At 34.9% G+C, this 115,343-nt stretch carries 102 protein-coding genes (1 of these 102 running past the window's edge); 36 read left to right on the forward strand and 66 right to left on the reverse strand.

What is annotated here, in order from left to right; genetic code table 11:
* Positions 1-301: 301 nt before the first annotated feature.
* The 6 genes from J3U27_RS05725 to murA form a co-directional block, all read right to left on the reverse strand.
* Positions 302-1,372, reverse strand: a complete 1,071-nt coding sequence (locus J3U27_RS05725) for an acyltransferase family protein (protein WP_267377045.1) — start codon at positions 1,370-1,372, stop codon at positions 302-304.
* 147 nt (positions 1,373-1,519) lie between these two features.
* Entirely contained in the window at positions 1,520-1,771 is a 252-nt protein-coding gene (locus J3U27_RS05730; RefSeq protein WP_065734913.1) for a GNAT family N-acetyltransferase, read from the reverse strand.
* A gap of 175 nt (positions 1,772-1,946) precedes the next feature.
* Entirely contained in the window at positions 1,947-2,909 is a 963-nt protein-coding gene (gene pfkA, locus J3U27_RS05735) for a 6-phosphofructokinase (protein WP_065562788.1), read from the reverse strand.
* 76 nt (positions 2,910-2,985) lie between these two features.
* On the reverse strand, positions 2,986-3,900 hold the full coding sequence (locus J3U27_RS05740) for a cation diffusion facilitator family transporter (protein WP_267377046.1): 915 nt from the start codon (positions 3,898-3,900) through the stop codon (positions 2,986-2,988).
* Between the two features lie 11 nt (positions 3,901-3,911).
* Positions 3,912-4,487, reverse strand: a complete 576-nt coding sequence (locus J3U27_RS05745; protein ID WP_267377047.1) for a DJ-1 family glyoxalase III — start codon at positions 4,485-4,487, stop codon at positions 3,912-3,914.
* A gap of 52 nt (positions 4,488-4,539) precedes the next feature.
* Positions 4,540-5,793 carry a UDP-N-acetylglucosamine 1-carboxyvinyltransferase gene (gene murA / locus J3U27_RS05750; RefSeq protein ID WP_065734915.1) on the reverse strand — a complete coding sequence of 418 codons (1,254 nt, stop codon included), beginning with the start codon at positions 5,791-5,793 and terminating at the stop codon, positions 4,540-4,542.
* Positions 5,794-6,156: 363 nt separating this feature from the next.
* Here murA and J3U27_RS05755 point away from each other — a divergent pair, with 363 nt between their 5' ends.
* Entirely contained in the window at positions 6,157-7,215 is a 1,059-nt protein-coding gene (locus J3U27_RS05755; protein ID WP_267377048.1) for an FAD-binding protein, read from the forward strand.
* 44 nt (positions 7,216-7,259) lie between these two features.
* Positions 7,260-7,919, forward strand: a complete 660-nt coding sequence (gene can / locus J3U27_RS05760) for a carbonate dehydratase (protein ID WP_065562862.1) — start codon at positions 7,260-7,262, stop codon at positions 7,917-7,919.
* Between the two features lie 2 nt (positions 7,920-7,921).
* On the opposite strand, the gene nrdG is transcribed toward can, so the two are convergent.
* The 5 genes from nrdG to trxA all read right to left on the reverse strand — a co-directional run bounded on the left by nrdG (position 7,922) and on the right by trxA (position 14,411).
* Positions 7,922-8,386, reverse strand: coding sequence for an anaerobic ribonucleoside-triphosphate reductase-activating protein (gene nrdG, locus J3U27_RS05765; RefSeq protein WP_065562863.1), 465 nt, complete (start codon positions 8,384-8,386; stop codon positions 7,922-7,924).
* 18 nt (positions 8,387-8,404) lie between these two features.
* Positions 8,405-10,540 carry an anaerobic ribonucleoside-triphosphate reductase gene (gene nrdD, locus J3U27_RS05770; RefSeq protein ID WP_065562864.1) on the reverse strand — a complete coding sequence of 712 codons (2,136 nt, stop codon included), beginning with the start codon at positions 10,538-10,540 and terminating at the stop codon, positions 8,405-8,407.
* A 376-nt stretch (positions 10,541-10,916) separates the two neighbouring features.
* Complete coding sequence (gndA, locus tag J3U27_RS05775; protein ID WP_267339082.1) at positions 10,917-12,332, reverse strand: NADP-dependent phosphogluconate dehydrogenase; 1,416 nt, start codon at positions 12,330-12,332, stop codon at positions 10,917-10,919.
* A gap of 165 nt (positions 12,333-12,497) precedes the next feature.
* Positions 12,498-13,760: a transcription termination factor Rho gene (gene rho, locus J3U27_RS05780; protein ID WP_034883026.1), complete on the reverse strand. Its 1,263-nt coding sequence runs from the start codon at positions 13,758-13,760 to the stop codon at positions 12,498-12,500.
* Between the two features lie 324 nt (positions 13,761-14,084).
* Positions 14,085-14,411, reverse strand: coding sequence for a thioredoxin TrxA (gene trxA / locus J3U27_RS05785; protein WP_065734920.1), 327 nt, complete (start codon positions 14,409-14,411; stop codon positions 14,085-14,087).
* Positions 14,412-14,564: 153 nt separating this feature from the next.
* Between trxA and rhlB the strand changes: the two genes are divergently transcribed.
* Complete coding sequence (gene rhlB / locus J3U27_RS05790) at positions 14,565-15,791, forward strand: ATP-dependent RNA helicase RhlB (protein ID WP_065734921.1); 1,227 nt, start codon at positions 14,565-14,567, stop codon at positions 15,789-15,791.
* Positions 15,792-15,887: 96 nt separating this feature from the next.
* Here rhlB and J3U27_RS05795 read toward each other — a convergent pair whose 3' ends face one another.
* On the reverse strand, positions 15,888-16,505 hold the full coding sequence (locus J3U27_RS05795) for a TfoX/Sxy family protein (RefSeq protein ID WP_065734922.1): 618 nt from the start codon (positions 16,503-16,505) through the stop codon (positions 15,888-15,890).
* A gap of 365 nt (positions 16,506-16,870) precedes the next feature.
* Between J3U27_RS05795 and J3U27_RS05800 the strand changes: the two genes are divergently transcribed.
* On the forward strand, positions 16,871-17,479 hold the full coding sequence (locus J3U27_RS05800; protein ID WP_141677504.1) for a hypothetical protein: 609 nt from the start codon (positions 16,871-16,873) through the stop codon (positions 17,477-17,479).
* Here the strand turns inward: J3U27_RS05800 and glnB are convergent.
* Positions 17,472-17,810 (reverse strand): nitrogen regulatory protein P-II, encoded by a 339-nt coding sequence (gene glnB, locus J3U27_RS05805; protein WP_034883030.1) that lies wholly within the window; start codon positions 17,808-17,810, stop codon positions 17,472-17,474. The two genes, J3U27_RS05800 and glnB, sit on opposite strands and share 8 nt — an antisense overlap.
* Before the next feature lie 23 nt (positions 17,811-17,833).
* On the reverse strand, positions 17,834-19,441 hold the full coding sequence (locus tag J3U27_RS05810; RefSeq protein ID WP_416380544.1) for an NAD+ synthase: 1,608 nt from the start codon (positions 19,439-19,441) through the stop codon (positions 17,834-17,836).
* 113 nt (positions 19,442-19,554) lie between these two features.
* On the opposite strand from J3U27_RS05810, the gene aroB reads away from it, so the two are divergent.
* Both aroB and J3U27_RS05820 read left to right on the forward strand, forming a co-directional pair.
* Entirely contained in the window at positions 19,555-20,634 is a 1,080-nt protein-coding gene (aroB, locus tag J3U27_RS05815) for a 3-dehydroquinate synthase (RefSeq protein ID WP_267377050.1), read from the forward strand.
* Between the two features lie 248 nt (positions 20,635-20,882).
* On the forward strand, positions 20,883-21,953 hold the full coding sequence (locus J3U27_RS05820; protein WP_065562872.1) for a 3-deoxy-7-phosphoheptulonate synthase: 1,071 nt from the start codon (positions 20,883-20,885) through the stop codon (positions 21,951-21,953).
* A 60-nt stretch (positions 21,954-22,013) separates the two neighbouring features.
* On the opposite strand, the gene purL is transcribed toward J3U27_RS05820, so the two are convergent.
* The 4 genes from purL to J3U27_RS05840 form a co-directional block, all read right to left on the reverse strand.
* Complete coding sequence (purL, locus tag J3U27_RS05825; protein ID WP_267377051.1) at positions 22,014-25,916, reverse strand: phosphoribosylformylglycinamidine synthase; 3,903 nt, start codon at positions 25,914-25,916, stop codon at positions 22,014-22,016.
* 380 nt (positions 25,917-26,296) lie between these two features.
* Positions 26,297-27,973: a glutamine--tRNA ligase gene (gene glnS / locus J3U27_RS05830; RefSeq protein ID WP_267330580.1), complete on the reverse strand. Its 1,677-nt coding sequence runs from the start codon at positions 27,971-27,973 to the stop codon at positions 26,297-26,299.
* Between the two features lie 206 nt (positions 27,974-28,179).
* A complete protein-coding gene (locus J3U27_RS05835; protein ID WP_065562875.1) occupies positions 28,180-29,523 on the reverse strand; it encodes an ATP-binding protein in 1,344 nt (447 codons plus the stop codon).
* A complete protein-coding gene (locus J3U27_RS05840) occupies positions 29,520-30,248 on the reverse strand; it encodes a winged helix-turn-helix domain-containing protein (RefSeq protein ID WP_065734928.1) in 729 nt (242 codons plus the stop codon). Before J3U27_RS05840 ends, J3U27_RS05835 begins: the two co-directional genes overlap by 4 nt.
* Positions 30,249-30,406: 158 nt before the next feature.
* Here J3U27_RS05840 and J3U27_RS05845 point away from each other — a divergent pair, with 158 nt between their 5' ends.
* Genes J3U27_RS05845 through J3U27_RS05860 form a run of 4 tightly spaced genes read left to right on the forward strand, consistent with a single transcriptional unit; the run spans position 30,407 to position 32,738 of the window.
* Positions 30,407-31,135 (forward strand): MtnX-like HAD-IB family phosphatase, encoded by a 729-nt coding sequence (locus J3U27_RS05845; protein WP_065562877.1) that lies wholly within the window; start codon positions 30,407-30,409, stop codon positions 31,133-31,135.
* Positions 31,136-31,145: 10 nt separating this feature from the next.
* A complete protein-coding gene (locus tag J3U27_RS05850) occupies positions 31,146-31,973 on the forward strand; it encodes an alpha/beta hydrolase (protein ID WP_267377052.1) in 828 nt (275 codons plus the stop codon).
* Positions 31,974-31,978: 5 nt separating this feature from the next.
* Positions 31,979-32,335 carry an EamA family transporter gene (locus tag J3U27_RS05855; RefSeq protein ID WP_065562879.1) on the forward strand — a complete coding sequence of 119 codons (357 nt, stop codon included), beginning with the start codon at positions 31,979-31,981 and terminating at the stop codon, positions 32,333-32,335.
* A 1-nt stretch (position 32,336) separates the two neighbouring features.
* A complete protein-coding gene (locus J3U27_RS05860) occupies positions 32,337-32,738 on the forward strand; it encodes a DMT family transporter (protein ID WP_220225264.1) in 402 nt (133 codons plus the stop codon).
* 49 nt (positions 32,739-32,787) lie between these two features.
* On the opposite strand, the gene J3U27_RS05865 is transcribed toward J3U27_RS05860, so the two are convergent.
* From J3U27_RS05865 to J3U27_RS05875, 3 genes are all read right to left on the reverse strand, one after another.
* A complete protein-coding gene (locus tag J3U27_RS05865; RefSeq protein WP_267377053.1) occupies positions 32,788-33,660 on the reverse strand; it encodes an arginase family protein in 873 nt (290 codons plus the stop codon).
* Positions 33,657-34,706 (reverse strand): GNAT family N-acetyltransferase, encoded by a 1,050-nt coding sequence (locus tag J3U27_RS05870; RefSeq protein WP_065562882.1) that lies wholly within the window; start codon positions 34,704-34,706, stop codon positions 33,657-33,659. Before J3U27_RS05870 ends, J3U27_RS05865 begins: the two co-directional genes overlap by 4 nt.
* Positions 34,707-34,771: 65 nt before the next feature.
* Entirely contained in the window at positions 34,772-36,181 is a 1,410-nt protein-coding gene (locus tag J3U27_RS05875) for an aspartate aminotransferase family protein (RefSeq protein ID WP_110422514.1), read from the reverse strand.
* 170 nt (positions 36,182-36,351) lie between these two features.
* Between J3U27_RS05875 and J3U27_RS05880 the strand changes: the two genes are divergently transcribed.
* The 7 genes from J3U27_RS05880 to gyrB all read left to right on the forward strand — a co-directional run bounded on the left by J3U27_RS05880 (position 36,352) and on the right by gyrB (position 45,597).
* Positions 36,352-37,101: a MipA/OmpV family protein gene (locus tag J3U27_RS05880; RefSeq protein ID WP_081299519.1), complete on the forward strand. Its 750-nt coding sequence runs from the start codon at positions 36,352-36,354 to the stop codon at positions 37,099-37,101.
* Positions 37,102-37,207: 106 nt separating this feature from the next.
* On the forward strand, positions 37,208-38,116 hold the full coding sequence (locus tag J3U27_RS05885) for a recombination-associated protein RdgC (RefSeq protein ID WP_267377054.1): 909 nt from the start codon (positions 37,208-37,210) through the stop codon (positions 38,114-38,116).
* Positions 38,117-38,296: 180 nt separating this feature from the next.
* Positions 38,297-39,397, forward strand: a complete 1,101-nt coding sequence (gene ompA, locus J3U27_RS05890) for a porin OmpA (RefSeq protein ID WP_065562884.1) — start codon at positions 38,297-38,299, stop codon at positions 39,395-39,397.
* Between the two features lie 157 nt (positions 39,398-39,554).
* The gene (gene dnaA / locus J3U27_RS05895; protein ID WP_065562885.1) at positions 39,555-40,907 is read left to right on the forward strand and encodes a chromosomal replication initiator protein DnaA; all 1,353 of its coding nucleotides are present in this window, start codon (positions 39,555-39,557) and stop codon (positions 40,905-40,907) included.
* Between the two features lie 15 nt (positions 40,908-40,922).
* Positions 40,923-42,026 carry a DNA polymerase III subunit beta gene (gene dnaN, locus J3U27_RS05900; RefSeq protein ID WP_065734935.1) on the forward strand — a complete coding sequence of 368 codons (1,104 nt, stop codon included), beginning with the start codon at positions 40,923-40,925 and terminating at the stop codon, positions 42,024-42,026.
* A 46-nt stretch (positions 42,027-42,072) separates the two neighbouring features.
* A complete protein-coding gene (recF, locus tag J3U27_RS05905; protein ID WP_267377055.1) occupies positions 42,073-43,143 on the forward strand; it encodes a DNA replication/repair protein RecF in 1,071 nt (356 codons plus the stop codon).
* A 42-nt stretch (positions 43,144-43,185) separates the two neighbouring features.
* Positions 43,186-45,597, forward strand: a complete 2,412-nt coding sequence (gyrB, locus tag J3U27_RS05910; RefSeq protein ID WP_220225268.1) for a DNA topoisomerase (ATP-hydrolyzing) subunit B — start codon at positions 43,186-43,188, stop codon at positions 45,595-45,597.
* A 104-nt stretch (positions 45,598-45,701) separates the two neighbouring features.
* On the opposite strand, the gene J3U27_RS05915 is transcribed toward gyrB, so the two are convergent.
* The 13 genes from J3U27_RS05915 to gss all read right to left on the reverse strand — a co-directional run bounded on the left by J3U27_RS05915 (position 45,702) and on the right by gss (position 66,130).
* On the reverse strand, positions 45,702-47,279 hold the full coding sequence (locus J3U27_RS05915; protein ID WP_267377056.1) for a VWA domain-containing protein: 1,578 nt from the start codon (positions 47,277-47,279) through the stop codon (positions 45,702-45,704).
* 53 nt (positions 47,280-47,332) lie between these two features.
* Positions 47,333-48,769, reverse strand: a complete 1,437-nt coding sequence (locus J3U27_RS05920; protein ID WP_065734938.1) for a VWA domain-containing protein — start codon at positions 48,767-48,769, stop codon at positions 47,333-47,335.
* Positions 48,770-48,821: 52 nt separating this feature from the next.
* Complete coding sequence (locus tag J3U27_RS05925) at positions 48,822-49,307, reverse strand: hypothetical protein (RefSeq protein WP_267353634.1); 486 nt, start codon at positions 49,305-49,307, stop codon at positions 48,822-48,824.
* 1 nt (position 49,308) lies between these two features.
* Positions 49,309-49,998, reverse strand: coding sequence for a hypothetical protein (locus J3U27_RS05930; RefSeq protein WP_065562892.1), 690 nt, complete (start codon positions 49,996-49,998; stop codon positions 49,309-49,311).
* Positions 49,998-51,605 (reverse strand): SUMF1/EgtB/PvdO family nonheme iron enzyme, encoded by a 1,608-nt coding sequence (locus J3U27_RS05935; protein ID WP_267337361.1) that lies wholly within the window; start codon positions 51,603-51,605, stop codon positions 49,998-50,000. Before J3U27_RS05935 ends, J3U27_RS05930 begins: the two co-directional genes overlap by 1 nt.
* Positions 51,562-52,785, reverse strand: a complete 1,224-nt coding sequence (locus J3U27_RS05940; RefSeq protein ID WP_267377057.1) for an ABC transporter permease — start codon at positions 52,783-52,785, stop codon at positions 51,562-51,564. Before J3U27_RS05940 ends, J3U27_RS05935 begins: the two co-directional genes overlap by 44 nt.
* 10 nt (positions 52,786-52,795) lie before the next feature.
* Positions 52,796-53,509, reverse strand: a complete 714-nt coding sequence (locus tag J3U27_RS05945; RefSeq protein WP_065734940.1) for an ABC transporter ATP-binding protein — start codon at positions 53,507-53,509, stop codon at positions 52,796-52,798.
* A gap of 3 nt (positions 53,510-53,512) precedes the next feature.
* On the reverse strand, positions 53,513-55,477 hold the full coding sequence (locus tag J3U27_RS05950; protein WP_267377058.1) for a vWA domain-containing protein: 1,965 nt from the start codon (positions 55,475-55,477) through the stop codon (positions 53,513-53,515).
* 12 nt (positions 55,478-55,489) lie between these two features.
* The gene (locus J3U27_RS05955; protein ID WP_267377059.1) at positions 55,490-56,545 is read right to left on the reverse strand and encodes a hypothetical protein; all 1,056 of its coding nucleotides are present in this window, start codon (positions 56,543-56,545) and stop codon (positions 55,490-55,492) included.
* 126 nt (positions 56,546-56,671) lie between these two features.
* Positions 56,672-59,344 (reverse strand): putative virulence factor, encoded by a 2,673-nt coding sequence (locus J3U27_RS05960; RefSeq protein ID WP_267377060.1) that lies wholly within the window; start codon positions 59,342-59,344, stop codon positions 56,672-56,674.
* Positions 59,341-62,367, reverse strand: a complete 3,027-nt coding sequence (locus J3U27_RS05965; RefSeq protein ID WP_065562899.1) for a virulence factor SrfB — start codon at positions 62,365-62,367, stop codon at positions 59,341-59,343. Before J3U27_RS05965 ends, J3U27_RS05960 begins: the two co-directional genes overlap by 4 nt.
* Before the next feature lie 8 nt (positions 62,368-62,375).
* Complete coding sequence (locus J3U27_RS05970) at positions 62,376-64,025, reverse strand: SrfA family protein (protein WP_267377061.1); 1,650 nt, start codon at positions 64,023-64,025, stop codon at positions 62,376-62,378.
* A gap of 212 nt (positions 64,026-64,237) precedes the next feature.
* Positions 64,238-66,130 (reverse strand): bifunctional glutathionylspermidine amidase/synthase, encoded by a 1,893-nt coding sequence (gene gss, locus J3U27_RS05975; RefSeq protein ID WP_220225278.1) that lies wholly within the window; start codon positions 66,128-66,130, stop codon positions 64,238-64,240.
* A 181-nt stretch (positions 66,131-66,311) separates the two neighbouring features.
* On the opposite strand from gss, the gene ybeD reads away from it, so the two are divergent.
* Together ybeD and J3U27_RS05985 are read left to right on the forward strand one after the other, a co-directional pair.
* Complete coding sequence (gene ybeD / locus J3U27_RS05980; protein ID WP_034883735.1) at positions 66,312-66,578, forward strand: DUF493 family protein YbeD; 267 nt, start codon at positions 66,312-66,314, stop codon at positions 66,576-66,578.
* 67 nt (positions 66,579-66,645) lie between these two features.
* Positions 66,646-67,923 (forward strand): bifunctional O-acetylhomoserine aminocarboxypropyltransferase/cysteine synthase, encoded by a 1,278-nt coding sequence (locus tag J3U27_RS05985; protein WP_267377062.1) that lies wholly within the window; start codon positions 66,646-66,648, stop codon positions 67,921-67,923.
* A 46-nt stretch (positions 67,924-67,969) separates the two neighbouring features.
* Here the strand turns inward: J3U27_RS05985 and adk are convergent, their stop codons facing one another.
* The 11 genes from adk to putP form a co-directional block, all read right to left on the reverse strand.
* Complete coding sequence (gene adk / locus J3U27_RS05990; protein ID WP_267330565.1) at positions 67,970-68,614, reverse strand: adenylate kinase; 645 nt, start codon at positions 68,612-68,614, stop codon at positions 67,970-67,972.
* A gap of 33 nt (positions 68,615-68,647) precedes the next feature.
* Entirely contained in the window at positions 68,648-68,899 is a 252-nt protein-coding gene (locus J3U27_RS05995; protein ID WP_267377063.1) for a zinc-ribbon domain-containing protein, read from the reverse strand.
* A 3-nt stretch (positions 68,900-68,902) separates the two neighbouring features.
* Positions 68,903-70,369: a ribosome biogenesis GTPase Der gene (gene der, locus J3U27_RS06000; RefSeq protein WP_065734948.1), complete on the reverse strand. Its 1,467-nt coding sequence runs from the start codon at positions 70,367-70,369 to the stop codon at positions 68,903-68,905.
* Positions 70,370-70,387: 18 nt separating this feature from the next.
* Positions 70,388-71,560, reverse strand: a complete 1,173-nt coding sequence (gene bamB / locus J3U27_RS06005; RefSeq protein ID WP_267330564.1) for an outer membrane protein assembly factor BamB — start codon at positions 71,558-71,560, stop codon at positions 70,388-70,390.
* A 26-nt stretch (positions 71,561-71,586) separates the two neighbouring features.
* Positions 71,587-72,354 (reverse strand): YfgM family protein, encoded by a 768-nt coding sequence (locus J3U27_RS06010; protein WP_267377064.1) that lies wholly within the window; start codon positions 72,352-72,354, stop codon positions 71,587-71,589.
* 23 nt (positions 72,355-72,377) lie between these two features.
* A complete protein-coding gene (hisS, locus tag J3U27_RS06015; RefSeq protein WP_065734951.1) occupies positions 72,378-73,655 on the reverse strand; it encodes a histidine--tRNA ligase in 1,278 nt (425 codons plus the stop codon).
* Positions 73,656-73,679: 24 nt separating this feature from the next.
* Complete coding sequence (gene ispG / locus J3U27_RS06020) at positions 73,680-74,789, reverse strand: flavodoxin-dependent (E)-4-hydroxy-3-methylbut-2-enyl-diphosphate synthase (protein ID WP_065734952.1); 1,110 nt, start codon at positions 74,787-74,789, stop codon at positions 73,680-73,682.
* A gap of 86 nt (positions 74,790-74,875) precedes the next feature.
* Positions 74,876-75,316, reverse strand: a complete 441-nt coding sequence (locus J3U27_RS06025; protein WP_065734953.1) for a helix-turn-helix domain-containing protein — start codon at positions 75,314-75,316, stop codon at positions 74,876-74,878.
* An 86-nt stretch (positions 75,317-75,402) separates the two neighbouring features.
* A complete protein-coding gene (gene pdxY / locus J3U27_RS06030; RefSeq protein WP_065734954.1) occupies positions 75,403-76,269 on the reverse strand; it encodes a pyridoxal kinase PdxY in 867 nt (288 codons plus the stop codon).
* A 4-nt stretch (positions 76,270-76,273) separates the two neighbouring features.
* The gene (gene tyrS / locus J3U27_RS06035; RefSeq protein ID WP_218060057.1) at positions 76,274-77,545 is read right to left on the reverse strand and encodes a tyrosine--tRNA ligase; all 1,272 of its coding nucleotides are present in this window, start codon (positions 77,543-77,545) and stop codon (positions 76,274-76,276) included.
* A 41-nt stretch (positions 77,546-77,586) separates the two neighbouring features.
* Positions 77,587-79,074: a sodium/proline symporter PutP gene (gene putP, locus J3U27_RS06040; protein WP_065562912.1), complete on the reverse strand. Its 1,488-nt coding sequence runs from the start codon at positions 79,072-79,074 to the stop codon at positions 77,587-77,589.
* Between the two features lie 256 nt (positions 79,075-79,330).
* On the opposite strand from putP, the gene nth reads away from it, so the two are divergent.
* Genes nth through J3U27_RS06055 form a run of 3 tightly spaced genes read left to right on the forward strand, consistent with a single transcriptional unit; the run spans position 79,331 to position 80,898 of the window.
* The gene (nth, locus tag J3U27_RS06045) at positions 79,331-79,969 is read left to right on the forward strand and encodes an endonuclease III (protein ID WP_065562913.1); all 639 of its coding nucleotides are present in this window, start codon (positions 79,331-79,333) and stop codon (positions 79,967-79,969) included.
* 6 nt (positions 79,970-79,975) lie between these two features.
* Positions 79,976-80,506 (forward strand): endonuclease SmrB, encoded by a 531-nt coding sequence (smrB, locus tag J3U27_RS06050; RefSeq protein ID WP_267357694.1) that lies wholly within the window; start codon positions 79,976-79,978, stop codon positions 80,504-80,506.
* 32 nt (positions 80,507-80,538) lie between these two features.
* Entirely contained in the window at positions 80,539-80,898 is a 360-nt protein-coding gene (locus tag J3U27_RS06055; RefSeq protein WP_267377065.1) for a hypothetical protein, read from the forward strand.
* Between the two features lie 333 nt (positions 80,899-81,231).
* Here J3U27_RS06055 and cgtA read toward each other — a convergent pair whose 3' ends face one another.
* The 4 genes from cgtA to rplU all read right to left on the reverse strand — a co-directional run bounded on the left by cgtA (position 81,232) and on the right by rplU (position 84,030).
* Positions 81,232-82,395, reverse strand: a complete 1,164-nt coding sequence (cgtA, locus tag J3U27_RS06060) for an Obg family GTPase CgtA (protein ID WP_220225292.1) — start codon at positions 82,393-82,395, stop codon at positions 81,232-81,234.
* The gene (locus J3U27_RS06065) at positions 82,379-83,359 is read right to left on the reverse strand and encodes a DMT family transporter (protein ID WP_065562917.1); all 981 of its coding nucleotides are present in this window, start codon (positions 83,357-83,359) and stop codon (positions 82,379-82,381) included. Before J3U27_RS06065 ends, cgtA begins: the two co-directional genes overlap by 17 nt.
* Positions 83,360-83,445: 86 nt before the next feature.
* Positions 83,446-83,706, reverse strand: a complete 261-nt coding sequence (gene rpmA / locus J3U27_RS06070) for a 50S ribosomal protein L27 (RefSeq protein WP_034883716.1) — start codon at positions 83,704-83,706, stop codon at positions 83,446-83,448.
* A 15-nt stretch (positions 83,707-83,721) separates the two neighbouring features.
* Entirely contained in the window at positions 83,722-84,030 is a 309-nt protein-coding gene (gene rplU / locus J3U27_RS06075; RefSeq protein ID WP_065562918.1) for a 50S ribosomal protein L21, read from the reverse strand.
* Between the two features lie 232 nt (positions 84,031-84,262).
* Between rplU and narX the strand changes: the two genes are divergently transcribed.
* Entirely contained in the window at positions 84,263-86,071 is a 1,809-nt protein-coding gene (narX, locus tag J3U27_RS06080; RefSeq protein ID WP_267377066.1) for a nitrate/nitrite two-component system sensor histidine kinase NarX, read from the forward strand.
* A gap of 3 nt (positions 86,072-86,074) precedes the next feature.
* Positions 86,075-86,728 (forward strand): two-component system response regulator NarL, encoded by a 654-nt coding sequence (gene narL, locus J3U27_RS06085; RefSeq protein WP_220225295.1) that lies wholly within the window; start codon positions 86,075-86,077, stop codon positions 86,726-86,728.
* Positions 86,729-86,765: 37 nt separating this feature from the next.
* Here the strand turns inward: narL and cysG are convergent, their stop codons facing one another.
* The 4 genes from cysG to nirB form a co-directional block, all read right to left on the reverse strand.
* Positions 86,766-88,139, reverse strand: coding sequence for a siroheme synthase CysG (gene cysG, locus J3U27_RS06090; RefSeq protein ID WP_065562921.1), 1,374 nt, complete (start codon positions 88,137-88,139; stop codon positions 86,766-86,768).
* 111 nt (positions 88,140-88,250) lie between these two features.
* Positions 88,251-89,018, reverse strand: coding sequence for a nitrite transporter NirC (gene nirC / locus J3U27_RS06095; RefSeq protein ID WP_065562922.1), 768 nt, complete (start codon positions 89,016-89,018; stop codon positions 88,251-88,253).
* A gap of 22 nt (positions 89,019-89,040) precedes the next feature.
* Positions 89,041-89,373, reverse strand: coding sequence for a nitrite reductase small subunit NirD (nirD, locus tag J3U27_RS06100; RefSeq protein ID WP_065562923.1), 333 nt, complete (start codon positions 89,371-89,373; stop codon positions 89,041-89,043).
* 3 nt (positions 89,374-89,376) lie between these two features.
* The gene (nirB, locus tag J3U27_RS06105; protein WP_065734959.1) at positions 89,377-91,899 is read right to left on the reverse strand and encodes a nitrite reductase large subunit NirB; all 2,523 of its coding nucleotides are present in this window, start codon (positions 91,897-91,899) and stop codon (positions 89,377-89,379) included.
* Positions 91,900-92,177: 278 nt separating this feature from the next.
* Between nirB and J3U27_RS06110 the strand changes: the two genes are divergently transcribed.
* The 4 genes from J3U27_RS06110 (at position 92,178) to J3U27_RS06125 (ending at position 95,291) form a co-directional block, all read left to right on the forward strand.
* On the forward strand, positions 92,178-92,675 hold the full coding sequence (locus tag J3U27_RS06110) for a MarR family winged helix-turn-helix transcriptional regulator (RefSeq protein ID WP_267377067.1): 498 nt from the start codon (positions 92,178-92,180) through the stop codon (positions 92,673-92,675).
* Between the two features lie 58 nt (positions 92,676-92,733).
* The gene (locus J3U27_RS06115) at positions 92,734-93,870 is read left to right on the forward strand and encodes an HlyD family secretion protein (protein WP_267330559.1); all 1,137 of its coding nucleotides are present in this window, start codon (positions 92,734-92,736) and stop codon (positions 93,868-93,870) included.
* Positions 93,867-95,036 carry an ABC transporter permease gene (locus J3U27_RS06120; RefSeq protein ID WP_218060058.1) on the forward strand — a complete coding sequence of 390 codons (1,170 nt, stop codon included), beginning with the start codon at positions 93,867-93,869 and terminating at the stop codon, positions 95,034-95,036. Before J3U27_RS06115 ends, J3U27_RS06120 begins: the two co-directional genes overlap by 4 nt.
* A gap of 78 nt (positions 95,037-95,114) precedes the next feature.
* A complete protein-coding gene (locus J3U27_RS06125) occupies positions 95,115-95,291 on the forward strand; it encodes a hypothetical protein (protein WP_176713967.1) in 177 nt (58 codons plus the stop codon).
* Positions 95,292-95,410: 119 nt separating this feature from the next.
* On the opposite strand, the gene J3U27_RS06130 is transcribed toward J3U27_RS06125, so the two are convergent.
* The 8 genes from J3U27_RS06130 to gatA form a co-directional block, all read right to left on the reverse strand.
* The gene (locus J3U27_RS06130) at positions 95,411-96,073 is read right to left on the reverse strand and encodes an HAD-IA family hydrolase (protein ID WP_267377069.1); all 663 of its coding nucleotides are present in this window, start codon (positions 96,071-96,073) and stop codon (positions 95,411-95,413) included.
* A 1-nt stretch (position 96,074) separates the two neighbouring features.
* Positions 96,075-96,929: a tagatose bisphosphate family class II aldolase gene (locus J3U27_RS06135; RefSeq protein ID WP_267377070.1), complete on the reverse strand. Its 855-nt coding sequence runs from the start codon at positions 96,927-96,929 to the stop codon at positions 96,075-96,077.
* Positions 96,930-96,949: 20 nt separating this feature from the next.
* Positions 96,950-97,888 carry a tagatose-6-phosphate kinase gene (gene lacC / locus J3U27_RS06140; protein WP_220225301.1) on the reverse strand — a complete coding sequence of 313 codons (939 nt, stop codon included), beginning with the start codon at positions 97,886-97,888 and terminating at the stop codon, positions 96,950-96,952.
* A 203-nt stretch (positions 97,889-98,091) separates the two neighbouring features.
* The gene (locus tag J3U27_RS06145) at positions 98,092-98,865 is read right to left on the reverse strand and encodes a DeoR/GlpR family DNA-binding transcription regulator (RefSeq protein ID WP_065734965.1); all 774 of its coding nucleotides are present in this window, start codon (positions 98,863-98,865) and stop codon (positions 98,092-98,094) included.
* A 93-nt stretch (positions 98,866-98,958) separates the two neighbouring features.
* On the reverse strand, positions 98,959-100,002 hold the full coding sequence (locus J3U27_RS06150) for an alcohol dehydrogenase catalytic domain-containing protein (protein ID WP_065734966.1): 1,044 nt from the start codon (positions 100,000-100,002) through the stop codon (positions 98,959-98,961).
* A 95-nt stretch (positions 100,003-100,097) separates the two neighbouring features.
* Positions 100,098-101,483, reverse strand: coding sequence for a PTS galactitol transporter subunit IIC (locus J3U27_RS06155; protein ID WP_267332086.1), 1,386 nt, complete (start codon positions 101,481-101,483; stop codon positions 100,098-100,100).
* 4 nt (positions 101,484-101,487) lie between these two features.
* Positions 101,488-101,772 carry a PTS galactitol transporter subunit IIB gene (gene gatB, locus J3U27_RS06160; protein ID WP_065734968.1) on the reverse strand — a complete coding sequence of 95 codons (285 nt, stop codon included), beginning with the start codon at positions 101,770-101,772 and terminating at the stop codon, positions 101,488-101,490.
* A 17-nt stretch (positions 101,773-101,789) separates the two neighbouring features.
* Positions 101,790-102,242, reverse strand: coding sequence for a PTS galactitol transporter subunit IIA (gene gatA / locus J3U27_RS06165; protein WP_065734969.1), 453 nt, complete (start codon positions 102,240-102,242; stop codon positions 101,790-101,792).
* A gap of 289 nt (positions 102,243-102,531) precedes the next feature.
* Here gatA and J3U27_RS06170 point away from each other — a divergent pair, with 289 nt between their 5' ends.
* Positions 102,532-103,062: a gluconokinase, GntK/IdnK-type gene (locus J3U27_RS06170; RefSeq protein WP_065562927.1), complete on the forward strand. Its 531-nt coding sequence runs from the start codon at positions 102,532-102,534 to the stop codon at positions 103,060-103,062.
* 48 nt (positions 103,063-103,110) lie between these two features.
* Positions 103,111-104,916, forward strand: a complete 1,806-nt coding sequence (gene edd / locus J3U27_RS06175; RefSeq protein WP_267377071.1) for a phosphogluconate dehydratase — start codon at positions 103,111-103,113, stop codon at positions 104,914-104,916.
* A gap of 89 nt (positions 104,917-105,005) precedes the next feature.
* Here the strand turns inward: edd and J3U27_RS06180 are convergent, their stop codons facing one another.
* Positions 105,006-106,727, reverse strand: a complete 1,722-nt coding sequence (locus tag J3U27_RS06180; protein ID WP_065562929.1) for a thiamine pyrophosphate-dependent enzyme — start codon at positions 106,725-106,727, stop codon at positions 105,006-105,008.
* 260 nt (positions 106,728-106,987) lie between these two features.
* Between J3U27_RS06180 and J3U27_RS06185 the strand changes: the two genes are divergently transcribed.
* Positions 106,988-108,856 carry an SLC13 family permease gene (locus J3U27_RS06185; RefSeq protein ID WP_065562930.1) on the forward strand — a complete coding sequence of 623 codons (1,869 nt, stop codon included), beginning with the start codon at positions 106,988-106,990 and terminating at the stop codon, positions 108,854-108,856.
* A 253-nt stretch (positions 108,857-109,109) separates the two neighbouring features.
* Positions 109,110-110,069 carry a methionyl-tRNA formyltransferase gene (fmt, locus tag J3U27_RS06190; protein ID WP_065562931.1) on the forward strand — a complete coding sequence of 320 codons (960 nt, stop codon included), beginning with the start codon at positions 109,110-109,112 and terminating at the stop codon, positions 110,067-110,069.
* Between the two features lie 35 nt (positions 110,070-110,104).
* On the opposite strand, the gene tehB is transcribed toward fmt, so the two are convergent.
* Positions 110,105-110,974 carry an SAM-dependent methyltransferase TehB gene (gene tehB / locus J3U27_RS06195; protein ID WP_267377072.1) on the reverse strand — a complete coding sequence of 290 codons (870 nt, stop codon included), beginning with the start codon at positions 110,972-110,974 and terminating at the stop codon, positions 110,105-110,107.
* A 190-nt stretch (positions 110,975-111,164) separates the two neighbouring features.
* Between tehB and fabI the strand changes: the two genes are divergently transcribed.
* The gene (fabI, locus tag J3U27_RS06200) at positions 111,165-111,953 is read left to right on the forward strand and encodes an enoyl-ACP reductase FabI (RefSeq protein WP_065562933.1); all 789 of its coding nucleotides are present in this window, start codon (positions 111,165-111,167) and stop codon (positions 111,951-111,953) included.
* Between the two features lie 105 nt (positions 111,954-112,058).
* Here fabI and ppnP read toward each other — a convergent pair whose 3' ends face one another.
* Positions 112,059-112,349, reverse strand: coding sequence for a pyrimidine/purine nucleoside phosphorylase (gene ppnP, locus J3U27_RS06205; protein ID WP_065562934.1), 291 nt, complete (start codon positions 112,347-112,349; stop codon positions 112,059-112,061).
* Positions 112,350-112,592: 243 nt separating this feature from the next.
* Between ppnP and slyD the strand changes: the two genes are divergently transcribed.
* The 3 genes from slyD to J3U27_RS06220 all read left to right on the forward strand — a co-directional run bounded on the left by slyD (position 112,593) and on the right by J3U27_RS06220 (position 114,243).
* On the forward strand, positions 112,593-113,159 hold the full coding sequence (gene slyD, locus J3U27_RS06210) for a peptidylprolyl isomerase (protein ID WP_267377073.1): 567 nt from the start codon (positions 112,593-112,595) through the stop codon (positions 113,157-113,159).
* A 160-nt stretch (positions 113,160-113,319) separates the two neighbouring features.
* The gene (gene radC, locus J3U27_RS06215; protein ID WP_267377074.1) at positions 113,320-113,991 is read left to right on the forward strand and encodes a RadC family protein; all 672 of its coding nucleotides are present in this window, start codon (positions 113,320-113,322) and stop codon (positions 113,989-113,991) included.
* Positions 113,992-114,039: 48 nt separating this feature from the next.
* Positions 114,040-114,243, forward strand: a complete 204-nt coding sequence (locus J3U27_RS06220) for a SlyX family protein (protein WP_065734973.1) — start codon at positions 114,040-114,042, stop codon at positions 114,241-114,243.
* Positions 114,244-114,427: 184 nt separating this feature from the next.
* On the opposite strand, the gene rplQ is transcribed toward J3U27_RS06220, so the two are convergent.
* Both rplQ and J3U27_RS06230 read right to left on the reverse strand, forming a co-directional pair.
* Positions 114,428-114,814, reverse strand: a complete 387-nt coding sequence (gene rplQ, locus J3U27_RS06225; protein WP_034884211.1) for a 50S ribosomal protein L17 — start codon at positions 114,812-114,814, stop codon at positions 114,428-114,430.
* A 29-nt stretch (positions 114,815-114,843) separates the two neighbouring features.
* Positions 114,844-115,343 carry the 3' portion of a DNA-directed RNA polymerase subunit alpha gene (locus tag J3U27_RS06230; protein WP_065562938.1) on the reverse strand. The gene runs 490 nt beyond the window's last position, so 500 of the gene's 990 nt are visible here — the last part of the coding sequence; its start codon lies off the right edge, out of view; the stop codon is at positions 114,844-114,846.

Genomic DNA, 115,343 nt, shown 5'->3' on the forward strand with positions numbered 1-115,343 from the left:
TCTTTTTTTAAAAAATTTGATCTTGTTCACCAACTTCATTATCGCCTGCTTTCGCTGACGCCGTGTCAGTGGATGCGCATTATAGGCACTTCTTTTTTTTTGGCAAGTGAAAAATCACACTTAGAATTCCGTTTGTTTTTTATTTGTTCAGCAGCAATATTGATATACTCTAGATAAAGCAAAAATTGTTACTATAAAAATTCGAAAAATCAAAACGTTGCTTCAAGATACATATTGTTATATGTTTTGAACCATAAAAACACATAATTTCTATCAAGTATTCGTTTAACTATCATAAATATTAACGATTACCACCAATCAAATATTTTGCTTTATCTTTGAATACTAATTTAATGGTATACGCAACAAGAACACTTATAGTTAATGTACATATTAAAAAGCTAATAGCACCAAGTGATGCTAATTCACCATTATCTGTTTTGATAATGTATCCAAAAGGTGAGTTCAGTAACTGTGCTTCTAAAAGGATTACGATAATTTCATGAACAAAATAGATGGGAAAACTAACATTTGCCATAAAAGAAAAAAACTTAAATGTTTTACTTTCATTATTTTTATGGTTCAAGCTATCCAAAAAATAAAGTGCTAAAATAAATAAAATAATCTTTTGTAATGTATCGTAATAAAGTTTTTCAACACAAAGATGATCAACATAGCGATAAGCAAATGGAATAAAAAAGCATAAACAAAAAAAGAAAATCACCAAAACTAAATTATCTTTAACTAGTTTCATAATTTTTTCATAATTTTGCTTTATCATCATTCCCGTCAAATAAACAGGTCCATAATGCAATAAATTTAGCAATGGCTGAGTATAATCAGGCTTCGTGAACATAACTACCCAGAACATCGAAACTAACCCTACGATAATCAAACTTTTTTTTGACCATTTATATAATAAAGGGCTAATTGCGAAAATAATGATAATCATCGGCATAAACCATAATGGCAAAAGCTGGGTTCCGGTCAACATCATTTTAATGATTGAAGTACTCGAACTTGGTTCCGTTAGCGAAAATATAGGTAAACTGGATAGATATTGGTAATGAAAATATAGGAAACAAAATATCGATACAGAAATATATGGGCAAACTACTGTTTTAAACTTAGATAAATAATACGCTTTTACATTATATTTATAAGTTAAATGCTGAAATAAAAACCCCGCAATTAATACAAAAAATGTTGTGAAATTAAAAGCAAATAAATTTAAAAAAGAAAATAAATAACTATTAGCAATTAAATGGCTATTTTTAAATACACCTAAACAATGGCTAAAAACAATCATAATGATGGCTACGCCACGCAATACATGAATAGAATGAATTTTTTGGGATTTGACTATTGTCATTTCAGTTATCAAAACATAACAAAGAAAATTTGCTATACATTAGCACAAAATTTCAAGATAAAAACTAGTATTATTTTAGAAAATGCACAAAATATTTCTTGACAAATTTCTGAAAAAATTACAAATATTTATCAAATATAAACACAATTAGTTGTCTAGCTTACTCGCAGCAAAAGAACATAAAGGTATGATTTCACGTTTTTCTTGCTTTAATGTTTTTATCACAAGCTCAAGTAACTTATCTGCTATTCCTTGTCCACGATAATTAGGATCTGTATAAGTATGATTGATGGTTGCTTTATCTTGCCCAATTCGAGTAAACGTCATTTCTGCTATTTCTTGATTATTGTCATTACACACATAGAAACGATCGTTATCTTGCTTATATTGTAATGTCATAAAATTCCTCAATTAGTATGATTTTCATCGAAATTAATTAAATAAGAAAAGAAAAATTTGTTGGAATTTATTAAAAAAATAGTTTTAAACTTATAAAGTGAATAATTGATAAATCAAAATCAAACCATAGTATATCAATTATCCACATCTTATTAGATTATCAATGGAGCAATATTTAGAATAAACGTTTCGCTGTATTGTAAAGATCCATATCAAATGGTCTTTTCATATTATTGATAGCATCAATGATATCATGATGAACCAATTTACCATTTTGAATTCCGACACAACGTCCAGCATGACCATCAATGAGTAATTCAACCGCATAAGCCCCCATACGTGAACCTAAAATTCGATCATAAGGTACAGGTGAACCACCGCGTTGTACATGGCCTAGGATAGTTGCTCGCGTCTCATGATGTACTGCTGCTTCAATATCTTTTGCTAATTGGTTTACATCACACATATGTTCAGTAACAGTAACAATTGCATGTTTTTTACCTTTAGCAAAACCTAATTTTATCTCTTCAATTAAGTCTTCTTTAGTATAAGAAACTTCAGGAATGATCATAAATTCACAACCGCCAGCTACTGAAGCACTTAATGTCAAATCACCACAATCTCGCCCCATAACCTCAATTACAGAAATTCGGTGATGTGAAGAACAAGTGTCTCTCAATCTATCTATAGATTCAACAACTGTACTTAATGCAGTAAAATAACCAATCGTGTAATCAGTTCCTCGGATATCATTATCAATGGTGCCAGGTAAACCAATACATGGAAAACCTTCTTCAGTTAATCGCATCGCACCCATATATGAACCATCACCACCGATAACCACTAAAGCATCAATTTGATGTTTCTTTAAATTAGCAATCCCTTTTTTTCTAATTTCTTGATCTTTAAATTCAGGAAATCGAGCTGATCCTAAAAATGTTCCACCTCGGGTAATGATATCTGAAACACTAGAACGATCTAACTTGACAATGCGATCTTCACAAAGACCCAAGTAACCATCATAGATACCGAAAACCTCTAAGCCTTCAGTTAACGCAGTTCTCACAACTCCACGAATAGCTGCATTCATCCCTGGCGCATCACCACCACTGGTTAAAATACCTATTTTTTTTATCATAAAAAATAACTCCAATTTATAAACCTTTGGCTATTATAAGGTCATAATAAATAACTAACAATATAAAGTTTAGAAGCTATTTTGAATAGTTTTTCAGCTGATTTGTTTCAAGAGGAACAACAGAAATCGGATCTTGATGGATAATCACTGTTGCTGGAGCAAATTCTTTAGAGATATGTTTTTCGATTGCATCAGCAACTGCATGAGCTTTTATTAATGGCATATCATCATCTAATTCAAGATGTAGTTGTATAAACTTCACCGGGCCTGCTTGCCTAGTTTTCAAATCATGAAAACCACGCACATTTGAATAAGAAGAGACAATTTCACTAATTCTTTGGTTATCACTTTCAGGTAAAGCCTTATCTAATAAGTCTTGAATTGCACTATAGGCTATTTTACAAGCATTATAAAAAATATATAACGCAATAAAGAATGCAAAACAGGCATCAGCATACGTAATACCATACCAGCTTAAAAATAGTGCAATAATAACTGCAATATTCATAAACAAATCTGATGAGTAATGCAACATATCTGCTTGAATCGCTTTACTATTTGTCTGTTTTATTACATGCTTTTGATATAAAACTAATGTGGCAGTCACAACAACCGAAATCATAGATACGATAATACCGAATAAAGGGAACTCTATTGCAGTTGGATGAATAATAGATTTAATACTTGATAATAATAAAATGGTCGCCGAACCAATAATAAAAGCACTTTGTGCTAATGCGGCTAATGATTCAGCTTTTCCATGACCAAAAGTATGATCATCATCAGCAGGTTTTAATGCATAACGGACTAAGAAAAAGTTAAGCCCAGATGCAAGCAAATCAATACTTGAATCCAACAGTGATGCAAATAAACTCATTGAGCCAGTGAACCAGCACGTAATTAATTTAATAATGATAAGGAAAATAGAAATTAAAACTGCACTCAATGTCGCCTTTTTAATTAATTTTTCATACAAATGTGATTTTGACATTTGTTACCTATTTATTGGTAGGATTCTATCCCTTGTGGAAGCACCAATTGCGCAGCTACTTCGGCTGCAATCTTTTTGTCTAATAAAACTTCAATAATTTTTAAAGCAAAATCAATTGAAGTTGCAGGGCCTTGACTAGTAATAACTCTATTTTGAACATCAAAATAAACTCTATCCGATTTCCAATTTTTTATAGCATCTTTGGTTGATGGATAACCCGTCATATATGCATTAGGGAATAAATTATGATGTTGAAAAACCATCGCTGGAGTTGCACAAATAGCTGCAATAATAACCCCGGCTTGATGAGCTTGCTTTAATTTTTCAATTAATTGTTGAGAGTCTCGAAAGTTTTCAGCTCCAACTAATCCACCAGGTAAAATAATCGCATCAAAATGAATATCGCTAACTTCAGAAAACGTTTTTTGAGTTAGGATAGTGACACCGCGAGAACATTGAACTATTTTATCTTCAGTGATACTTGCATAGGTAACTTTAATTCCAGCTCGTGTCAACAAATCAATTGTTGTCACGGCTTCAGTTTCCTCACAGCCATTTGATAAAAAAACTAATGCTTGCTTTGTCATATTACACCCCTTCCTATCAACTAACTGTCTTCACAAAATGTTAAAAATAGAACTATTTAACACGTTCAATGTTAGCGCCTAATTTTCTCAGCTTATTTTCAATATTATCATAACCACGATCGATATGGTAAATACGATCAACAATTGTTGAACCTTCAGCTATACATCCAGCCAAAACTAGACTCGCAGAAGCACGTAAATCAGTTGCCATTACTTGAGTTCCACTAAGTTTCTCAACACCATGAGTAATCAGAGTATTACCTTCGATTTCGCCATGAGCTCCCATACGAATAAGTTCTGGTACATGCATAAAACGATTTTCAAAAATTGTTTCTTTGATAATTCCAGTGCCTTCTGCCACCATGTTTAATAATGAAAATTGGGCTTGCATATCAGTTGGAAAACCTGGGTGAGGTGCAGTATGAATATTAACGGCTTTTGCTCGTTTACCTTGCATATCTAAACAAATCCAATCTTCGCCAGTTTCAATATTGGCTCCCGCTTCCTTCAATTTTGATAATACAGCATCAAGTAAGCTTGGATCAGTTTTACGACAAGTTATTTTGCCGCGTGAAATAGCTGCAGCAACTAAAAATGTTCCAGTTTCAATACGATCAGAAACAACTGAGTGTACACCACCACCAAGACTAGCAACACCTTCAATTTCAATGCGCATAGTACCGGCACCAGTGATTTTAGCGCCTAACATATTTAAAAATTTTGCGGTATCAACTATTTCTGGCTCACACGCAGCATTTTCAATTATCGTTTTACCTTCAGCTAGAGTTGCTGCACACATAATAGTAACTGTCGCACCAACACTAACCTTATCCATTACAATATGAGCGCCTTTTAAACGACCATCAACTGTAGCTTTAACATACCCCTCATCTAAAGTAATTGTCGCACCTAATTGTTGTAGTCCAGTAATATGTAGGTCTACTGGCCTTGCACCTATTGCACATCCACCTGGTAATGAAACTTGCCCTTGACCAAATCGAGCAACAAGAGGACCTAGAGCCCAAATTGAAGCGCGCATCGTTTTTACAAGTTCATAAGGCGCACAATAGTTATCAATCTGACCTGCATCAAGATGAATAGAACCATTCCGTTGATATTTCACGCCTAATTGCTCAAGAAGTTCCAGTGTAGTATCAATATCTTTTAACTTGGGAACATTTTGTAATTCAACTGGTTTTTCAGCCAAAATTGCAGCAAATAAAATAGGTAGCGCCGCATTTTTAGCGCCAGAAATGACAACTTCTCCATTTAAAGAAGTTGGGCCTGTAACGTGAAACTTTTCCATTGTTAACTCTTATTCATTTTAAATGGCGATTATTATAAAAGTTATTCACTAATAGATAAATGAATTTTATCAAAATATGGTGACTATATTTGTCATCACCAATCCATAACAAAATAATTTCAATTATTTATTATCAATAAATAATTTGTTATCCCATACAAAATCAGATAAATATTAAATAAAAAATTCTTAATTTTGTTTTTAAATCAACTAGTAAGAAGTATAAATAGGTTTCAAAAACCCCGTTCCTCAACTTTTTTTACTAAAATTGATTAATTTCCTTATTTTCCTATTCACTACAATTTTATCGAAGTATGGTAAAATAGATAATATTCAATCTTATAAATCAAACAATACAATAATATGGATTACGATATTGCTATCATTGGACTTGGACCTGCAGGTAGTACCCTCGCACGTCTACTTAACCCATCTTTTAAAATTATTGCATTAGATAAAAAGCATCAAGCTGGTAATGAGGGTTTTCATAAACCTTGTGGTGGATTATTAGCAGATGACGCTCAAAAAGCATTTGTGCGACAAAAGTTAAATTTACCTACTGATATATTGACTGATCCACAAATTTTTAGCGTTAAAACGATCGATCTTCAATCCAAACTTATTCGTAATTATCAACGTAGTTATGTTAGTTTTGACCGACATAAATTTGACCTATGGTTAAAATCATTAATTCCCAACACTGTTAATGTTTTACATAACACACTATGTAAAGAAATCAGAAGAGTAATCGATGGATATCAAGTTACTTACATCGATGAAAATAAAATCGAACACAAAATTACGGCTAAATATGTAGTTGGTGCAGATGGCGCTAACTCGATTGTTAGACGAATGCGTTATCCTCATCATTCCATCAGACAATATGTTGCTATTCAACAATGGTTTACTGAAAAACATCAACATCCTTTTAATACATGTATTTTTGATAATCAATCAACAAATTGTTATGCGTGGAGTATTTCTAAAGATGGATATTTCATTTTTGGTGGTGCTTTCCCCAAAAAAACCGCAAATCAACACTTTGAATCGTTGAAAGAAAAGCTAACAAAGCAAGGGTTTATTTTTGGAGAACCGTTAAAAACTGAAAAATGTCTTGTGGTTTATCCAAATCGCTTCCAAGATTTTTATACAGGCAATGAAAATATCTTTTTAATCGGTGAAGCAGCAGGTTTCATCAGCGCAAGCTCATTAGAAGGTATTAGTTATGCGCTTGATAGCGCGGAGATTTTAAGCAAGATATTAAATAGTGGTATAGCAAAACCAAATAAGCGTTATTATCAAAAAACAATTCCATTACGCTTAAAGCTTTATAGCAAAATTATCAAGGCTAAAATACTGACTACACCATTGTGGCGTAAATTAATTATGAAAAGTAAAATTCAACATATCAAAACAATTTAATTTATAAAAAATGAAATAATGAAATATAACAAGGAAAAGACATTATGTTTGATGTCAACGATCTAATTCGCTTTAATCATGAATGGTCAGAAAAGATAGCACAGGAAGATCCTGAATTCTTTAAACAGCTCGCGGTTGCGCAAAATCCTAAATTTTTGTGGATCGGTTGTTCCGATAGTCGCGTTCCAGCAGAAAAGCTTATCAAACTAAAACCGGGTGAAATGTTTGTTCATCGGAACGTTGGCAACCAAGTGATTCATACGGATCTAAATTGCCTTTCAGTTGTCCAATACGCAGTTGATGTACTTAAAATCGAAGATATTATTGTTTGTGGTCATTTAGATTGTGGTGGTATCCGTGCCGCAGTTGAAAATCCCGATTTGGGCCTAGTTAATAATTGGCTACTTCATATCCGTGATTTATGGTTTCGCAACAGTTCTTTACTTGGTAAGTTTCCTGCTGATATTAGAATGGATATTTTATGTGAACTCAATGTAATTGAACAAATCTATAATTTAGGGCATTCGACCATTATTCAAGCAGCATGGCAACGTGGTCAAAAGGTTAATTTACATGGTTGGGTTTATGGGATCGATAATGGAAAAATTACAGATTTGCATATTACATCATCAAGTAGTGAAAATCTCGAAATCAACTATCGTGAAGCGATTTCTTATCTGTTAAATCTGCATAAATTACAATAAATTTATTTGAATCGATGGATAATTTGATTACTGCTACCTCGCCATAAAAGTTTAGGATCAGCGAGATCTTGTACAAATTTTCCATCAATCAAGACATCAATATAAGGCACTACAGATTGCTGTTCATCGGTTAATTCATTAAGTTTATAACCTGTCCATAACCAAATATCTTTATTATCACATTCGGCTTTTACGCGTTTAACTAATTTCAAAATGGTTGGCACATTTTTAGGGTGTAAAGGATCACCACCAGAAAGTGATAATCCTTGGCGTTTTATTTCGGTATCTTGTAAATCTTTAATGATTTGATCTTCAAGTGATTGTGTAAATGGCTTACCAGAGTTTATTCCCCATGTGCTTTTGTTATAGCAGCCAGGACATTGATGTACACAACCTGCTACAAAAAGTGTACAACGAGTCCCTTCGCCATTAACAACATCAACAGGATAATAACGATGATAATTCATAATAACAAAATTAATTTTTTAGCCTATTTGGCCATTATCCAAATGTTTAACTCGACGTTTTACTTCTTCTTGCTTACCGGCATTAAATGGACGAGCATCAGGACTTCCTAAATAACCACAAACACGGCGAGTCACAGAAACTTTTGACGAATCATGGTTACCACAACTAGGGCAAACAAATCCTTTGCTAGTACATGAAAACTCACCGGTATAACCGCATTCATAACATTCGTCAATCGGGGTATTAGTGCCATAATAAGGTACACGAGTATAGCTGTAATCCCAGACATCCTCTAATGCTTTAACATTATTAATCATGTTAGGATACTCGCCATAACAAATAAATCCGCCACTTGCTACTGCTGGATAAGGTTTTTCAAACTCAATTTTTTCATATGGGTTAACCTTTTTCTCAACATCGAGGTGGAAACTATTCGTATAATAACCTTTATCTGTTACTCCAGGAATAATACCAAATTCAGCTGTATCTAAACGGCAGAATCGGTCACATAAATTTTCACTTGGTGTACTATATAAGCTAAATCCATAGCCTGTTTCTTTCTTCCATTGGTCAACAGCTTTAGCTAAGTGTTCAACTATTGCTATACCTTTTTTGCGTAAAGTTTCACTGTCAAATGGATGGGTTTGGTTTCCGTATAGTGCATTTAGTGTTTCATGTAGACCAATATAACCTAATGAAATTGATGCACGACCATTTTTAAAGATTTCAGAAACACTATCATCTTCTTTCAATCGAACGCCACACGCCCCTTCCATATATAAAATCGGAGCAACACGTGCTTTTACTCCATCAAGGCGAGCAATACGCGTCATCAATGCTTTTTTACAAAGGTTTAAACGTTTATCTAAAATTTCCCAAAAACGAGCTTCATCACCTTTTGCTTCAATTGCAATACGAGGTAAATTAAGGCTAATTACACCTAAATTGTTACGCCCGTCATGAATTTGTTGTCCGTCTTCTTCATAAACACCTAAAAAGCTTCGGCATCCCATTGGTGTTTTGAATGATCCAGTTACTTCAACAACTTTATCGTAATTTAAAATATCTGGATACATACGTTTGCTAGCACACTCTAACGCCAATTGTTTAATATCATAATTAGCATCACCTTGTTTATGGTTAATACCATCTTTAATAGCAAAAACAAGTTTTGGAAATACTGCTGTTTTATGATTTTTTCCTAACCCTTTTATGCGCACTTTTAAAATTGATTCTTGGATAAGTCGTGATTCCCAACTGGTTCCTAAACCAAAACCAAAAGTAACAAAAGGCGTTTGTCCATTTGCAGTATGAAGTGTATTAACTTCATACTCTAAAGATTGAAATGCATCATAACACTCTTTTTGCGTACGGCTTTCTGCATACGCTTCAGGATTTGGAATATCCCACTCTTCTGCAACTTTTTTATGCTTTTGATAACTGATAGTCACAAATTTTGCTAGAATTTCATCAATTCGATTAATGGTTGTACCACCATAAATATGACTAGCGACTTGTGCGATGATTTGAGCGGTTACCGCAGTTGCAGTTGCAATAGATTTGGGTGGCTCAATTTCAGCATTACCCATCTTAAAACCGTTTGTTAACATCCCGTCTAAATCAATTAACATACAGTTAAACATTGGGAAAAATGGCGCGTAATCGAGATCATGATAATGAATTTCACCACAATCATGTGCACGAGAAATATCTTTAGGTAACAAATATTGTTTAGCATAATGTCTTGCAACAATACCCGCTAATAGATCTCGTTGAGTTGGAATAACTTTACTATCTTTATTCGCATTTTCGTTCAAAATAGCAACGTTACTTTGTTCTATTAAGCCACGAATATCTTGATTCAAACGGCTACGTTCTTCACGCGCACGATCACGATCATGTCGGTATTCAATATAAGTTCTTGCCAATTTTTTATAAGGCCCTGACATAAGTTGATTTTCAACGACATTTTGAATTTCATTGATATCAACACTTTCACGATCCATCATTTGATTGGTCACAACGCGAGCAACGGAGGCACAATAGTCTGGGTCATTAACATTGGCCGCAACAGCTGCTCTTATAATAGCGTCTTTAATACGAACCTCATTAAATGCAGTTTGACAGCCATCACGTTTGATTACTACGGGCATATATACTCCTCAATATTCATTAATAGTTAGCGCTTGGCATGAGTTTTATATCAACCTTAATAGTTGTTGTGGCTATTCAAAACTATTGATTTTTTATTAAAATATGGGCCTTTTGATATAAACTCGGATTTTCACATCGCTTTAGAAAACACTATATGTAGTAAATATTAGTAAATTATACACCATATATTGTGTTTTTCTAGTTTATTTAAAAAATAAATTTGCTTGACAAGGCCAACGCTAATAATTGCAAGTCTTTCGATGATTAAATTGAGAAAAATTTGGGTAGATTGGATATAAAAGATGGATAAATTTTGTATGAGTGCAACTGATTTTGCACTCATACATCGAATACAACAACAGATCTTAATCAGAATTAAGATTCAATATTTAACCAATCAGTATGGAACACACCTTCTTTATCGATACGTTTATAGGTATGAGCACCAAAATAGTCTCTCTGAGCCTGAATTAAATTAGCAGGTAGCACAGCTGAACGATAGCTATCATAATATGCTATTGCTGCCGACAAAGTAGGAACAGGAATACCTTGCGAAACCGCTAGACAAATAACATCACGTAATGATTGTTGATAAGCCTCAACCGTTTTACGAAAATATGGTGCTAACAGTAAGTTATCAATATTGTTATTTTCAGTATAAGCATCAGTAATTTTTTGTAAAAATTGCGCTCTAATAATACATCCTGCTCTAAAAATCTTTGCAATTTCACCATAATTTAATTGCCAATTATAATGTTCTGATGCAGCTTTTAACTGTGCAAATCCTTGCGCATAAGAGATAATTTTACCCATATAGAGTGCTTTACGTACTTTTTCAATTAAAGTTTGTTTATCCCCTGTAAAAGCTACTTTTTCCGGCCCTTTAAGCACTTTTGATGCAGCTACTCGCTGATCTTTAATCGCTGAAATATAGCGAGCGAATACAGATTCAGTTATCAAAGATAAAGGCTCACCTAAATCTAATGCACTTTGGCTTGTCCATTTTCCGGTACCCTTATTACCAGCAGCATCAAGGATCATATCGACCAAATAATCGCCATTTTCATCTTTATATTTAAAAATGTCCGCTGTTATCTCAGTTAAATAGCTGTCTAATTCGCCTTTATTCCAATCAGCAAACACATCGGCAAGCTCATCATTTGTTAAACCAACAACATGTTTTAGTACACTATAGCTCTCTGCAATTAATTGCATGTCACCATATTCAATTCCATTGTGCGCCATTTTAACGTAATGTCCTGCTCCATCAGGACCGATATAAGCCACACATGGTTCACCATTCGCTTTTGCCGCTATTTTTTCTAAAATCGGAGCAACTAACTCATACGCCTCTTTTTGACCACCAGGCATAATTGAAGGTCCTTTTAATGCACCTTCTTCACCTCCAGAAACACCGGCTCCTATAAAATTAAAGCCTTCATCGGATAACATTTTATTACGACGAATAGTATCTTCAAAGAAAGCATTACCACCATCAATAATGATATCCCCTTTATCTAATAACGGTCTCAGCTCATCAATTACGGCATCTGTTCCTTTACCTGCTTGCACCATAATTAATATACGCCGTGGTTTTTCTAATGAGTTAACAAAATCTTCAATACTATAATAAGGAACCAATCGTTTATCAGAATGTTCGGCCATTACTTGTTCTGTTTTATCTTTAGAACGATTATAAATTGATACTGAAAATCCTCGACTTTCGATATTAAGTGCAAGGTTTCGCCCCATAACGGCCATTCCAATAACACCGATTTGCTGTTTAGACATAATTTGGCTCCTTTATTTAATCTCTATAACCTTAACAAGGTTTGGTACTGTTACCTTAACGCTGATTAACAATATAAGTTATATATTGCCATAAAAAAAACCGTATCAATACATAATACGGCTTTTTTTCATTATTTTAATTAAAATGCTTTGGAATTAAGCGAATTATGAACGCTTCATCATTTCAAAAAACTCATCATTAGTTTTTGTCATGGCAAGTTTATCAATTAAGAATTCCATTGCATCAATTTCACCCATTGGGTTGAGGATTTTACGCAAAATCCACATTTTTTGTAGTTCATCAGGTGAAGTCATTAGATCTTCTTTACGCGTACCTGAACGATTAAAGTCAATAGCAGGGAATACACGTCGCTCAGCAATTTTACGTGATAAGTGAACTTCCATATTACCGGTACCTTTGAACTCTTCGTAAATGACTTCATCCATTTTAGAACCAGTATCAATTAAAGCAGTAGCAATAATTGTTAAACTACCGCCCTCTTCTACATTACGTGCCGCACCAAAAAAACGTTTAGGGCGATGTAACGCGTTAGCATCAACACCACCAGTCAATACTTTACCTGATGATGGAATAACGGTATTGTACGCACGAGCTAAACGAGTGATTGAGTCTAATAAAATAATGACATCTTTTTTATGTTCAACTAAACGTTTTGCACGCTCAATTACCATTTCAGCGACTTGAACATGTCTTGCTGCTGGTTCGTCAAACGTAGAAGCTACAACTTCGCCTTTAACTAAACGTTGCATTTCAGTAACTTCTTCTGGTCGTTCATCAATCATCAATACGACTAATTCACATTCAGGATGATTTACCGCTAAGCTTTGTGCAATGTTTTGTAATAACATTGTTTTACCCGCTTTTGGCGGAGCAACAATTAAACCACGTTGACCTTTACCAATTGGTGAAGCTAAATCAAGTACTCTTGCGGTAATATCTTCTGTAGAACCATTACCTCGCTCCATACGTAAGCGAGAATTAGGATGTAAAGGAGTTAAATTTTCAAAAAGGATTTTATTGCGAGCGTCTTCAGGTTTATCGTGATTAACTTCATTTACTTTTAATAAAGCAAAATATCTCTCACCTTCTTTCGGCGGTCTAATTTTGCCGGCAATGGTATCACCAGTTCTTAAATTGAATCGTCTAATTTGACTAGGTGAGACATATATATCGTCAGGTCCAGCCAAATAAGAACTATCTGCAGAACGCAAAAATCCAAAACCGTCTTGCAAAATTTCAAGTACACCATCGCCAAAAATATCTTCACCACTTTTAGCGTGTTGTTTTAATATTGCAAAAATAATATCTTGTTTTCTAAGGCGGGCAAGATTCTCAAGCCCCATTTTTTTCTCACCAAGCGCTACAAGCTCGGAAACAGAAGTGTTTTTTAATTCAGTTAAATTCATAGTTTATAAATTCTTGAGGATAAAATTGATATGTTTACAATTACTGCTATTTTTGTATATTTCTTTCATTTACTTATAAAAAATTTTCTTTCTAGCAATATATAAAATTAATTTATTAATCAGCTTTTTCGATGATAATTATGTATTTGGGCATTGAATTTTAACCACTTTATCAAGAAAAACAATGGATTGCTGAAAGGGGTTTATGTAAGAAATTAGCAATTTACACTAAAATTATAGGTATGTCTATACTTAATTGCGATTTTTGGGAATAAAAAATAATAAGCGTAATAAAACGCTTATTATTTATATTTTTTCAATTGATTAAAGCTGTGGATCAATAAATGCTTTAAGTTGTGCTTTTGATAACGCACCTACTTGAGTGGCAACAACTTGACCATTTTTAAAAATTAATAGGGTTGGAATACCTCTAATCCCAAATTTTGGGGCAATATTCGGATTTTGTTCAACATTTAATTTGGCGATAATAATTTTATCAGCATATTCTGGAGCTATTTCTTCCAAAATCGGGGCAACCATTTTACAAGGTCCACACCACTCAGCCCAAAAGTCAACCAATACTGGTTTAGTTGATTCGCTGATTACTTTATCAAATGTAGCTTCAGAAAGTGCAACAATATTATCACTCATTTAATTATCTCCTAGAAAATTTGTCTAAAAATATATTAGGATATTTTCATACCTACCGCTAGTAATTATTCTAATAGGACATAATTATTAGTGAAGTTGTTGTATTTAGTATGCTACAATTACCGAATTCTGATAATTATATTCTAAACAATAATGATTCAATCATATCTTACAAAAACAACTTTCAATCAATTTCCCTTACACCCATTAGTCATAAAAGCGTTGGAGAAAAAAGGTTTCGTTTACTGTACCCCAATTCAAGAACAAACATTGCCATTTACAACAAAAGGAATTGACATTGCAGGGCAAGGACAAACTGGAACGGGTAAAACGATTGCGTTTTTGGCATCAACATTTAATCATTTATTGAATAATGCTCCATTACCCGATCATAAATCTAATCAACCAAGAGCTGTCATTATTGCTCCAACACGTGAGTTGGTTGTACAAATATACAATGATGCTCAAACTCTCTCAGAAGAAACAGGTATTAAATTAGGACTAGCTTATGGCGGTGATGGTTATGATAAGCAACTAAAGATGCTTTCTGCTGGAGTTGATGTATTAATTGCAACAACAGGAAGACTCATCGATTATGCAAAACAAGATTATATTAATTTAGGTGCAATCCAAGTTGCAGTTCTAGATGAAGCGGATCGTATGTTTGATTTAGGTTTCATCCGTGATATCCGATGGATATTTAGACATATGACATCGCCACAAAATCGTCTTACCATGTTATTTTCAGCGACGTTAACTCATAATGTTCGTGAATTAGCTTTTGAATACATGAACGAACCACAATATGTTGAAGTTGAGCCTGAACAAAAAATTGGTCACAGAATAAAAGAAGAGCTGTTTTTTCCGTCAAACGAAGATAAGTTAGCTCTATTACAAACGCTTATTGAAGAAGAGTGGCCTGACCGTAGCATTGTATTTGCTAATACTAAAGTTGCCTGCGAAAAAATCTGGCGTCATTTAGTTGCAGATGGCCATCGAGTAGGACTACTTACTGGTGATATCGCACAAAAAAAACGTTTATCCATTCTTGATAAATTTACCCAAGGTGATCTTGATATTTTAGTCGCAACAGATGTTGCTGCCCGTGGCTTACATATCCCAAATGTAACCCATGTTTTTAACTATGATCTTCCTGATGATTGTGATGATTATAGACATCGAATAGGTCGTACAGGACGCGCCGGTGCCGAAGGTTATTCGATTTCATTAGCTTGTGAACGTTATTCACAAAACTTACCTGCTATTGAAAAAGCCATTGATCACACTATTCCTGTTAGTCAATATGATCCTCAGGCGTTATTAACTAATTTACCAACACCTAAACCATTCAAAAGACCAACTCGTAGAAAACCATCATAATAAAGATTGTTGGTTAATCCCTAATTAGCATCGAATTTAATACCATCATTAAAAACTAAGTTTAATGATGGTATTTTCCTTATTAAAAGTAATTGATTAAATCAAATCTTGTTTTGTATTCAAGAAATTTTGATAAGCTAATTCAATTTCTTCTTTAGTTTCGGATGATAATGTTCCTACATGTCGATCATGTAGGGCTCCATATAAACCAAACAGAACATTAATTGACAGTTTTGGATTTTTACTTTTTATTCGATAAAAAGTTTCCAAATAACCGACTTCTTTAAATGTTTCTATATCGGTAATATCAGAACTTACCATCAATTTTTCCAAAGAAACCGTCATGTTGGGTAAAGATTTTAAACGACTTTGGTATCTAGCTACTTTTTCGTCTAGATCTTGTTTTGCATGTTCAATGACCATTTTCACTATATCATGCAATTTTTTTCGATCTTGGCGTAACGCATCACTTGCTTTATAGTAATCAAGCAATTTATGTGATCCATCAAATACCAGATCAAGTGGTTGCATACCGAGTTCAACAAACATTGAACGATATTTATCATGGGCTCTCAGATAAACATCATTTTGATCGACCCAAGCAAACATAACTGATTCACTATTAAGACTAAATCCTCCAAAAAATGACCTTAATGAAATGTCTTCAATGCAAGAAAACTCCTGTTTAATATTCACTGCTAATGTTTTAAGCATATAAATTCCCTTTCACTTACCTTTATAAATAACTTTAACTAATATGTTTATGCTAAACTATATTAATTTTATTAATATTAAAACAACTAATTAACATTAATTAATAAATATGGGATCTGTCTTCCATAAATGAATATTTGTTTGATTTGTACTTGATTAATTAAATTTTTTTTGCTCTAAAAAAATTTAAGGTTTTTTTTAGCGGTTAAATATTTGTCAAATCTTAATATTTCTTAAAAAAGAAAAAATGCATTAACATTGTTATTCTGCTGTAATAATTATACAATCATCAATAATTAACTAAATGGTATCTATTATTGTCAACTTCAATCAACATGCTCAAAAACGTTATAATCCCGCTTTTTATGTTTTGTTCATTTGCCGTATCAGCAGATAAATTACCGCTGATTGAAGAATTGACATCCTGTAATCCTGACTTTTTTAATCATGTCTATGAGCATAGAGAAGAATTAAAAAATCATACTAATGTTGAAATTTTTAATCATAATCAGGCTTATATTCCAGTCGAAAACCGCACAGACACGAATAAAAACTTCATTTATTTCAAAACGCCTATTCAATATAAAAACTTAAAACTCATCGGTTATTATGATAGTGCGATGGATTTGAAAAAAATGGGAAAATATTATTTCTGGGGATTCATCATCGATAATAATATGAATGAGATACGTGAAAGTTTGGACTTTTTAGAGTGGAAAAATATGGAAGATGATCTTCTGTATATTGCCAATCCAAGAATTCGAAATATTACTGACGATATCCAGGTTTGGCATAAAAACACAGGAACAGTAGTTGGAGTAAAAACAATACCAGCTCCAAATACTACCGAAAAGTTATTACTGCTTGAAAAAGGTGATAATATGCAACTCCTTATTTGTTCGATTCAGGGCGTTGTCACCAATAATCTACTTCGGCAAGAACGTCCCGATATTCAAATCGATAAAGTTAAATAGCTGACTCATCCATTTCACCAGTACGTATACGTATTACTTGCTCAACGTTATAAACAAATATTTTTCCATCACCAATTTTACCTGTTTGAGCGGTTTTCATGATAGTCTCAATACATGTTTCTAAAATATCGTCAGCGACAACAAGTTCTATTTTTACTTTTGGTAAAAAATCAACCATATATTCAGCACCACGATAAAGCTCAGTATGCCCTTTTTGGCGACCAAAACCTTTCACTTCAGTAACGGTCATCCCCGTAATTCCTTGATCAGCAAGAGCTTCTCGAATATCATCTAGTTTAAAAGGTTTAATAATTGCTTCAATTTTTTTCATATCTCTTTGCCCTTAATTCGAGATTACCAATTCTTAAATCCAAAAGCAGAAGTAATTGGATATCGTCTACCTTTACCAAAATTACGAGTTGTAATTTTAGGACCTACTGCTGATTGACGTCTTTTATATTCGTTAATATCAACTAATTTAATCACTCGCCTCACAGTTGTTTCATCATAACCTTGCGCAACTAGTTGTTCAACGGAAAAATCGTGTTCAACATAACCTTTTAATATCCCATCTAAAATATCATATGGAGGCAAACTATCTTCATCTTTTTGATCTGGTGCAAGTTCAGCTGAAGGTGGGCGTGTAATGACTCGTTCAGGAATAACAGGCGATCTACTATTTCGATATTTAGATAACGCAAATACCATGGTTTTAGGTACATCTTTAAGTACATCAAAACCACCAGCCATATCACCGTAAAGTGTTGCATAACCAACCGACATTTCACTTTTATTGCCTGTCGTTAAAACTAATCTACGACGTTTGTTTGAAAGCGCCATTAAAATCACACCGCGGCAACGTGCTTGTAGATTTTCTTCAGTTGTATCTTTTTGTGTACCCATAAACATCGGCGTTAAAGAAGACATAAAAGCATCAAACATCGGTTCAATTGAAATAATATCAAATTCAACACCCAATATTTCAGCCTCTTCTTTTGCATCAGCAATACTAATATCTGCCGTATATCTGAACGGCATCATAACCGCTTGTACTTTATCTTTACCCAAAGCATCAACTGCAATTGCCAATGTTAAAGCGGAATCAATTCCACCAGATAATCCTAATACTGCACCTTGAAAACCATTTTTAGTAATATAATCGCGAGTCGCTAAAACTAATGCATCGTAAACATTTGCTAATGGATCACTTTTAGAATCAACAACTGGTTTATAATTATGTCCAAGATGAAAAATAGAAATTTGTTCTTCAAAAAAGTTGAGCTGATGAACGATATGGCCTTTATCATCACATACAAATGAGCCACCATCAAAAATAAGCTCATCTTGACCACCAATTTGATTCACATAAATAATCGGTAAGCCGGTTCTTAAAGCATGGTGTTTTATAAGTTCTTCGCGATTTTTCTGTTTTTCATAAGCATAAGGTGAAGCATTAATAGAAATAACCAGATCCGCACCCTGAGCGCCAATTCGATCAATCGGCTCACATTGCCAAAGATCTTCACAGATCAATAAACCAATTTTTTTACCTTTAAAATCGATAACACAAGTCTGCTCACCAGCACTAAAATAACGTTTTTCATCAAATACATCGTAATTAGGTAACTGCTGTTTATGGTAACAGGCTATTTGTTGTCCTTCAGAAAACAATGATAACGCATTATAAACCACTCCATCTTGCCAATGAGGATGACCAACAATAACACTACATTGTTGACTAGCTTGCTTGATAGTCAATAAAGCTTGTTGACAACGAATTTTAAAATCATCGCGATAAATTAAATCTTCTGGAGGATAACCACAAATTGCAAGCTCAGATAAAATAATTAGATCATTAGAGGAATAGTTTTGTATCAGTTCAATGATTTGCTGAGTATTACCTTCAATATCACCTACACGCCAATTTTTTTGTGCTAACACGAAAGATAAAGTCATATAAATTCAACATTACAGAAAAAAATTGCCAATAAGTTTAAATGATTCTAAGTTGCGCTGCCACTTTTTTATCGTTAACATTAAAGATTAAATTGGCATGAACTTATCTGGAAATAATTATGCAAAAGATCCTAAATGTTGCGTTAGATAATCGCAGTTATCCTATCACTATTGGTGAAAACTTACTTAGTCAATTTGAATATTTCAAACTACATAGTGGCCAGAGAGTCCTCATTGCTACAAATGACACTATTGCTCCAATTTATTTACAGCAATTAATTAAAATGCTTGAAGATCATGGGGTCAAAACTGATTTCATTATTGTTCCTGATGGCGAGCAATACAAAACTATGGAAACTTGGAATAAAATCTTGACTGCTTTACTGGCCAACAATCATACTCGCAGTAGCATACTTATTGCACTTGGTGGTGGCGTTATTGGAGATGTGGCAGGTTTTGCAGCTTCCGCATATCAACGTGGCATAAAATTTATACAGGTTCCTACTACTTTATTATCTCAAGTCGATTCTTCCGTTGGTGGTAAAACTGCAATTAATCACCCTCTAGGTAAAAATATGATTGGTGCATTTTATCAGCCGCAATCAGTCGTAATTGATATTAATTGTTTAAAAACTTTACCACAAAGAGAACTTTCAGCAGGTCTAGCTGAAGTGATTAAATATGGCATTATAATGGATTGTGAGTTTTTTAATTGGCTAGAACTACATATAGATGATTTACTTAATTTAGATGTCGATGCATTAAGTTACTGTATTTATCGATGTTGTGAATTGAAAGCTCAGGTTGTCGCTGCTGATGAAACAGAACAAGATATGCGCGCTATATTAAATCTTGGCCACACCTACGGTCATGCAATTGAAGCTGAACTTGGCTATGGGAATTGGTTACATGGTGAAGCAGTTAGTGTTGGAATGCTAATGGCAGCTCAAACAGCTAAGTTACTTGGCAAATTTACTGATGAAGATTTTGATCGGATTGAAAAGTTATTAATTAAGGCTAAATTGCCAGTAAAAAGACCTACACAGATGCCAAATGAATCTTATATTCCTCACATGTTACGAGATAAGAAAGTTCAATCTGGGCAAATTAGATTAGTTTTACCGACTAAAATAGGTTCTGTTGAAGTCATTGATGTTATTGATAAACAATTAATATTAAAAGCAATATCTTCTATCTAAATCTTATTTATCCTCATTGATATACGAGTACTTGTAATTTATCCAAGTATTCGTACACATTTGTTTCCACTCATTTGAATTAAACCCTTAAAATGTAAATAAATGTTTACGAATTAATATTGTATTTTATCTAACAATAAGTAAAATTTTAATTTACTATTTCGTAATTTTGTGTTTACATATTAAGTGTTTATGTAATCAATATTTTACATATAAAAAATATGCATGATTTTAACAAGGAAAATAAAATGTTAAAAGACACACTAAATAACGTTCGAATTAGAGATGAGCACATGTTAATTACACCAGAAGAAATTAAGAATCTTTATCCATTATCATCAGAATTAGAAAATCAAATTGCTTCATCTCGTCAAACTATTGTTAATATTTTAGAACGTCGTGACCATCGATTACTTATTGTTTGTGGTCCTTGTTCTATTCACGATACTGAAGCCGCAATTGAATATGCACATAAACTAAAAAAACTATCTGATGAAGTTAAAGATAACTTATTTATCGTTATGCGTGTTTATTTTGAAAAACCAAGAACCACTGTTGGTTGGAAAGGCATGATCAATGACCCACATATGGATAGTTCCTTCGATATTGAACATGGTTTAAAAAAAGCACGTAAATTACTTCTTGATATCACTAAAATCGGGTTACCAATTGCAACTGAAGCATTAGATCCAAATACACCTCAATACATCGGTGATTTAATTAGCTGGTCAGCTATTGGTGCAAGAACCACTGAATCACAAACTCACCGAGAAATGGCGTCAGGATTATCCATGCCAGTTGGCTTTAAAAATGGTACAGATGGTAGTTTAGATGTGGCGATTAATGCAATGAAATCAGCTTCAATGGCACATCGATTTGTAGGTATTAATCAACAAGGGCAAGTTACGGTATTACAAACTTTAGGTAATCCACATGGTCACGTGATCCTAAGAGGAGGAAAAACACCTAACTTTGATGCCGAAAATGTTGCATTATGTGAAGTTCAAATGAACAAGGCTAAATTAGTGCCTAATTTAATGATAGATTGTAGTCACGCCAACTCAAATAAAGATTACCGTAATCAACCAATTGTTGTTGACTCAATTATTGAGCAAATTAAGCAAGGCAACAATTCAATTATTGGTGTCATGATCGAAAGTAATTTATTTGAAGGAAATCAATCATCTGAACAACCAAAAGAAAACTTTAAGTATGGTGTATCAGTTACTGATGCTTGCATCAATTTTGAAACAACTGAGCAATTATTGCGAAAAATGAACAATGACTTAGCAGAGCCTCTAAATAATAGGCAAAAGTAACCGATTAAAGTTTATATTATTTTCATGGAACTAAATCGCCGACAGAAGTCGGCGATTTTTTTATCCAAGTTGCTTGCGTGCATTGCGGAAAATTAGCATCCAAGGACTATCTTCGCCCCAATTATCAGGATGCCATGAATTGGTTACAGTCCTAAAAACTCGCTCTGGATGTGGCATCATTATAGTTGATCGACCATCACTTGACGTTACAGCTGTAATACCATTTGGTGATCCATTCGGATTTGCTGGGTACTGCTCTGTCGCTTTTCCAAAATGGTCAATATACCTGACTGCCACTAAACCTGAAGCCTCTAAACGAGTTAAATGATCTAAATCTCTAGTTTCAACTTGACCTTCACCATGAGAAACCGCAATAGGCATATGCGAACCAGCCATATCAGTAAAGAGTAATGAAGGACTTGATTGGATTTTGACCAAACTAAAGCGTGCCTCAAAGCGTTCCGATACGTTTCGTACAAAACGAGGCCATAACTCAGCACCTGGTATTAGATCTTTGAGATTTGACATCATTTGGCAGCCATTACATACACCTAATGACAAAGTATCATTACGATGGAAGAATTGCTCAAACTCATGGCGAACTTGTTCATTAAATAAAATAGACTTAGCCCATCCTTCGCCTGCACCTAATACATCTCCGTAAGAGAAACCACCACAAGCAACGATGGTATTAAATTGATTCAATGTCACTTGCCCAGATAATAAATCCGTCATATGGACATCAATTGATTCAAATCCAGCTCGAGCAAATGCAGCAGCCATTTCAACATGCGAGTTGACACCCTGTTCACGTAAAATTGCAACTTTAGGCTTCACACCTTTGGCTATATAAGGTGCAGCAATATCTTGTTCTGAATCAAAAGTAAGGTGAACATTTAATCCCGGATCGTCATCATTTTGTTTGGCTTGATGCTCCTGATCAGCACATGCTGGATTATCTCGCAAACGCTGCATTTGCCAAGTGGTTTCTGCCCACCAAGTTCTCATGGTTAATCGAGATTCGCTATATACCACAGCACTGTTATTACGCACAATAAATTGCTGTCCGACCTTAGCTGAGCCTAATTTATAAATCGCATGGGACAGTCCAAAATGCTTAAAGCATGTCATGACTTCGTCTAAATCACTACCACGAATTTGAATAACTGCCCCTAGCTCCTCATTAAATAACGAGGCAATCACATCACTACCGAGAGAATGAATATCAACATCAATACCGCAATGCCCTGCAAATGCCATTTCAGCCAAAGTAACCAATAACCCACCATCTGAGCGATCATGATAAGCCAGTAGATTATTTTGAGCGACTAGCGTTTGTATCGCTTGATAAAAATCAGCTAATTCTTTAGCGTCATGAACATCAGCAGTTCTTTGTCCAAGATGGCGATAAACCTGCGCCAATGCCGTTGCACCTAATGCATGGTGACCTTTAGAGAGATCAACAAACAACAATAGATTATCCTGATCGGTGCGAAGTTGTGGCGTAACCGTTTTACGTACATCTTCAACTCGAGCAAATGCCGAAATCACTAATGATAAAGGTGAGGTTACCGTTTTTTGTTCACCATTTTGTTGCCATGTTGTTTTCATTGACATGGAATCTTTACCAACCGGAATAGCCAGACCCAACGTTGGGCATAGTTCTTCACCAATAGCTTTAACTGCTTGATAAAGGCCAGCATCCTCACCCGGATGACCTGCGGCTGCCATCCAGTTAGCCGAAAGCTTAATTCGCTTAATGTCGCCAATGTTTGTCGCCGCAATATTGGTAATTGCTTCACCAACAGCTAATCGTGCTGATGCAGCATAGTTAAGCAATGCAACAGGGGCACGTTCACCCATTGACATAGCTTCACCATAATAACTATCTAAACTTGCTGTTGTCACTGCACAATCGGCAACAGGTACTTGCCAAGGTCCAACCATCTGATCACGAGCAACCATGCCAGTTACCGAACGGTCACCAATCGTAATTAAAAAGGTTTTTTCGGCCACAACTGGTAAATGCAGTACCCGTTTCACTGCATCATATAAATTGATTTCAGATGTAGAAAAATGGTCACCTTCGGCTTGGCTTGACTTTACATCACGTAACATTTTAGGGGTTTTACCAAGTAAAACATCTAAAGGTAAATCTATCGGATTATTATTAAAATGTTCATCATGTAAAACTACTGCTTTATTTATTGTAGCTTCCCCGATAACCGCATAGGGTGCGCGTTCACGTTTACAAAGTTCATCAAATAACTCAAGGCTTTCCGGATGAATAGCCAGTACATAACGCTCTTGTGATTCATTACACCAAATTTCTAACGGCGACATCCCCGGCTCATCACTTAATATTTTGCGCAATTCAAACTGACCACCACAGCCACCATCACTAACAAGTTCAGGCATAGCATTAGACAAGCCTCCCGCGCCTACATCATGGATAAATAAAATAGGATTTTTATCGCCAAGTTGCCAGCAACGGTCGATGACCTCTTGGCAACGACGTTCCATTTCAGGATTATCACGTTGAACCGAGGCAAAATCGAGATCCGCATCCGATTGCCCAGAAGTCATTGAGGACGCAGCACCACCACCTAAACCAATATTCATAGCTGGTCCGCCTAAAACAATTAGTTTGGAACCAATAGGAAATTCACCTTTCTGGATATGTTCTCGACGGATATTTCCCATACCACCAGCTAACATAATTGGTTTATGATAACCTCTGACCTCTTCGCCATTAAAGCTGTTTACTTTTTCTTCATAAGTACGAAAATAACCTAACAATGCTGGACGACCAAATTCATTATTAAATGCAGCGCCACCTAAAGGTCCATCCATCATAATATCGAAGGCGCTCACTATTCGATCCGGTTTACCAAAATCTTGTTCCCAAGGTTGCTCAAAATTAGGAATTCGTAAATTTGAAACGGAAAAACCAACTAAACCTGCTTTGGGTTTGGCGCCTTTTCCAGTCGCACCTTCATCCCGAATCTCACCACCACTACCAGTTGCTGCTCCTGGCCAAGGAGATATCGCAGTTGGATGATTATGCGTTTCAACCTTCATGAGAATATCTGCATATTCCTGATGAAAATCGTAAGTTCGATTTTCATAATCAGCAAAAAAACGCCCCACTTTTGAACCATCCATTACCGCAGCATTATCTTTATAAGCGGATGACACATAATCTGGCGTATTTTCAAAGGTGTTTTTTATCATTTTAAACAATGATTTTGGTTGTTTTATACCATCAATCACCCAATCAGCATTGAATATCTTATGGCGACAATGTTCAGAATTCGCTTGACCGAACATATAGAGTTCAATATCTGTAGGATTACGGTTTAATTTTTGGAAACTTTCAACTAAATAGTCAATTTCATCCGGCGCTAAAGCTAAACCTAATTTTACATTAGCCTCTTCTAAAGCATTGCGCCCTTTTCCTAATAAATCAACAATGGTTACTGGTTTGGGCTGTTCAGTCTTAAATAATTGCTGAGCTTGCTCAAAGCTACTTAATACCGTCTCCATCATTCGGTCATGAATTAATGAAAGGAAAGTATTTTGTTGTATTGCCGTTAAGGTGGAACTAACTTGTACATAATAAGCAATTCCACGTTCTATTCGATGGATTTGTGATAGTCCACAATTATGTGCTATATCGGTGGCTTTAGATGACCATGGTGAGATAGTACCTTCGCGAGGGGTAACTAAAAAGAGTATTTTATTTGCTGGATTTTCTATCTTTATCTGCGCACTTTTAGGACCATATTGTAACAGCTTATCCAAGGTTAAACTCTGTTCGGAAGTCAGTTCATCAATCAGATCGATAAAGTGAATATATTGAGCTTCGATATTGACAATGGGGATAGATTGTTCACGACATGAGGATAGAATTTTATTAATACGAAATGTCGATAGAGCAGAAGAACCAGCTAAAATTTTCATGCTAAGTACTCTTTTTAAGCAAAAAAAGGAAAAAAATAGAACAACATTATAAAAGAAAGTAGCTAAAGAGGCTATCTTAAAAATCATTATATGATTTAATAAAAAAAGTTGAGGAGCGGGGTTTTTGAAAGCTTATTTACTCATTTTTACACTAATGTAGCACTTTGATTAACATATAAAAAACTGATTTCTTACAAATCATCTCTTTCATCTATAGGGTTAATTTTGGAGAATTAATACTAGAAGAATTATTTTTAATGCTTATAGCTATAAGATTGCAAAAAGAAGTAAAAAGGTAGAATAATATCTCAACAGCGATGACAATAAAAAACGCCAACTAAAGTTGGCGTTTTTTATTCTATAACTAAGCTTCTCTATGATTAAGCTTCGTTCCAACTATCTCTTAAGCCTACCGTTCGATTAAAGACTAATTTATCTTCTGTCGCATACTTACTATCAAGACAGAAATAACCTTCACGTTCAAATTGATAAGCTTGTTCGGCTTTGGCTTTTTTCAAACTAGGCTCAACAAATCCTTGTTTAATAATTAAAGAATTTGGATTGATAGTTGATAAAAAATCCTCAGCGCTACCAGGATTTGGGGTACTAAATAAACGATCATAAAGACGAATTTCAGCAGGTTTACCATACTTGGCTGATACCCAATGAATAACGCCTTTAACTTTACGTCCATCTTCAGGATTTTTATTTAAAGTTGCCGGATCGTAACTACAATAAATAGTTTGAATATTACCTTCTGCGTCCTTTTCAACACGATCAGCGCGTATCACATAAGCATTACGTAGACGGACTTCTTTACCTAATACTAAACGCTTATAATTTTTATTAGCTTCTTCCCTGAAATCAGCTCGATCAATATAAATCTCGCGTGTAAATGTTACTTCACGATGTCCAAGTTCTGGCCTGTTAGGATGGTTTGGCATACTTAATACTTCATCGAGTGTTTCTGAGAAGTTTTCAATTACCACTTTTACCGGATCAAGTACCGCCATTGCTCGAGGTGCATTTTCGTTGAGATCTTCTCGAATACAAAATTCAAGAGTACTCATTTCAACGGTATTTTCTTGTTTGGTTACCCCGATTCGACGACAAAATTCACGAATTGAAGCTGGGGTATAACCTCGACGGCGTAAACCTGAAACGGTTGGCATACGAGGATCATTCCAACCATCAACAATTTCTTCGGCAACCAATTGTGTTAATTTACGTTTTGAGGTAATAGCATATTCTAGATTTAATCTAGAAAACTCATACTGATGAGGACGAGCTTCAATAGTAATATTATCTAAAACCCAGTCATATAAACGACGGTTATCTTGGAACTCAAGCGTACAAAGTGAATGGGTTATATTTTCAATAGCATCCGAAATACAGTGAGTAAAATCATACATCGGATAGATACACCATTTATTACCAGTTTGGTGATGCTCGGCAAATTTAATACGGTATAAAACTGGATCACGCATAACAATAAAAGGTGAAGCCATGTCGATTTTCGCTCTTAAGCAAGCTTTACCTTCAGCAAATTTACCCTCTTTCATTTGGATAAATAATGCTAAATTTTCCTCTATGCTTCGATCACGATAAGGGCTATTTTTACCTGGTTGTGTTAAAGTGCCTCGATACTCTCGAATTTCTTCAGGAGATAGTTCATCTACATAAGCTAATCCTTTATTGATAAGCTCTATGGCATATTCATATAAACGGTCAAAATAGTCAGATGAATAGCAAATCTCACCATCCCATTCGAATCCTAACCAGCGGACATCTTCTTTAATTGATTCAACATATTCAATATCTTCTTTGGCTGGATTGGTATCATCAAACCGTAAATTACATTTACCGTGATAATCTTGGGCAATACCGAAGTTCAAACAGATAGATTTTGCATGACCAATATGTAAGTAGCCATTAGGTTCAGGCGGAAAACGAGTATGCGTTGTTTTATATTTTCCCGCAGCAAGATCCGCATCAATAATTTGACGAATAAAGTTATTTGGACGAGTTTCGTTCTCTGTCGGTAAATCACCGCTCATAAAAAACCTCTGATTATATATGTTTACTCATAACCAATTTAGAAATGAGATTTATCACTTTTATCACTTCGACCGACGAATATAGCAAATTTTTTGTCTTTTCGAAACGTTAAAACAAGAGATTTCAGTTACCTGAAAAAAATAATTACCCTCAAACGGATAACACTCCTAAATAATTTTAACAATTATTTTAATTTTAACTTCAGTTATTCCTCACCTGATTTTATCGAAACTACAAATCGTGCACCACCTAGTGGGCTAGTAACCACGAATGCTTTACCGTCATGAAATTCTGCCATTAATTTTACATAAGCTAAGCCTAACCCATATCCACCAGTTGATCGTGTACGACTGGTGTCAAGGCGAGCAAAAGGCATAAAAATTTTTTCTCGAGAATCGAAAGGAATGCCTGCACCATCATCATCAATTTCCAAAATAACTCGGTTATCTTGTTTGGTTATATTTAATACTGCTTTATGGGCTGCATATTTAAACGCATTAAGTAGCAGATTTTTGACAATAGTTTCTGCCAAATTGATATCAATTTTAGCTTTAGCATCTTGGCTATGGCAAATGAGCTCAAAGCCCTTAGGTTTAAATAGTGCTAATGACTGACAAACTTTTTCACCCCATTGTTTTAACGATACAGTAGTAAAGTTTAATTCAATATTACTTTGCTGCATTTTAAAATAATTCAAACTAGCATTAATGAGGGTTTCAAGTTCATCTATATCATCACTCATTCCTTTTTGTAAATCAGATCTTTCTACTTCGTCTGTAGATTCTTCAAGCATACTTAACTCAAATCGCATTCGTGCAAGAGGGGTTCGTAGTTCATGTGCCATCGCATGTGAAATTGTTTGGTTAGTGCTGACAAGATGCTCAATGTGAGTCCCCATATTATTTAAAACATTGGCTAATGGTTTGAATAACCAACCTTTCACATTTTCCGTTCGAGCCTTCAAATTGCCCTGTCCAAGTTGTTCTGCGGTTTGACGTATGTTGACCAGATCTTTCCATACAGCACTAAACGCGAAATAGATTAATATAAAAAAGATTATGGCACTAAATAATGCCCAAATAATAAGGAAAACGCTCAACGACATGGTATTTGATTCTAATATATCTCGCATTAGAATCGGCCCCAATTGTAATAAATGACCATCATTGAGATTGATATAGACAACTTCGTCATCACCATCATAAGCAAAATCAAGTTTTTCAAGTTCTTTTTTTACAGAATGAGATAATTCTGTATTTGCAGGTAATACTTTGATTGGATAACCAAAATATGGTTGTAACTCGTCAACTACTGCTTGCAGTGGACGCTGTTTGTTTTCATCAATATGTTTGCGAATTAAGTTGACTGTTCCTCGTTGTGATTCACGAAAAACGATATGATCATCTGGCATATCAGTTAATGATGAAGGTAGTGAATCAAACACTAATAATGCACCATAGGCGATAATACATTGCAATGAAAGTAAAATAACTAGATAAAAGACGATGCGGCGGTTAAAAAATAGCGGTTTAGCTAATAACTGTCTCAATGGTTTTCCCCTTCGCGCATGAATAAATACCCCTTTCCTCGAACCGTTTTAATTCTTGAAGGATTATCAGGATCATCAAGGAGTTTACGTCTTAACCGAGAAATTCGGGCATCAATTGAACGATCGCTACCGTCAAAATCAATCCCTCTAACTTGGGAAAATATATCGTCTCGAGATAGAATCTTACCTGCGTTATTAGCTAACAACCAGAGTAAGTCAAATTCGGCAGTCGTTAAATCTATTTCATGCCCGTCTAATAACACTTTACGATTTTCACCATCAATCACTAAATTTTCAAAGGCCAAAGTATTATTGTTAAATAAAGCAATTTGCTCTTTTAGGCCTTCTTTTTCTGTTTCATTTTGTTTTCGGCGTAGCAATGCTCGAATCCGAGCTAGTAATAATCGTGGTTCAACAGGTTTAGCTAAATAATCATCAGCGCCTAACTCTAATCCCACGATTTCATCAATATTATCTTCGCTAGCCGTCATTATAAGAATATAGTTACTGAACCATGAACGTATATCTCGACAGATATCAAATCCAGTTTTTTCAGGTAACATTACATCTAAAATAACCAAATCAGGGTTGATTTGTTGTATTTTTTCTTCTGCTCCTTCACCACTATTATGCCAATCGACCCTATATCCTTGACGGATTAGGTAGACTTGTATTAAATTGGCTAATCTTTCATCATCTTCGATAATTAATATGCGTTCACTCATTTCTGATTCTCTTTACCGTAAAGTGGACTTCGAGATGCTTCATTATACAGGCAAATAGAGCCTCGTTACAAAATATATACAAAGAGCCAACAAAGTTAGCTACCACTTTGTGAGAAAATTGTCGCCAATATCTATAACTAGCAATTTTTACTTGGAATATGAATACTTTTTCATCAATTACTAATCATCTTTTTCAACCATCTTACACTCGCTATCACAACCCTATTATTTTGTGTGATTTTGATGGCACAATTAGTGTTAAAGATGTAACTGATACTTTACTTAGTCAGTTCGGCCAAGATGGCTGTGATGAGCTCGAAGAGTTGTGGGTTAGTGGTAAAATTGGTTCTCAAGAGTGTATGAGTAAACAGATTGCCTTAATGGACGCAAGCTTAGAAGAACTTAATCAAGCATTGGCAAAAATTGAAATTGATTCTAGCTTTAAATCATTCATTAAGTATACCGAAAAAAAACATATACCAGTTCATGTAGTTAGTGATGGTTTAGATTATGCTATCCAATTTGTATTAAAGCGTCATGGTATTGAACATTTACCTATTTATGCTAATAAACTATTGCATGATAATCACAGAAGTTGGCGCCTTGAGTTTCCTTACGCTAATAAGGATTGTATAAAACAAAGTGGTAATTGCAAATGCAATCATGTAAAACAACAGCAACATTTTCCTCAAATATTGTATGTTGGTGATGGTACTTCTGATTTTTGCGTTTCACATCATGTCGATCTGGTTTTTGCTAAAGATAAGCTGATCAATTACTGTGAAAAAAATAACATTAAGCACACTGCTATTGTTAATTTTGCTGATGTAACAGAGGCTTTAAAACAAGCAGAGCAATCACTAATTCCTGTCATGATGGTGAAATAAAGGAACAATAATGAGTACAATTGAAGATTTATCTTATTTTTTACCAGGAAATAAAAATGGCGTGCTATTAATTCATGGTTTAACTGGCACACCAAATGAAATGCGTATTTTAGCCAATGGTTTACATAAAGCGGGATTTACTGTTTATGCAATACAATTGGCAGGTCACTGTGGTACTGAAGCAGATCTATGTAAAACAACTTGGCAAGATTGGTATAAAAGCGTTCAAGATGGCGCTGATTATTTAGCTAAACATGTAGACAACCTTTTTGTCGCAGGTTTATCAATGGGCGCACTTTTGGCGTTGAAACTTGCTGCAGATCGTCCAAATCAAGTTAAAGGTGTTGGTGTTCTAGCACCTACATTTTATTATGATGGTTGGAGTATGCCATTTTGGGCTAAAAAGTTTTTCTTTTTATTGGTCTATTTTAAAAAACTTGGCATTTTTCAAAAAGTCTCTTTTATTGAAAAACCGCCTTATGGTCTTAAAGATGAGCGTATCCGAGCGGTGGTATCAGAAAGCATGTTAAGTGGCGATGCTGCATCCGCTGGGCTTGCTGGAAATCCATTTCCTGCATTAGCAGAAATGCAATTATTGGCAAAACATGTTCGCCAAGAATTACCAAAAGTTACGTCACCTTGTTTAATTATGCATTCAGGTAATGACGATATTGCCAATATTGAAACTAATGCAAAATTAGTTGAGGAGCATGTTTCTGGTCCAAAACGATTAGTTGTATTAAATGATAGTTATCATTTAATTACTATTGATAGCCAACGCCGTGAAGTAATTAAAGAGTGCGCTTCATTTTTTAATAATCTGGCAGAAGGAACTTAAGCATAATGTCATCCTTAGTTATTTTTCTTTGGGTTAGTAATATTTGTTTTGATACCTTAGGACAAGTTGCTTTTAAATATGCTGCAATATCACCTACCAATAGAGATGGATGGTACTATTGGTTAGATCTCGCCAAAAATCATTGGATTTGGATAGGAATATCATCTTACATTGCCGAATTTTTACTGTGGTTAGCTTTTTTAACTTTAGTTCCACTTTCCCAAGGTGTATTGCTCGCCTCATTTAATATCATTACTATCATGTTAGTAGGTCGGATTCTATTTAAAGAATTACTGACGGTATATCGTGTTATTGGCATGTCTTTAATTACTGCTGGTGTGATCTTTGTGGGGTTATCTTAATATGGCTAAGTTCTATTTAATTGGTTTTACCGTATTATTAATGTTTGATACGATTGCACAATGTAGCTTTAAATTGGCTGCCGAACATGCCCAGCCACTTTCGATGAGCGTTGAATGGATAGTTAGGGTATTTTCCGGTCATTGGATCTATGTATCAATAGCTGGCTACATTTTTACTTTCTTTACTTGGATGACTTTATTAAAAAAAGCGCCTGTAGGACCTGCTTTTGCAGCTTCACATTTTGAAGTTGTTACCGTAATGATTGCTTCAGTTTGGCTATTTAATGAACCTATCACTTTATTTAAGTTAATTGGAACTATATTGATTGTTTCAGGGATTTTGTTTTTAGCACTAGCAGAAAGTAAACTTGCGAAGAAAGATACTCATCATCGTTCTAAATAACTTCAAGATAAGGATTAAAAACCTGGCAAACTATATCAGTTCTTGAATGCTAGGTTTTTAAAGCTTTTAATAATGTTAAATTAAGTTGATGTTGTTCTTGTTGCCAATCATTTAACTTTTCTAATGATATTTCGGGCTGTTTGTCCAGTGAACTTAGTAATCTCTTAAACCAATTTTTAGGCTGCCATATTGATAATTCGCCCGTGATATCACTACCGATAATCCGAGGCTTAATAGATGTAATAGTATCTAATAAATGATAGGTTTGTAATTTTCCTTGATCCCAATTGGTATGAATAACTTCTTCACTTAAGGCATCTTTATCTATCGATAAATATATCGGTTTAGTATTACGGTATTGTTCGGATAGAAACTGAGTAATAAGATCATCTGGCGAATCAAAATAGCGAAAAGCATGACTTAAACCAATTTTCTTAGCCCAAGAGACATTAACATCCATGCTCCAATAAGTCAGTTTTTTATGAAACAATGGTGACCATCTATTTTCCCAAAAATGCCATAAGCCAATATCATGTGATGTAATTCCTAATACATGTACATGGCTAACAAAAGGTAAACTAGCCACATAGCTAACCCATGATCCACAGTGAATGCCAAACAGATAACGCATGTTATCTGGATGGTTGTCGAAAATAACTACTTCAATGGGATTTTCTTCTGTATATTGCTTAGCTAGCTGCTCAATAAGTAATAACGAAATATGGTGGTAATCACCACTACCCATTAATACCGTACCATAGCTTTCTGGTAATGATTGTTGTAATACCTTTTTAAACTTTTGGAATTTTTTTGTACTACAACCAAAGCGAATGACATCTTGCCACTGAGTAAAATCAATCGTTTTAGCATTATCAATTTCACCTACGCTTTGATCAAAGTTAAGGATAACTAGCGATGTCATGCTACTTTCTCCTTATCAGTTTCGAAATGGCCAATTAATCTACGCAAAACAGCCCTTAATAAAGGGTTTCGTATATAAACTAAGTGTTTAGTTAAGGTAAAACTAGCACCTAAAGAAGCTTTAACTTCTGGATCAGTCCAACCTGCAACATAATTACTAAGTTTTTGTTGTAATGCATATTCAAGATTAACAAACCAACTAACAAAATAGAGGTTTAATTCTCTTGCTTGAGGATAAACCATTCCTATGTATTTATCGATTAAAACATTGTTCACTACAAAACAGATGTTATAACCAATTAATTGTCCATTATGATGATAAGTAAAAATACGTCCATTTGAGGATTTGCTTTGCAGTAATTGGGTGAAAAATGGCTTAGTTAATAAATCAAAATGTACTTCACTCTGCTCATATACATTCAGATAAAGTTGATAATATAGATCAAGAGTCGCCTCATCAAAAAAACAATCATCACCAGTTTGTAAGATGTTAATCTCCAATTTTTCACGGGACTTTAGTTTTCTTCTTAAATTTTTACGACGACTGTATGATAGTTTTGCAAAAAAATCATCGATCGACTCAAAATCAATTGGAACCCAAGCTAAAGCTTGTCCTTCAACTTCAATAAACCCCCGTTCTTTTAAGGAACCAATAATCTGTTTAGAATATTGATTATCCTGCTTACTAAGCAGAGGTGAATCGGATGGCAAATCTTTAACAATAACAAATGGATATTTTTTTGTATAAGCTGCCTTAACATTGTCAGCTAATTGATGCGCATCGATTTTATTAGTCAATAAACTATATTCTGAAACGGTTGTACCCACAAAGCATGTTTTTGGTTGTAACCAATGCCGCCATTTTTTATAAAAAGGCAATTTATGAACTTTATGTTTAAAATCATCATCAGCAGTTATGAGCAAATCAAACTTAGCGGAAAAAGCAGGTATACCGTCTTCACTCATCCAGCTAGTAAACTCTCGCGGAGGATGAGAAAGAAAATTGTTGATTAATTCATTAGGTTCTAATTGATTGATATATCGCATAACTTTCTATAAATGATCTGAAATTCCCGCTAATTGATATTAGCGGGATTATTTTGATTTAAGACTTAAAGTTCTTTTTTAGCTCGAGTAATTAATTGATCGAGTAGTTCAATACCTTGATCAATCTCTTGACGAGTAATATGTAATGAAGGAGCAAAAGTGATAACATTTTTGTAATAACCACCAATATCAAGCACTAAGCCCATTTTGTTACCTTTCCAATCAAGATCACCTGACATACCAATATCTACCATTTTATCAACTAATGCTTTGTTAGCTGTAAATCCATCTTCGGTACAAATTTCAGCACGAAGTGCAAGACCAAGGCCATCAACTTCGCCTATTTCTTTATGTTTCTTCTCAAGTGTTTTTAATCCTTCAAGGAAATATGCACCGCTATCCATTACCATTTTTTCGTAATCTGTTTCAGAAGTCATTTTTAATACTTCTAGGCCAACTGCGGTACCTAAAGGATTTGAAGCAAACGTAGAGTGGGTTGAGCCAACTGGGAATACTTCTGGATTGATTAACTCTTCACGAGCCCATAAACCCCCTAATGGATTTAAACCATTAGTTAATGCTTTCGCAAATACCACCACATCAGGTTTAACATCAAAATGTTCAATTGACCATAATTTACCAGTACGATAAAAGCCCATTTGAATTTCATCAACAACTAATAAAATACCATATTGATCTAAAACTTTTTTCAGACCTTTAAAGTAATTACGAGGAGGAACAATATAACCACCCGTTGCTTGTAATGGTTCGGCATAAAATGCAGCATATTCTGCTTGTCCGACTTTTGGATCCCATACACCGTGATACTCAGTTTCAAATAAACGTGCAAACTCAGCAACTAAGTGTTCACCATATTCTTCTGCTGTCATTCCTTTTGGACGACGGAACGGATATGGGAATGGTACAAACATTGCACGATCACCAAAATGACCATAACGACGACGGTAACGGTAGCTCGAAGTAATTGAAGATGCACCCAAAGTACGACCATGGTAACCACCTTGAAATGCAAACATCAGGGATTTACCACCAGTAGCATTACGAACGACTTTTAATGAATCTTCAATACATTGTGAACCACCAACATTAAAATGAACTCGTCCTTGGTAACCGAATCGCTGTTCCATACCTTGAGCAATTGTTTTTGCTAATTCGATTTTAGTTGGATGTAAATACTGGCTAGCACATTGCGGTAAAGTATCGATTTGCTTTTTAAGTACGTTATTTAAACGCTCATTAGCATAACCAAAGTTACAAGCAGAGTACCACATTTGTAAATCAAGGAAGGCTTTACCTTCTTTATCATACATGTAACTACCTTCACAACCATCAAAAATCTTTGGTGGTTCAACATAATGCACGGTATCACCAAATGAACAGTATTTTGCTTCATCCGCTAATAACGTTGCATCGTCGGGACGACTATTAATCATTTCTAAAGTTGGTTTACTCATAATTTATCTCACTAATCCATATTCAAATATGACAAAATGTGGCATTATTATCAGAGAAAATGGATTGTAACAATGTACATTTAATGTATAGATTTTGTGACAACAAGCCTTGAGTGACAAAATAACTACAATAATTGTTTTAAATCATATCAGTATGAGTGGTTATCAAAATGAAAAAATTAAGCTGCATAATCTCACTATTATCAATGTTTCCTTTAGGGTATACTCATATTGCGTCAGCAGATCCTACTTCATTAGGCGTCGGTTTGGGTTGGTCTAACTCACCATATAAAAATTATAGTTCAAGTTACTATCCGGTTCCTCATATTGATTATGATAATGGCTATTTTTTTATTGATGATCTATCAGCTGGTATTTACGCTTTTAACAACGATAATCAAAGTTTATCATTTGGCGTTCGTTATCTTGCTAATGAATTTAAACCTCATGATTCTGACAATCATAAGTTAAGACAACTTAATAGTCGTCATTCCACTGTGTTAGCTGAAATTGATTATGATATCACCACTAATTGGGGTATTTTTTCAAGTAGTATTGGCGCTGATATGCTCAATAATAGTAATGGAATCTTAGTTAATGCCGACTATACTGTTCCTTATATACAAGGTAATTTAATTATCGCACCTACTATTGGTATAAACTGGGCTGATGGTAAACATAATGACTATTATTATGGTGTATCTCATAAAGAATCTTCACGTTCAGGATTACGCTATTTCAATGCAGATAGTTCTTTTACACCTTACTTTGAAATCGGTGCGCAATATTCTTTAACAGATAATATCGCTACTTTTGGCGGAATTCATATTGATAAACTGACTGGTGATGCAGCTGACAGCCCTATGGTTGATGATAGTACGATAACATCCATTTATATGGGCTTATCTTATAAATTTTAATACTTTTATTAAATCTTATTAATAATACTTTATTTTCTGTGAAAATCTTATTTTAATTATTTTAATTAAATAATTTTCATGAATTAATTTTTGGAAAAATTACACTATGCTTTGGTTTAAAAACACAATTATCTATCAACTTAATAATGATAATTTACTGGATAAACAGACTATTGAAAATGCACTCAAATCTGCTTTATTTTCTCCTTGTGGTAATTTAGATACCACCAAAATGGGTTGGGTATCCCCTTACGATGATAACAATTTGGATGATTTTATTATTGATATGCAAGGACATTTATTATTAAAAATAAAGAAAGAAACTAAAATTTTACCTGCACCTGTCATCAAACAAGCCTTAAATGAGAAGATTGACAAGCAAGAGAAGGCATTAAGCCGTAAACTTAGTAAAAATGAAAAAGCGACATTAAAAGATGAAGTGATGATCGATTTAATGCCTAGAGCATTTAGCAAATATAACTATTATTGGTTATGGATCGACATTGAAAATAAAAGGATTATTATCGATTGCAGTAGTTTTAAACTTGCTGAAGATATTCTAGCGATTTTACGGAAAGAACTTGGAGCATTAGCATTAACGCCTCTTTCCATCGAAAAACCGCTTGAAAAGATTATGACAACTTGGGTTAGAGAAAAACTTAGTTTTCCTCCTTTTATATTGGGTGATGAAGCAGAATTAAAAGATCCACTTGAGGGTAATGGGATTATCAGTTGTAAAAATCAAGATATTACAAGTGATGAAATGTTAGTTCATTTAGATTCTGGTAAATGGGTCACCAAACTTAAAATCATTGATGAACGTGGAATCAATTTTATTATTAATCCTGACTTAACATTGAAAAGAATTAAATTTGATTCTGTTATTTTAGATGAAAATGAAGATATTGGATCTGATGAATTTGATAAACGTTTAGAAGCTGATTTCTATATTATGGCTAACACATTATCAAACTCAATTAACGATTTATATATTATTATAAATAAGATTGTTTAATTTTTTTACAATATATTATCAATTATTCTAGATCCGAATAATAATTGTGCTATAATACGTAATAGATTATGTGTAACATAATTGGTCATTAAGTATAAAACACCGTAAAAATTAAGTAAAATTAAACAATAAAAGCAAATTAAACAACGTCTATTACAACAAATAAGTTGAGGCAAAAAAATGAAAAAAACAACTCTAGCTCTAGCAATGGCTGTTGCAAGTTTAACCGCTACTGCCGCTAACGCTGCATATGAAGACAATACTTTTTATGTAGGTGCTAAATTAGGTTGGTCAGAACTTTATAATTTAGACGCAAATAAAGTTCGTGGTTATGATAAAGATGAAGCTGGTATTAAAACTTCTAATAGAAGTAATGTTGCTGGCGGTGCTTTCCTTGGTTTCCAAGCTAATCCTTACTTAGCTTTTGAATTAGGTTATGATTGGTTAGGTTCTGCAAAATATAAAAGAACTTATCTTGGTGATCATTCTAACGCTGGTAATAGTAAAGTTTCAGCACAAGGCGTTTCTTTAACTGGTAAATTAAGTTACCCACTATCATTCATTTCTGACGATTTAGATATTTATGGTCGTGCAGGTGGAATGGTAACTATTGCTAAATGGAAAAATAGTGGTGATATCAAAGAAGCTTACGGCCGTGGTAAAACAAAAACTGATTTATCACCAGTTTATGCTTTAGGTCTTGATTATCGTCTTAACGAAGATTTCTCTACTCGTTTAGAATACCAATATGTTCAACATATTCATACTAAAACTCACGCATCTCCAGATGCAGGAACTGTAAGCTTAGGTATTACTTACCGTTTAGGTTCTCCATCTGTTGCAGCTCCAGTTGAAATCAAAACTGAAGTAAATCGTTATGTTTTAAATGAAGATGTGCTATTTGCTTATGCAAAATCTGATTTAAAAGCAGAAGGTCGTCAAGCACTTGATAATTTATTAACAACTCTTGTTAAAATTAACCCAACTCAAAGTGCTATCGTAGTAATTGGTCACACTGACCGTATCGGTTCAGATAGCTATAACCAAAAACTATCAGAACGTCGTGCACACACTGTATTGAACTATTTAGTTCAAAAAGGTGTTCCAGCTGAAATCATCACTTCACGCGGTATGGGTAAAGCACAACCAGTTACTGGTAATAAATGTAATGCACTTCGTGGCGCTGACTTAAAAGCATGTTTAGCACCAGATCGTCGTGTTGAAATTGAAGTTAAAGCACGTAACGTGCAAGAAGTCCAAGTAATTGATCAAACAAAATAGTTTTTGTTATTAATTACACCTTTGAACCCAGCTTCGGCTGGGTTTTTTCATTTATATGTTAATAATTAAATTATATCTTGCTTGAACCCTACAAATTATCCACAAAAAAGATTATAATTATTCCAGTATTGTTAGTATCCCAATTAAAGGAGTAGCCATGTCTACCTCGATTTGGCAAGATTGTCTTTCTCAATTACAAGAAGCGCTTCCTACAACAGAATTCAATTTATGGATTCGACCGTTACAAGTGGAAATGGTTGAGAATAAACTTTATATTTATGCTCCAAACAGATTTGTATTAGATTGGGTTAAAAATAAATATTTAACGACTATTTCGCAATTATTGAATAATTTACTGGGTAATGATTCACTAAAATTATATTTGGAAGTTGGTTCAACTTTATCTGTAGAAAAAAAATCTAAAATTAATAAATCTGATGTTGTACCTTCTTGGAAAACAACAAAAGAGAATAATAATAATCACACTTATTATTCAGGTATTAATCATAAGCATACTTTCAACAGCTTTGTTGAAGGTAAATCTAATCAACTTGCTGTTGCAGCAGCTAAACAAGTAGCTGAAAATCCAGGAAAAGCTTACAACCCTCTTTTTTTATATGGCTCAACAGGTTTAGGAAAAACTCACTTGTTACATGCTGTTGGTAATGAAATTATGGCAGGTAAAGCTAACGCTAAAGTTGTTTATATGCATTCAGAACGCTTTGTTCAAGACATGGTCAAAGCTTTACAAAATAATGCTATTGAAGAGTTTAAAAACTATTATCGATCTGTTGACGCTCTCCTTATTGATGATATTCAATTTTTTGCAAATAAAGAGCGTTCACAAGAAGAGTTTTTCCATACATTTAATTCATTGTTAGAAGGCAACCAACAAATTATCCTAACCTCGGATCGTTATCCTAAAGAAATTGATGGTGTAGAAGATCGTTTAAAGTCAAGGTTTGGTTGGGGATTAACCATCGCTATAGAACCACCAGAACTTGAAACTCGAGTGGCTATTTTGATGAAAAAAGCAGACGAAAACAAAATAAAATTACCTGAAGAGGTCGCTTTTTTCATTGCTAAACGACTACGATCAAACGTAAGAGAATTAGAAGGTGCACTTAATCGAGTTATTGCCAATGCTAATTTTACAGGCAAATCTATCACCATTGATTTTGTCAAAGATGCTTTAAAAGATTTACTTGCCTTACAAGAAAAATTGATTACTATTGAAAATATTCAAAAAACGGTTGCTGAATATTATAAAATTAAAGTTTCTGACTTATTATCTAAACGCCGTTCTCGTTCTGTCGCAAGACCAAGACAAGTAGCAATGGCGTTAGCGAAAGAGCTAACCAACAAAAGCCTTCCAGAAATAGGTGATGGTTTTGGTGGAAGAGATCATACAACAGTATTACATGCATGTCGGAAGATCGCAGAGTTAAAAGAAGAAAGCAATGACATTAAAGAGGATTATTCCAATTTAATTCGAACATTATCAACTTAAAAAAGAATTAACACTATGAAATTTATTATAGATCGTGAAAAACTTATCAAACCATTGCAACTTGTTAGTGCACCATTAGGTAGCCGACCTACCCTCCCCATTTTAGGTAATTTATTATTGCAGGTGAGTGAAAACACGCTATCCATGACGGGAACAGATTTAGAAATTGAAATGATTTCTCATATTCCCCTAACAGAGCCTAGTGAAGCGGGTGCTACAACTGTTCCAGCTAGAAAGTTTCTTGATATCTGTCGAAATCTTCCTAGTGATGCTCAAATATCGATAAGCGTTGACGATAATCGATTGATTATTCAGTCAGGTCGAAGTAAATTTTCTTTATCTACACTACCTGCATCAGATTTTCCTAATCTAGAAAATTGGCAAAGTGATGTTGAACTTTCTATACCTCAAAAGACTATCAAACGACTTATAGACGCAGTTCAATTCTCAATGGCTAACCAAGATGTAAGATATTATTTAAATGGTATGCTATTTGAAATTGAAGATGGTCTATTAAAAACCGTTGCAACTGATGGTCATCGATTAGCTGTGTGTGCTCAACCTGTTGGTCATGAGATCTCTGAATCCTGTTCAGTCATTTTACCAAGAAAAGGCGTAATTGAACTGGCAAAACTAGTTGGTGATAATGATGAGCTAGTTAATATGCAAATTGGTAACAATAATTTACGTATTAGTCTTGGCGATTTTACTTTTACTTCAAAACTTATTGATGGAAAATTTCCTGATTATAAACGTGTAATGCCTCGTAATCCTGATAAACCACTTGAAGTATCATGTGAAGAACTAAGAAATGCTTTATCTCGTGTTGCGATTCTTTCAAATGAAAAATTTCGCGGCATAAGATTATATGTACATAGCAATCAGATTAAAATTACTGCAAACAATCCCGAACAAGAAGAAGCAGAAGAAGTTATTGATGTAAAATACGAATCTCAAGAGCTTGAAATTGGTTTTAATGTAACGTATTTATTGGACATATTAAACACATTAAAATGCGATAGCGTCCAATTATTATTAACCGATGCAACATCAAGTGTGCAAATTGAAGATATCAACAACCAATCTGCAACTTATGTTGTTATGCCAATGCGCTTATAATTAACGATCATTTAAACTTCCGGCCTCGGCCGGAAACTTTACCGACATGACACTTTCTCAAATCAAAATTTATCACTTTCGAAATATTGATTATGCTGAATTATCATTATCCAAACATTTTAATTATATAGTTGGTGATAATGGTAGCGGAAAAACCAGCCTACTCGAGGCGATTTATATGCTCGGACATGGTCGAGCTTTTAGACATATTCAATCCAATCGAATAATACAACACGAAAAACCAGAGTTAGTATTATTTAGTCAAATTGAATCAGCACAAAAAACTCGAACAATAGGTTTATCAAAAACACGCCATAACGATAATACGATAAAAATTGATGGTGACGAAGGATTTCGGTTGACGGATTTAGCTAAATTATTACCAATTCAACTTATTACGCCTGAAGGATTTGATCTACTTACCGGAGGACCAAAATATCGCCGTGCTTTTATAGATTGGGGGTGTTTTCATCACTATCCTGAATTTGTATCACTTTGGAATAACTTAAAACGCTTCTTTAAACAGCGTAATGCTTTATTAAAACAGTCATCAAACTATAATCAATTATTACCTTGGGATAAAGAGTTAGCACCGATTGCAGAAAAAATCAGCCAGATTAGGGCTAGTTATAGCCAAAATATATTTCCTCAAATTATGCAAACCTGTCATGATTTTCTACCAGAATATCAACTTAATTGCCAATATTATCAGGGCTGGGAGCATGGAGTCAGTTATTCAGATATATTATATAGACAATTTGAAAGAGATAAGTTCATTAATTATACTTCGCTAGGTCCTCATAAAGCAGATTTAAAATTACGAATAGATAATATTCCTGTTGAAGATTTATTATCTCGGGGACAATTAAAATTACTCATGTGTGCATTACGTTTGTCTCAAGGTGAATATTTCTCAGAAACAACAGGCCAATCCTGTATTTACTTAATTGATGACTTTGCTTCAGAGCTTGATAAAAATAAACGTAACTTATTAGCAAAACGATTAAAATCAGCACAATCTCAAGTTTTCATTACAGCGGTTAATCAAGAGCAAATTAGCCATATGATCGATGAAAATGATAAGATTTTTCACATAAATTCTGGTATAATTTCTTAAATATACAAAATGATATAAATAATCAAATAAGTCGAGAAATCCATGTCTAACTCTTATGATTCTTCCAGCATTAAAGTACTTAAAGGACTTGATGCTGTCCGAAAACGCCCAGGTATGTATATTGGTGATACTGATGATGGAACAGGGCTTCACCATATGGTTTTTGAAGTGGTAGATAATGCCATTGATGAAGCATTAGCTGGTTATTGTCACCATATTGAAGTTACAATCCATCCTGATAATTCCGTTTCTGTACGAGATGATGGTCGAGGTATACCTACTGGTATCCATGAAGAAGAAGGTATTTCCGCAGCAGAAGTTATTATGACTGTTTTGCATGCCGGTGGTAAATTTGATGATAATTCATACAAAGTGTCTGGTGGTTTACATGGTGTTGGTGTTTCAGTCGTCAATGCTTTATCCGATAAGTTAGAATTAGTGATTTATCGTGAAGGTAAAATACATAAACAAATTTATCATTTAGGCGTTCCTGAAGAACCGCTAAAAATCATTGGTGAAACAACTGAATCAGGTACATATGTTCGTTTTTGGCCAAGTCCAGAAACTTTTTCTAACATTGAATTTGTGTATGATCATCTGGCAAAAAGATTACGCGAACTATCATTCTTAAATTCAGGTGTTTCAATCAAACTCACCGATGAACGTACAGGTAAAAGTGAACATTACCATTATGAAGGTGGTATTCAAGCTTTCGTAGAATATCTAAATAAAAATAAAAACCCAATTCATCCAAAGATTTTTTATTTTAGTACTGAGAAAGATAATATTGGTGTCGAAGTTGCACTACAATGGAATGACGGTTACCAAGAAAATATCTATTGTTTTACAAATAACATTCCTCAACGTGATGGTGGTACTCACTTGGCTGGTTTCCGTGGCGCTATGACACGTACATTAAATAACTACATGGAAACCGAAGGCTATAGCAAAAAAGCAAAAATTAGTGCTACAGGTGATGATGCTCGAGAAGGGTTAATTGCTGTTGTATCAGTAAAAGTGCCTGATCCTAAATTCTCATCACAAACTAAAGATAAATTGGTGTCATCTGAAGTTAAATCAGCAGTTGAGTCTGTAATGGGCGAAAAACTAGCTGAATATTTACTTGAAAATCCTTCAGATGCAAAAATTGTAGTAGGTAAAATTATCGATGCAGCGAGAGCTCGTGAGGCAGCAAGAAAAGCTCGCGAAATGACACGTCGTAAAGGCGCTTTAGATTTAGGTGGTTTGCCTGGAAAACTTGCTGATTGCCAAGAAAAAGATCCCGCTTTATCTGAACTATACCTAGTGGAAGGGGACTCTGCAGGTGGCTCTGCAAAACAAGGACGAAATCGTAGAAACCAAGCAATTTTACCGTTAAAAGGTAAAATTCTAAATGTTGAAAAAGCTCGTTTTGACAAAATGCTTTCTTCACAAGAAGTAGCAACGTTAATTACTGCTTTAGGTTGTGGCATTGGCCGTGATGAATATAATCCAGATAAAATGCGTTACCATAGCATTATTATTATGACCGATGCCGATGTTGATGGATCGCATATTAGAACATTATTGCTAACATTCTTCTACCGTCAAATGCCTGAGATCATTGAACGAGGTTATGTCTATATTGCTCAACCACCACTATATAAGGTCAAAAAAGGGAAACAAGAGCAATATATTAAAGATGACGATGCAATGACTCAATTCCAAATCGCTTTGGCATTAGAAGATGCATCATTACATGTTAATGACCATGCTCCAGCTTTAGCTGGCGAAGCTTTAGAAAAATTAATTGCCGAATATCAGAAAGTCGAAAAATTAATTACTAAAATGGAACGTCGCTACCCTAAAGCCTTATTATCAGAATTAGTTTATCAAGAAGTATTAGATGAAAATATCTTGAAAGATCAACACAAAGCTGAAAATTGGGCAAAATCTATTGTTGAAAAACTATCTAATAAAGAGCAACACGGTAGTACCTACCTTTATAGTGCGGATTACAACGAAAAAGCAGAATTGTATATACCTGTTATTAAAGTAAGAACTCATGGTGTGGATACTAATTATGCATTAGATCAAGTGTTTATTCATAGTAATGAATATCGAAATATCTGCCATTTAGGATCACAATTGAAAGATTTACTTGAGGAAAGCGCATTTATACAACGTGGTGAGAGAAAACAACCAGTTAGCTCATTTGAAGATGCAGTTGATTGGTTAATTCGTGAATCTCGTCGTGGATTAACTATCCAACGTTATAAAGGTTTAGGTGAAATGAACCCAGAACAATTATGGGAAACAACCATGGATCCAACAAGCCGAAGAATGTTACAAGTAACCATTAAAGATGCCATTGAAGCAGATCAATTGTTTACTACATTAATGGGTGATGAGGTTGAACCTCGTAGATTATTCATTGAAGAAAATGCCTTGAAAGCAGCTAATTTGGATTTCTAATTAATTATCTAATAAAAAACCAGACATTGTGTCTGGTTTTTTTTGCAAATTTATTAAAAATTAAAAAGTAATTTTATGTGATAAATTCCATCTATTAACTTTAATTACTGACAAACAGACCTATTGATTTTTAAGTCTAAAACAGCTTTATTCATCTGCCTAATCATATCTTTAGGACTTTGTGCAATATACACTTTGCCACCTGTCGCATTTGCGATACAGTCTATTTTATGTTCACCTGCAATATCTACTATATTTATCTTCAAACGAGGTTTTTGGGTAGCTATATGATTAGCAAGAGTACAAATATTTGCACGCGTACAATTATCCTCACCATCACTAATTATAAGAATATAATCATCACGTTTTACACCGTCAAGCATTTGGCTGGCTTTTTCTAATCCGCTATAAAGTGGTGTTCCTCCACCACCAGCAGCACTTGGTGTTAATCTATTAATTTTACTTTTCAAAGCACCTCTACTTGAATAATTATAAAAAGGCGTAGTATCGGCTACTGGGCAACCATTAAGTGCCACCAATGAAATATTAATATTTTGCTGTATTTTATCAATACTTGTTAATGCAACTTTTTTACTGGTTGATAAACGAGTGGGTAAACGCGTCATTCGTTTGTCATAATCTATTTTATCTTGCTGAGACATACCTCTCGGATAACCATAGCTTAAATAATTGAAATATTGCCCGACTTCCATTGGTGATTCAGCTAAAGTTACAGTCATCGATAATGAATTATCGAATATTAATGCCATTTTAGATGGATTACTATTTTTGGCTAATTCTTCTTTAGTAATACAATTTGGTGGATTTTTTACTTTTGGCTTTGGTTCAGGTTTAGGTTCAGGCTTAGGCTCAGGATTAGTAATCGGATCTGGAACCGGTTTTGGTTTAACAACAGGTTGAGGTTCAGGAGCTTTAGGCTCTTGTTTTACTTCAGGCTTAGACTCAGGATTAGTAATCGGATCTGGAACCGGTTTTGGTTTAACAACAGGTTGGGGTTCAGGAACGTTAGGTTCTTGCTTTACTTCAGGCTCTGGTTGAGGCTTAATAACTGGTTCTTTTGGTTGTTCAACAGTTGGCTCTACTTTTTTTTCTTCCTTGACAGTTATAGGCTCGACGTTTTTAGATTCTTTAAAAGGATTAAAAAAGTACCATAATAATCCTAAAGCTGCTAATAAAAGTAAGGCTAAAATCAAAGTATACCACCATTTCCAGAAAGGTTTTGGTACTATTACTGGAGCAATTGGTAGTTCGATAGGTTCAAATGTATCGACAATAACCGGCTCATTATTGATTACATAAATATTATTCTTTAGGTTTTTAATTCTCAGTAACCATGAAGAAACTAGAGTTTTTTGTTCATTAGTTAAAGAAATTAATTTTGCTGCTGTTTCAATATCATTGATTCTAGTAGCTAGAGTTTGTTTAATTTCAGATTTATGATATTCGTCAATTATGTCATTAAGTAAGGTGGGTTGCCCTTCAAGATTTGTATACCAACCTATATATTGATTGTCTTCAATTAATTTTGGTGTAGCAAAAATTGAATATGTTCTAGCGGTTAGATGTGGTTTAAGTATTGAAAGTAAAGAGCCATACTGTTCCAGTAACTGCATCTTGTTTAAATTACTTTGTTCAAAAGCTATGCGAGTTATTCTTTGCATTTCTTAACTTAATCCTCATCATTAGCCGGTAATTTGAAAAATTACTCGGTATTTTATTCGCAAATAGGCTTACTAATATTCATATTTGAAACTGCATTATTCATTTGATTAATAAGCTCTGTTGGACTTTTAGCTATATAAACATTTCCCCCCGTTCTTTTTGCAACACAATCTATTTTATGTTGCCCAGCTATATCAACAATATTTATTTTTAAACGTGGTTTTTCTGCTGCAATTTTAGTAGCAAGGGTACAAATATTAGCACGAGTACAATTATCCTCACCATCGCTGATAATTAAAATATAATCATCACGATTAACGCCATCAAGGAGTTTACTCGCCTGTTTAACACCACTGTATAATGGTGTTGCACTGTTATAGTCTAAAGGACGCAATCGTTTAATTTTATTTTTTAGTTTTTCTCTATTTTGATAAGAATAAAATGGTGTTGTTTGTGCTGCCGGACAGCTTGTTAATGTCACAAGTGAAATATCGATATTTTGTTGTATTTTATCAATACTTGTTACTGCAACTTCTTTGCTTTTTGATAAACGATTAGGTAAACGGGTCATCCGCTTTTCATAAGCTTCAGCTTCTTTCCGAGTCATTGAATAAAAATTAGCTTTTAAAAACTTATTAATACTTGCTTGTGACTCCATTAAGGTAATTGTCATGGAAGCTGAATTATCGAAAATCAAAACCATTTTAGGTGCGTCTTTATTATTGAGCACTTCTTCTTTAGGTACACAATCTTTTGCTTTTTCTACTGGTGCAGGTGCAGGTGCAGGTTCAGGAATAGGTTCAGGAACCGGTTCTGGTTTAACTTTAACATCTTCTGGTACCGATTTTATTTCAGGCTCTTTTGGTGGTTCAACTATTGGAGTTGGTTCCGTTTTATGTTCTTCTACATTTTGAGCAATTATTTGCTCAGGTATTTTTTCTTTTCCATATGGACAGAAGAAGTACCAAAGTAAACCAAGCAATCCAATTAAAAATAAGGCAAGCAACAAGAAATACCACCACCGCCAAAATGATTTTGGAGGAACTACCGGTGGTGTTATAGGAGATTTAGGTAAAATAGGTTCTTCAAAAGTATTAACTATAACCGGATCATCGTTGATAACATAAATTGTATTACCCAAACTTTTAATTCTCGGCAACCAGGTTGATATTAAAGTTTGTTCTTCGATTGTTAATGACATCGTTTTAATCGCTAATTCAATGTCATTAATCCGAGTATATAGCGTTTTTTCAATCTGCTTTTTATGTTCCTCGTTTTCAATATTACTAAGTAAGACAGGTTGACCTTCAAGATTACTATACCAACCAACATATTGATTATTATCAATTAACTTAGGAATACCTAAAATTGAAAACGTCCGCTCTGTTAAATTTCTTTTTAACAATGCTAACAAAGAATTATATTGTTCTAACAAAGACGCTTTATTAGGATCACCATTATCAAATATAATTCTTGTTATTCGCTGCATTGTTTCTTTATTTCCCTATGTTCAACAAATTTTTTAGTTAATCAATATCAAATCAAATATTTAACGCTTTTTGTAATCGTTGAAGCTTTTTATTTAACTTATCTAACTCAACTTGTTTTTCAATGTCAGATGCATTTGAATTATTAACTTTATTCATCTGCTGTTCAATGTCTTTAACTTGAGCTTGAAGATCATTACGATTTTTAGCTTTTGCTTTGACCTCATTGGTTAACTGAGTTAACTCAGTTTTTAATTTTTGTAATTGAGCTTGTTTTTGTTTAACACTCAGTGATGTAGAGTTTTTCTGTCTCTCAATAGTTGCGTAAATTTCTCTAAACTGCGCATTAGCTCTTTTCTCGTTTTCTAATATTTGTTCTTTCTTATCAATACGAGCTTGATAATTACCAGAATAATTACAGCTAATTTTGTCCAAAATACCAATGTTTGTATTGGTTGGATCGCACTGTTCTGGCGTTGTTGAACAACCACTCAAAAAAAAGAGCGAGCTTAGTAATAAAATAAGTGAAATCTTTTTCATATTAGCTTACCTTCACTGCTGAGCGTTGCTGAGTAACAAGGTTGACTTGCTTTTCAAGCACAGCAATTTGTTTATGTAATTGGTTAATTTGTTTATCAAGTTTTGAAACGTTTACGCCTGATCGTCGTTCTTGAGCAGAAATTGATATCCAATCTCTTTCAACTTTTTTCATACGAGATAATTTATCTGTTAAATAAGCAATGTTAGCATCAATTTGAGTTAAATCACGTTTAGCTTCGGTTTTATTCACTGTTTGTGACTTAATTTGATTATTTAATGTTTTAAGTGTTGCTAAATTTTTATCTAATACAGTTTTAGCTGTTTCTGTTACAGCTTGAACTTCATAAGTATTTTGCTGAACATCTTGAATATAAACATCAAGTCGCATTTCGGCATCAGCGTATTCTGCACGTTTAGTATCAAGATAGTAATTTGCACCCATCATTACACCACAACCCACTGCAGCTGACGCAATACAAGTACCTGCTTTACCACCTAATAAAAAACATCCAACACCAGCTACACCTGCACCTACAGCGCAAGACTGCCATGCTGATTTACTAAAGAACTTAGCACTATTACTTTTAGTTAAGGTAGGATCTACACCTTTAGTTCTTGCCCCACCCGAATTCTGACAACCAGTTAAAACCATTGAGATACATAAGGTTATCGTTACTATTAGTTTATTCATTATTTTTTCCCTTTTATTTCATTACATGTTTGAAGCCAAGTGGAACGCTCGATCTTCCCTGATTCAATATATTGATTAATATGTTTGAAATAGAGTTTTAAATAATCACTCATATTAGCCTTACCACTATTTTCTAAAATAAATTGTGTGGGTTTAGATTGATTATTAATCGTGTCTATTTCATAATTTGTAGCAGTATTTACAATCGTATCAGAATAATATTTTAGTATAAAATCACGCGCCTTTTTAGATTCATCTAGGACATTTTTTAAATTATTTAATTTCACTTTCGAGCACATATTTTCATCATCTAAAGAATCTATTTCGTTTGGATCACAGATTTCTTCAGTCATTGTTTCATACAGATTATTATTATATTCAAATTTATCATTCAAATCTGATACATTAGCACAGAGGAAAGCACCTAATTGTAGTGCTGATTGAATCGAGCGGTCTCTTTGTTCATCTCGCGCTTGATTAGCGCTGCGTAATAAGGCATTTAGTTGATTCAATTCCTTTTTAGTTTTTTCATCATCAACTTGTTTAGTGATTTTTTCAAGTTCATTGACAACATTCTCATTCTTCGAAATGCCAGCACCATTACCTAATTCGTTCCATTCTTGATCGAGCTGTTTTACCAGATCATTCGACTGAATAACTTCACTTGTATAAACTAAACGAAAACCAACATCTTTGCTTTTATATGCACTTTGAGCATCATAATAAGGTTTTTCCGTTCTAATAGCTGTTGTCATTGAGGATTCAGGGGTTAAATAACTGCCTCCTCGAACAATCATACCGCCTTGTTGTCCATGGTAACGATCAAGCTTATTCATACGGAATGAATCAAACATCATTTCACTTGCATTACCCAAAATGTCATAGATATCAAGAGGGTTAGGTTCTAATCGCCCAATAAGCTGCAATTTACCATTTGCTGATTTAGCACCTGAGAACCAAGCATAATTTTCTAAGTTATTAGTCATAGGAAATCTTGATTCTCTAAATTCCGATTCCGTAACTTTAGACCCACCTCGTGCTGCATATTCCCATTCAGTATTACTGGGTAATCGAACATAACCTTTAGGTACATCAATTGATTTAACTGTAGATTGATTAAGTAACCATCGATTATATTTATCAGTAAAAGCAACGGCATCAAACCAACTAACTTCAGTAATTGGGAAAATAAGATTAGGTTTAGTGGTTGGACAAGTATCATTCATAACAGCTTGATATTGAAGCGCAGTAATTTCATATTTACCAATAAGAAAATACCTTTCCTTACCAGCATCGGAAAAACTACCAGATATATAATTAGGAGTCGCATACTCAGCAAAACCTAATTCTTTATTATTACTACCTAAAACAATTTTGACATCATCTAGTAGTTTACGTGTTGGTGTAAAAACTTTTTTCATCACCAAACTGCCTTCACATGGCATAGGTAAAATAACGTCATCATTTGAAGGTTTGGGATTATAAAATTTACTATCCCATGGTTCAGCATAACTTATACTCGAAATTAAACCTAATCCAATTGCCAAGAAAACTGGTCTAAAATTACGCTTCGCGTAGGCTTTCTGCTGGTTGAATACTAATAGCACCTCGTCCTCCTATCGCAACAACAACAAATGATATAAATAACGTTAATACAAATGCGATAATAAAATGATAAAATTGTAATTGACTTACAATTGGTTGTGAAACTAAATTTTTACCTAAGACCAGATTAAATGTACAATTCCCTAATAAAAAAAGTAAACATGAAACAATAAAAGCTAAACAACTTAATGCCATCGCTTGAGTAAGCAAATAAAACATCACTTCCTTAGACTTAAATCCGATAAGTCTCATAAAAGCAATATCTTTACGCTTTCGCTCAATATTAGATAAAAATGAACCACTAAAGGATAATATACAACCAAAAATTGCGGTAATAGCAATCACGCTGAAAATAAAACTAAGTACCTTATCAATTGCTTGCATATTTTCAATTGCATTTGCTTGTGTTCGAGTTTCTATATTTTTTTCACGTAATTTCAATGATAAAGGCGCAACATTATCAAGAGAATTGGCATAAATTCGCGCTCTGGCAAATGAATCAGGATAAGTAGAATTAGCCAAACCGGTTCCGGTTGAAAAAATTTCACTTTGAAAACCATCGTAAAAATGTTCCATTTCAATTAAAAGGTCTAAACTTACAAAGCCGGCTGCACGTCCATAATAAGTTTCAGGCACAATGCCAATAACCTCCAATTCCGTCATACCTTTTTCAATTTTGCCATCCAGTTGCCTTGTGATTACCATTTTTACTCGGCTTCCTATTTTTGCTTGCATTTTTTCAGCAGCTAGAGCGCTCAATAAAACTTGATTTTCTTGACTAATCAATGGCATATTTTGGGTTATCGGATCACCTTTTGCTGTTGGAACAACTTCAACATTATTAACAAAATGTCCAGAATCTTTAAACATATCTGCTTGGGTATTCAATGAACGTGTAAGAGGAATAACAAATGCAGTTTCAGGTTGGTTTTTAATCCAATCAAACATTGACTGATCAAATTGTAAATTACCAACAATTTTTACTTCTAAATTTTGTGGATCATTAAGTAATTGATGGCGTAGCTGTGCAACAACACCATATTTTAAACTAAACAAAAGTAACAAGGGTGTAATAACTGATATTATTGAGGCAATAATACAAAATGATACTTTCTTGTCATACCATAAATCGGCCAATGATAATCGAGAAATAAACCGCCACTTTGATGTTACTTTATCCATATTTTACACCTTACTTTATAACGGACGGTAAAAATTCTGACGATTGCATAGATGTTAATTTTGCCGATAAAGTGAACAACCCTTTATTTTCAATTCGTTGCCAATCATGTGTAACAATCATTGCAGCAATATTATCTTGTTGAGCTTGTTCTATTATTAAATCAAATAACAAATTTGCATTATAAGGATCAAGAGCAGAGGTTGGCTCGTCAGCTAATAATAACGCGGGTTTATGAATAATAGATCGAATAAAAGATGCCCGTTGCCTTTCACCTATAGATAGTTGTTTCGGATATTTATTCAATAAATGAGCAATATTAAGTTTATCAACCAAATAGTCAAATCGATTAGAATCAACAGGTTTTCGCAATACTTTAGCTGATAACAAAATATTATTTTTAATATTTAAAAATGGTAATAATCCACCTGTTTGTAACATAAAACCCAAATATTGCGCTCGAATATTGGCTAATTGATTAATATTATTCTGATGAATCACATTAGCAATGTCATAAGTTTCATTATCAACCATAAGATTATAACAATCGACTTCATCTGGCTTAAGAATCAAGCCTATCATCTCAAGTAAAGTACTTTTACCGCAACCACTATCACCTTTAATGACAACCACTTGCCCTGCTTTCACCGAAAGCTCAGGTAAACAAACCTTAAAAAAAGATTTACCGATCGGTCTAGAAATCACCAAATTATTTATAGTTAACATATTTTATGGCAACATTTCTAATGGAATCGGGTAAACGTTTTCTCTAGGGTCACTACCTTCAGATAGTGATATCCAACGATCAACATCAGCATTACATTTTTGGTAATAACGTACTTTACTATTTAGATTACGTATGAATTTTTCTTGTTCAATCCCACTCATACTTTTCCATGTCTCTTGATCAAGACTAGTTACATCACTTTTATACGGAATATTATCTAAATATTCACCTAATAGTCCTAAATCAGCAATTTTTGTGACTGAATCTGATTTTAATTTACTTGGATCTTGCCCCATCGCAGCAGCAACAGAACGTAATTGTGAGAACATATCATCGGCAGAAATTAACCCATCATTAGCAGCATTAGCGATTTTAGTTACAATATCGCTTAAATCACTTAATTGTGATTTAGTTAGTAAAATTCTAGGTTCTGCTGTTGGGATTGTCGGTTTAACAAAGTCTTTATCAGCTATCCAGGCTTTAAAAACTGACGGAGCCTTAGTTCCGTTAGTATCACCTAAATAAGCAAGCTGCATTGCTTTACCTAATAGTAAAGCATCTTTTAACATATTAGAGTCATTATCATCTTTGGCATTAAGGGCATTACCAACTGAAGACTCACCTTTATAGGCTAATTTAACTTGCTCTGATAATGCTTGAGCCAATGAATCTACTTTTTTACCAAACTCATTTACATCACCAGCATTAACAGGATAATAAAGTGACTTATGAATAAAATCGTTATAGGTCAAATCAGAATATTGCTTTTCGGCCACTTGATGATCTTTTTCACCACTTGGCGTTTTTAAATGTAAAGCATAAATTGCAACACCTTTATGCTGTGCTTCAAGTCGTAATTGAGCAGCATCCATACCTGTACTTGAAAGCTTATCATCGCCAGGAATAGCGCTTGCATCAGTAATTAGAATCATATATCGAGCGCCAAAATTATTCCAATTAATATCATTTAACGCTTGTGCAACACCCGCGTAAGAGTCCTCAGCAAAATAAGTTGTTGAGACCGTGGCTTGTTTAAGAGAAGCACTAAGTTTTTTGAATTCTTCCTTATTTTTTACTTGATTTGGATCTACAAATATCTTACTGACAAACTCCAATTTATCCGAAGCTTTTAAGCTTGAACGAAAAGATACCAATCCAAATTTAACCTGATCTTGTAACTGCTCTTTTTCAATACGCTGATAAACTCGTTCAACAGCCTCTTTTGTTCTCGATATATAAGGATCCATCGAAATCGTTGAATCAATAACAAACACAATTGCAGCTTTAAATGGAGCAACTTGGTTAGTATTATCATCCGAAGATGAGGTAGATGGTTTATTATTACTTTTAACCACCGCTTGTTGTTTACTAACTGAAGCCACCTCTAAAATTCGTTCATAAAAACCTTGCCCATTCATTACCTCTTCACCTTGTAAAATCGGTAATAAATAAAAATTATTCTTGAAATCAACAAATTCCTTAGGTTCTTGAGCCAGAATCAGTGGTACGGCTTTATTCTCTTTTAGTGCGTCTCGAATGGGTTTTAATAACGTTTCAGGATTATCCGCATCAACAATTGAGGATAATGAGGCTTTATCTTTAAAAAATAACAGCGGGTCACGATCAACTGGATTTGTGAACACTAACGTCAATTGCATATTCCACTCAACCGCACATGAATTATTAATCCAACCAACTGTATTACCGTAAGAATCTGGACCAACATTCAACCATTCTTGATTATTCTCATTTTTACGTTCATAGACATAATAACGAGAAAACGCAGGTACTGATTGGCCTGTAGCATCATTAATGTTCTTCTTCAATTCACACGTCGGAGTACTAAGAACTCGCTGATAAAGTGTTGTTTTACCTGCTTGCTTTAATGGTTCTAAAGCTGACGTAACTAAAGGTAAACAAGTAAGAATAAATCCGATAATCAATATTGAAATTAATGTTTTTTTCATACCTGCACCTTATTATTTTTGCAATTCAGCTAGGCGTTCTTTAGCTAAAACGTTATTAGGATCATTATTCAATGATGTTTCATACCAATAAATTGCGGTACCTTTATCAATTTTAAAGCACTGATTATCTTGATAAAATTTTTCATCATATTCTTTAGCATAAAGTAAAGCAATTTTAGCATTCAGCAAAGACTGATTAGCATATAAACGCTGAGCGATATTACATTTATTGGCTTGTTTTGCTTGATTTATTATCTCAATTATTGTGTCCGTATCAGGTTTTGACTGTAAACACTGTTGAATAAAAGATAAATCATTACTGTTTGCATTTGTAACGTCACACTGACTATTCATTGTCGCAGTCAAAGGACTCTTATCTTTTGAAAAGAAGAAATACCATGCCGCTACACTTAGACCAGCTAAAACTAATAATGTGATAAAAATTAGGATAATTAATCCCTTTTTACTTTTTGACTTAACTGGTTGTGGAGTAGAAACATCTTCTGGTGTAATCGCAGGTTCAGGTTCAGGCTCAGGAGCTGCTTCTATTTCAACTTCAGGCTCGGCAATTACCTGATTTTCTTCTTCAGCAACAGGCAATTCAGTTTGAGGAACATCAGATTCTGAAGGTGCTTTAGAATCTGATTCAGTAAAATTCGAAACAATCTCATCAGGCTCAATTTTATCTTCTTCTATAGCATCAGATTGTTGAGTATTTAGAGCAGATGACGGAAATACTGTTTCACCAATATTAACAACACCACTATCGATATAGCTTTCATTTTGCTTATCACGGATCTGAATAAGAAATCTAACACGGTTTTCTTGAGACAATAATGAGTCAACTAACCACTCATCAACTTGGCCAGTTAATTGCTCATTATCTACCGACATATTAGTTAATGTATGCCAATTTTTTTCTGGTCCCCACTGATTAAGACCTGATAAATAATAACCATCCTGGTTACGTTGAATAAGCATATCAATATCGGCACTACCATTCCATTTTTGTGCCAAAAATTTAGCAATACCTGGCTTGTAGCCTTCTAATTCAATTTTTAATGCCATGATATCCTCTATTTCACAATTATAATTTTATCAATATGGATTGATAAATCTTTCATAATAGAAGGTAGTTTAAGCTACCTTTTTTATAATTATTAAATGATAACCATCTAATATAATCACAACATATTATTTTATTTGCGATTGTTTAAAGATAGTTAAAACCTCACCAAGTTGAGAATTTTGTTCTTGACTAATTTCACGCCCAGCGTGATGCCCGACATTTTCTTGTGCCAGCACCGCAAATGCAATAAACCAATCAAATATAGCAAACTGAGAATAATTTTTAGTCTTATCATCAAGCACTGGAAGTGGATGAGATAATTGACTTGAGAATTGGCTCAACGGTGAAGAAAATATAGGTTTACCTTGATTAACACGGCTTGTCGGTATTTCATTTGCTTGCCCTTGAATAAACCCAAGCCAAGCAATAAAGTCGGTCAAAAAGAGATGAATAGAGCTAATTTGTCGAGACTCAAGATCATCACGTTTACTTCCCATATTTTCGATATCTAAAATTTTCTGCGTTAAACTTGCTTCAAGTTTTAAACGGTTAGCGGCAGTTATTAATTCTTCCACAATAAAAGAGAGTGATTTTTGCTCAAGTCCGAAAAATTGTAATATATGTTTATCTAATACAATATTTCTTAAATGCTCCAACCATGCAGTAAATACGTTTTTCGCAAATTTTGATTCAGTAGGTAAACTAGCAACAGCTTTAGGTTTTAGAGGAGAGCTAGAATCGGGGAACAGCTCAAATTCAGTATTTAAACCAAAATCGTTTGAAGAATTATCTAATATATCATCACTACCTGTACTGCTAACTTCATTATTTATATGGCTTGAATGATAAAGGGCTCGAATAGTTTGATCTGGCAATTCTAAAACTTTAAGTAGTTCGCCTAATAATAACGCTTTACCTTGTAGTTCTTTTACTACACCACTAATGATTTGTTTTTTCTTACCAAGTTCTTCATCACTGCCAGCTTGATACCAAGTATCAAAACGCATATTGATGATATAATCTATTTTCTCATTGAGTTGCTCAACAATTCGTTGTTGTTTAACTTCAGTAATCGCGACTTGTTCTAAATATTGACTAATTCGACCAATTCCACCATCATTTAGTTTCAACATCGCATCCCAAGCTTGGTCTGGATCGCTTACATACTCTTTAATATCTGGATTTTCAACAAATGTCTTTTTCAAAATTGACATTTCTTGTTGATAATTATCATTATAAGATAGTTCAAGATTTGCCTTGGCGTCGACATTTAAAAACGGTACATCAAATCCAGGTTTACGAACCAAAAATACATTATTAAATTTACCATTATTTGACCAATTGGATAACCAATCATAGCTACCAAAACGTTCTAAAATAGTTTGTTGTAATAATCCACCTTTACCCCAAGTATTACTTAGATTATCTTCTGATTGATGTAATGATGCTCCAATTCTTTTATCAAACATGGTAATAGCCCATAGCAAGCCAGCTTTTTTAGTGGCTCTTTTCTCAGCAGTTTCACCTTGCGTTTTATCAATCCAACGTTCTAATACTGGACCAACATCATTAACATCTGACTGTTTATCTGATGGAGTACAAACAACCAAAACATTCATTTCTTGGCTATCAGTATATTTCTCAAATAGATAAGCAACTTTACCACGCAATAAAAGTTGAGCAATTGGATTACCTTCTTTAACATCAGAGATAGAAATTAAATTTAATCGACCTCGATATCCAGGAAAATCAAGTAAATCGACCTTCTCAAAAGTTGGTACTCGAGTTTGATTTACTAAAGGGAAGATTAATTCTGCGGTTAAAAAAGCTAATTGAGCTAATGATATCGAAGTTGGTATTCCATTAAGTGGTGTAACGGATACAGATGAATCTTTCTCCGTATTTAACCTTTCAAGCATATCAACATTCATTATGCTATCAATCTGTGACTTTTTACCATCATGCTCCTTCACCAATACTGAAAGAGGTGCATAAATAGTATTAGCATGATTTAAACTTGACAAGGTCGTAGCTAACTGCACATAAATTGCAGTGAGTTCACTTATGCCTCCCCACAACACAGAGAATAAAGCACCTCGGTCTACAGTCGAAAGATAAGGTAGTAAAGACACAGCTTTCTCCCAATACCCCCCTTTTAAACCTTCAAGTGAATTACCAAAGTTTTCAGATAAATAATCATAGAGATCAACAATATCATCTTCAGTTATACCACCCGTATAATCAGATTGTTTTTTATTTTCAGATTGTTGAATAAGTTGATTTAACTCTGAAAATTCAATCTTATTCACAACTTTCTGTTGATCAAAATCTTTAAAATATGCATTAATTAAAATTTTAACAATTTCGATTTCTTGAAAAAGTTTAAGCTCTAGCGGATAGTTGGCAATGCCACCTTTAGCGGTACGACTAAATCGTGTAACAAGTCCAGTTGCCTCTTTACCTCCGCCAACAGGATTGACATGATCAATAAAATCTAAAATTTCATTATCGACAACGGTTTCAAGCTTACCATTCTCACCCGCTGCTAACGCTGAAATGAGATAAGATTTACCTGCTTGTGACAATCCAAAAAAGCCCACTGCAACAGACTTGGTTGACACATCACCCAATCGTTTTGCGCTATTACGCAAACGACGTAGATCTAGAATTAAATTATCAGCCTCATTGTTCAAACGCTTTGATGAATCTCGGGTTTGACTCACCCACTCTATTGCTTGTTCAGATGCTTGATAAACCTGTTCCCAGGATTTAGGGAGTTGTTCATTTAAATTTTTCATCGTTTTATCATTCCACTATCAAGCCAATATTGTGTGCTAATTAAACCTGAATTTACCATTGTGTTTAAATTAAGTTTGATATCCTTGGTTTTGTTACAAGCACGTCCATCTGAAGCTTTGACATCTTTAATATAAAAATTCTCAACAGTCTTTTGTCGATTTTTAATGCCTAAAGTTACCTCTAAAACCACACCCTCAGCACTCAACCGTTTAGCAACATCACTATTTTCAATAGTCAAAATATAAATTGGTGATGCAGGCCAACGATCGATTTCAAGCTGTTTAAAACCAAGCCTTGTTGTGCCTCTAATTTCGAAAGAATGGTCAGGAAAATCATAATCAGGATCATCTAAATCAATATCTTGATAATAAATATTTTCTTTCTTTATCATGTTTAGATTATCTAACAAACCAATGTATTTGACTGTTGAATATAAATCCATATTCGATGATCTAAAATAGAAATTCGGTAATCTTAAGTTTTTACTTAGAAAACATAACATAGCGCCAACAGCAGCCGTTGTTTTTGGATCATCAATACGTTCTTGTTTATGGAATGGATACCATCCACCTGTATAATAACCATGTAATGGTAATATACGTCCTACTGGCATTGATAATCGTGAACGGAAATAACTTTGTACACCAGGCAGCCGCGAAGGACGACCTGTTAATAACAATACATCACATTGATAACAACTAATAATCTCTGATAACGCATCAAACGTTTTACAAATATTGTAATAATCACCACGAATAAATAAGTGATGAATACGTTTAAGGTCAATTTCCACATTTAAATCAAGCACAGAAAATTCAGGATTATTTAATGCTCGACTAATCGGTTCATTAATAAAATTCAGAACATGATCGGTCATCGCATTATTTTGCAGTAATTCACTAAATGTCATGTTATAAACATGCTGCTCAGCATGTAATGGATCATAAAGCTCATAAAGCTTTAATACATGCAAGCCTACTGGCGTAAACAGTTGTAAAGTTAATTGTTGGCGCAGTACTGCATCTTGTATTGATACCTGCTGAGAACCAATAATAGTAGATAAAATCGGATTAGGATCTGCAAGCCCAGCTTGTTTTAGGCCATTGTTTAGCGAAGATAAAACGGTATCTTGAATAATATCAAGTAAAATATCATCACCAGCGACTTTAAATCCATCACGAAAACGTTGTGTCGGAACAATGTAAGCATTACTGCCACTAAGCTGTTTATTAGCACCATAATCAAGTTCATAATCATTTATAACTAAATCAGTTGTGCCACCACCAATATCAACGGTCGCAATCGTTAATTTTTGTTTATTGGTTTTATCTGGTCTGACCATTGAAGCTATAAACTCTTCTGATCGACCATTATAATTGTTTTGAGTTTCATTAAAGAGATAGACCACTTGGCCACAGGTCGCTTCATCCCACTGAATGTAAATTTCAGGAATGTTTGGCCATATACTTTTTAATTGTTCAGGATCACTAAAATCTATATCATCGTCAGAACTATCCCAACCTAAACTTTTCCATACCAAACCGATAGCTTGATAAACACAGCTTTTAAAGATAGCTTGTTCTGGTTTTGGCATCGCTGGAGGAATAGTAAGAATAATTGAACGTAAATTACGAGGCGTTCTAGCGTGTTCAAGCTTATTACGCTGAGCAACACTATTTATTTGCATTAAAGCATGCATTAATACTTCACATAGCATAAATGTCATCAGTGAGCTACGTGAATATTTTGGATGAAACACAGGCATTTTACGATCAAATTCTTCCTCAATTTCATTACTGAGGACATGCAGTGCTTCACCATATTCATTAATTAAGCTAGAGAACGGCTCTGCCGTTGCAAAGGGTTCATGATCGCTCTTCACATAATGAGAATTGAATCGCCAACCTTGCTCATACTTCTCCTGATCCCACAAATAACGTTTTGGACTTGAAAGCCCAGTTGCACCTTCGTTCCCTTCACGACGACTAGCTAAACGACTGGCTTCTTTTCCAACTCGTACAATACTAGGCCAGCGGAAAGTATCACGTCGTCCACTTTGTAAAGAAAAGTGCTCTTTACCAAAAAAGGTTTGTGCAAATTCTACTCGGCTCTCAAACGGTTCATTATAGATATGTTCAGGTTGAGTTAAATCCCGAATTTCAAGCTCATAGCGACGATTTAAGCTATCTTTATCTTGAACGTGATCTTCAATTAGTATTCCACATGTTCTAGAATTACCAACATCTAAAATCATATCAACAGGAATTGATTTAACCACATCATCTCGATTATTTGAGACAATTTTGATTTTTGGTAACTGTAATGAATCAGCAAGCAAATTAAGAATATTTAAATAATGACCATAGTAAGCTTTATTATTTATTTCTAACTCAATATCATCTTTATGAATTTTTAGTCGCTCTGGTTGGGGCGCTAACTCTTGAAATAGATCAATTAACCAACTGGTGATCCACTTTTGCTCTAAGTACCAAGCAACTTGATCTGAACGATGAGCTAAACTAAAAACAGCTCCTGTTTTGACATCATTTTCAGTCGGCGCTAAATAAGCAACGTCCTGCATATTGCTGAAAATTTTTGTATCGAAGGCGAATGTAATGCGGTGTGTATTGCCATCAGCATCTTCACCTTCTGGAATACTAACAATTCGAACTCGACTCCAGTTATGCGGGCCTTTATCAAAACGCTCTGGTGGCATTGATCTTAAAACTGGCACAGGCAACCAAATGCCATCAAACAGTTTTAATGATTGGTCAACACTTATCTCTTGAGTTGGTGTAACAGCAAAAGAGAGATTATCCGGCGCAAAAAATTTACCACTATCGATATCTTCAATTAATCTAACTAGTGCTCCGCTTTCTGATGGATCAATAAAACAGCCATTAACTTTACTTCGCCATTTATTATCTTTCCAATCTATTTTTAATGCAAAATCAAGAAACTGAATTCCACTATTCATGATAAGTGTGACTTCTTGACCATAATTGCGTATTTCTGGAAGCATATACAAACCTATTGTTTTTTCATCGTAATTGGGAATGAAGTCCCGTTATCATAAACTCCCTGACAATCAGCTTGATTATTTTTGCCAGGTTTACACTGAATATTTGGTAATTTATATTTAGTATTATCACTACAAGTAGCTTCGGTATTACCCACAATATTTAAATTCGCGTTTTGAATCCCACTACCGACCTTACCAACACATTTGACGCCATCACTACGAGTAAGCGTCACTTCACCATTGCCTTGATTAAAATTATAACTTAATTGTAATGGTTTACCGGTTGCTTTATCTTGAATACCGGCTCCAACTGACCATTGGCCATTTAAAAAGTTCGTTGACCCTTGCTTTAATGCATCAGTAGGTAAAGCTAAATTTTGGGATTGATTAGCATTGGTATCAGGTGAATTACCTTGATTAGAAGTGTTAGCTTCAGAATTATTAACGACATCTGGTGGTGTCGTTTGAGCATTTTTATCGTCATTATTCTGACCATTTTGATCCACGTTTTTATCATCAGGCGAATTAGGATTATTCGGGGTATTATTATCTTCACTCCCTTTATTTCCTTGATCACCTTGATCACCGTTATTTCCTTTATCATCAGGATTATTTGCATCAGGAGGCGTAGGTTGAAGTGGATCTGTAACACCATTTGCAGTATTTTCTACTGTTTCATTTGGAGCAGCAGGTGGTATAGCTGAATTATCAACAGCAGCAGAATCGGTAGGAACTGCATTCACTGCATTAGGATCTACAGCAACAGTCCGATTTGATACGACACCATTAACCACACCAACAGGTCTGTTATCTATGATAACTTCTTTAGGTTTTTGCTCAGGATCCTGTTTATTATCCTCTGGTTTTTTGAGTTCTTCTGGTTTTTCTTCTTTCTTTTCATTGTTAACAACAGAAGGATTAACTTTATTATCTATTGAGATATTTGGATCTAAAGTTATACTTGGTTTTAACCAATAACCTTTTAACCACAGCAACGCTAACAATAGTAATAAAAGGAGTAATAATCCCAATAACCAAACCCACCAACGCTTCCACCAAGGCTTTTTAACAACAACAGGTATTTTTTGAGAAGGTGCGGGTGCTGTACTTCTAAAGGCCTCTAAACAATAAAATGGCGAAGTCGCTTGTGGTGTTTGCGGATTAACAAAGCCCCAAAAAGTAATAACAGGTTTGCCATTAACAATATAAACAAACTGATTGCTAGGAAAGCGTATCGCCATCAAATTAGGTTCAAGGCTATCTGCGCTTTGTTTAGGATCATAGATAAGCCGACTAAAAAGTAGTTGGTCACCTTCTAAATTGGGGTTTCTAGATAATTTTTGACCTAATTCGATAACTTTGTTTTCAAAATCTTTAAGCAAAACTAAGGCAGATTCTTTTTCTGATTCACTAGCTGATGTCCAAGGAACAATATCATATTCCCCATCAGGTGAGTCTGAATCGAAAGGGATATACCAATCAACAATATTACCCTGATCATTACGTTGTGGGATAGCTAAACAATCTGAGTATTGACGCCCTAATTTGACTCGAAACATTTCTCGAATTTGAGAAGCAACAAGATAAGCTGCTTTACCATCATGCCCGAGCATTTTAAAATCTTTTATATCACCACTTCGGAGTAATGTGTTTGCCATATATTTCCTGATATTCCTTTAAATTACTTATATTTTTTGTAATTATTATTTAATTAAATCAATTCTATCAGAAATAGCAAGTTGTTGTCATTGTTAACCCAAAAGATAATATGATTTTTTTGTCATATTTAATTCTTTATAATGATTTAAGCTATAAATATTCAATTAATTAATGACTAAATTGTTAAATTAGACCTCAAAAACCCCGTTCCTCAACTTTTTTTTGATTTTTGTTTTAAAAATTCTTCATCCGTTAACACTCGTAGTGGTTGCATATCACTTTCTCCTCTTATAACCAAAGAAGGATCAGAACGTAAACACGCACCTCCATAATGACCACCAACGGTGAAAGTACAAACTTGCAAATAACGATCATCAACTTTTGGCAAACACCATAATTCTTGATAAATATTTTCCTGTTTTGCAAATCGTCCAACAGTTTTATCCAACACTTGTTCATGACTACCAACTAACTCAATATCACTACCTCTTCGCCCGGCAATAGGCTTAATTGCGTAGCCTTTTTTGATTAAGTTGTCATTAAGTTCAAATGTAGATTCAAGCAAATAACGATGATTCGGAAATAGAGACCATAATACAGGTAAAATAGCTTTATTACTTGGGATTACAGTCCATAAAGGCTCAAAAACAGATACCTCAGGCCGCAGCAATACATCAATTAATCTAACCGCATTTTCAGGATGCCATGTTCGAATCGGCAATCCTGCTACTTGTGCTTCACTTTCTTGGCGTAATTGTTCAAGTACAGTTTCCCATGCCCACGTTTTCCAGACACAGGTAACTTGACGATCTTCATCATCAACTAAGCGTCCGCGTTTATCCCATCTTAACCCGGTTAGTCCTCGTAAAATTTTACTTTTAAATCCAGCTTGAGTCAGGGCCTTTTGCATAAATAGTGCATGATAATTTTCCTCATTGTCATTATCTTGCATAATGTGTACAAATGCTTTTGCGTCGCTATGCTTCCAACAACTAGCTAAAGCATTGAGTAATCCTGCACTCGGGTTTACCCCAACATTTAATTCGGCTTGGATTGCCCAATTTTCCAATATTTTTCCAGCTTCGGTATGACATGATGCAGAATCAGCATTGTATTCATAAACTTTAAAGCCTCTCTCATCCATACAAAAATCTAATCGGCCAGTGATCATTTGATAACGCCGTTGCTGCCAAGATAACCGAAGTCTAGGCCAAAGAATTTCAGGAATATTGAAATTGCATAATAAATTGTCATCTTTTAATACTTTATCTGTAGCATGTAAATACATTAAATGAAGTTCATTTGTGGCACGAATAAGTTCCTGTTCTGCACTTTCAGAAATAGTGAAATAGCGATATTGATCATCATGACTAATAGCATGGCCAGTTGCTGACACATAAGCGCTTTCTAACGGATCGTTTTCGTTTAGCCATTTGCCATCAAATTGACCATGATTTTCAATGTGTACGCTGTGGATATCAAGTAAGTGCTTATTAACTTCAGGTTGTGGTAGGCTATAAAGTGTATTATCTGTTTGAATCATCCAACCTAAAATTTTGGTATCATCAAAAGTATCATGTAAATAAAAACCATCATCAGATACGGTCATCTCCAACTCACGCGTCCATTGCTGACCAATAGGAAGTCGGGTATGGATAACATTTTGTTCCGCAATTCGAATTTTATTATCAAAAACTTCAGTAACAATAGCAACATGGCCTGTTCTATCAAATATACCGCCATCATCCCATATTAATAATGCTCCTGCTTCTGGCATTTTTTTACTGCCGTTAGCAAATGCTTGTAATGGTAAAATTGCTTCATTGATAACCTGGCGAAGAAACCTTAACGAGAAAATTTCATGTGCCATGCCAACATCAGTAAAAACAATACCATAATTTAAAAATAAAAATCTTCTGGCAAATTCAACACATTGCCACTTGTACCCCATATACTCATGACCAGAATAGCTTCGAAATGAAGCATCATTAGGAAATTGTTCAGGATCTAATGTTTCATAATCAGATGAATAAATTGCGACACCACCTGGTGCATAACCAAGTAATGTACCAAAAGGTTCTTTATTAGCGGATTGGGATGACATGTTATTTTAGCCTTTTAGAATAATAGTAAGGTAGGTTTTACTAAGCTATGTTAGAATTTGCTTATCATAGATCAAATTATAAGCTTTAAAAAGTGATGTTTATGGCTTGAAGAATAATAAATTGACTATATATATTAGCAAAAGTTAGTAGTTATATTGATAAAACGAGAAAAAGACTATTATGCAACAAACAAAATTAAATGAATTATTAGATTTCCCTTGTTCTTTCACTTATAAAGTAATGGGTGAAGCAAAACCTGAATTAGTTGATAAAGTGGTGTCAGTTATTCAGCGCCATGCGCCTGGAGATTATACACCGTCGATTAAACCAAGTAGTAAAGGTAATTATCATTCTGTTTCAATTACGATTAATGCAACACATATTGATCAGGTGGAAAGTTTATACAAAGAATTAGGTGAAATAGATATAGTGAGAATGGTTTTATAATTCTTTACTTTTTGGTAATTTTTTGCACAAAATAAGAGTCTTATAGTTGTAAATATGAGGCTCTTATATGAAACCAGAAACAATTGTTTTGCACGCAGGCTATACTCCTGAACCAACCACTCACTCCGTCGCTGTTCCCATATATCAAACGACATCTTATGCTTTTGATGACACACAACATGGTGCCGATTTATTCGATTTAAAAGTCGCGGGGAATATTTATACTCGAATAACAAATCCAACAAATGCAGTACTTGAAGCACGTGTTGCTGCTCTTGAAGGTGGTATAGGCGCTCTTGCGGTAGCATCTGGTATGGCGGCTATTACTTACGCAATACAAGCCATCACATTTGCTGGAGAAAATATTGTTTCAGTGTCTAAACTTTATGGTGGCACATATAATTTACTTGCTCATACATTGCCTAATTTTGGTATTACAACTAAATTTGCACCACACAATGACCTAAAAGCTATCGAAAACCAAATTGATGACAAAACTAAAGCCATATACTGTGAAAGTATAGGTAATCCGGCTGGTAACCTTGTTGATTTGACTGCACTTGCTGATATTGCCCATCGGCATGGTATACCATTAATTGTTGATAATACAGTTGCCAGCCCTGCCCTTTGCCGACCATTTGAATTTGGCGCTGATATAGTTGTACATTCATTAACTAAATATATCGGTGGGCATGGCAATAGTTTAGGTGGAATGATAGTTGATTCTGGTAAATTTCGTTGGAAAGATCATGCCGATAAGTATCCTATGTTAAACCAACCAGACCCTTCTTATCATGGCGTTTCTTATACTGAAAGCTTTGGTGATGCAGCTTATATTGCACGTTGTCGAGTAATACCTCTTAGAAATATGGGAGCAGCTTTATCGCCATTTAATACGTTCTTATTATTGCAAGGTCTTGAAACACTCTCTTTACGTATTGAACGTCACTGCCAAAATACACTTAAAGTTGCTAAGTATTTGGCTTCACATCCTCAAGTTGAGTGGGTCAATTATGCAGGGCTTATTGATCATCCTGAACATCATTTAGCCGTAAAACAAATGGATAATGGATTACCTGCCGGGATTTTGTCTTTTGGTATTAAGGGGGGAAAACAAGCTGGTGCAAAATTTATTGATGCCTTAAAATTGATTATTCGTTTAGTCAATATTGGCGATACGCGTTCATTAGCTTGTCACCCAGCATCAACTACGCATAGGCAACTCAATGATGAAGAATTGCAAAAAGCTGGTGTAAGCCAAGAAATGATACGTTTATCAATTGGTATTGAACATATCGATGATATTATTGAAGATTTAGAGCAAGCACTTAACTCTGCTAAATAATAAATTTGATAATATGAGGGATGAGTATCATCCCTCTTTTTAAAAATTAACCTAAAATTTTAGTTAATTCATTAGTCACAGCTGAAACAGCTTGTGTTCCATCAATGCGGTAATATTTAGTTCGCCCTTCTTTCGCTTCATGTTGATAATAGTTAACTAAAGGTTTAGTTAAATCATGATATTCAACAAGACGTTTACGAACAATCTCTTCATTATCATCTTTACGGATAGTCAATGGTTCACCCGTTACGTCATCAATATTTTCCACTTTCGGCGGATTATGACGAATATGATATACACGTCCTGAACCAGCATGAATACGGCGACCACTCATACGATCAATAATAACTTCATCAGGTACATCAAATTCAAGCACATAATCTACATTAATTCCGGCTTCTTTCATTGCATCCGCTTGTGGAACTGTGCGAGGAAAACCATCTAATAAAAAGCCTTTTTCACAGTCGCTTTGTGCAATACGCTCTTTAACTAAAGCAATAACTAACTCATCAGTAACAAGCTTACCATTATCCATAAGCTCTTTTGCTTGTAGACCTAGTGGGCTACCTGCTTTTACCGCTGCACGCAACATATCACCCGTTGAAATTTGGGGAATGCCATATTTTTGCATAATAAATTGAGCTTGAGTTCCTTTTCCTGCCCCTGGTGCGCCTAACAAAATAATTCGCATAAAATAACCTCTTATGGCTTTAAATATAAATTTCTATTCTGGTAAATAATGAAATATCACTTTACTGCTGGAGATTAAGCCATCAGTGTGACAAATGTAGTTTATAGCACCACAACCTTTAACTATTTGAGCACTTTGCTGACAAATTGGACAGATATACTGTTCTAGATAATGTTGCTTGCAATGAGGACAGTCATAATGTTGTGGCGACACAATGTCCATTTTATTATGGCATTTCGGACAAATACCTTCTTGCACCTCATCAATACTCTTTTTTGTTGTCATACGTTATTTACGCCCCCGTACATGTTTCATTAAACGACGACGTTTACGTTGTTGGGAAGCCGTCAAACTATTTTTTCGGCCTTCAAATGGATTTGCGCCTTCTTTAAATTGAATTCGTATTGGTGATCCCATAATTTTTAATGAGCGTCTAAAATAATTCATTAAATAGCGTTTATAAGAATCAGGTAAATCTTCAACCTGATTACCATGAATAACAACAATTGGTGGGTTGTATCCACCTGCATGAGCATATTTTAATTTTACTCGACGCCCTCTCACTAATGGTGGCTGATGGTCATCTTGTGCCATTTGCATGATTTTGGTTAATAATGCAGTATTAACACGACGTGTCGCACAATCATATGCTTCTTGGATTGAGTCAAATAAGTTTCCTACACCACTGCCATGAAGTGCAGATATAAAATGTAAACGAGCAAAATCGATAAAATCAAGCCGATCATCTAACGTCGTTTTTACTTGCTCTTTGATATCTTGTGATAAACCATCCCACTTATTGACTGCAATAACAAGTGAGCGCCCACTATTAATAATGAAACCAAGCAAGGACAAATCTTGATCAGATATGCCTTCTCGGGCATCTATTACTAAAATAACAACATTAGCATCTTCTATCGCTTGCAGGGTTTTAATAACAGAGAATTTTTCAACGGTTTCTGTTACTTTACCTCGTTTACGAACTCCCGCTGTATCTATCAAGATATATTCACGATCATCACGCGTCATGGGGATATAAATACTATCGCGTGTTGTGCCGGGCATATCATAAACGACAACCCTCTCCTCACCTAAAATTCGATTAGTTAGTGTTGACTTACCTACATTTGGTCTTCCAACAATAGCAACTTTGATTGGCTGGTTGATGAGTGAGTCAGCTTCATCTTCAATGTCATCATAAGATTCAGGAAGCTCTTCATCTTCTGAATCATTTGATATGATTTCATGCTGATCATCTTCAAAATGGAAAATAGGATCGAGTACAGTTTCAATTAAAACATTTACACCACGACCATGACTTGCTGCAATCGGATGAATGTCCCCTAATCCTAAACTATAAAAATCAGATATTGCGCTATCTGCATCAATACCATCAATTTTATTAGCAACTAAAAATGTTGCTTTTTCACGAGCGCGAAGATGCTTAGCAATTGCATGATCAGCAGGCATAGCACCAGCTCTTGCATCAACTAAAAAAAGGACAATGTCTGCTTCTTCAATTGCTTGTAGGGATTGTTCCGCCATAAAGCTTTCAACCCCATCTTCGGTGCCATCAATACCACCAGTATCAATGACTATATATTCATGCCCTTTGATTTCTGCTCGTCCGTATTTACGGTCACGAGTTAATCCCGGAAAATCAGCTACTAAGGCGTCTCGAGTTCGAGTTAATCGATTGAATAAAGTCGACTTTCCTACATTCGGACGACCAACTAGTGCGACAACAGGTACCATATTTTTTCTCTAATTACCTTAATTTTTTGTGAATGCGTAAATATCACCATTTTTAGCTTGGACAATAACTTTATTGTCGACAACTAATGGTTTCGAAATCAATCCACTACTACTAACTTGTGTTTTAGCAACGACTTCACCGTTATCTTTACTTAACCAATATAGATAACCTTCAAAATCACCAAGAACAATATAGTTTTCATATAAAACAGGATCGGTTAATTGACGATGTAACAAATCAGCTTGAGTCCATAGTACTGTACCACCATTTTTGCTGACCGCTTGTACATTATCATCTTGATCTACAACAAATAAATGTTGACTATCAACTGCAAAACTATGCGTAGACCCCATCTCTTTACGCCATACAATCTGACCATTACTTAAGTCAAGTGCTACAACATTACCATTGTACCCAATTGCATAAGCTAAATTACCTTCGATAACAGGGGTTGAATCAACATCATTCAATTTTGCAATTTCAGTTGATCCACTAGGTTGTGAAATACGTTGTTGCCAAATCAGTTGTCCATCGTTTAAGTAGTAAGCATTTACATGACCAGTATCATCACCAAGTATTGCTGCACCATGTGCAATTGTTGGGGTAGAATTACCTCTTAATGAAAGAGGTGGAACTTCAAGCATTACATCCCATACATCCTCGCCGGTATTACGATTCAAAGCTTGTAAATTACCACTTGCGGTATAAACAATGAGTTTATCTTCTGAAGAAATAGGACGAGCAAGTACTTCGCCTTTTACTGGTTTTTCCCAAATAACATTACCATCATTACGATCTAAAGCATATACAACAGCACGTTCACTACCAACATATACATATTTATCATCAGCACTTACACCGCCAGAAAATAGCGCTGTTTTGCTGCTAAATAATGTACTTTTTGATAAATTTTTATCCCATATTGTATGACCATTTAATAGATCAATAGCTTTAACTTGTCCGCTTCGGCTAGCAGCATAAATAGCATTATCATAATTAATAGGACCTAATAATGAATAAATATGTGTATTGCCTGATGTACTATTTCGCCATACTTCTTTTATTGAAAATTGGTTACTTACTTTCGGCGAAGGTGATACTTGTACTATCTCTTCTTCTCCACCAAACAATGAACATCCAGCAAGTGAAAACATAAAAACACTAATAGAAAGACATTTTGTTAACTTCATTGTATAAACCCTTATATCAGGATAAATTAATTTTTATTTTCTTGCGCTGCATTTACGTTAGCTTCTGCTTCTTGCTCTGCTTTATCTTTGGCGGCTTGAGCTTCTTGTTCAGCTTGTTGCTTATCTTTAAGATATTGAGCCTGATTTAACTTCATTTTGATATTTTTATCTAACTGTTCTGTAGGCAATGAAGCTTTAGAATAATTTTCCCCTGATTGATCAGCTGGAGCAGGAGCTAATGCAACATTATAAGCCGCAACAGCTTCAGCATAATTATTCAATTTCATATAGGCATCACCACGAATATCATTAACTACAGGTACCCAACTTTTTTCAGTTACCTTATTTAAGGTCGCTAAAACATCCTGATAACGTTCAAGTTGATATTGTATTTTTGCAATACGAATATAACTGATTGATTTAATAACTTCTGAATCAGTTTTACTTAATGAATCAGTGAGTAACTTTTCAGCTTTTGGATAATCTTTCAATTCTTCAACGTAAAATTTAGCTGCTTTTAAATTAGCAAAAACACTATAAATAGTATTATCACTCTCCGCGAAAGAGACTAATTCATTTACTGAATCTGGATTATTTTTGTCTAAATTAGCTATTAATTGTTCATACCGTTCGGAAGATTCAATCGTTTTTTCTAATTTGTAAGATTGCCAGTAACGCCAGCCATAAAAAGCTAATAATCCAATTACTATAACTGCAACAATGATTTTCCACGTTTTAGCAAGAAATTCTTTTATCTCTGAAACTTGTTCTTCGCCAGATAATTGATAACTCACGTTTTTCTCCTATTTTCCTTAACTTACAATATTGCCAAACACGTTTGAACAATCTCTTTTTGTGCAACTTCAACTTGTTCGCCTGTTTGTAAATTTTTAATTGTTACTGTTTGATTGGCAATTTCATTTTCGCCAATGATTACAGCTATTTTAGCACCTAATTTGTCAGCTTTGGCAAATTGTTTCTTAAAATTACTACTACCGTAATTTGTAACAATTCTTCTATCAGGTAAACCATCACGTAATGTTTCCGCCGTTCTTTGTGCAGCAGATATTGTTTGCTCATCACCAGAAGATATCATATAAATATCAATCGAGTTGTCACGATTTAAAGAAGGGTTAACCGCTTGTACAAGCAATACTAAACGCTCAACTCCCATGGCAAAACCTACAGCAGGGGTTGGTTGTCCACCAAGCTGACTAACAAGCCCATCATAGCGCCCTCCACCACACACGGTACCTTGAGCTCCTAAACTGGTAGTAACCCATTCAAAAACAGTTCGATTATAATAATCTAAACCACGAACTAATCTTTGATTAATATTATATTTTATTCCTGCGTTGTCCAATAAATGACATAACCCATCAAAATGATTTTTAGATTCTTCATCTAAATAATCAAATAATTTTGGCGCCTGATTAAGCAATTCTTGTACAACAGGATTTTTTGAATCTAACACACGTAATGGATTAGTATACATTCTACGTAAACAGTCTTCATCTAATTTATCTTTATGTTGTTCTAAGAAGCTAACTAACGCATTACGGTAATTGGATCTAGCTTCAACTGAACCAATTGAATTGAGTTCAAGTGTAGTATGCTTTTCAATACCAAGAGCTTTCCAAAAACGAGCGGTTAATAATATAAGCTCTGCATCAATATTCGGTCCTTCAAGGCCAAATACTTCAACACCAAATTGGTGGAATTGGCGATAACGCCCTTTTTGAGGTTTTTCATAACGAAATGCAGGCCCTAAATACCATAAGCGCTGCTCTTGATTATAAAACAGACCATGTTCAATTCCTGCACGAACACAACCTGCTGTAATTTCCGGGCGTAGAGTGAGACTTTCATCATTACGGTCGTTGAAAGTATACATTTCTTTTTCAACGATATCTGTCACTTCACCAACTGCTCGTTTAAATAATCCAGTATCTTCAACAATTGGGGTTCTAATTTCATTATAACCGTAACTATTTAGCACACCTTTGACAATTTTTTCAATTTGTTGCCATGTTGCACTATCACTCGGGAGTAAATCATTCATTCCCCGTATTGATTGGATTTTTTTTTCAGTCATATTTTTATTCGCTATCTAATAAGATTATAGTTCAGTGGTTGCTATTCTATTTTTCAAAATTAAGGCTTTAGCCCGTATTTTAGCTTCCAACTCATCTATCATTTTTTCATTATCTATACGCCCTATGCGCACACCATCTTCATAAAAACCGCTTTTATTGTGCCCACCAGCAACACCCATTGTGGAAGCTAACGCTTCACCTGGACCATTAACAACACAGCCAATAATAGAGACATCCATCGGTGTTATAATATCTTCAAGTCGTTGCTCTAGCGTATTAACGGTACTAATTACATCAAATTCTTGTCTTGAACAAGTTGGACAAGCAATGAAATTAATCCCTCTAGATCGGATACGTAAAGATTTCAAAATATCAAATCCAACTTTGACTTCTTCCGTCGGATCGGCAGCAAGTGAAACTCTTAATGTATCGCCGATACCTTCAGATAGCAATAAACCGAGCCCAATTGCTGATTTTACAGCACCTGTACGAATGCCTCCGGCTTCAGTTATTCCTAGATGTAAAGGCTGCTTAATTTGTTTTGCCAATAATCGATACGAATCAACTGCGGTAAAAACATCTGACGCCTTAACACTTACCTTAAATTGATCAAAATCAAGCCTATCAAGAATATCTACATGGCGCATCGCAGACTCAACTATCGCTTCTGGTGTTGGTTCACCATACTTTTCTTGGATATCTTTTTCTAGCGAACCTGAATTAACACCAATACGTATTGGAATATTTTTATCTTTAGCACAATCAACTACTGAACGAATTCTCGATTCATTACCAATATTACCAGGATTAATCCTTAAACAATTAACACCATATTCAGCAACTTTTAAAGCTATTCGATAATCAAAGTGAATATCGGCAATCAAGGGAACTTTTACTTGTTGCTTAATAAATTTAAATGCTTCAGCAGCATCCATCGTTGGAATAGAAACGCGCACAATATCAACACCAACACGCTCAAGCGTTTGGATTTGAGCTACTGTTTTCTCTACATCTGTTGTTCGTGTATTGGTCATGGATTGGACAGCAATAGGAGCTCCACCTCCAATGGGCACATCACCGACATAAATTCGGGTAGATTCTCTCCTAACAATTGGTGATTCTTGATGACTCATAAGATGCCTAATCACATTACAAAATAACTAGGTCGCGATCTTAACAAGATTTGGGGCAAATGTCTGTATGTGAATTCGAAAATTTGCTAACTGTTAACGCGATCAGAAGCCCCAGGAGAAATATAATGGCTAACTTCAACGTAATTATTTTTGTTTTGACAGGTAGCGTAATATAATCCAATACCTAATAACAAAATAAAAATGAATAAAGTAATAAAGATAATCTTTTTACTATGACTTTTTTTATTATCTATTGATTCGAGTTTGAAAGGTTGTTTTACTGAATATTGCTTTGCTAATGCCTCAAGATAAGGTTGATATTCTTCACTAGGTAAACCAACAATTTTTGCATAGTTTTGAATATAGCTTTTAACAAGAACATAAGGGGCATGGACTAACTGATTATTTTCTATTTCTGAAATAACTTGAGTTCTAACATGAATTTGAGCAGAAATATCTTTTTGGGTTAAGCCCTTGTTATCCCTTAAATCGGAAAGAATCTTACCCAACGTAATATTATTTTCCATCATTTTCTCTTATTTTGCCTTCCATTAGTTTACACAACTTTAACTTATTTTTACATAATTTTATATATTTTTACATATTTCAAAAATTAATCAATCCTTTTTGCATTAAACCACTGTTTTGGCGTCTCAATTTCATTTTGTGCAGCGACTAATTGTAATTCATATTCATTTTGTTTTAATGTCTCAAGCATAACAGCATAAACTGCAGAGGTAGTATGTTCGAAAGCTTCGACCATTGATTTACCAAGCATTATATTTGCTAAAAATAGCCCGCTAGTCACATCGCCAACACCTACTGGTTGCTTAACACCAAAATCGACTAAGGGACGATCAATATGCCAAGCTTCATCCATAGTTACAAGCAACATTTCAAAACGATCTTTTTGATAACCTGCTCGACTTAAGTGTTTAACTAATAAAACTTTAGGTCCTTTTTGACAAATTGAGCGACAGGCTAAAATTGCTTCATTAACATTACTGATTGGTTGTTTACCATTAAGTTCCTCTAGCTCTAAGATATTTGGAGCCATCATATCTGCAATAGGCAAAGCGGTATTACATAAAAATTCGGATACACCTGGCGCAACAAAACAACCTTTTTCAGGATGTCCCATTACCGGATCACAAAGATAAATTGCTTCAGGATTTACTGCCTTTACTTTCTTAACTATGTCGATGATTGCATTACCTTGCTCTGGAGATCCCATATACCCACTTAATACAGCATTACATCGGTCTAATTCCCCAATAGCATTAATTCCTTCAGCAATATCTACCAAATGAGATGCTGACATTACCGATCCAGTCCATTGACGATACTGGGTATGATTTGAAAATTGAACCGTATTTAGAGGCCAAACATTCACACCCAAACGACGCATTGGAAATACAGCTGCACTATTACCTGCATGACCAAATACAACATGAGACTGAATCGATAAAATATTTTTCATGAAATCATCTCCAAATGAGTAAGCAGTAGTATTTTTTACCTCGACGCAATAATGTATAACGATTAAAGAGTTTATCACTACTAGAAAAACGATAATCTGTTGTGGAATTACGTTCACCATTAACAGAAATAGCATTTGATTCAATCATTGTTCTTGCCTGACCTCTTGAAGGTGCAAAATCTGCATTAACGATTGCTTGTTGCAAATCTAGCTCTTCTTCAACAGCCAATGTAGGCATACCATCTTGAGCTAACTGCTCAAAATCAGCTTCAGATAAGTCAGTTAACTTACCAGAAAATAAACTTTCAGTGATACGTTTCGCTGCGGTTAAGCCATCTTCGCCATGAACTAAACGAGTAACTTGCTCAGCAAGTACATATTGAGCTCTAGGGGCTAAGCCACTATTCTTATCCTCTTCTTCCAATGCATCAATTTCTTCCAATGACATGAATGTAAAGAATTTAAGGAAACGATAAACATCGGCATCAGCAGTATTAATCCAAAATTGATAAAATTTATACGGGCTGGTTTTTTTAGGATCTAACCATACTGCACCGCTTTCAGTTTTACCAAATTTGGTTCCGTCCGATTTAGTAATTAATGGTACGGTTAAACCATAAACTTGTTTTTGATGTAAACGACGAGTTAAATCGATACCTGCGGTAATATTACCCCATTGATCAGAACCACCTATCTGTAACACGACATTATGTGCTTTGTTTAGGCTTGCAAAATCATAAGATTGTAACAAGCTATAAGAAAACTCAGTAAATGAAATACCTGACTCATCGCGGTCAATACGTTGCTTAACAGATTCTTTATTAATCATTGAATTGACGGAAAAATATTTACCAATGTCCCGTAAAAAAGATAAAACATTCATGCCACCAAACCAATCATAGTTATTGGCTACAATAGCTGCATTATCACCACATTCAAAATCCAAAAACGGCGATACTTGTTGTTTGATTTTCTCACTCCATTCAATAACAGTATCTTCAGTGTTAAGCTTACGTTCAACTGCTTTGAAGCTTGGATCCCCAATTAGTCCTGTTGCACCACCAACTAATGCAATTGGTTTATGACCAGCCAATTGAAAACGTTTTAAACAAAGTAATGGAACTAAATGACCAAGATGCAAACTGTCAGCTGTTGGATCAAAACCACAATATAGCGCAATAGGATTTTTTTCGATTAATTCCATTAGCGCGTTTTCATCAGTAAGTTGAGCAATAAGCCCACGCTCTTGCAGTTGTTTGATCACATTTTTTGTCATGATATTTTACCTATTAACGTTTCTATTCTATTTAATTACATTTATTTATTATGATATCTTTTATACGCTTGTTCAAAATGATCTTCGACTATTTCATTTGGTTTTTTGTCTAATAAACTAAAAATAACTATTGCTATTGACGCAAATAAAAAACCTGGAATCAAGGAATACAAATTAAACCAATTGAAATTTATCCAAAGTAAAACGGTAATTGCTCCCGTTATCATTCCTGCTAGTGCACCATTGCGAGTCATTCGAGCCCAGAAAACCGAAAATACAACAATAGGGCCAAATGCCGCTCCAAATCCTGCCCAAGCATGACTGACTAAATCAAGCACACTGTTATTTGGGTTTATTGCGAGTAAAATAGCAATAACTGAAACTAATAAGACCATAACACGCCCAACCCAAACTAATTCTCGTTGTTTAGCCTTTGGTCTGATAAATGCTCGATAGAAATCTTCAGTTAATGCACTTGAACAAACTAATAATTGGCAACTTAGGGTACTCATTACTGCAGCTAAGATAGCTGCAAGCAAAATACCTGCAATCCACGGATTAAAAAGTAATTTAGATAATTCGATGAAAATACGTTCATGCTTACCATCATCAATTAAATAAGCTAAATTTGGATTGTTAGCAAAAAAAGCTATACCAAAGAAACCAACTGTAATAGCACCGGCTAAACACAAAATCATCCATGTCATACTAATTCGACGAGCGTTTTTCATTACTTCGTGTGAATCAGCAGCCATAAACCTTGCTAAAATATGGGGCTGACCAAAATAACCAAGTCCCCATCCTAATAAAGAGATAATGGCAATAAAATCCATATGTGAAAAGATGTTTGTGTAATCGGGATTTAATGATTGAATATTAGCCAACGCATCTGAAAAACCCCCAGCATTTATCATAACCATGATTGGGGTTAAAATTAATGCAAACATCATTAAACTAGCTTGAATAGTATCTGTCCAGCTGACCGCTAAAAAACCACCGATAAAAGTATAAGCAATGGTTGCACCTGCACCAGCAAGCATAGCCCAGCCATAACTAAGGCCAAATGTACTTTCAAATAATTTAGCGCCAGCAACTACACCAGAAGCACAATAAATCGTGAAAAAGATTAAAATTATTACTGCCGAAATAATTCTTAGTAATGAGCTGTTATCATCAAATCGACGAGAAAAATAATCAGGTAAAGTTAATGAATTATGATTTATTTCAGTAAAAACTCTTAGCCTACCCGCAATAAGAAGCCAATTTAAATAAGCACCAATTATTAAACCTATTGCAATCCAACTTTGTGAAATACCAAATAAAAAGACTGCACCCGGCAATCCCATTAATAACCAACCACTCATATCAGAAGCACCAGCAGAAAGTGCAGTCACTACACTACCGATACGTCGCCCACCTAATATGTAATCACCAAAATTTCGCGTTGCACGGAATGCAAAAAAACCGATAGCAATCATTCCTAATATGTAAACAGCAAAGGTGACAATCATTGGTAATGACATTTTTATAATAAACCTTGAATGATGAAATTAAAAAATAGTTGGCTAGCTTACCACAAAAAGCCAATGCTAAAAAGCAGGTGATTTCTGCAGATAAATGTTAAATAAAAAAGAAAAAACAATTCAAAAGTAAAAATATTTTATTATTTTCCAATAGATAGATTTTTAATAGTCTTAACTTTTATAAAAACTCAATAGATCCTACGGTTAAATCTAAAATAAAAGTATATAATATTAATTAACCATCTTATGTTTATAATATATTGTGAAACAATCAACACGAATACAAATTTTAGAAAGACTAAAAGATCATATTAAAGATCCTACAACCGAATTGGTGTATCAAACACCGTTCGAGCTACTTATTGCCGTTGTGCTTTCAGCCCAAGCTACAGATGTTAGTGTTAATAAAGCTACAAAACCGTTATTTGCGATTGCAAACACTGCAGAGCAAATTTTAGCGTTAGGCGTCGATAAATTAAAAGATTATATTCGCACAATAGGTTTATATAATAGTAAAGCTGAAAACATTATTAAAACTTGTCAGATTTTGGTTGATAAATATCAAGGACAAGTCCCCGAAAACTTTGATTCATTAATTGCTCTACCTGGTGTGGGTAGAAAAACAGCCAACGTTGTGTTAAATACAGCTTTCGGCTGGCCAACTATTGCGGTCGATACACATATATTTAGGGTAAGTAATCGAACTGGTTTTGCTCCAGGTAAAACCGTTGAAGCAGTTGAAGAGAAGTTACTGAAAGTGGTACCAAAGGAGTACAAAATAAATTGTCACCATTGGTTAATATTACATGGTAGATATACGTGTATTGCTAGAAAACCTCGTTGTGGATCTTGTGTTATTGAAGATTTGTGTGAATTTAAAGAAAAAGTTTATCCAGAGTAAGAATCAATGCCGAATAAATTTATATTAGATCATGAAGACATAGACTTGTTTAAAAATAGTATTGGTAAAACCAAACAGCTCAAACAAGATACTGTGATTCATAAACCTCAAAAACGATCTCAAAAGCTAATAGAAAATCAAAAAATTCAACATGAAAAAGTAAATAATGAATTTTACTTTTCTGATGATTACCAACCTCTATTACAAGAAGATCCGATTCGTTATAGTCGTGAAAACTCAGATCCTAATGAATTGAAAAAATTACGACGTGGATTTTATGCACCTGAATTCTTTTTAGATTTACATGGATTAACTCTGCAAGAAGCGAAAAAAGAAATAGCAGCATTAATCGCCGTTTGTTTAAAAGAAAATGCCAATTGCGCTTGCATCATGTATGGGCACGGTAAAAACATATTAAAAAAACAAACCCCAATGTGGTTAGCCCAGCATCCTAATATCATTTGTTTTCATCAAGCACCGAAAGAATTTGGCGGCAGTGCAGCATTACTTATTTTATTTGATACCATCAATAACTAAAAAATAAATTTTAAATATATAAGGAATAAAAAATGAAATTATTAAAAAAAATAAAACATGTTTATTTATTTCTAATACTTGCTATCTTTATAACTGCATGTGGCGGACTTGATGCAATTCCTTCAGAAAAAAGTAACTATATTGGCAAATGGCAAGGTGAATATATGGTGATAACTATCACTAAAGACGCCAAAGTTAGTTACAATTATAAAAAAGATGGGGTAACTAAAAGCGTTGAAGGGCCGATACAAGAATTTATTGGTGATGATTTTAAAGTAGGGGTTTTAGGTTTAAATTCTTTATTCAAAGTAAGTAAGCCTCCTTATTTTGAGGACGGTCAATGGAAAATGGTCATTGATGATCAATTAGTTATCAAAACATCGTATTTTTAATCACTTTAAAATAAAAAAGCCAGCATAGTTGCGCTAGGCTGGCAAACATTGGAAGCAATGTGAGCAATGTCATACTTTTTCAGAAGTCTTGCGACGCTCTAATCAAGTACACCTTAATGATAATAATTCTCATTATTAAAAGCAAGCGTTTTTTTGACTTTTTTCAAAAAATAAAAGAAAAATGTAAACCACCAATTTTTTTTAATATGAAATCATTGTGTTAGCTTTAGAATAATAGAGAGGAATACAGGGCTATGTCACCCTGTATTTTTGTAATGGTGATTTTTTAGTTGATAATTTGAAGTGATAAGTTTAACTTATTTTAGGTTATTACTATTTTTGATAGATAAATTCAACCCCTTCTTCGTCACTGTCATCCCAATCATCAAAATCATCGTCATCAAAAGCCTCATCCATCGCTTGTTGGTGATAATCATCCCACATAAATTCAACTTTTTCTGCTGCCGTTTCTGCTTCTTCTGTTTCACGAGGATGCGCATTCATGTAGTCCATTAGATCCCAACATAAAGCTTTTACCCCTTCATGATTAACTGCTGAAATCACATAATATTTATCATTCCAGTCGAGTGCTTTTGCAATTTCTGCTGCACATTTGGCACTTTCTTCTTCACCCAATACATCCATTTTATTGAAAACTAACAAGCGAGGTTTATTGGCTAATTTTTCACTATATTGGTGAAGTTCTTGAATAATAACTTTAGCATTTTCAATTGGATCTGATTCATCAATTGGTGCAATATCAATTAGATGAACTAAAATCCTACAGCGTTCTAAGTGTTTTAAAAAACGAATACCAAGTCCTGCGCCATCCGATGCTCCTTCAATCAACCCTGGAATATCAGCAACAACAAAACTCTGCTCATTATCCATTCTAACTACCCCTAAACTAGGTACTAAAGTTGTAAATGGATAATCAGCGACTTTCGGTTTTGCTGCTGAAACTGAACGAATAAACGTTGATTTACCTGCATTAGGCAAACCTAACATACCAACATCAGCTAATAGTAAAAGTTCTAGTAGCACATCACGTTTTTCACCCGGCGTACCATCAGTCTTTTGTCTTGGTGCGCGATTCACTGATGATTTAAAACGTGCGTTACCAAGCCCATGAAAACCACCTTTAGCCACAAGGACTTTTTGTTGATGATGAGTTAGATCACCAATAATTTCACCAGTATATTTGTCAGTGATACGAGTCCCAACAGGTACTTTAACGGTAATATCTTTACCTCGCTTGCCGGTACAATCAGAACCTTGTCCATTTTGACCACGTTCAGCGCGATAGTTCTTTTCAAATTGAAAATCCACGAGTGTGTTTAGATTTTCATCGGCAATAAAAAATACATCGCCACCATCTCCACCATCGCCACCATCAGGACCACCTTTAGGTATATATTTTTCACGACGGAAACCAACACAACCATTGCCACCGTCACCAGCTTCCACTCGAATTGAAGCTTCATCTACAAATTTCATTATTTGTCCTCTTTTTTCGGTTAATCAGCCAGCCCTTTCTAGGTTGCCATAAATGATGTCCAACTGTTGCAAACATTGCACCTGCTACAACAGATACCGCGCCAATATAACCTATAATATTTAAATATTGCATTACAAACTTTTCTGGCCATAGTAAAGCAAATAAATCTGAGAAAATCAGTGCAAAAAGTGGTGTCAGTGTTGTTATAGCACTTACTTGCGCAGCTTGCCAACGCTCCATTGCCATAACTAAAGCACCATAAGCAATAATGGTATTTAAACCACAAAAAATAATTGCAAACAATTGACTAAAATCAGCATTAGCAATTTTAGTCGGCGATGCTAGAGGCCATAAAAAGATACTACATATAAGATAAATCAACCAAAGTAGCTGCTCTGCTCTTAATTTTCTTAATAATACTTTTTGCGCTAATGCATAACATGCCCATGATATAGAGGCTAATAAGGCCAGCCACACACCTATACCATATGAAGACATATTGGCAAAGAGATCTGCTAGATTTTCATTAAAAAATAGCGCTAAACCAATTAACAATATAGTAATACCAATAATTTGTGTTGGTCTTAATTTCTCTTTGAAAATAAAAGCACTAGAAATCATAAATATGACAATGCCAGTTTGCCCAACAACTTGAGCTGTAGTTGCAGATAAATACTGAACAGCTGTAGCAAAAAGCGCAAAATTACCTAATAAACCAAATCCGGCAATCATTAATAGAATAAAACGGCGTCGTTTTTTAAACATCATCAAATTAGGAAATTGTTTTTTATAAGCCAACCAAAGCGTTATACCTACTGCTGATATACTTAAGCGTGACCAAGCTAACGTTAATGGATCAATAACAACTAATGCATATTTCATAGCAATTGGCACGAGTCCCCACATCACTGACGTCAACATGGCTAGCGCAAAACCTAATTTAACATTTTGCTGTTTTATCATAATGAATTAATTTATATAAATTTCAAGAAATGAAAAAAGCCCCACAATAACTGTGAGGCTTCTATAACTTATGAACCGCTGGTTTATTAGCTGTTAGCAACTACACTAACATAACGGCGGTTTTTAGGTCCTTTAACTTCAAACTTAACTTGTCCATCAACTAACGCGAATAGGGTATGATCACGACCACAACCTACATTAGTACCTGGGTGGAATTGAGTTCCACGTTGACGAACTAAAATATTACCAGCAAGAACTTCTTGAGAACCATAACGTTTAACACCTAAACGTTTACTCTGGGAATCACGACCATTACGTGATGAACCACCAGCCTTCTTATGTGCCATTGTTCGATACTCCTATTAAGCGATTGCAGTGATCTTCACATCAGTGAACCACTGACGGTGACCTTGTTGTTTACGATAGTGTTTACGACGACGGAATTTAACAATTTTCACTTTCTCGCCACGACCGTGCTCAACAATCTCTGCTTTAACTGTTGCACCTTCAACAAACGGAGCACCAACTTTGATGTCTTCACCATTTGCTACCATTAAAACTTTATCGAAAACAACTTCTGCACCTGTTTCGACTTCAATTTTTTCCAAGCGAACGACTTGTCCTTCGCTAACTCGGTGTTGTTTACCACCACTTTGGAAAACTGCGTACATACTTAACTCCGCAATAAAAAGCAGACGATTCCTGATTTAACATATATGTCTGCATTGATTAATCTTATAGGGCGTGAATTTTACGCAAAATTTATGCTTGTTGCAAGCGCTGTTTAATAAAAGATCGCAAAAAGTCATAAAAAAGATCTTTGATCAACGGTTTTCACGATACAATAGAGCTAAATTATTATTTATTTAAACAATATTTAACACAAAAATATTGAGTATCGATATGCTAAAAAGAAAATTTCGCTACAGTGCATCTATTTTAAATCGTTTAACACTTTTAATGTTTTCTTTAGGTGCCATGGCGTTATTAGCTTTGTTTTTATCAATACAAGTAGCTAATGATACTAAAGGCAGTGCTTATATGATAAACCAATTGGGTTTAATTAGGATGAAAAGCTATCAATTTTTAGCCATGATCCCGATTGAAAAAAAGGACTATGATCGACTTAATATTTTTAATGATATTCCGTCTTCTGAGCAATTAAAATTATTTGAACGTTACCATTTAATTGATGAGCTTAACCAATTACAGTCTCAATGGATAACTGATATTGTCCCCAAAATTAAACAAGCAAACAGTATAGATGAAATAAAAAATGAAATTGATAAGTTTGTAACTCAGACCGATAAATTAGTCCATCAAATTGATCAAAAAACAGAAAATCAAATCCATTATATATCACAATTGCAATTTGTTTTTATCATTCTTATTGTTCTATTTCTTCTTGCGCAAATTTACTATTTACGTCGTTATCTTCTTGCGCCTTGGCGCAAATTAATTAATATGGCTGAATCTATTTCGCAACATAACTTTAGCCAACGATTTAACAGTAAGAAAAGTAAAAAGAACGAATTTGATTTATTGGGGCAAGCCTTCAATGAAATGGCAGAACAAATTGAATTGCAGTACCAATTATTAGAAGAACGTGTCACAGAAAAAACTGCCGAATTACAACAAATCAATAAAATATTGTCGTTTCAGTATCAAGCTATAAAACAACTGCACACATCAGATCCATTATGTGAACGCTTTTTAATTATACTCCGCCAGCTTGAGGAATTAGTGCCATTAACACAGTTTCAAATTCGTTTTTATGAGTCGGATAATATAGAACATTATCAACAAATCAGCTATGCCAACCAACAAAGACTACCTTATTGCCAAAATTCAGAATGTAACGCTTGCCTTATTCCATCAAAATCTTATCAAGAAAATGGATTTCAACGTTATTGGTATCTTCAAGAAAAAGGTGAAAAATTTGGTATTTTATTTGCTCTACAACCATCAACAATGCATCTAAGTGCAGAACAAGAAAATTTAATTACAGCCTTAGTCGAGCAAATGACGACAGCACTAATGCTTGATAGGCAAATAGAACAACAAAAACAATATCTATTAATGAAAGAGCGCTCAGCAATGGCCAGAGAGTTACATGACTCTATAGCACAATCTCTTTCTTGTTTAAAAATTCATCTTAGTTGCTTACAAATGCAACCAGATTTAACCTCACAAACAAGTAGTGATTTGCTAGCTATTATGCGTACAGAAGTTAATATTACTTATTCTCAATTAAGAGAATTAATAACTTCTTTTCGTTTACGACTTAATCAAACCGGTTTTTATGCCAGCTTAATGGAATTGATCGAAGAATTTAATCAAAAATTGAAATTTAAAATACAAGCTGAATATCAACTACCTCTCAATGTCATTAAGAGCAAATATGCATTCCATCTATTGCAATGTGTACGCGAATCTTTAAATAATATTTATAAACATGCTAATGCAACACAAGTTAAAATAAGTTTAACTATTGATGATAATCAGATTATTAGTGTCAGCATAAAAGATAATGGTATTGGTTTACAAAATAATGCTAATCAAGATAATCATTATGGATTAATAATTATGCGTGATAGAGTTGAAATATTAAATGGCAATTTAACCATTAATAGTAAGCCTAATCTAGGCACTGAGATTGTAATAACGTTTAAAGCAACTACAATGATCCCATTTAAAATGATAGAAGAATAACAAATGGAACAAGTTAAAAGTTCAATATTACTTATTGATGATCATCCCATGTTAAGAAATGGGGTTAAGCAACTTATAAAAACAATCAATAATTTTGAGGTTATCGGTGAAACAGGCTCTGGCTTAGAAGGGGTTATGCTTGCAGAAACACTTGATCCGGACATTATTTTATTAGATATCAATATGAATGATGTCAATGGATTAGAAATCTTGCGTTATTTACGAGAAAAAAATATTTCTGCACGAATCATTATATTTACTGTATCAGATGCAAAAGAAGATATCATTACTGCTATCAAAACCGGTGCTGATGGCTATTTATTAAAAGATATGGAACCGGAAAACCTTCTGAAAGCATTAATAGATATTTCTGAAGGCAAAATCACCATGGATGAAGCAATTTCACCTATTATTCTTGATTATATGCGTCATGGTGGAGGCACGACTACAAATCAGTCCCATAATATTAATTTACTCACACCAAGAGAACGAGAAATATTTAATTTATTAGTTCAAGGATTATCAAATAAATTAATAGCGAAAGAGTTAGATATTGTCGAAAACACAGTAAAAGTCCATATAAAAAGTATATTTAAAAAATTAAATTTTAAATCAAGAATGGAAATGACTGTATGGTATTTACAAAGTAAAGAATAGCTAGTACTAATTATGCCATTCTTCACTTTATCTAACATTAAAGTTTAGAAAACCAATTTAACTTTTTGCGTAATGCAACTACACGTCCAATAATAATTAAACTAGGACTACAAGCATGTAATGCAAGTTGAGTAAGATCACATAATAATCCCTCTACAACTTTCTGATTGGCTTTTGTACCTTCTTCTACTATAGCCACAGGTATATTACTATCCATACCATGTTTAATTAATTGTGTTTTAATATTTTCTGCTTGTGATAACCCCATATAAAAAACGAGAGTCTGTTTTTCAGCAGCTAAACTTTGCCAATCCAAATGAGTGCCATCTTTCAAATGACCCGTAATTAAACGAACACTATGAGCATAATCACGATGAGTTAATGGTATTCCACTATAAGCTGAGCATCCTGAAGCAGCTGTAATTCCTGGTACTAACGAAAAAGGAATATTAGCATCAAATAGTGTTTCAAGCTCTTCTCCGCCTCGACCAAAAATGAAGGGGTCACCACCTTTAAGTCTTACTACTCGCAACCCTTTTTGGGCTTGCTCAAGTAATATTTGGTTAATTTGTTCTTGTGGCACACAATGAAAACCAGGCCGCTTACCGACAAAAATTCGCTGAGCATCTCGTCGAGCTAAATTCATTATTTCATCGGATACTAATCGATCGTAAACAATAATATCGGCTTGTTGAATTTGTTGAAGAGCTTTTAATGTCAACAACCCTGGGTCACCCGGACCGGCACCAACTAAAACCACTTCACCTCGATAATCAACGGGCTCTTCAAATAATTCATTAGTTAACATTTCAACTTTTTCTGAATCATTATTAGCTATAGCTTGAGCTAACCTATCATGTGTAAATAGCTTTTCCCAGAATCTTCTTCGTTCAGTCATGCTTTGATAAGTTGCTTTTACTTTATTACGCAAATAACCAGCATATTTCGCTAGTTTGCCAATATTTTGCGGTAAAATCGCTTCTAGTTTTTCACGTAATAACCGTGCCAATACAGGAGCATGACCTTCTGAAGATATCGCAACCATTATTGGAGAGCGATCAATAATAGAAGGCATAATAAAACTAGCACCTTTAGGTGAATCAACGATATTACAAAAAATACGTCGCTTTTCTGATTCTATACTGACTTGCTGATTGGTTTGTTGACAATCTGTTGCGGCAATAACTAACCATTTATTATCGAGTAGTTGTGTATCAAATTCACCTTGTATTAAAACCAATTGTTTTTGTTCTTGCCAACAGACAAATTGCTGAGTAAATTCAAGAGCATTGACAGTTAAATTTGCGCCAGCTTCAAGCAATAACCGAGCTTTACGCTCGGCTATTTCCCCACCACCAACTAATAAGCAATCACGGTTTTCTAATTTACAAAATAAAGGTAAATAATCCATAGACTTTAAAAACAACCATTAATATCTTATTGATCTAAAAAATTTACTGTTAATAATCCAATAATTCTTAAAAACAGTAAGCTAAACAATTACAACCTTATTCAATAATGATTAAGGTCGATCTGCTTTAGGTGTTGAAAACCAATATCCTAAGCCCATAAAGAGTGCTCCAGATACTAAATTACCCAACGAAACCCATAACAAGTTATGCCCAATACCACCTAAAGTATAGGCATCAGTATGATTTCCAAACCAAGAAAGAGAAAATAACGTCATATTAGCAACACTATGCTCATACCCACAAGCAATAAATGCCAATAAACACCACCATATAGCAATAAATTTGGCTGAACCTTCAACTCGATTTGCCATCCAAATAGCTAAACAAACTAACCAATTACATAAAATTCCACGAAAAAATAGAGCCATTGCGGGAGTGGATGTTTTTGCTAATGCCGCAGTATGTATAAGGGAAGTATCTGTTGCCAATAATGGGCTTGCCGCCCAATAAAATAAAGCAGCAACAAAAATAGATCCCAGTAAATTGCCTAGCCACGTTTGTGGTAATACCCACCACATTTGAAAGTGTGTAATCTTTTTAGCTTGAACACCAAATGTTAAAAACATGGTATGCCCAGTAAATAACTCCGAGCCTGCTATAACAACTAAAGTTAATGCAATTCCAAATGTTGCTCCCATAACTAAAGGTCTAACTGATGCATCAAGCAAATTACCCAGCGTAAAAATTAATATGATACCCAGACCAACATAAGCACCAGCCATAGCAGAACTTAGCCAAAACCCTATAGGATTGGTTTTAGCTAATTTAACAATACGTGCTGCATTAACAGCACATTTATTAATTGTTTCTGTATACATTTATTATTCCTATTTTTATTTATTAGTTAAATTTAACTTTAACAAATCCATCATTATCAATTTTGACCTCATAGTGTGCGATGGAATAACTTGCATCTTCAAAACAATAACCATCTTTTAAACGAAAGCGTTGTTTTTTCAGAGGACTAGCAACCCATAATTCATTTTCATGCTCACAAATAATCCCCCTAGAAAGCACACTAGCATTAGCAAAAGGATCAATATTACTAATCGCATAAAGCTCGTCAGAATGAAAAGGACGAAAAACAGCGACATGCTCTTTACCAACTAAAGCACAAACTCCTGTTTCAGGAAAAATATCTTCAATTTTACAGATAGTTACCCATTGACTCATAATCTACTCTCCTGACATAACTTGACGTTCTTCAAGGGTGGCGGGACGATGTTGTTGTCGCTCAGGAACAAACTGAACATTATCGTCTCGTTTAGGACTATTAATAAAATGAGCAAACCGGATTTGTGCTTCTGGATTATTAACAGTTTCTTTCCATTCACAAACAAAAAGCTTACGAATGCGAGCCATCTCTTTTTCAAGTTCGTCATTGATACCTAATTTGTCATCAATAATGACACTACGCAAATATTCGATCCCCCCCTCAAGGTTTTCAAACCAGACAGAAGTCCGTTGTAATTTATCCGCTGTACGAATATAGAACATAAGGAAACGGTCTAAGTAGCGAATAAGGGTTTCTCGATCTAAATCAGCAGCTAAAAGATCGGCATGACGAGGTTTCATACCACCATTACCACAAACATAAAGATTCCAACCTTTTTCAGTTGCAATAACGCCAATATCCTTACCCTGAGCTTCGGCACATTCACGGGTACAACCTGAAACACCAAGTTTGAATTTATGAGGCGCTCGAATACCTTTATAGCGGTTTTCTAATTCGACACCTAAACTAACACTATCTCCTACCCCAAAACGACACCAAGTGCTACCTACGCAAGTTTTTGCCATACGTAATGCCTTAGCGTAAGCGTGACCACTCTCAAAACCAGCATCAATCAGTTCTTTCCAGATAGCAGGAAGATCATCTTTTTGCGCACCAAACAACGCTATACGTTGTGAACCAGTAATTTTTGAATAGAGATTGTATTTCTTAGCAATCTGACCAATCGCAATCAATCCTTCCGGGGTAATTTCACCACCAGCACTACGAGGAATAATTGAATAAGTACCATTTTTTTGAATATTACCTAAAAAGATATCATTACTATCTTGTAACGGTACAAGATCTGGTTTAAGAATATAATTATTCCAACATGAGGCTAATATAGAGCCAACTGTTGGTTTACAAACTTCACAGCCATAGCCGGTACCATGTTTTTTTATCACTTCATCAAAGGAAGTTAATCCTTCAACACGAATTAAGTGAAAAAGCTCTTGCCGAGAATATTTAAAATGTTCACAAAGTGCATGGCTTACTTCAATACCTTGTTTCGCTAATTCCAAATTAAGGATTTGCGTTACTAGTGGTATACAACCACCACATCCACTACCCGCTTTAGTTTCAGCTTTAATTGCAGCAACAGTATGACAACCAGCATGAATAGCTTGAACAATTTTTGCCTTTGTCACATCAAAACAAGAACATATTTGTGCACTATCAGGTAATGCGTCAGCGCCTAATGCAGGCTTAGCACCTGCATGTGATGGTAAAATTAGAGAATCAGGATGTTCAGGTAAATCCATATCATTAAGCATCAGCTGCAGCAAGTTACTATAATCAGATGTATCACCAACTAAAACAGCACCTAATAGTTTTTTATTATCATTAGATACCACTAACTTTTTATAAACTGGTACACTTTCATCTAAATAAACATAGCTTCTGCTAGCTATTGTTTTAGCCTTTGCATCACCAATACTACCAACGTCGACTCCCATTAATTTGAGTTTAGCACTCATATCGGCACCTTCAAATTTAGCGCTTTCACCGATTAAATGTGCTAAGGCAACTTGTGCCATTTTGTAACCAGGTGCAACTAAACCGTAAACTTTACCTTGCCAACAGGCGCATTCACCTATGGCATAAATATCCGGATCTGAAGTTTGGCAATAATCGTTAATAACGATACCTCCTCTAGGTCCAATATCTAATTCACACGCTTTAGCTAATTGGTCATTGGGACGGATGCCAGTTGAAAAAACAATAAAATCAATTTCAAGTGATGAACCATCAGAAAATTGCATAACTTTACCTGATGGGGTATGAATAATTTCTTGAGTATTTTTGCTTGTATGAACTCCAACTCCCATCTCTTCGATTTTTCTACGCAGTTGATCACCACCCATTGCATCAAGTTGCTCTGACATTAAGACTGGAGCAAATTCGACAACATGAGTTTCAACACCTAAGTTTTTCAATGCACCAGCAGCTTCAAGTCCAAGTAAACCTCCACCGACAACTGCACCTATTTTACAATTACTAGCACAATCACGAATCGCATCGAGATCTTCAATGGTACGATAAACAAAACAATTCGCCCCTTCAGCACCTTTAATTGGAGGAACCCATGGATAAGAGCCCGTTGCAATAATCAACTTATCATAAGAAACAATACGCCCAGTTTGTGAATGCACCTCTTTACGTTGGCGATTAATCAAAATAACCCGTTCATTAAGTAAAATATTAATATCATTTTCTTGGTACAAGCCTTCCCGAACTAAAGACAGTGCTTCTGCAGTATGGCCTGAAAAATAGGAAGAAAGATGAACACGATCGTAAGCTACTCTTGGTTCTTGGCAAAAGATGGTAATTTTAAAATTATCAGACTGCATTTTTTCGATAATTTCTTCGACAAAACGATGTCCAACCATCCCATTGCCTATAATAACGAGATTGGTTTTACTCATAAAAAGCTCCAAATTTATTTTTAATTCAATTATTTAATTTTTATCTATACGATATTTTAAGGAACTTTAAATAGAATATAATTACCCTCAAGGATTACCACTTTAGTAGTAGATTAAATAATAAGCTTTAAAACAATAAGTTATCATTCTTGACTAACTAAATATCAATGAAAATTAACAAATTAATGAGATCAACCTCTCAAACTAAAGTAAAAAAACAATTGCCAATTTAGGACAAACCAGTATAATTAGCCGACTAAATAAATTAGGTAAAGCAATTGAATTACAACTCAAGAATACTTCCTTCGCGCGAAACTTTAGCAAAAGCACAAAGTTTTAATGATGAAATTATCGAGGTTTCAGGCGTTGATCTGGTCCTAAGTTTAATTACTACTGCCGATTTAATTCGTTCTAATATTTATGCACAACTTGCAAAAGATTATGATGTTTCTGAAGGAAAATTTGCATTGCTAATGTCATTGTATAGTGAAGGTGAAACCTGCGCTAGCGAGCTAGCATTGAAAGTTGGCGTCACTCCTGCAACTGTCTCAGTAATGGTTAAACGGATGTTAGCTACGCAAGATCCTTTAATATCGATGACGAAAAGTGGGGAAGATGGTCGTTCTCGACTAATCAGGCTCACCACAACTGGTGTAAATCTTATACAAAAAGCGCTACCTAATCACTTAAAATCGATTCGTGCTTTTGCTCAGGTTTTAAATGCACAAGAGCAGGAATCTTTAATTGCAATGTTACGTAAATTATTACGTAAATAATTGCTTTTAATCACTAAAAATCATGATATTTTAACAATATACTTAGCTGACTAAATAAATGAAAAATAAACTAAACTTAGATTTACCAAAAAACATTAAAATTCCTGCTATATTTTTATTGCTACTTCTAATTGGATCAACATTGATTTGTCTTGGTTCAAGGAACGATGCAGTAACTGTTGCTAAAAGTATCAAATCAGGCGTATTAACTGCTGATGAAATCAATGTTGCATTTCAAAATGTAGGTGGCAAAGTCATTAAACGGTTTGTCCAAGAATCACAATTTGTAAAAAAAGGCGATCCATTAATGCAACTTGAAGATACTGATACGCAGCTATCAATAGATCGCTTACAAGCGCTAGTTGATAGTCAAACAGCCGCAGTTAATCAAGAACAAGCAGCAATCGAAATCACTGAAAATGAAACTAACCTCAATGAATTATCAACATGGCGGAAAATAGAAGAAGTTAAAGCAAACTTAGAGGCTGCAATATCTTCTCGAGACTTAGCTAATACTGAATTTCAACGTCATACTCAATTAAGAAAAACTGGAGGTACTTCACAATCACAACTTGATGCTGCACGCAATGCCTACATTAATTCAAAAATGCAAGTTGTACAGATTGAAAGTCAATTATCAACATTGATGATTGGTGCATCACCTGAGCAAATCACCCAGTTTGAACAAACTAGAAATGCAACGGGAATGACATTGCAGTCGATTACTATTGCTAGACAAAAACTGCAAAATCGCCAAAATCAACTTGCTCAAATCCGTGCTCAACTCGCACAAGCCGAAGCTGATTTAAAACAACTAAAAGTAAATTATAGCCGCCTTACATTAGTTGCACCAGAAGATGGAAAAGTACTAAAACTAATGTTTGAAGATGGTGAAATGGTGCCTGCTGGCGCACCAGCAGTATTGTTAGAAACAGACCGTAAATATGTTGACATCTATGTTAACGAAAAAATGGTTAATGATTATCAACCTGAAACTAAAGTAAAAGCTAATGTGATTGCCCTGGACAAAACAGTAAAAGGTACTGTCCGTTTTGCAACAGCGGCGCCTTCATTTGCTGATTTACGAATGACTCGGGAACGAGGACAGGCAGATTTAACATCTTATCAAGTCAGAATTTATATAGAACCTATACCGCATTTATTAACTGGTATGACAATTGAGGTTGATCAATGATGCAAAACATCATTAAATCTATGCTTGAAGAGCTTGATGCTATGTTATCAGGCCACTTCATTCCTTATTATAAAGTGTGCTTAGGTTTAGCTGCTATCGTATCACTTGTTTTTTCAATTGTGCTAAGCCATGGTTCAGTTTTTGAAGGAAAAATTGCTGTTATTGATCTTGATGGTTCCAATTACTCAACTGAATTAATCAGTAAAGTAAATACTTCACCATTTATTGAAATAACAGAAGTAATTCGCTCACCAATAAATCCAATTACATTAGTATCACACGACCGTAATTTAGGTGTGTTATATATTCCTAAAGGACTTGAAAAGTCTCTAAAAAAAGGGGATCAAACCGTTAAATTAGGTTATTTTGCTGATGATTCAAATGATGCACAAAATGCCAAGGTAATGCAAAGTCTTAATGAAATCATTCCTGAATCGGGTGCTGAATTAAGCGTTGGTAAAGTTGCAGCATTAGGACTTGGAAGAGAAGCAACTGAAGCAACCTTATCACCAATGCAATTAAAAACTAGGACCATGTTTAATCCGTCTAGTTCATCAACAATATCCACTATAATCTATTTCGTTTACTTCTTCTCGTCATTAACGTATGGATTAACATCATTAATGATAATTGGCCGATTAAAAACAATGGGGATGTGGAATACCGTAATAGAACGTGGTTTTGTACCACTATTAGCGAGAACCGTGCCTTATGCCCTATTTTATACCACTGCTTTAACTTTAATTACTGCAATACTGGTTTTATTTGGACAATTACGTTTTGATGGTAATTACTTTATTTTTGTACCTAGTGTATTTATGACTGGACTCGCTTTTGGTTGGTTAGGCTTCTTATTATCTTGGAATACCAATCATCCAGGTGAAGGTGCTAGCAGAATGATTTTCCTTGTTCCACCGGGATTCATTATGGGTGGCTCAACCATGGCGGTAGGCATTATGCCAATCTGGGCATTTTATGTCAGCCACGCATTTCCATTAGTTTGGCTCTTCCGCTTTTTCCGCGATATAGGTATACGAGGACGTTCATTTGTCGATATGTTATCAACATATGGAATATTCATTATTTATTTAACCGTTATTGCTTTTATCGTGATGATGTTTGTTAATCGCTTGAAAAAACCAGACAATCAAACGCAAATTAATTAATTTATTCATACATAAGTTATTGAAACGCTTCCGCGGTTCAATAACTTTCTTCTTTACTATTATTCCAAGCGACCAGTGATGATGAAAATTGAATATTTTTATCAATCCACCGTTCAAATTCGTCATTTAACCAAATTAAACCGGCGAAACCCACCACCTAAAGTGACGTTAGAAATGGGGAATTTCCCAATTAACATGCAGGGCTTTTGTACTTTTTCAACCTTTAAACAAGCGATGAGTAAGGCAACGCAATAACCTTTATCTGATTGAAAGTATGCATAAATTTATGCTAAATTTTGTATGCTTTCAATCTAAAGACGGTTAAATAGATTGCGCTTGTGTGGAGCAAAAGCAGGTTGCCGGGTGTTATCCTATTAGCAAAACGTTTTTTTATTAATAATGAATTGATCGCTACCTGTGATTTTTTCAACAATCAGATCATTAAAGTTATCGATAGTTAGCTGGGCATGATGATTAATCAAATTAGACATATTGACACCAATCACCTGACAATTAGCCTTATTTGCTGACTCAATGCCCGCAGCGGAATCTTCAAAAACAATACACGAACTGGCTGCTAAATCTAACAGTTTTGCGCCTTGCAAATAGCCGTCTGGGGCTGGTTTGGTGTTAGCCACCATTTCGCCGGTGATAAATACCGGCGGTTTAGCAACCTGTAGCAAACTAAATCTTGCTTCAGCCACAATTTTAGTGCCGGAAGTGACAATCCCCCAAGGGATATTCATTGATGATAATAGCTGCAGAAAATCGCTTGCGCCCGGTATTTCATCAATCCCTTGTACATCATTTGACTCTAATTGCTCCATCCAATGATATTCTTGCTCAATCAAACTAGTGGGCTGATCAGGTAAAAACAGCTTAATATTATCGATAGCTTTACGCCCATGAATGGTTGTTAATACCTTAGTGGCATCTAAATGATGCCGCTGAGCAAATTTCAACCAGCAGCGCTCAACTGCTGGTAGAGAGTTAACCAAAGTACCATCTAAATCAAACAAAATACCTTTAGCTTTCATATTATAGTTTACCTGCACTTCCACAAATACGAATTTTATCTTCCACAATTTTCGCCATTGCCAGTTTAGCCGGTTGCATGTAGTGCCTTGGATCGTTAGCATCCGGTTGAGCTTGAAAGTATTGTTTCAACGCATCTGAAAAAGCAATTTTTAATTCAGTTGCCACATTCACTTTACAGATACCTAATGAAATCGATTTTTTCACCATTGCTTCAGGTATTCCCGAAGCGCCATGCAACACCAGAGGAATCGCAACTTTATCGCGTATTTTGGCTAATCGATCAAAATCCAATTTAGGCTCACCTTTATACATACCATGAGCCGATCCAATTGCCACCGCTAAAGAATCCATGCCTGTTCGCTCGACATATTCCCTTGCCGCATCCGGATCAGTAAAGGCGCTGTCTTTATCATCCACAACAAGGTCGTCTTCTTGTCCACCCAGACGCCCTAATTCAGCTTCAACACTGGCATTAAATTTATGACTAAATTCGACCATTTTACGCACAATGTCAATATTTTCTTCAAAGGGATGATGTGAAGCATCGATCATAACCGAGCGAATACCGCCGGCAATTTTGGCTTGAATATCATCGACATCTTCATGGTGATCAAGATGCAAAGCAAACGGGAAATGTTTAATTTGGGCCGCTGTTTTACAAATGTTGATTAAATACTCTGTGCCGGCATAACGATAAGTGCCGGGGGTCGCGGCTAATATAACCGGAGACTGCAACTGTTTTGCGGTATCAACCACAACTTGAATTGTTTCAAGGTTGTGAATATTAAATGCCGGAACAGCATAATTTTCACGTTGCGCTTTTTTTAACATCTCTTGACTTGAAATAAGATACATAATAACTCCTTAATTAATATTTAATAAATTTGGTTAACAATAACTTGTTGGAAATAATCATCATAATTGTGCATATTCACAAAGCCGGTTTGCGATTCCATGGCATTTAACATGCCCATCGTCATCGCCCTTTTGAGCATGGTTTCTATCGATTCGTTTTCATGAATGCTTACTGCAAGACCCGCTAACGTCACATCGCCAGACCCAACCGGATTGACAACATCAATTTTAGGAATTGAAACTTGATAATATTGCTGATGACAACGAGCAAAAGCTCCATTTTTACCCAGTGAAATGATGATAAAAGGGATTGCATTCAGCAGTGGATGATCAACCGCCTTAATCAACGAAGCAGTATCATTAACATCAATATCCATCTGAATTATTTGTTGTAATTCATCTTTATTCGGCTTAATTAAGTAAGGTTTATGTTCAGAGACCAACGTAGCTAATAACATTTTGCCGGAGGAATCTAGTAAAACAGGAATGGCTTTTTTATTGGCGATTTGAATTAATGTGGCATAAAAATCAACCGGGAAACCTTGTGGTAGAGATCCTGAAATGGTCATTACCTTGGCTTTATCCACTAACGTTTGATAGTGCGCTAAAAAGGCATCCACCTCTTTTTGTTCGAGTGTTGGCCCAGATTCTAGAATTTCGGTTTGATTACCTTCATGTAATATCGCAATACAATTACGTGATTCATGTTTAGTAACATAAAAATGGTAATGGATATTGTCACTATCTAACTGTTTTTGAATATACTGGCCGGTTGTACCGCCAACAATACCTGAGGCTAACACATTGATGCCCGAAAATTTCACACCTCGTGTGACATTTAGCCCTTTACCACCGGCGGTTTTTTTAACATTTGTAACACGATTAATGTCATTAATATGGAGTGTATTGAGTGGATAAGAGATATCCACAGAAGGATTCATGGTAATTGTTAATATCATATTCTCGCCTACATATTGATTGCAAAATCATATCGTTGGGAGAAATAACAAGCTTAAACAATTAAATTAGTTTAATAATATTAATCAACATAATAGCCAACAACAATCCATTGTCATTATTACGTTAACTATATAAAATCAAATATTTAGCTAAAAAATCTTTTAAGCTTTATTCAAAAAGATACACAATCACCAGTCAAAATTTAAACAGCTATAAAATCAATGCCTTTTTCTTCAAATTGTTGTTTATAACTGTTATCGACATCAGTATCGGTAATAATGGTACTTAGTTTATTAAGTGGTAATACGATATTAATGCCATTTCGTCCAAATTTTGATGAATCTAAAACTGCAATAACCTGCCTTGCCGCATTAGCCATCACACTACTGATAGTGTAGCCTTCGTTAAACGTTGTTATTCCTCTTTTTGCATCTATTCCATCTGCACCAACAAACAAAATATCAGCAGAAATGCCGTCTAACGATTGCTCAGCAATTTTTCCATGAAAAGAACGAGTCTTATGCCTCAGCGTACCACCACACATAAATAACATAATGTCACTGTTGTCCGACAAAATAAATGCAGAAGTAAGGCTGTTGGTAATGACAGTGATATGCTTGAGTTTTACTAACTCTTCAGCTATCAACATTGTAGTACTACCACTATCTAAAATAATGGTATCACCCTCTTTGACATGTTTAACTGCTTCAATTGCAATACGTTTTTTAGCCTCTATAAAACGCTGATAACGTTCTTCTAATTGCAATTCTTTAAATGATTTTAAATCGCCTTTACTCATGATTTTGGTTGCCCCGCCATGGAATCGAGTCAAAACACCTTGTTTTTCCAGCAAACGAAGATCTGTTCTGATTGTCACTTCCGAAACATCATATTGTCCTGATAAATCACTAACCAAAACAGTTCCTTTCGCATTAATAAGTTCGACTATTTGTTGACGTCTTTCACTTGCATTCATAATATTTCCTTTTTCGAAAATTCTTCAGCAGTGTATAACAAACAAAATCAAAAGATAAGCGCTCATTTTTAATAGCTAATCTAAATCAGATAATTAAATGCAATTTAATAAAATTTTACCGTTCATTGGATGACCGTTTAATGCACTAACTTGTTGAGTAAATTCATTAAAATCACCCACCCCTGCAATTAGCTCATCTAACCTGATTTTACCGTCAACAAAAAACTGACTAACGAGTTGCCACTCTTTGCCAGGCCATGGTGCAGAGTAATTCATCCAGCTTCCTAAGATCTCAAGCTCTTTTCGTAAAATCATCCCGAATGTTTTTTCTGAAAGAGTCACATCATGATGCAATGTGCCAATCAAACCGACTTTGGCTCTAGCGCCAGCTATTTCAATGGCTAAGCTTACTGTCGCTGGCGTGCCGGCGGTTTCTAATACCACCTGATCAAATCGATGTGGCATCAATGCTTCATAGATCGCCGAAGCTGTCATATTTTTTGAGTGATAAACCGCATCAGCACCTAGTTTTTTAGCTAGATCTAAGCGCTCTTGATTAATATCTAATACCGCAACAAATTTAGCGCCCATCGCTTTGGCGCACTGCATAGCAAGCAAACCAATGGTACCGCCACCAACAATCACCACATTCTTATTTTGACAACCGTCAGCCAATAACAGTGCATGCATCCCAACAGTCATTGGCTCAAAAAATGCCCCTTCGATAGGGCTAACACTTTTCGGTAACTTAAAGGCGTTTCTCTTATTTATGACGATATACTGTGCCAATCCGCCAGTAATTCTTGAGCCAACGAAGGTGTAATGTTTACAAAGTGAATAGTAATGTTTTTGACACTCATCACATTTAAAACAAGGCAATAAAGGTACACAAGAGATCAGATCACCAATCTCAAACTCTGTCACATCGCTGCCCATTTCGACAACCGTGCCACTAAATTCATGGCCAAGTGTGATTGGGTAAAAATGTGCACCATGATGAAAAATGCGTGGAATATCAGAACCACATAACCCGCAATACGCCACTTTCACCAGAATTTGATCTGGTGAAGTGATTTTGGGCATCTCAATATCTTCTACAGATAAAGTCCCCTCATCATTAACAACGACTGCTTTCATATTATTTTCCTATGTTAATAATCAAATAGGTTGCTGTTCTAACGTCCACTGGTTTAACAGTGAACGTTACTTAATGGATTTAAAAAATGGCTTTTTTATTGCTCATTTACGCTATTTGCACCTTCTACATATTGCTGTTTTAATAACAATTTGTATTTTTGCGCGCGTTGCCAGGTCAAAAATAGGCAAAACAGGTAAAAGAGACCAATGCAGGCAAACCCGATCGGTTGTTTTAAATTAACCAGTTGAACTAAGATATAAGTAATTGGCGAACCACCTTGATCCATCGCACCAACCGAGATGCCATTACCAGCAGTAATAGTACCGGCATTGACGGCAAGCTGAGTGGTTAGTGGCACCATTTGCGTGGCAATCCATAAGGTAATAGCAATAATGATTGAACCGGAAATAATAATCCTAAACAGATTGCCTTGATGAATCGCCACACCCATTGCGATAAAAAAGCCGATAGTTGCTAAGTCACCAAAAGGAAGAACTTCATTACCGGGCAGCACAATGGCAATAAAAATACTTAACGGGATAAAAATTAAGCTGGCAGAAACAACAGTTGAATGACCTAACAATAGTGCCGGATCTAAACCGATAAGGAAGTCTTGCCCACCAAATTTTGATTGAAGATGTTTACGTGCTTGTTTAGATATTGGGGTTAAACCGTCCATGATAGGTTTAATTACTCTTGGCATTAATAGCATTACCGCTGCGGTTTGAATCGCAAGTTGCAAGGTCTGTTTAACACCATAACCGGCTAATACGCCTAATAAAATCCCCATAAATAGACCAACTGTGACTGGCTCGCCAAATGCGCCAAATCTTTTTTGCATATCTACCGCATTGAAATTAATCTTTCTAATGCCAGGTATTTTTTCAATCACCGCATCGACAAATACCGCTATCGGTCCACAATAGGCCGAAGTACCATGTGGCACAGCAATGCCGTCTAGTTCAAAAAAATCTTTGGTATCTTTAGCAAACCAATCCCCCAATTTATAAGCAATAATTGCATGTACAACCACGCCAGCAATACCTAGCCAGTAAGAGCCGGTTGCAATATAAACCAGCGCCCCGCTGAAGGTCATATGCCAAATGTTCCAAATATCAACATTAACAACACGGGTTAATCTTAAAAGTAACATGGCAATGTTTACTGCAATGGCAATGGGAATGGCAACCAGCGCAATTTGCGATGCCCACGTCATAGGGGCTGCGCCAGGCCAACCAACATCGACAACATTCAAACTAATATCAAATCTTTCTGCCATAGCTTGAGCTGCCGGCCCAACTGAGCTGGTTAATAAGCCAACCACCAAACCAATACCGACAAAGCCAATCCCAATATGAATCCCGGCTTTTAATGCATCACCAATTTTCATTCTTAGCGAAAGTGAAAACAGAATAATCACAATGGGTAGCATTACAGACGGTCCCAAATCTAAGATGTACTGCATAATTTCAGTAAACATAGGTTCATCCTTTTAAAATAGACAATATTTTTGCTTTTAACTGCTCAATTCCAACGCCAGACACAAAAGGCATACCATGCACAATCGGAATATCGCCAAATGTTTGATCCATTTTTGCCGTCGTACAGATCAGGTCGACATCATCAATAAAGGTATTAATTTCATTAATACGACACTGCACTAAATCGAGCTCAATATTATTTTCATTACATAGCTCTTTTATTTCTTCTGCTGCTAAAGTTGACGTCGCAACGGCGCCACCACATGCAACAATAATCTTTTTTTTCATAATGCCTCCTAAACAACTTATTGATTAAATATCACTTCATTAAAACGTTCGACCACTTCGTTTTGCGAACGACTTAATAAAAAGTGATAAAATTCTTTATCTTGTAAATGGGTAAAAAGTGCTTTCAACAGTGATAGTTGATCAGCTGGTGAAGTCACTACCAATGAAATAATCAATGAAACATCAACGGTGCCATCGTCATCTGCACGTTGAAACGAAACCGGAGATTGGGTGCGAAGAATAAAAATCGCAGGACTGTTAGCATGTTCAGCTTCACAATGTGGAATAGCCACCGCATAGCCATCGAGCAAAATACCGGTTGGATATAATGCTTCCCGATCAAGTAAAGCTTTCAAATGGCTCTGTTTGACAATCCCTTTTTTTTGTAACTGTTGACTTAAATAAGTCAGTAAAGCTAACTCATTGTCAAATTTAAGATTGTCTTCGAAAAGAAGCTGACATTTATTCATATTTACTCTCCATTTTTTATCTTTTTAATATTACGTTTTAAATTAAAACTTTCGAAAACAAAAACAATATCGAAAGATTAAATACTTTCGAAATAAAAAACAAATAAGATTTTATATTTTTGTGATCGAAATCTATTTTTTAAAATAAACTTGAGATCCCAAATCGTGATAAAGACCTTTACCCAAAACAAAGTATGATCCAGATCACAAAATCAACTTTTTTGAATTGCAATAATGGATTAAAATGTCAAAATGTTACCCGTAACAGGTTATTTTGGAGAATAACGTAATGACACAACAAAGGAAAAATGTTTTCGTATTCATGGGTGTATCAGGTAGCGGTAAATCGGTTGTTGCAAAACAAATAGCCGATAACCTAAATGCCGCTTTTCTAGATGGTGACTTTTTACATCCCAAAGCCAATATTTTGAAAATGCGCAGCGGTACCCCGCTAAATGATAACGACAGGATGCCTTGGTTAAACTTAATTAGTAATGCTGCATTTGCAATGAGTAATGTCAATGATATTTCGATTATTATCTGCTCAGCATTAAAAGAAAAATATCGAGACATTATTCGTGGAGAAAATGAAAATGTGCACTTTATTTATTTAAAAGGAAGTTTTGATGTTATCTCCCAACGTTTAGCTAAACGCCAAGGGCATTATCAAAAAACAGGAATGCTACAGTCGCAATTTGACGCATTAGAAGAACCAACAGCCAATGAAAAAGATGTTTATGCTATCAATATTGAACAACCACTAAATGGTGTTATTGAAGATAGCATGAAGGTTATTAATTCAATATGTCATTGTGAATAAATTTATAAAAGTTTAGAAATTATAATAAATATAATCTAAGAGGTTAATGTGAATTCCACTATTTTAGCTGTAACTCAGCGCATTATTAATCGCTCTAAAGCAACACGTGAAGCTTATCTACAAAAAATAGAACATGCTATGTTAAAGAAAGTTACCCGAGCAAGTTTGCCTTGTAGTAACTTAGCTCATGGCTTTGCCGCTTGTTGCCTCGATGAGAAAAATGATCTTAAAAATATATTAAAAAGTAATATCGGTATTATCAGTTCTTATAACGATATGTTATCAGCACATAAACCTTATGAATTTTATCCAGAACAAATTCGAAAAGTGCTACATGAAGTCGGCGCTGTTGGCCAAATGGCTGGAGGGGTACCGGCTATGTGTGATGGTGTAACCCAAGGCGAACCGGGTATGGAAATTTCGCTAATGAGTCGAGATGTGATTGCAATGTCTGTTGCCGTTGGGTTATCACATAATATGTTTGATGGCGCACTGTACCTAGGAGTTTGCGATAAAATTTTACCTGGATTATTTATTGGGGCCCTATCTTTTGGGCATTTACCCGCTATCTTTGTTCCTTCTGGACCGATGCCTTCAGGTTTACCAAATAAAGAGAAAGTTCGCATTCGTCAACTTTATTCAGAAGGAAAAGCTTCTCGCGAAGATTTATTAGAATCTGAATCAGCCTCATACCATACCAGCGGAACTTGTACGTTTTATGGCACGGCAAATAGTAACCAAATGGTCATTGAGTTAATGGGATTACATTTACCGGGAGCCGCTTTTGTTCACCCTGAAACAACATTACGCAATGAACTAACCAATGCCGCTGCAAGACAGATCACTCGTTTAACTAACCAATCAGGAAACTATATGCCAGTTGGTAAAATGGTGGATGAAAAAGTAATTGTCAATGGTTTAGTTGCGCTTTTAGCCACAGGTGGCTCAACCAATTTGACTATGCACATTGTCGCTATGGCTAAAGCGGCTGGTATTGTTATTAATTGGGACGATATTTCAGACTTATCAACAGTTGTTCCGTTATTGAGCCGAATATACCCTAATGGGCCGGCCGACATTAACTACTTCCAAGCAGCAGGTGGAACTTCATTATTGGTCCGAGAACTATTATCCGGTGGTTTGTTACATGAAGATGTTGAAACTGTAGTTGGCCATGGACTGAGCCGTTACACGAAAGAGCCAATTTTAGAAAATGGTAAACTCATCTTCCGCGAAGGTCCTAAAGAATCTTTAGATAAAAATGTGATTGCTTCAATAAAAAAACCTTTCAACTCTCATGGTGGCTTAAAAGTGATGTCTGGCAATTTAGGGAGAGCGATAATGAAAACGTCTGCAGTTACCGCTGAGCACCAAATTATCGAAGCACCTGCAGTAGTCTTTAATAGTCAGTATGATTTAGATGCAGAATATAAAGCTGGCAACCTCAACAAAGACTGTGTTGTAGTTGTTCGTTATCAAGGTCCAAAAGCTATCGGTATGCCAGAGCTACATAAATTAATAACACCATTGGGTGTTTTACAAGATCGCGGCTATAAAGTTGCGTTATTAACTGATGGACGGCTATCTGGCGCATCAGGCAAAGTACCGGCAGCTATTCATGTTACACCTGAAGCCTATGCCGGTGGATTATTAAGCAAAGTTGAACAAGGTGATATGATCCGAGTCAATGGTCAAACCGGTGAAATAACACTATTGGTTGATGAAGCTGAACTCGCAAAACGTAGTCCAGCACCAATCGATTTAACCGATTCCCATAAAGGTTTTGGTCGAGAACTTTATACCGTTGTTAGAGAAAATTTATCTTCAGCTGAAGAAGGCGCTGTTAGTTTTTAATCCAACTTATCTGCCGCAAAATGCGGCAGATATCGTAAAAATCCCCCTAAAAACCCCGTTCCTCAACTTTTTTTTATCTATTGCTTAGTCTATTTTTTTACAAAATTATCAACCAACAAATTAACCACATCTTTCATTTTGCCACTCAATGATGCCTTTACACTATAAAGCGCCATTCCCATTACTTGTGAAGTATGAATTTCAGGCGGCATAACTAATTCATATTCGTTTGTCTTAACATCTAATAATGCAGGTCCAGGGTGAGCTAAAAATGATTGCACTGCGGCTTCAAGCAAATCTGAACTATCGACACGAATAGCAAATAATCCCATCGCTTCAGCTACTTTAGCAAAATCAGGATTTTTTAAATCAGTATAGTGATCGACAAGCCCTTCTGATTTTTGTTCCAATTCAACAAAGTTAAGTGAGCTATTATTAAGTACAACAACTTTGATTGGCAGGTTTTCTTGGATTGTGGTTAACAAATCGCCTAACAACATACTAATACCACCATCTCCTGATAAGGTAATGACTTGACGATTAGGAAAAGCTTTTTGTACACCTAATGCTTGTGGCATCGCATTGGCCATAGTGCCATGTTTTAAACTAATAACGGTCCGTCTTTTACCATTGGTTGAAAAATGACGGCAAGCCCAAACCATAGCAGAACCAACATCTGCACATAGTACGGCATCATCATTGGCATATTTATCAATCAATTCGGTTAAATATTGAGGGTGAATAACCGTTTTTGATGGTATCGCTTTCTTACCTAATTTATCAATTGCTTTAGTGTGTAATTCACGACATTTATCTAAAAATGCACTGTCTGCTTTTTCATTAACTAATGGCAATAAAGCGGCTAGGGTTGGTTTACTTGCACCTACAACACCAATATCTACACTATGGCGATGACCAAGATGAGTTGCATCGATATCTACCTGAATAATTGTTGCATCATCTGGATAAAATTGTGACCACGCAAAATCAACACCAAACATCAAAAGCACATCACACTCTTTTATCGCCGTTGCGCCAGACTCCATACCAAACATCCCTGTCATGCCAACGTTATACGGATTATCATATTCGACGAAATCTTTAGCTCTTGAAGTATGAACAATTGGTGACTTTAATTTTTTTGCTAACGCAACTAATTCATCATGAGCTTCTGATACTCCATGACCTGCAAATATTGCCACTTTACTGTTTTTATTTAGAATTTCGGAGATTTGTGCAAGCTCTTCATCAGATGGACGAATTACAGGTTTCGGGTGAAAAATTTTATGTCCACTATTATCTTCAACTTTGACTAAACTTATATTATAAGGAATGACTATAACAGCAACACCTCGTTGATTTATTGCTGCTTGTACAGCTGCTGTAGTAATTCGTCGTGCTTGTGTTGGATCCGAAATTTGCTGACAAAAGACAGAACAGTTTTTATAAATAGATTCAAAATCAACCTCTTGCGGAAAATCAGTTCCTTGTTGAGAGGTAACTAACTGGCTAGCCAGTAAAACCAACGGTACTTTATTGCGTTGTGCTTCATAAATACCATTTATAAAATGTAGGCTTCCTGGTCCACAAGAACCAGCACAAGCAGTTATTTGATCGGTAAGATAAGCTTCAGCTCCTGCAGCAAAAGCACCCACTTCTTCATGACGAACATGTACCCATTCAATATCACTTTTTTTGATAGCAGACGTAATTTGATTTAAGGTATCTCCAACAATACCATAACAATGTTTAACCCCCGCTTGAGATAACACTTCAATAATAATTTCCGCAACAGACTTTTTTGATGACATATTGACTCCTAAATATGGTTTTAAAATTAAACGCATCAAGTTGACTAAATTACACCTAAGTTTTATGAATGCGAAGAGCTTAAAAATAAAACAGCAAAAAATGTTAAAAATGTCATTTTAACCATAGTTGATACTTAAGAATCTTTACTTCAAGATATTCCCTATTACAATAAATCAAGGTATTATGTCAAAAATATAATCAACTTCATGAGCTACCTTTTGTGGAACATTCGTCATCTGGACATAGTTTTTTATCATCAATGTCTGCTCTTTTACCTAATTATATAATCGAATATTACCCACTCATTACTGTTTGTTTGTTACTTTTTATTGCGATTTTATTGTTTTCATTCAGTAAATTAAGAATGGATATTATTGCGTTATTGACGATAACTGCAATTACCGTCACGGGTGTATTAACTCCGGCTGAAGCGCTTGCGGGATTTAGCGATCCCAATATTATCCTCATTGCACTGTTATTCGTAATCGGTGAAAGTTTAGTAAGAACGGGTATCTCTTACAAAATGAGTGAATATATCTTAAAAGCAGCAGGTAAAAATGATATTCGAATTATTACCTTTATTATGTTAGGTGTAGCTTTACTGGGTTCGGTTATGAGCTCAACTGGTGTAGTTGCAATCTTTATTCCTGTTGCTATCAGTATTGCTAACCATACAGGTATCCATGTAAAAAAATTGATGATGCCACTGTGTATTGCAGCATTAATTAGTGGCATGATGACTCTTGTCGCAACAGCTCCAAACCTTGTAGTAAATAGTGAACTTAGCCGAGCTGCATTAACCGAGTTTGGCTTCTTTTCAATTACGCCAATAGGCCTTGGCGTATTAGTTGTTGGTGTGATTTATTGTTTATTAACACGCAATTGGTTACTTACAGCGGACCAAGTCACCGCTAACAATAGTTTACCTCAAAGACGTAAAATTACCGATTTAATTAGAGATTATAAATTAATTGGCCGAGCTCACCGCGCACAAATTCTTGCTGGTTCTCCTTTTGTTGGGCGAACCATTGATGGATTACATTTACGTACTGAGCATGGTGTAAATGTAATTGGTATTGAACGTTGGCGAAAATTCCAAAAAGTGCTCATCCCTGTAAATGGTAGTACTGAATTTAGAGAAAACGATATTCTCTTATTGGACATGTCTCATTCCGAAGCTGACTATCGCACATTTCTAACCACTAACAATCTTGAACCAAAAGTATTACGTGGTGAATATTTTTCAGAACAAGTCAAAGAAGTCGGTATGGCTGAAGTTGCATTGCTGCCTGAATCATCATTATGTGGAAAGACTCTTAATGAAATTGATTTTAGGGAAAAATATTTTCTGACCGTTATTGGAATCTGGCGAAACCATGCACCAGTTGAAACCAATAACCTATTCCAAGAACGACTAGAAATGAGCGATACACTTTTGGTATGCGGAGACTGGGGATCTATACAAAAACTACAAACTCGGACTAGTGATTTTGTGGTACTTGATTACCCATCAGACATTGATGATGTTGCACCAGCAAGCTCTCAGGCTTTTATCGCACTATTTAATCTAGCGGTAATGATTATTTTAATGGTGACAGGTATTGTCCCAAATGTTGTTGCTGCACTGATTGCTTGTTTATTAATGGGTGCCACCCGCTGTATTGATATGGCAAATGCTTATAAATCAATTCATTGGCCAACATTAATTCTAATTATCGGTATGATGCCTTTCGCGGTAGCGTTAAATAAGACTGGAGGGATTTCGCTCATATCACAATGGCTTGAAATCCACTTACGTTCATTTGGCCCTTACATGGTGTTAACTTTTATCTTTTTATTATGCTCAACGGTAGGATTGTTTATTTCTAATACCGCAACCGCAATTTTAATTGCACCAATTGCGATTGATTTAGCAATAAAATTTGGATATTCACCCTATCCATTTGCTATGACCGTTGCTATTGCGACATCTGCATCGTTTATTACACCTGTTTCATCACCTGTAAAAACAATGGTTGTTGCACCTGGTGGATATAGCTTTAGTGATTTTGTTAAAGTTGGTGTGCCGTTAACCTTTTTGGTTATGTTAGTTGATATAGCGTTGGTACCAATATTTTTTCCATTTTAAGTAAAATAAAAACATAATTAATTGGTTAAATATAAGGTTGCTAAGTTGTTTGTGGATTTTTACTATTATTTTATCCATAAACTTTTCATCAGCTATTATGAGATTTCGCTATGATTCAAGATTACTTAACGCTATAACCACCTTTACTCGGTATACATATGATATCCATTATGAGTACAGTGATGTGATTAAGGATTATTAGGTCAATTTAAAGTATAATATCTGTCATATTTTGATTATGGATATATTACGCATGTCACACACAACAAATCCCCTAAAGATTATTTTTGCTGGTACGCCTGATTTTGCCGCTACCCATTTAAAAGCATTAATTGATGCTAAACATAATGTTATTGCAGTTTTTACTCAGCCTGATCGCCCTGCTGGACGTGGCAATAAGTTAACTGCAAGTCCGGTTAAACAATTAGCAATCGAAAATCATCTTCCTGTTTATCAACCTGCTACACTCAAAACTGAAGAAAATCAGAAAATCATTGCTGAGCTCAATGCCGACATTATGATTGTGGTAGCATATGGTCTTATTTTACCGCAAGCTGTGCTTGATATGCCTAAACTAGGTTGTTTAAATGTGCATGGTTCATTATTACCAAGATGGCGAGGCGCAGCTCCTATTCAACGCGCTTGTTGGGCTGGTGATACTTTAACCGGTATCACAATTATGCAAATGGATGCAGGGCTTGATACGGGTGATATGTTATATAAACTCACCTGTCCAATTGAACCTTCTGATACCAGTGCAACGTTATATAACAAATTGGCGCAATTAGGTCCAGAAGGACTACTTGATACCTTAACACTAATTACCGAAGGAAAAATCCAACCTGAAAAACAAGATCCATCACAGGTCACTTACGCTGAAAAATTATCTAAACAAGAAGCTAAACTTGATTGGAACCTATCGGCACAGCAACTGGAACGTTGCATTCGTGCCTTTAATCCTTGGCCTGTTAGTTATTTTGACGTTAATGGCGAGCCAGTAAAGGTATGGCAAGCAGAAGTGATAAAAACATCCCACAATCGACCTGTTGGCACTATTTTACAAGCGGATAAAAAAGGAATATGTATTGCAACAAGTGATGGCGCATTAAATATGACACTTTTACAACCTGCTGGTAAAAAACCAATGTCTGCTCAAGATCTATTGAACTCTCGCAAAGCATGGTTTGAAGTAGGTAAGATACTGGGGAACTAGTTAAAAAAGATATTACAGGATAAATTCCTGTAATATTATCGTTTTTTGGCTATTAGCGTCGCAAAGCGGAGCTTTATTCGGTTGCCATTGATATCCGTTTTATGCAGTTCGCCAACATCTTCATTGTATTTTAGGATGTCCCAATTTTGATAATAATTAAGTAACTCATTCTCTTTAAACGTAAACGAAAATCCTACAGTGCAAGGAAAATCATCAGTTGACATAGCGCAAACAATTAAATTATAACCACCCGTTTTAGTTATGTTTTGCATATTATGAATGATATCGGGAATTCTATCTGGTTGTAAAAACATCATTACAACAGTTGAAATAATTAAATCGTAGTTACCTTTTAAATTAGCCTGGTTAATATCATAAATAGATGCATTGATATGCGATAAATGATCGTTTGCAATAATTTCTTGTAAATTACTAATACTCATTTCTGACTTATCAACGGCATCAACATCAAAACCAAGTAGCTGTAGATAGAGTGAATTACGGCCTGAACCACAACCTAAATCTAGCGCTTTTCCGGCCTGAATGATTTGACAGACTTCCAACACGTCAGAATGGGTTTTAGTCATCTGATATTTTTTCTGGCTATAATCCTCAGGTTGACAATAAAAAGCCAACTGGCACTGCAAATCATCTGAAACATGAGCTATTCGATGCCATTGCTGAGGCTCAATAAATGGAGGCTGATGCTGAACATCAAAAACATATTGAGAAACGATATCGCCTTGCTCGGTTAACATATCAAAATTGATATGACCTTTTATAATATTTAATTTTGCCCAAGTACCTAGTTGTGTATTATGTTTTTCACGAAACAAATCGGGTAAAGTTTTTGCATCCCAAACAGGTAACGTTTTATAGCAAACTAAATCTTTATCTTTCATCATGAAGTACCAACAATGTCATCTAATAGTTGAGTATTATAGTCAAGTATTAATCAAATAAACAACTTATTTTTTAGAAATAAAATGACGATTAAATAAGGAAAAATAAATTTATAGTAGCGAAGTTAACTATATCAACATATAATCATCAGCATTCTAGAATATATAGTAAAAAATATTAGAGGAACAATTTATGGGATTTTTAACAGGTAAACGCATACTGGTTACCGGCGTTGCAAGTAATCGTTCTATTGCTTACGGTATTGCAAAAGCGATGCACCGTGAAGGCGCAGAATTAGCTTTTACTTATCAAAGCGAAAAATTAAAAGGCCGTGTTGAAGAGTTTGCTGCTGATTTTAATTCTAAAATCGTTTTACCTTGTGATGTTGCGCATGATGAAAGCATCACAACATTATTTACAGAGCTAGCTAAAACTTGGGATAAATTCGATGGTTTTGTTCATGCAATTGCCTTCGCTCCTGGTGATCAATTAGATGGTGATTATGTTAATGCGGTAACTCGTGAAGGTTTTGCCATCGCACATGATATTAGCTCTTATAGCTTTGTTGCTATGGCTAAAGCTTGTCGTTCAATGCTAAATCCTGACTCAGCATTAGTTACTCTTTCTTATTTAGGCGCTGAACGTGCAATTCCTAATTATAACGTTATGGGTCTTGCTAAAGCATCTTTAGAAGCAAATGTACGTTATATGGCAAATGCAATGGGACCTGAAGGTATTCGTGTAAATGCAATTTCTGCTGGCCCTATTCGTACTTTAGCTGCATCAGGAATTAAAGATTTCAAAAAGATGTTATCACATTGTGAATCAGTAACCCCTATTCGTCGTACAGTAACCATTGAAGACGTAGGTAATTCAGCTGCATTCTTATGTTCAAATTTATCGTCAGGTATTACAGGTGAAGTCATTCATGTTGATGGTGGCTTTAGCATCGCAGCGATGAATGAATTAGAACTTAAGTAATATAGTAGAATATTTTAATGAAAGGCTAATTGTAAAATTAGCCTTTTTTATTGCATAAAAGCAAATCTATCAATGATTAAGCTTTCTTAGATTTAATATGAATGCCTATTTTGCTAAGTAACGACACAAATAAACTGTTGTCTCGCTGACTTGCACATCAAATTGACTCTCTTTGGCGACATGAAAAATCTGCCCGGCTTCAAAAATTTGCCAATCAGTTGCAGTAGGTAATAAAACTTTGAGCGAACCAGTTATCACTGTCATTTCTTCTGGATTATTGGTACTAAAAACATATTCGCCAGGCATCATCACACCAACAGAGGCTTTACCCGTTGAGCCATTTTCAAAACCTATAGACTTCACTTTTCCATCAAAATAATCATTAATTTCTAACATAAAAACCCCTCTCCTCAACTTTTTTTATAAATTTTATTAAACTTATTATTATCAGCTTAATTGATTTCAATTAGCTATCCAACGATTATTTATTAGTTAAAAGTTATTTTTTTAAACCAAAATCGCATCAATAACTAAGATAATATTAAAACTTCCTAAATTACAAAGAAAATAGCATACAGAAGCGTTTTTTTCCGTTAAAATTTAACATTATTTGCTCAGTAACAGTTTGTTGGAGAAAACATGAAAATAGCAAAAAATACAGTTGTAAGTTTAGCATATAAAGTTCGTACAAAAGATGGCGTGTTAGTTGATGAAGCTACAGCAGCTGCGCCACTTGAATATTTACAAGGTGCAGGAAACTTATTACAAGACCTTGAAAGTGCGTTAGAAGGCCATCAAGTTGGTGATAAATTTGATGTGGAATTAGTTAACCCTTATGGTGATTTTAACGATGCATTGGTACAAAATGTACCGCGTGATGTTTTTGTTGGAGTTGATGACCTCGAAGTTGGTATGCGTTTTTTTGCTGATACTGACCAAGGTTCTTTACCCGTTGAAATCACGGCTATTGATGGCGATACCGTTACTATTGATGGTAACCATATGTTAGCTGGCCAAGACTTAAATTTTAATGTTGAAGTGCTTGCTATTCGTGAAGCGACACCTGATGAGATATCTCATGGTCATATTCATGGTGCACACGATCATGGACATGGTGGCTGTGGTTGTGGTGGTCACGATGATCATGACGATGATGAAGAAAGCGGTTGTTGTGGCGGTGGAAACGGCAGTTGCGGATGTCACTAATATTTAAATAAAATAGAATTTTAAAAGCGCTGATTAGCGCTTTTTTTGTAAAATAGTCTCGATCTTTGCGAACCATTTCACAACTTTTCATCTGTTTCGTTATCAATTTATAAAAATTAATCAATAATCTCATTTTAAAAAAAATGGGAATACCATAATTATGTCAACACAATGCAGACTTTTGATGCCACGAGAAAAATTAATACAATTTGGTGTTGAAGCGCTGTCAGATGCTGAATTACTTGCTCTTTTTTTACGTACGGGAACTCGTAATTTACCAGTATTAACGTTATCCCAAAAATTATTAAATGAATTCGGTTCCTTTTACCATTTAATGAATGCAAGTCATGATGAATTTTGTAAAAAGGAAGGTTTGGGAACAGCTAAATACACTCAATTGAAAGCGGTGGTTGAACTATCTCATCGTTATTTAAAAGTTAAAATGACCAAAGAAAATTATCTTACATCACCTACTTTAACTCATCATTATCTAGCTAATCGTTTAATGGATAAAGATCGTGAAATTTTTATGGTTATTTTTCTAGATAACCAGAATCACGTGATTAATTGTGAGGAGATGTTTGTAGGAACATACAACTGCGTTGAGGTTCATCCTAGAGAAGTCGCTAGAAAAGCCTTACAATACAATGCGGCAGCATTAATTTTAGCACATAACCATCCTTCAGGCTTAGCTGAACCAAGTCAAGCTGATCGTGCATTAACTAAAAAAATCGAACAAGTTTGTGAATTAATTGATGTCCGAGTTATCGATCATCTCGTCATTGGTAAAGGTGAATACGTCTCTTTTGCGGAACGAGGATGGATTTTATAATAACTTTTACTTACAATATAAAATTAAATAGCCATTAAGTAACAGACTATGAACCAACAATTGGAATTATTAGAAACAAAAGTTGCATTTCAAGAGATGACCATTGAAGAATTAAATCAAATGGTGGTTAATCTACAGGCCGATATCAGCAAACTTAAAGAACAATTAACGTTATTATCACAAAAATTACAAGCAACCCAAACATCGAACATAGCAAGTTTATCAGAAGAAACTCCGCCTCCACATTATTAACTTATAGCATTAAAATGTTTTGAAGAATTCCTACTAATTACGGACAAAATGGTGGCTATATCATTTGCCATCCCGCTTAAAATTGCTGGTACTTATATTAAACTTTGGTAGTTAAATCTATAATAATTAGCTAATAAAAAACCGGCTCATTAGCCGGTTTTAAGTTTAAGCTTTAATTAATTATTTATTCAGCTGCTGCTTCTGCTTCTACAGCAGGGCGATCAACTAATTCAATATAAGCCATTGGAGCATTATCTCCATCACGGAAACCACATTTTAAAATGCGTACATAACCGCCAGGACGGGTAGCAAAACGTGGGCCTAAATCTGAAAATAATTTTTTCACTGTATCTTTATCACGGATACGAGCAAAAGCCAAACGGCGATTAGCTACGCTATCGCTTTTGGCTAGCGTAATTAACGGTTCAACAACACGACGCAACTCTTTTGCTTTAGGCAATGTAGTTTTGATGATTTCATGTTCAACAAGTGAACTAGTCATGTTACGAAACATTGCTTGACGATGGCTGCTATTTCGGTTCAGTTGACGACCACTTTTACGATGGCGCATAACTTTATCCTTCTTATATAAATTTTATTTTAGTCTTCAACAATACTTGCTGGTGGCCAGTTCTCAAGACGCATGCCTAAAGACAAACCACGAGACGCGAGCACATCCTTAATTTCAGTAAGTGATTTCTTACCAAGATTAGGGGTTTTAAGTAACTCAACTTCGGTACGTTGTACTAAATCACCAATATAATGAACTGCTTCTGCTTTTAAGCAATTAGCAGACCGAACAGTTAATTCGAGATCATCTACTGGACGTAGAAGAATCGGATCAAATTCCGGTTTATCTTCTTTAACTTCAGGTTGACGTACATCACGTAAATCAACGAAAGCTTCAAGTTGTTCAGCCAAAATAGTTGAAGCACGACGAATAGCCTCTTCAGGATCAATCGTACCATTAGTTTCCATATCAATAACTAATTTATCTAAATCGGTACGTTGTTCCACACGAGCCGCATCGACAGAATAAGCGATACGCTCGACTGGGCTATAACATGCATCAACTAATAGACGACCAATCGGTCGCTCTT

Source organism: Gilliamella sp. B2911, assembly GCF_026536965.1.
GTDB lineage: Bacteria > Pseudomonadota > Gammaproteobacteria > Enterobacterales > Orbaceae > Gilliamella > Gilliamella apicola_E.

Coding starts and splice junctions, on each gene's coding strand:
- J3U27_RS05725 (WP_267377045.1), bottom strand. CDS start 1,372: ATGACAATAGTCAAATCCCAAAAAATTCATTCTATTCATGTATTGCGT.
- J3U27_RS05730 (WP_065734913.1), bottom strand. CDS start 1,771: ATGACATTACAATATAAGCAAGATAACGATCGTTTCTATGTGTGTAAT.
- pfkA (WP_065562788.1), bottom strand. CDS start 2,909: ATGATAAAAAAAATAGGTATTTTAACCAGTGGTGGTGATGCGCCAGGG.
- J3U27_RS05740 (WP_267377046.1), bottom strand. CDS start 3,900: ATGTCAAAATCACATTTGTATGAAAAATTAATTAAAAAGGCGACATTG.
- J3U27_RS05745 (WP_267377047.1), bottom strand. CDS start 4,487: ATGACAAAGCAAGCATTAGTTTTTTTATCAAATGGCTGTGAGGAAACT.
- murA (WP_065734915.1), bottom strand. CDS start 5,793: ATGGAAAAGTTTCACGTTACAGGCCCAACTTCTTTAAATGGAGAAGTT.
- J3U27_RS05755 (WP_267377048.1), top strand. CDS start 6,157: ATGGATTACGATATTGCTATCATTGGACTTGGACCTGCAGGTAGTACC.
- can (WP_065562862.1), top strand. CDS start 7,260: ATGTTTGATGTCAACGATCTAATTCGCTTTAATCATGAATGGTCAGAA.
- nrdG (WP_065562863.1), bottom strand. CDS start 8,386: ATGAATTATCATCGTTATTATCCTGTTGATGTTGTTAATGGCGAAGGG.
- nrdD (WP_065562864.1), bottom strand. CDS start 10,540: ATGCCCGTAGTAATCAAACGTGATGGCTGTCAAACTGCATTTAATGAG.
- gndA (WP_267339082.1), bottom strand. CDS start 12,332: ATGTCTAAACAGCAAATCGGTGTTATTGGAATGGCCGTTATGGGGCGA.
- rho (WP_034883026.1), bottom strand. CDS start 13,760: ATGAATTTAACTGAATTAAAAAACACTTCTGTTTCCGAGCTTGTAGCG.
- trxA (WP_065734920.1), bottom strand. CDS start 14,411: ATGAGTGATAATATTGTTGCACTTTCTGAAGCTACATTTGATAAAGTA.
- rhlB (WP_065734921.1), top strand. CDS start 14,565: ATGATTCAATCATATCTTACAAAAACAACTTTCAATCAATTTCCCTTA.
- J3U27_RS05795 (WP_065734922.1), bottom strand. CDS start 16,505: ATGCTTAAAACATTAGCAGTGAATATTAAACAGGAGTTTTCTTGCATT.
- J3U27_RS05800 (WP_141677504.1), top strand. CDS start 16,871: ATGTTTTGTTCATTTGCCGTATCAGCAGATAAATTACCGCTGATTGAA.
- glnB (WP_034883030.1), bottom strand. CDS start 17,810: ATGAAAAAAATTGAAGCAATTATTAAACCTTTTAAACTAGATGATATT.
- aroB (WP_267377050.1), top strand. CDS start 19,555: ATGCAAAAGATCCTAAATGTTGCGTTAGATAATCGCAGTTATCCTATC.
- J3U27_RS05820 (WP_065562872.1), top strand. CDS start 20,883: ATGTTAAAAGACACACTAAATAACGTTCGAATTAGAGATGAGCACATG.
- purL (WP_267377051.1), bottom strand. CDS start 25,916: ATGAAAATTTTAGCTGGTTCTTCTGCTCTATCGACATTTCGTATTAAT.
- glnS (WP_267330580.1), bottom strand. CDS start 27,973: ATGAGCGGTGATTTACCGACAGAGAACGAAACTCGTCCAAATAACTTT.
- J3U27_RS05840 (WP_065734928.1), bottom strand. CDS start 30,248: ATGAGTGAACGCATATTAATTATCGAAGATGATGAAAGATTAGCCAAT.
- J3U27_RS05845 (WP_065562877.1), top strand. CDS start 30,407: ATGAATACTTTTTCATCAATTACTAATCATCTTTTTCAACCATCTTAC.
- J3U27_RS05850 (WP_267377052.1), top strand. CDS start 31,146: ATGAGTACAATTGAAGATTTATCTTATTTTTTACCAGGAAATAAAAAT.
- J3U27_RS05855 (WP_065562879.1), top strand. CDS start 31,979: ATGTCATCCTTAGTTATTTTTCTTTGGGTTAGTAATATTTGTTTTGAT.
- J3U27_RS05860 (WP_220225264.1), top strand. CDS start 32,337: ATGGCTAAGTTCTATTTAATTGGTTTTACCGTATTATTAATGTTTGAT.
- J3U27_RS05865 (WP_267377053.1), bottom strand. CDS start 33,660: ATGACATCGCTAGTTATCCTTAACTTTGATCAAAGCGTAGGTGAAATT.
- J3U27_RS05870 (WP_065562882.1), bottom strand. CDS start 34,706: ATGCGATATATCAATCAATTAGAACCTAATGAATTAATCAACAATTTT.
- J3U27_RS05875 (WP_110422514.1), bottom strand. CDS start 36,181: ATGAGTAAACCAACTTTAGAAATGATTAATAGTCGTCCCGACGATGCA.
- J3U27_RS05880 (WP_081299519.1), top strand. CDS start 36,352: ATGAAAAAATTAAGCTGCATAATCTCACTATTATCAATGTTTCCTTTA.
- J3U27_RS05885 (WP_267377054.1), top strand. CDS start 37,208: ATGCTTTGGTTTAAAAACACAATTATCTATCAACTTAATAATGATAAT.
- ompA (WP_065562884.1), top strand. CDS start 38,297: ATGAAAAAAACAACTCTAGCTCTAGCAATGGCTGTTGCAAGTTTAACC.
- dnaA (WP_065562885.1), top strand. CDS start 39,555: ATGTCTACCTCGATTTGGCAAGATTGTCTTTCTCAATTACAAGAAGCG.
- dnaN (WP_065734935.1), top strand. CDS start 40,923: ATGAAATTTATTATAGATCGTGAAAAACTTATCAAACCATTGCAACTT.
- recF (WP_267377055.1), top strand. CDS start 42,073: ATGACACTTTCTCAAATCAAAATTTATCACTTTCGAAATATTGATTAT.
- gyrB (WP_220225268.1), top strand. CDS start 43,186: ATGTCTAACTCTTATGATTCTTCCAGCATTAAAGTACTTAAAGGACTT.
- J3U27_RS05915 (WP_267377056.1), bottom strand. CDS start 47,279: ATGCAAAGAATAACTCGCATAGCTTTTGAACAAAGTAATTTAAACAAG.
- J3U27_RS05920 (WP_065734938.1), bottom strand. CDS start 48,769: ATGCAGCGAATAACAAGAATTATATTTGATAATGGTGATCCTAATAAA.
- J3U27_RS05925 (WP_267353634.1), bottom strand. CDS start 49,307: ATGAAAAAGATTTCACTTATTTTATTACTAAGCTCGCTCTTTTTTTTG.
- J3U27_RS05930 (WP_065562892.1), bottom strand. CDS start 49,998: ATGAATAAACTAATAGTAACGATAACCTTATGTATCTCAATGGTTTTA.
- J3U27_RS05940 (WP_267377057.1), bottom strand. CDS start 52,785: ATGGATAAAGTAACATCAAAGTGGCGGTTTATTTCTCGATTATCATTG.
- J3U27_RS05945 (WP_065734940.1), bottom strand. CDS start 53,509: ATGTTAACTATAAATAATTTGGTGATTTCTAGACCGATCGGTAAATCT.
- J3U27_RS05950 (WP_267377058.1), bottom strand. CDS start 55,477: ATGAAAAAAACATTAATTTCAATATTGATTATCGGATTTATTCTTACT.
- J3U27_RS05955 (WP_267377059.1), bottom strand. CDS start 56,545: ATGGCATTAAAAATTGAATTAGAAGGCTACAAGCCAGGTATTGCTAAA.
- J3U27_RS05960 (WP_267377060.1), bottom strand. CDS start 59,344: ATGAAAAATTTAAATGAACAACTCCCTAAATCCTGGGAACAGGTTTAT.
- J3U27_RS05965 (WP_065562899.1), bottom strand. CDS start 62,367: ATGCTTCCAGAAATACGCAATTATGGTCAAGAAGTCACACTTATCATG.
- J3U27_RS05970 (WP_267377061.1), bottom strand. CDS start 64,025: ATGGCAAACACATTACTCCGAAGTGGTGATATAAAAGATTTTAAAATG.
- gss (WP_220225278.1), bottom strand. CDS start 66,130: ATGTCATCCCAATCCGCTAATAAAGAACCTTTTGGTACATTACTTGGT.
- ybeD (WP_034883735.1), top strand. CDS start 66,312: ATGCAACAAACAAAATTAAATGAATTATTAGATTTCCCTTGTTCTTTC.
- J3U27_RS05985 (WP_267377062.1), top strand. CDS start 66,646: ATGAAACCAGAAACAATTGTTTTGCACGCAGGCTATACTCCTGAACCA.
- adk (WP_267330565.1), bottom strand. CDS start 68,614: ATGCGAATTATTTTGTTAGGCGCACCAGGGGCAGGAAAAGGAACTCAA.
- J3U27_RS05995 (WP_267377063.1), bottom strand. CDS start 68,899: ATGACAACAAAAAAGAGTATTGATGAGGTGCAAGAAGGTATTTGTCCG.
- der (WP_065734948.1), bottom strand. CDS start 70,369: ATGGTACCTGTTGTCGCACTAGTTGGTCGTCCGAATGTAGGAAAGTCG.
- bamB (WP_267330564.1), bottom strand. CDS start 71,560: ATGAAGTTAACAAAATGTCTTTCTATTAGTGTTTTTATGTTTTCACTT.
- hisS (WP_065734951.1), bottom strand. CDS start 73,655: ATGACTGAAAAAAAAATCCAATCAATACGGGGAATGAATGATTTACTC.
- ispG (WP_065734952.1), bottom strand. CDS start 74,789: ATGAGTCATCAAGAATCACCAATTGTTAGGAGAGAATCTACCCGAATT.
- J3U27_RS06025 (WP_065734953.1), bottom strand. CDS start 75,316: ATGGAAAATAATATTACGTTGGGTAAGATTCTTTCCGATTTAAGGGAT.
- pdxY (WP_065734954.1), bottom strand. CDS start 76,269: ATGAAAAATATTTTATCGATTCAGTCTCATGTTGTATTTGGTCATGCA.
- tyrS (WP_218060057.1), bottom strand. CDS start 77,545: ATGACAAAAAATGTGATCAAACAACTGCAAGAGCGTGGGCTTATTGCT.
- smrB (WP_267357694.1), top strand. CDS start 79,976: ATGCCGAATAAATTTATATTAGATCATGAAGACATAGACTTGTTTAAA.
- J3U27_RS06055 (WP_267377065.1), top strand. CDS start 80,539: ATGAAATTATTAAAAAAAATAAAACATGTTTATTTATTTCTAATACTT.
- cgtA (WP_220225292.1), bottom strand. CDS start 82,395: ATGAAATTTGTAGATGAAGCTTCAATTCGAGTGGAAGCTGGTGACGGT.
- J3U27_RS06065 (WP_065562917.1), bottom strand. CDS start 83,359: ATGATAAAACAGCAAAATGTTAAATTAGGTTTTGCGCTAGCCATGTTG.
- rpmA (WP_034883716.1), bottom strand. CDS start 83,706: ATGGCACATAAGAAGGCTGGTGGTTCATCACGTAATGGTCGTGATTCC.
- rplU (WP_065562918.1), bottom strand. CDS start 84,030: ATGTACGCAGTTTTCCAAAGTGGTGGTAAACAACACCGAGTTAGCGAA.
- narX (WP_267377066.1), top strand. CDS start 84,263: ATGCTAAAAAGAAAATTTCGCTACAGTGCATCTATTTTAAATCGTTTA.
- narL (WP_220225295.1), top strand. CDS start 86,075: ATGGAACAAGTTAAAAGTTCAATATTACTTATTGATGATCATCCCATG.
- cysG (WP_065562921.1), bottom strand. CDS start 88,139: ATGGATTATTTACCTTTATTTTGTAAATTAGAAAACCGTGATTGCTTA.
- nirC (WP_065562922.1), bottom strand. CDS start 89,018: ATGTATACAGAAACAATTAATAAATGTGCTGTTAATGCAGCACGTATT.
- nirD (WP_065562923.1), bottom strand. CDS start 89,373: ATGAGTCAATGGGTAACTATCTGTAAAATTGAAGATATTTTTCCTGAA.
- nirB (WP_065734959.1), bottom strand. CDS start 91,899: ATGAGTAAAACCAATCTCGTTATTATAGGCAATGGGATGGTTGGACAT.
- J3U27_RS06115 (WP_267330559.1), top strand. CDS start 92,734: ATGAAAAATAAACTAAACTTAGATTTACCAAAAAACATTAAAATTCCT.
- J3U27_RS06120 (WP_218060058.1), top strand. CDS start 93,867: ATGATGCAAAACATCATTAAATCTATGCTTGAAGAGCTTGATGCTATG.
- J3U27_RS06125 (WP_176713967.1), top strand. CDS start 95,115: ATGATGAAAATTGAATATTTTTATCAATCCACCGTTCAAATTCGTCAT.
- J3U27_RS06130 (WP_267377069.1), bottom strand. CDS start 96,073: ATGAAAGCTAAAGGTATTTTGTTTGATTTAGATGGTACTTTGGTTAAC.
- J3U27_RS06135 (WP_267377070.1), bottom strand. CDS start 96,929: ATGTATCTTATTTCAAGTCAAGAGATGTTAAAAAAAGCGCAACGTGAA.
- lacC (WP_220225301.1), bottom strand. CDS start 97,888: ATGATATTAACAATTACCATGAATCCTTCTGTGGATATCTCTTATCCA.
- J3U27_RS06145 (WP_065734965.1), bottom strand. CDS start 98,865: ATGAATGCAAGTGAAAGACGTCAACAAATAGTCGAACTTATTAATGCG.
- J3U27_RS06150 (WP_065734966.1), bottom strand. CDS start 100,002: ATGAAAGCAGTCGTTGTTAATGATGAGGGGACTTTATCTGTAGAAGAT.
- J3U27_RS06155 (WP_267332086.1), bottom strand. CDS start 101,483: ATGTTTACTGAAATTATGCAGTACATCTTAGATTTGGGACCGTCTGTA.
- gatB (WP_065734968.1), bottom strand. CDS start 101,772: ATGAAAAAAAAGATTATTGTTGCATGTGGTGGCGCCGTTGCGACGTCA.
- gatA (WP_065734969.1), bottom strand. CDS start 102,242: ATGAATAAATGTCAGCTTCTTTTCGAAGACAATCTTAAATTTGACAAT.
- J3U27_RS06170 (WP_065562927.1), top strand. CDS start 102,532: ATGACACAACAAAGGAAAAATGTTTTCGTATTCATGGGTGTATCAGGT.
- J3U27_RS06180 (WP_065562929.1), bottom strand. CDS start 106,727: ATGTCATCAAAAAAGTCTGTTGCGGAAATTATTATTGAAGTGTTATCT.
- J3U27_RS06185 (WP_065562930.1), top strand. CDS start 106,988: ATGTCTGCTCTTTTACCTAATTATATAATCGAATATTACCCACTCATT.
- fmt (WP_065562931.1), top strand. CDS start 109,110: ATGTCACACACAACAAATCCCCTAAAGATTATTTTTGCTGGTACGCCT.
- tehB (WP_267377072.1), bottom strand. CDS start 110,974: ATGATGAAAGATAAAGATTTAGTTTGCTATAAAACGTTACCTGTTTGG.
- fabI (WP_065562933.1), top strand. CDS start 111,165: ATGGGATTTTTAACAGGTAAACGCATACTGGTTACCGGCGTTGCAAGT.
- ppnP (WP_065562934.1), bottom strand. CDS start 112,349: ATGTTAGAAATTAATGATTATTTTGATGGAAAAGTGAAGTCTATAGGT.
- slyD (WP_267377073.1), top strand. CDS start 112,593: ATGAAAATAGCAAAAAATACAGTTGTAAGTTTAGCATATAAAGTTCGT.
- radC (WP_267377074.1), top strand. CDS start 113,320: ATGTCAACACAATGCAGACTTTTGATGCCACGAGAAAAATTAATACAA.
- J3U27_RS06220 (WP_065734973.1), top strand. CDS start 114,040: ATGAACCAACAATTGGAATTATTAGAAACAAAAGTTGCATTTCAAGAG.
- rplQ (WP_034884211.1), bottom strand. CDS start 114,814: ATGCGCCATCGTAAAAGTGGTCGTCAACTGAACCGAAATAGCAGCCAT.